This window comes from Bacillus cereus group sp. BfR-BA-01310, from assembly GCF_022664325.1.
Lineage (GTDB): Bacteria > Bacillota > Bacilli > Bacillales > Bacillaceae_G > Bacillus_A > Bacillus_A paramycoides.
Genome location: NZ_JAKUHD010000009.1, coordinates 57,672 through 173,014 on the forward strand (window position 1 = coordinate 57,672; position 115,343 = coordinate 173,014).

The following is a 115,343-nucleotide window of genomic DNA, read 5'->3' on the forward strand; positions in this document are numbered from 1 at the left end:
CTTCCCTACATATTCTCCATCACGCAAAATCGTAATGGCATCACATATTGAAAAAATTTCTTCCATCCGGTGTGAGATATAAACGAATGAAACGCCCTCTTTACGTAATTTATTAATAACAGTAAACAGCGTTTCAATTTCGCGATCTGTTAATGCAGCTGTAGGTTCATCCATAATAATAACGCTTGCATTTGTCATTAATGCTTTAGCAATTTCAATAATTTGCTGTTGTCCAACTGATAATTCACCTGCTAGCATAGCGCCTCTCACATGTAGGCCAAGATTTGCTAATTGCTGCTGGGCAATCGCATTCATTTGACGTGTACGTAATATTCCTGTTCTCCCATACATTAACTCTTTTCCAAGAAACATATTTTCAGCTACCGTCAAGTTCGGTAATATGTTCAACTCTTGATGGATAAATGCAATACCGTACTCTTCTGCTTCTTTTGCATTTTTAAAAGTTCGTTCTTTCCCATCAATCGTGACGGTTCCACTGTCTTTTTTATATACACCTGTTAAAATCTTCATGAGCGTCGATTTCCCCGCTCCGTTTTCCCCCATCAATGCATGGACTTCCCCTGTTTCAATCATAAACTGTGCGTTTTTTAAAACAGGATTACCATTGAACGCTTTTGAAATATTTTTCATTTCAATATGCATTCTCATCACATCCCTTTATTAAAAAATCACGCCTGCATGTAAAATAACATTCGCATAAGGCGTTGCTTCTCCTGTACGAATAACCGCCTTCGCTCTCTTTGTATGCTCTTTAAATTCCTTATGAGACACATATTCAAATGCTGGCTCTGTTAATCGCATTTCAACTTCTTTATTTACCTCTGCATTATTCATAATGACTTCTTCTGCTAACGTCACTTTTTCAATTGCCATATCATCAGCAACAACTTGTAATACGTCTAAAAAGCTAGGCTTTCCAATTTCGACTGCTAAATCAATTCGTTTTACTCCATCAGGAATAGGTAACCCACAATCAGCAATTACAATCGTATCTGTATGCCCAAGTGTAGCAAGGACTGCCGCGATTTCACTATTTAATACACCATGCTTTTTCATCCGACAATCACCTGCACTTCACGTACTCTATCTCTCGTTGGCATACCGCCCTGTGCCCCAAGTTTCGTTACAGAAAGACCACCAGCAATATTTGCAAAACGAATAGCCTGCTGAAGTGTTTCTCCTTCAGAAAGTGCAACTGCTAATGCGCCGTTAAATGTATCACCAGCTCCAGTCGTATCCACTACATCTACAGCAATACTTGGAACTTGAACAACTTCCGTTCCGTTATGGAATCGAACACCGTTAGACCCTTCAGTCATTAATAACTTATTTGGATATTTCGCAAGTAACTCTTCAATTGGTGATGTGAAATCATTTAATACGATGCGACATTCATGTTCATTCGGCGTAATATAAGTTGCTTTTTCTAAAATATCTTCTGATAAAACTTGTGCTGGAGCTGGATTCAACATAACTGGAATTTTATGCTCCTCACAAATAGCCAGAACGTATTTTACTGTTTCAAGTGGAATCTCTAGTTGAAGAACAACCATATCAGCTTTAACAAGAAGGTCTTTTGAACGATCTACAATTGACTCATCTACAAGAGCATTTGCTCCCTGTACGACCACAATACTGTTATCCTCCTCTGCTAAAACGATATGAGCGATTCCTGTCGTTCTATCTGTAACCGGTACCACATAGTCGATAAAAACTCGTTCGTTCTCTAAATTTTTTCTAACTACTGTTCCGTAATCATCATTTCCTACTGCACCAACCATTGCTACATTTGCTCCTAATCTAGCTGCAGCAACTGCTTGGTTAGCCCCTTTTCCTCCTGGGATAGTATGAAACGCTTCACCAATTACTGTTTCTCCTGCTTTCGGACGTATTTTTGAAACAGCCACTAAGTCCATTGAGATACTACCTACTACTGCAATATTTGGCATTTGTTTCATCTCCTTACTTTGTTGTATTTCGTTCTATAATTTCAATCGGTAAACGATAGTGTTTCTCTTCTAACGCATTTCCTTCCATCTGCTCTAACAACAACTCTGTTGCCATTTTCCCCATTTCATAAATTGGTTGAGCAACAGTCGTAATAGATGGATACATCATTTCTGTTAAAGAAATCCCATCGAATCCGATAACTTGTAAATCGTCTGGAATAGAAATCCCCTTTTGAAGTGCAGCCTTTACGATACCAATTGCAATTAAATCATTCCCAGCAACAATTCCATCAATATGCGGATATTCTTCTAATAATTCCATCGCTACCCGTTCACTATTAGCTGGATCGAATGTACTCTCTGCAATCATATAAGAAAGATTATTTTGCGTAATAACGTCTACAAAACCTTCAAAACGTTCATTAGCTGTACTCACATCGCGCGGTCCGCGAATATGTGCAATATGTTTACATCCTTTATCTATTAATAACTTTGTCGCAGCCTGACTCCCTGCGTAGTTGTCTGCATATACAGTAGGAATGCGCTCATTAAACATACGGTCAATTGCAACGACTGGAACAGATAAATTCATGTAATTAACACTATTTTGTGGATTCGTTGCCACAATAAACCCATCCACATTATTTTGTCTAAGTACATCGATATATTGTTTCTCTTTTTCTAAACTTTCATCAGAATTACAAAGGACAACTGTGTAACCTTGCTTATGTGCTACATCTTCTACGGCACGTGCAACTTCTGGAAAGAATGGATTCACGATATTTGGAACAACTAGGCCAATTAAACGAGATTTTTTATTATATAAAGAACGTGCTACTGTACTAGGCTTATAATCTAGCATTTCAATTGCTCGCTCTACTTTCTTTAACGTATCCTCATGAACATATCCATTTTTATTTAACACTCTGGAAACGGTCGCAACAGATACCCCTGCCAATTTTGCAACGTCTTTAATCGTACTCATTCTCTTTTCTCCTCATTTCATGTAACCGTTTACAGAAAATAATATAACGTATTTATATAAATACGTCAATCATTTCTCACTAAAAAGCTTTTAAGGTTATACTCAAAAAAGCACCGCCATAAGGCGATGCTTTTTCATTACGAATTTGATGCAGTTCGTTCTTTCTCTTCCACAGCAGGCTCTTCAGCACCTTTTTTACGATCAGACAGTTTAATCTTCTGTAAGAAAATCGTGAAGATGGCACCTACTACGATAAATACTAATCCTGTTAAGAATACAGTATGAAGTGAGTCTACTAAAGAACTTTTCAAAATTGGTACGATGCTATTAGAGAATGCTTCTGGCATTTGTTTTAATGCTTCTGGATTAAAGAGCATCGAATATAAACCTTGTGGGTCTGTATGAATCATATCTTTAAATTTTGTTACCATTTGTCCCGCTTCTTTAGGGAACGTATCTAATACAGGTACTAATTTATTTGTTAATGTTGTACCTGAAGTGTTATTCATAATTGATCCTAAAATTGTAATACCGAATGTTCCCCCGATTTGACGGAAGAACTGACTTGATGAAGTTACTACACCAAGATCTTTTTTCGGGAAGCTTTCTTGTAACGCCAATGTCAGTGTTGGCATAACAAGACCCATTCCTAAACCGATAACCATCATATAAGAAGTAGCGGTAAGCTTAGTTGTGTGCATATCCATCGTTGTTAATAACCAGAATCCACCAGCCATAACAAGCATTCCTGTAATAATCTGTGGTTTCACACCAACCTTTAATACAAGTTGACCACCGATAATACTCATAACAATCATTGTAATCATCATCGGTGTCATAATAGTTCCTGATTCAGCAGCACTAACGCCTACAATTCCTTGCATGAAGAACGGTACGAACATAATAGCGCCAAACATTCCGATACTCATAAAGAATCCAATCGCATTTAGTAATGTAAATGTACGATTTTTAAAGAAATGCATAGGTAAGATTGGTTCTTCTGCTTTTGTTTCAACGATAACAAAGCCAACGATACCAATTAGAGCTAATGCAAATAACCCGATAATTTGCCAAGAATCCCACGCATAATCTTTCCCGCCAAACGTTAACGCAAGTAATAAACTTACAACACCGAGAATCATCGTAAAGATTCCAGCGATATCAATTTTAATTGGTCCCGTTTGTTTATGTGATTTTAGTCCCATTGCGATAAAGATTGTCGCTAAAATACCAACCGGTAAGTTAATGTAGAACACCCATCTCCAGTTCACTGCGTCTACAATCCAGCCACCAACTTGTGGTCCAATTACAGAAGCAAGACCGTATAGAGCTCCAAAAATACCTTGCCATTTAGCACGTTCTTTTCCCGTGAACATATCTCCGATAATAATCATAGCCATTGGCATCATAATACCGCCACCAAGACCTTGAATACCACGGAAAATAATTAATTCTGTCATACCATTTGCCATACCACATAACGCTGAACCAATCATAAAAATAACTAGCCCTGTTATATATACGTTACGACGCCCAAGTAAGTCCGCTAATTTACCTGCAATTGGTACGACTGTCGTTGATGTTAACATGTAAGCTGTTGTTAGCCATGTCATTAAGCTTAATCCGCCAAGTTCACCGACAATACGTGGCATTGCTGTACCAACGATTGTTCCGTCTAACGCAGCAAATAGCATCGCGATTACTAAACCGATTAACAACAACTTTCTATTTTGATTTTCTTGTTGCTCCATGTAATCTCCTCAATTCCTCTTAGTTTTTCTCTTTTTTCTCTAGTGACCCGCAAATAATTGTTTCTAGCTTTTCAAAGAGGCGTAACAAATCTTCTCGTTCTTGTAATTCTAATTGTGAGAAATATTTTGCGATATGCTCATTACGAGCCGCCATAGCCTCTTCTACTGTAGCTTTCCCCTTTTTCGTTAGCTCAATGACAACAACGCGGCGATCATTATTGTCGTGATAGCGCTCTACTAACCCATGATCAATTAAACGATCAATCATTACTGTAATTGCGCTTGGTTTTACGTACATTTTCTCCGCTAATTGTGTCGCTCTTGAGGCTCCGTAATGATCTAAAATCTTCAAGATATAAAACTGTGGTGGTGTAAGTCCTGATGCTTGCATTTGTTCCAGTAGCTCTGTTTGCATTTTCTTTCCTATAGCAAATGTAAGAGCTTGAATTTTATCAATATGAGTCATATCATTTGGCATGTTATCCACCTCTTATTTAAACAATAAAATATTTAACGTATTTAAATATTAATCCCGCAAACAAAATCCGTCAACACCTTTATTCATAAAAACGTTTACAATTCTGTCACAAAGTTGTATAATTTTCGTCGAAGTTAATATTGACAGTCACGGAGAATCAGAGTATACGGCTATGAATCATAAAAAAGGAAACTTTTTTATATTTCATGGCCTTTTTATATTCTCGCTGTCTTAAAACACTTCCAATTAATCAGAGGAGGATTTTCAGTTTATGTTTTTAACACAATTATTTAAACCTGCCCCCCATGCAGAGCGCCTACCAGCTGATCGCATTGACAGCGAATACCGCAAGCTTCGCTTACAAGTATTTCTAGGCATCTTCATCGGTTATGCAGGTTACTACTTTGTTCGAAAGAATTTTTCACTGGCAATGCCATATCTTATCGAGCAAGGTTTTAGTAAAGGAGAACTCGGTGTTATCCTTTCAGCGGTATCTATCTCTTACGGATTAAGTAAATTTCTTATGGGTATCGTATCCGATCGTTGTAACCCTCGCTATTTCTTAGCAGCTGGGCTATTTTTATCAGGTATCATTAATATTATTTTTGGTTCATTTTCTTTCATTACAACGAGTATTATGCTCATGTTTGTACTTCAGTTTTTAAACGGATGGGTACAAGGTATGGGGTGGCCTCCTTGTGGACGTACAATGGTTCACTGGTTCTCTATTAGTGAACGCGGTACAAAAATGTCTATTTGGAACGTCGCTCATAATGTCGGCGGCGCACTTATGCCTTCTCTCGTTACATTAGGGTTATATTTCTTTGCAGATGACTGGAAAAGTATCTTTTACTTCCCAGGTATTCTTTCAATTTTAGTTGGGATTTATGTATTAATTACGATGAGAGATACACCTCAATCTTGCGGATTACCTTCTATTGAGGAACACACTGGGGAATATCCATCAGATGAAAAAGTAAAAGATCGCGAACGCGAACTTTCGGTAAAGGAAATTTTATTTACATACGTATTAAACAATAAATTTTTATGGTACATCGCTATCGCTAACGTTTTTGTTTATTTCGTTCGTTACGGTGTTGTAGACTGGGCTCCTACTTATTTAGTAGAGGAAAAAAGCTTTACTCATAGTAGCTCACGTACAGCGTATGCTCTATATGAATGGGCTGGTATTCCAGGTACACTTCTTTGCGGATGGATGAGTGATAAACTATTTAAAGGGCGCCGCGCACCTGCTGGTATTTTATTTATGGTTGGTGTATTCATTGCCGTTCTCGTTTACTGGCTAAACCCTGCTGGTCACCCAATCATTGATAGTATCGCACTTGTTTCCATTGGATTTTTAATTTACGGACCTGTTATGCTAATTGGCCTACACGCTCTTGACTTAGCACCAAAGAAAGCTGCTGGAACTGCCGCTGGTTTAACTGGCTTCTTCGGTTACCTAGGCGGAGCTACTTTTGCTAGTGCAGCTATGGGCTTTATTGTAGATGCATTCGGATGGGATGGCGGCTTCATTTTGTTACTTGCTTCTTGTGTACTTGCAATGTTCTTCCTTGCTCTTACTTTAAATACAGGATCTGCAAAGCAAAAACAAGCTTAAGTACTATTATTATACTTACAAAAAAAAGAGAGACCGTTCTTTCCAGGACGCCTCTCTTTTTTCTACATATACTACTTTTTTATTACAAATAATTCATAAATCCACATCGATATTGTTAGCGCTTTCAAAATGTTTTTTTCCTTATATCACTGCACTTCATCTCTATATAAAAAGATTTTCGAATATTTACTCTTGTCAAACAATGTCAATTTATATTAAAATAACAACAACATACAAAATATTTAGTCTTTTCAGAAAGATGGAGGGATAGCCATGAAGAATCCACTTCTTCGTATTGAAAACTTACAGACTTCCTTTCGCATACAAGATCAATATCATGCAGCAGTTGATGATGTGTCCTTAACTGTCCATGAAAATGAAATTGTCGCGATCGTTGGTGAGTCAGGATGCGGAAAAAGTGCACTTGCCCTTTCCATTATGCGCTTGCATAATGAAGCAAATACAAAATTACAAGGGCAAATTTATTATAGAGATAAAGATTTACTTAGCATGTCAACTGCTGAAATAAATAAAGTACGTGGTTCAAATATCGGAATGATTTTCCAAGAACCTCTTACAGCACTCGACCCTCTTATGACAGTTGGAAAACAAATCGAAGAAAACTTAGACTACCACACAAACTTTTCGAAAGCAGAAAAGAAAGAACGCACCTTAGAACTACTCCATCAAGTTGGTATTCCAAAACCAGAACTTACATATAAGCAATACCCACACGAATTATCTGGCGGAATGAGACAAAGAATTGTTATCGCAATTGCAATTGCTTGTAAGCCAGGACTCATCATTGCAGATGAGCCGACAACCGCTCTAGATGTAACAATTCAAGCACAAATTTTAGATTTATTACGATCCATTCAAGAACAAACGAAGATGGGCACCATTTTAATTACACATGATTTAAGTGTTGTTGCTGAAACAGCTGATCGCATTATCGTTATGTATGCAGGACAAATTGTAGAAACAGGAACTGTAGAAGAGATATTTAATAACCCTCTTCATCCATATACACGCTCTTTATTAAATTCTATTCCATCTGCATATGCTGAAAAGGAAAAATTACATGTTATTCAAGGGGTTGTTCCTTCATTAGCGAAGATGCCTCGCACAGGTTGTCGCTTCCAAGCCAGAGTCCCGTGGGTTAGACCAGACCAACATGAAGAAAACCCAGTTTTACATGAAGTAAAACCAGACCATTGGGTACGTTGTACTTGCTATAAGCACTTCAACTTCCAACATAAGAAAGGAGATGACGTAACTCATGGCACTGCTTAAAGTAGAAGATTTAAAAGTACACTTTCCAATTAAAGGTGGTATTTTCGGTCGCACATTAGACTACGTACGGGCTGTTGATGGGGTCAGCTTTGAATTACAACCCGGTGAAACGTATGGAATCGTTGGGGAATCCGGGAGTGGCAAATCAACAACTGGAAAAGCAATTATGCACTTAACGAAAGCGACAGGCGGTAGCATTCATTTTAATAATAGAGATTTAACAAAGTTAAGTCGCTCTGAACTAAGAGAACAACGAAAAGATATTCAGATGATTTTCCAAGATCCATATTCATCCTTAAATCCAAAGAAACGCGTTATGGATATTATTGCAGAACCACTTCGGAATTTCGAGAAGCTCTCACCTGATGAAGAGCGTAGAGCTGTTCAAGATTATCTTGATAAAGTTGGGTTAAATCCAGAGTCTATTTATAAATATCCACATGAATTTTCCGGTGGACAAAGACAGCGGATTGGTATTGCACGCGCACTTACATTAAAACCGAAGCTTATTATTGCAGATGAGCCAGTATCTGCACTTGACGTATCAGTACAAGCGCAAGTTTTAAACTTCTTACAAGATTTACAAGCTGAACTCGGACTAACATACTTATTCATTAGTCATGATTTAGGTGTAATTCGCCATATGTGTGACCGAATCGGTGTAATGTATCGTGGACGAATTGTTGAAGAAGCAACTAGTGCAGAAATTTATAATAATCCACAGCACATCTATACGAAGCGCCTAATATCAGCTATTCCTGATATTCGTCCAGAAAACCGCGAACAACAACGTAAATTACGTCGTGAGGTAAGCGCTGAATACGAGAAATCATATGAAAATTATTTCAATGAAAACGGTCGTGCTTACGATTTAAAACCAATCTCGCCAACTCACCGGGTGGCATTACCATAAGGGAGTGATAAAACATGTGGAAGTTTATACTACGGAGATTTTTAATTATGATTCCGCAAGTATTTTTATTAAGTGTACTAGTCTTTGCTCTTGCTAAAGCAATGCCAGGTGATGCATTAAGTGGCGCTGAACTAGCAAACCCGAAAGCAGATCCAAAAATAATTGAAGAACAACGTGAGAAATTAGGTTTAAATGACCCTCTTCCCACTCAATATGTACACTGGATTTCCAATGCTGTGCAAGGGGATTTCGGTATTTCATATGCTCATAAATTAAAAGTAACAGATATAATCGGAGAACGCCTTGGGAATACGATATTGTTAGCTCTTCTTATTCTTATTCTTACTTACTTAATTGCAATCCCACTTGGTGTTATAAGTGGACGTTGGAATGATACGTGGGCTGATCGACTCATTACACTCTATAACTTTTTAGGATTCGGTACACCACTCTTTATTTTCGGATTAGTAATGTTATTCTTATTCGGATTTTTATATCCAATTTTCCCTACGAGTGGTAGCGTTGATCCGCAAGTTACAGCCGGAACATTTGATTACTATGTAAGTAAATTCAATCATATGATTTTGCCAGCTTTATCTGGGGCATTAATTGGAACAGTAGGCACTGTACAATATTTACGAAGCGAAATTATTGATACGAAACATAAAGATTTTGTACGCACGGTAAAAGCAAAAGGTGTACCAGAATCTAAAGTATATTCAAGACACATTTTACGAAATTCATTTTTACCAATCGCAGCATTCCTAGGCTATGAAATTACAGGGTTAGTTGGGGGCTCTATTATTCTAGAAAATATTTTCGGCTATCCAGGAATTGGCCAACTATTTTTCCAATCTATCACTCAACGTGATTTCAGTGTCGTAACTGCTCTTGTATTATTTACTGGATTCGCAACGCTACTTGGAACTCTTCTTTCCGATATTATTCTAAGCATCGTTGATCCACGTATTCGTATTGATTAATGGAGGTGAAGAAACGTTATGTTAGCAAATCCTGAAAAACAAACTGAAGTCACTCATTACGAAAAAAGCCCTTCTGGTTTCTCCATTATGTGGCGTGAATTTCGTAAAGATAAACTAGCAATGTTTTCCCTATTCTTTTTAGCACTAATACTATTAGCCGTTTATGCAACATCTTTTATTATGAAGCAAGAGGACATTGTCCGAGTTGATTTATTTGCTATTTACGATCCTCCCTCCGCTGAACATTGGTTAGGAACAGATTACGGGGGCCGGGATATTTTCGGACAATTAATTATTGGTACACGTAACTCCTTTACAGTTGGTTTAGCTATTACTCTTTTATCAACTATGATTGGTCTTTCACTGGGACTAATTGCTGGCTATTTTGGAGGAGTTGTAGATAACATCATTATGCGTTTTATTGACTTCATGATGATTTTACCATTCTTAATGATTGTTATCGTATTTATCTCACTCGTTCCAACTTTCAATATTACAACATTTATTCTCATAATGACCGCTTTCTTATGGGTCGGAAAAGCAAGACTTATACGTTCAAAAGTATTAACTGAGAAAGAACTTGATTACGTATCTGCATCAAAAACGTTAGGAACACCAAACTGGAAAATTATTTTCCAACAAATACTACCTAATTTAAGTTCTATTATTATCGTAAATATTACATTAAATCTTGCTGGTAACATCGGGATTGAATCTAGTTTAACTTACTTAGGATTCGGTCTACCAGAAAGCACACCGAGTCTTGGTACACTTGTAAGTTACGCAACAAACCCAGATGTATTGCAAGAAAAATGGTGGATTTGGTTACCTGCATCAATCATGATTTTAGTGTTGATGCTGTGTATAAATTTTATTGGTCAAGCGTTAAAACGTGCGGCTGATGCAAGACAAAGAAAAGGATAAGGGGTGGACGTTATGAACAAGCCAAAATTTTACAAAGTATTAAGCACACTTGCAGCTTCGACATTATTACTATCTGCATGTGGGGGTGCTGATAGCAGTAGTAAACAGACGAGCAATACAAAGAAAGTGGAAACAGATAAATTTAGCTCCGCTGTAAAAAATGATAATAAAGAAATTAAAGACGGATCATTAACATATGGGCTCGTTTCAAATTCACCTTTCGCTGGTGTTTTAAGTAGAGTTTTATATGAAGTTGCTCCAGATGCTGAAGTTCTAGATTTCTTCGATGAAGCATTATTATCTACAGATAAAAACTGGGAAATCAGTAACGATGGTGCTGCAACTTATAAAATTTCAGAAGATAAGAAAACAATTACAATTTCAATTAAAGATAATGTAAAGTGGCATGATGGTAATCCTGTAACAGCTGAAGATTTGGAATATTCTTACCTCATCATTGGTAGCAATAAATATACAGGAATCCGTTACGATACACAAATGCAAATGATTGAAGGAATGGAAGAATATCATGCTGGAAAAGCTGAAAAAATTTCTGGTATTAAAGTAGTTGATCCAAAAACCATTTCCATTACTTATAAAGAAGTAAACCCTTCTCTGAAAACAGGTATTTGGACATACCCTACACCTAAAAAATATTTAGGTGATGTACCAATTGAAAAGCTTGCTGAATCTGATAAAGTCCGTAAAGATCCAATTGGATTTGGACCATTTAAAGTTAAAAAAATGGTTCCTGGTGAATCCGTTGAGTATGAGCGTTTCGACGATTACTGGGGTGGCAAACCTAAGCTAAAAAATGTAACTTTAAAAGTTGTAAATCCATCTATCGTTAACGCATCTCTGAAAAAAGGCGATATTGATATCGCAACAGTTACTGCTGATCAATACCCAAACGTAAGTAAATTAAAAAATGCACAGCTAGTAGGTAAAACTGCTCTTTCTTACACTTACATCGGATTTAAGTTTGGACATATGGACAAAGCAAAGAACGAAGCTGTGATGGATAAAGATAAGTTCAAAGACGTTCGTTTACGTCAAGCGATGGCATATGCTATTGATAGAGAAAAATTAGCAGAAAAAGTATATTACGGACTTCGCGTTCCAGCTAACTCTCCAATTCCACCATCTATGCCTAAGTACCATAATAATAAAGTTGGTGCATATAACTTAGATGTAGATAAAGCGAAGAAACTATTAGATGAAGCTGGATATAAAGATAAAAACGGTGATGGATTACGTGAGGATCCACAAGGTAATGAGTTTAAAATTAACTTCTTAGCTAGTAGCGGTTCTCAAACAAGTGAGCCACTTGCGAAATTCTATATTCAATCTTGGAAAGATATCGGTTTAAAAGTAGAACTTGTTGATGGACGCTTACACGAATTTAATGCATTCCGTGACATGATTAAGAAAGATGATCCGAAGATTGATATTTTCTCTGGTGCTTGGAACACTGGTTCTGACCCTGACCTTTCTGGCCTATGGGGCAAAGATGCTGGATTTAACTATCAACGCTGGGTAAATGATGAAAATACGAAGTTATTAAACGAAGGTTTATCTGCAAAAGCTGCTGATGATAAATATCGTAAAGAAGTATACGATAAATGGCAAAAATTAATTCATGACGAAGCACCAATGATCCCAATTCATTACACATTCGATTTAACAGGTGTAAATAAGCGTGTTAAAAATTATGATGTTGCTCCTGGTGTAAATTCATTATGGAAAGACGTTACCGTAACAAATGAAAAACCAGAAGTAGAAAAATAAGCATAAAATAGCTCTTAGCATTTACTTACATGCTAAGAGCTATTTTTTATTTACCATCCTTCTCTTGCTGTTTATATTAATCAATTCCCTTCTATTCATACGATTAAAACATTTGTTGAAACATCTTTACTAAAACAGCTAACATAACGGATCCCGCAAATCCTCCTAAACAAATAAGACTTACCCCTTGACTATATGATAAATTTTGAAATGATTTCATTTCTTTCATCCTCCCTATTCCCCTTTGATACTCTAATTTTACCAGTGGGAAAAATTTCATAACATCGATTTCGCTGACAACTAACTTACAAATTTGTAAGTTAACAATTTCCCTCTAAACTTATATATCTAGTATGTCCACGCTTCCCCCTTTTATACATCAAAAAAGACCTTGAATTATATCAAGGTCCTACTTACACTACAGAATATCTCACTCAATTTATTTTATAATCATCACCGGGCATTTCACACGCTTTGCTATTTTATGACTTACACTACCAAGCACCATCTCTTGCAGTGTATTTAACCCTCTACTTCCTACAACAACAAGGTCAATATCTCCTGTATTTACATATTGAACGATCGTATCTCCAGGATCACCGTGTAGAATCGTAATTTTGTAGGCAATTTTCTCTTTCTTTAATAACGTCTCAATCTCTTTTAATTTATCTTTTCGACTTGCTGAAATTGTCTCTAAATCTGTTTGCCCCTGTATAATATCTGATTTTGCCGTTCTATTATCTACTACGTACACAACTTCAACATTTGTTTCTTCGTTAAATTTCGCAATATATGTTGCATGCTCGGCTGCCCGAAGTGCATGCTCAGAACCGTCACATGCTAATATAATTTGTTTGTACATATGCTGAATCCCCTTTTCGTTATCCTACTCGTATTATATAATAAAGCCTCCTAAAAAGGAGGCTTCTAACTAGCAATTCTCTTATTATAAGTAGCTAAATTTGAAACAATCTTCGAGCTACGTTCATTTAAACCTGTGATCCTTACTTTCACACCACTTTGTTCATACTTCATTATAACTTTATCAATTGCTGCTACAACTGAATCATCCCATACGTGTGCGTGAGTACAGTTCATCTCAATTTCTTTTGCTTCTTCATTGTATGGAAATGTATTTATAAAATTTGTCGCAGATGCGAAGAATAGTTGGCTGTGAATTTCATATATTTTCTTATTTTCAATATACAAATGTTTCACGTGAATCTTTGCCATGTACTCCTCTACTCTTTAATTCTTTGATTTTCTCCATAAGAAAATCAGAGCCGACTGCACGAAGGCTATTATATAACGAGTAGAAGATTTTTTGCTATGTAAAAGTTTCCTAAAAAAAGACGCTACCTCCGCAGCGTCTTTTCCTATTTAATGTCCACCATGCCCCTTGCCATTTTCTTGAACAATCTCTAACCTCTCATCCAATATACCTTGCGTTTCAAATGAAATATTTTCAGTATTCCCTAATAAGAATCCATGATTGTACGGACCGATTGTTGGATCATCTTTAAACTTCGGTTGAATGCTAGCAAGGAAATCATATACTGGTTGCGAAGCTTTACCTTCTTCTAAAAATAGTACTGGAGCATGTTTACCCATATGTGAAAACGGCGCTCCCGCAATTGCTAAATCTGGCGTTTTGCTTGAAACAAATGACAAACCGTGACCTGGTTTTGTGAACCCCCAGCCAAATTTCGTTTTTTCATCTTTAAATTTCGCAAACGCAACAGAATTTTCTGTTGGAGTCTCCCCACTAATACGTGTTACTTTTCCGTATTTACTTAACTCTTTTTCTACTTCTTTCGAAATGATTTTTTCTGGTCCTAACACATATATATTCGCTTTATCCTTTCTCATTTTTAACGCCTCGATTGTCGCTTCTGGCACCGTTTCTTTTTCTACGTATAGAAGAGGTTCTGGCATATGAGAAATCCAATTTACAGCTGGTGTTGTATATAAGCGCCCTTCATCTTCAGACGAACCGATAATAACACTATTTGGATAATCTCCTGTTATATCGGCATACTCTTTATCAACATCTTTAGCAAATTTAGCTGGATCCGTTTCTTTTATTTGCTTTACTTTATAGTCTTTTAATTGCTCTAGTGCTGAAGCACCTACATCCCCCATCACCATAATTTGCGTTCCATCTTTTGTTCCAAGTGGATTTAATCGTTTTATTTCTTTTAACGTCATTTCCGGCACCGCTTCTTTTTCTATAAATAAAATCGGTCCGTTATTCGGATGATGAATAAGATCCGCACTTGCAATACCTAATTGCCACTCGTTCATTGGTACTAAAATAACAGCACCCGGCTGATTCTCTTTATGAGTTGCTGGCCATATTGTTTGCGAAGTTAGCACTGCCATTTGCAGAGGATCATTTGTATTTAATCTCGTTATATTTTTTAAACTTGTCGTTAATAAATCATTCGCTGCTCTTTTATTCATTTCTTTCGGCGCAGTCACCTCTTGATTCATTTTCATTTCCTTTTGCTCTGTTTTCTTCTCTTTTGTAGATTCATGATTTTTATGATCTGTGTTCGTTTGCCCACATGCCGCAAGACCGGCTGCCGTAATTATTGTTATCCCAAGGATTCGGGTCTTTTTCTTCACTATATCGCCTCCGCTTCATCGTTTTCGAGCCAATATTATTACTTAAAATGGAATTTCAACTTTACGATAACAAGCAATTCTGAAGAAATTATGCAGATGCATTATAATCTGCACCATTTCTTCATGATTTTGACTTACAATTTAAGTAATAACTACAAATGCGGAGGTACTCTATGATCGATATACTACTCGTAGACGATGAACCGAGAATGCTTGAATTATTAACGCTTTATCTTACTCCAATCGGATATAACTGCGTATGTGCGGTATCTGGAGAAGAAGCTATTTCACATATAGAAAATCGAAACTTCAAATTTGTTTTACTCGATATTATGATGCCAAAGACGGATGGATGGGAAACGTGCAAAAGAATTCGTTCATTTAGTAACGTTCCAATCATTATGGTAACCGCTCGTGATCAAACGGTAGATGTCATTCAAGGATTAAAACTTGGAGCAGATGATTATGTGACGAAGCCTTTCCATGAAGAGGAGCTTTTCGCAAGAATTGAAGCTGTTTTACGGCGTACGAATCAACATACGCAAATCCAATATCACGGCATTTTATGGGATGAGACAAAGCATTTTGTTTCTGTCCATAATGAAGAACTTCTTCTCACTCCGATCGAATTCTCTTTACTCGGATTATTTTTACGCCATGTGAACTACGTATTAAGCCGTGATCAGCTCATTGAACGGATTTGGGGTTTAAATACAAATACAGAAGATAGAACAGTCGATTCACATATTCGTAATTTGCGTGATAAATTACGAAAAGTAAACTTCCCTATTGATCACCATTTAAAAACTATATACGGAGTAGGTTATCGATGGATTGATAGCGAAAATTAAGGAGCAAAACAATGAAGCGAATTTCTATTCAACTCGGATTTTATTTTCTAATTGTTACACTTTTAATCGAAAGTGTTCTATTTGTCTTGCTCTATTATAGCCTTGTAAACGCTAGAGTAAATGAAGAAATGACAGCTTTATTAAAGCGCGGAAATAGTCACCGAGATGTCCTTGAAAAGTATTTTGACAGGCAAACAATCTCTCACGTCGCTTTAATGGAATCCGAAGCTGAAACAACCGTTGTTATTACAAATGCAAATAAGGAAGTACTAGCAAAGTCTAACGAACCAGATAAGACTATAAAAAAGCATATTGCCGAGATGAATACGAGTACAGATCATAACGGATCTATTATAGAAAATCATTGGAAAACATCTAATTATATATGTACAGTTAGTCCCATTGTAGTAAATGGAAAATTAGAAGGTTATGTTTATATGTTTCTCAGAACAACATCAATCGAAGAAATGATTAATGGCTTAACAAAACAATTTATTATTGCCGGCATCGTGACTTTCCTATTAACAGTCGTCACAATTTTTCTATTATCCCGCTTATTAACAAAACCATTGTTACACATGAAACATGCCACTGAAAAAATGAGTAAGGGCGATTTATCCGTTTCTTTAACTACTACTCGAAATGATGAAATTGGTGAACTTGCAGAATCCATTCAAACTCTTGCAAATGATTTACATTATATGAAAACCGAAAGAAGTGAATTTCTAGCGAGTGTTGCTCATGAATTACGAACACCTTTAACGTACGTAAGAGGTTATGCTGACATTGCATTAAAAGAAAGTACAGCTCCTGAGCAACGTTTACAATATTTATCCATTATAAAAGACGAATCTGATTACATTACGAACCTAGTCCAAGATTTATTTGTACTTGCTCAAATGGAAAAGCATAGCTTTTCTATTGAAGTAAAAGAAGTGTATTTACATTCTTTTCTTACTCGTATAACAGAAAAAGTAAACGCTATGTATGAGAAAAAACATATTGCAGTTTCTTTCACATGTCCTTCTTCACTCTCAGCAAACCTTGATGAACAACGATTTGAACAAGTGATGCTGAACATCTTAAATAATGCTTATAGGCATTCGAAAGAGCATTCTCAAATAAAAATCTCTATTACCAAGGAACAAACACATATTATAGTTCTCATTCAAGACGAAGGCGAAGGTATTCCGCAAGAAGACCTCCCTCACATCTTCGACCGCTTTTATCGCGTTGACAAAGCAAGATCACGTGCAACAGGAGGAACTGGTTTAGGACTATCCATTGTGAAAGAAATTGTAGAACTACACGGCGGGAATATTACCGTAACAAGTGAAGTTGGTCATGGATCTTGCTTTGTGATTTCATTACCATCCTTATAATAAAACACGACTATACATTCATAGTCGTGTTCTATTATCATTTAGGCTTTTCTTTTATAATATAAGTTTACAAACTGTCCAAAACGCTTTGTATCCGTTAAAGTTAAATCAATTTGCGGACTCTTTTCTTTAAATAACGGAATACCAGAACCTAATATATGAGGTGTAATCGTAACAATATATTCATCAATTAAATTACTCTTAAAAAATTCTCTCAGTAGACTCCCTCCACCGACCATCCATATTTTAGATCCCTCCTCCTCTTTTAAACTTTTTGTAAACTCCACTACATCTTCATTTACAAACTCTACATGTTCGTTTGAACCTTTTTCTGAATTAGAAAAAACATAACATTTTTTATCCAGGTATGGGAATGTTTCCGTATGCTCTATCACATAATCATACGTTCTCTTCCCCATGATTATTGTATCAATCGATTCATACATTTCTGTATAACCGTTATCGCCCTCTCCTTCAGTTTCCATTAACCACTGTAAATCATCATCTTCTTTCGCGATAAATCCATCCAAACTAGCTGCAATAAATAAAACAACTTCACGTGACATATTTTTTCCTCCTCGCATCTCATATTGATAAGATTATGATGTAAGCAATATACTAACAATAAAACATGACAATTAATGTCATGTTTTAAAAAGAAAAAGGTGATATCCTTGTCAAAAGCAAAACGTTTATTAGACATTCTTATATTCGCTTCTGCAAAAAGGAAATTTACAGCTCAAGAAATAGCTGATGAGTTCAATATATCTATTCGTACTGTTCATAGATACATTTTAGATTTGAGTGATATGGGGTTACCCATTTACGCTGAACAAGGTCGCAATGGAGGATATAAAGTATTAACGAATAGAGTAATTCCACCTATTTTATTCACTGAAGAAGAAGCTGTCTCCATCTTTTTTGCTTTTCAATCTTTAAGCTACTATCGTAACTTGCCTTTTAATACGGAAATCAATTCCGTTACACATAAACTATATGGCTCTCTACAAAATGATGCGAAAGCTAAAGTTGATACAATACGTTCTTATATCGCTTTTTGGAATCCGAAGAGGACAATTGATACACCACTTTTAAAAGAAGTGTTAACAGCAGCTATTGAAAATAAAAATTTACACTTTCAATACGAATCTAAATCTGGAATAAAAACAAAACATGTTCATCCTATCGGTGTATATGCTCACGATGGTTTATGGTATTTGCCATCCTATGACTTTAGTAGAAAAAAAGTATTACTGTATCGTGTCGATCGTATTCTTTCCATATTATCAATGGAAGAAAACGAAGATACATTCATGAATTTAGAAGAATGGTTTGCCTCTAACTCTAACGTAATAATCATTCCTACTCAGTTACATGTTTTATTAACGACAGAAGGCGTGCGCCAATGTAAAAGCGTTCCTTACCTTGAAGAGTTCGTTGAAGTAAACGAAGATGGGACAGGGTATATAAATTCAACAATTGATAAAGGAGAAATTAATTTTATTACCCCTTTATTTTATCGGCTTGGAAAAGATGCAAAAGTTTTAGAACCGAAAGAATTAATAGATGGTTTACGCATACGTGCGAAAGAAGTTTTAAATATGTATGGAGACTAAAAAGACGTAAGAGAATTCCTCTTTCAAAAACATAAAAACGTGAGCGCCCTATTCTCACGTTTTTACATCTTACTTTATCCCGCATTAACGGGCAGTAAGACTCCTATCTCAAAATTCTGCTGTAAAGCAAAGGAGTTAGATAGGAGATCAACTGCCCGTAAAAGCCCGATTGGTTCAACTAATAATCAGTGGGGATAAACACCCACTGATTAAAGTTTCACTTTATTAATTCAATTGTTTCTGTAACCTTTATACTATCTTTTACAGATTGAACAATCGTACAATTCTTCACTGCAAGTTGCAGTGCCTTGTCTAATTGTTCTTCAGTAATACCTTGTGCTTTTATTTTGTAGTGCAAATGAATACTTTCAACTGGTTTTGATAAAGCTTCACTTCTCCCAATTTCAGTTTCAATTGTAAACGTATCGTATGTAATACGTTTCTTTTCTAAAATCGTTCGAAAAACAATTGCACTGCATCCCGCAATAGAAGAAACGAGTAATTCTAACGGTGAATACCCATCTTCTTTTCCGATTGCTAATTTGTCATACGATAAATCTGCTCGAATATTATCATGCTTGATTTTTATTTTCATACTTCGCTTCCATCTCCACTTTCATCGGTTTCTGCCGTTTCTTACTCATATAATAATATATGTAGCAGAAAATGATAAATGGAACACCACAATATAACGCCATTCGTTGTTCAGGAATAAACGCTAAACTAATAACAACGATACTATTTGTAATTAAAGCTAAAATTGGGACAATCGGATATAGTGGTGTTCTATACTTTAAGTCCTCTAACTTTCCTCCGCCTTTTATATACTGACTTCTAAAGCGAAGTTGTGATAAAGCAATAATGATCCAACTTGAAACAGCGGATAAACCAGCTATAGATAATAAATACATATATACTGTATCTTCTGCAAGGAAGCTTGTTAATAAAGAAAGAGCAGCAACAGCAATTGTTACGACTAACGCTGTAATCGGAATACCACGCTTATTTACTTTCTTGAAAGAAGTTGGTGCCATTCCTTCATTTGCAAGTGACCATAGTATACGCGTTGCTGCATATAATCCTGAGTTCGCTACAGATAATAAAGCAGTAATAATAACGAAGTTCATAATATCCGCTGCATATGGAATACCAATTTTATCAAATACAACTACGAATGGACTTTCAATTACTCCTGCTTCTTTCCAAGAAATTAATCCTACTAAAATTGTCATTGTTAAAATGAAGAATAACATAATGCGCCATACTGTATTACGAATTGCGCGTGGAATTGTTTTTTCAGGCTCCTGACTCTCTCCTGCTGCAATCCCGATTAACTCTGTTCCTTGGAATGAAAAGTTAACTGTAATCATCGTAAGAAGTACTGCAGCTAGTCCATTTGGGAATAGTCCGCCGTCACTTACAAAGTTAGAGAAAAGAGGTGCTGCTTCTTTTCCGTCGTATGGTAAAAATCCTAGTAATGCACTACCACCAAGAACAACAAATGCAATAATTGTAACTACCTTAATACTAGAGAACCAAAACTCTAATTCAGCATAACTTTTCGCTGAGATAGCGTTTGAAGCATATAAAATAACCCCGAATACGAGACACCATACCCAAACATCAACATTTGGAAACCATCTTTTCATCATTAAACCGATCGACGTTAATTCTAATCCTACTGTTACTGCCCATCCAAGCCAGTATAGCCAGCCGATCATAAATCCAGTTCCAGGTCCGATAAACTTCGTCGCATACTTTTGGAAAGAACCTGAAACTGGCATCGCTACCGTTAGCTCTCCAAGACAAAGCATTGTTAAATACATAATAAATCCGCCCACTAAATAAGAAAGAATTGCTCCCCCTGGTCCAGCTTGATTAATAGTGTATCCTGAACCCAGGAAAAAACCTGTCCCGATTACACCACCTAGTGCTATCATAAATAAATGTCTACTCTTCATCGTACGATGTAATTTATCATTCGTTGTTTGCTGCATTGTAATCCTCCCCTATAAACCCTCTATCTCTTTTTAAAATTTTCTGATAATAAAAATATACACGAAAGCGGTTACAATTTCTATATAAAATTAAAACTTTTCTGATAAAATATTATAAAAATTTAATTATTAAGAGATTCGGATTCTATTTTAAGGTAATTAAGGATTTATAAGGAAAAACTCTTACGTATTATTGTAAGAGTTAACGAAGTTCTAATCTTCTCGATAAAATTGATAAACTGTAATTTACGATGAAATACATACAAGCTGCTAATATAAATGTTGGAATCATATAATTTACGTTCTGTCCGCTAATAATTTGAGCATTATGCATAAGCTCCGGCAATGATATAACAACTGCTAGTGACGTATCCTTTAATAATGAAATAAATTGGCTGACAAGCGGCGGTACCATTCTTCTCAACGCTTGCGGTAAAATAATGTTCCAAACCGTTTGGACATATGTTAATCCTGACGAGCGCGCCGCTTCAATTTGTCCTTTTTCGATAGATAATAGACCACTTCGAACAATTTCAGATATCATCGCCGCTTCAAATATCGTTAAAGCAACAATTGCGGCTGTTATAATTTCTAATTTCAAACCTGCCTCTGGAAGTGCAAAATACGTAAAAAATATAATTAGAAGAAGGGGTAAATTTCGAATGACTTCAACGATAAAGCCTAGTATTTGTGAGACGACGGGTATTTTTGTATAGCGCAAAGTTCCGATTACACTACCGATAATAAAACTAAGTACAATCGCTACAAGAGCGACTTCTAGCGTTATAAGCAATCCTTTTAATAAAAAGAGTATATGATCTCCCGTAATAGCACCTTGAAAATCCATTTACACCGCCTCCTTTGCCAAGCGTCTTTCCAAATAACGCACTAGCATACTTAGCGGAATTGTTAATACTAAATAAAACATCCCGACAAATATATATACATCAAACGTAACGAACGTCTTCGTTGAAATTAAATCTCCTTGATACATTAAATCCGCCCCAGCAATAATTCCAAGTATAGAAGAGTTCTTCACTAAATTGAGAAATTGATTTCCTAAAGGAGGGATTACGATTTTCATCGCTTGAGGTAAAACAATATAATACATCGCTTGTACGTATGTTAGCCCTGAAGAGCGCGCCGCTTCCATTTGTCCTTTCGCGACTGATAAAATACCCGCACGAATTACTTCCGCAATAAAAGCAGCTGTATAAACTGTAAGCGCAACTGTCCCTGCTACAAAGCCATTGAAAGTAATTCCTATTACAGGCAAAGCAAAATAGAAAATGAATGCAATTAATACGAGTGGAATATTTCTAACAAACTCTACATATGCGGACCCAATCCAATTCAAAATACGAATAGGTGCAATACGCATCACCGCCATAATAACCCCTAAAACAAAACTCCCTATTAGCGCAATTACACTAGACATTACCGTATATTTAAATCCTTCTAAATACATATCAATGTTAGTTGTCAAAATAGAAAAATCAGGCAAGTACAACCACCTCTTTCTTTATAAGAAGAGGATGAGCATCCCTCATCCTCTCATTCTTACTATTTATCCCGATTGGTGTAGGCTAATAATTAGTAGGAGTAAACCCCTCCCCCACTGATTAAAGTTTCACTTTATTTTTCTTGTTTTTGACCGATCCATTTTTCATACAATTTATCGTATTCCCCATTAGCCTTCATATCTTTTAGTAAACTATTAATCTCTTTCGTTAAATCGTCCGCACCTTTTTGAACTGCAATTCCGTACGGTTCATCCGTAAAGATTTTCCCAACAACTTCATAATTTGCATCTTGCTTTGCCATTCCGTACAATATCGCATTATCTGTCGTTAAAACATCTCCTTTGCCTGCCTTTAACGCTGTAAATGCCTCACTATAATTTTCAAACTCCAATACAGTCGCTTCCGGTGCCTTTTGACGAATGTTATTTGTAGACGTTGAGCCTTTCACAGCCAATACTTTTACATCTTTTTTCACATCATCAATACTTTTAATATTGCTTCCTTTTTTCACAAGTAACGATTGCCCCGCTTTAAAATATACATCTGAAAAATCAACTTCTTTTTTACGTTCTTCCGTAATCGTCATTGTTGCGATAATCACGTCAATATCACCATTTTTCAGCATAGGAATACGTGTTTTAGAAGTTACTTCTTTCAGCTCTAATTTATTTTCATCTCCAAGAATCTTTTTCGCAAGCGCCTTTGCTACATCAATATCAAATCCTTCTACCTTCCCGGTTGAAGGATTTTTCAATCCAAATAAATTCGTATCATTTTTCACCCCGACTACTAATTTCCCGCGCTTCTTAATTTGCTCAACAACTCCACCTTGCTTCGTATTTGTTTCTTTCGCCTCATCTTTTTTATTTCCACATCCAGCGACAACGAGCACGAATAGGCATGAAAATACAATTAAAGTAAACAACTTTTTCATTTTAAGCATGAAATTCCTCCTTTAATGATTTAACACCCGACTTAAAAACAAACGAGCTCTTTCTTGTTCAGGATTTGCAAAAAATTGTGCTGGTGTTGTATCTTCAATAATTTGGCCGTCATCCATAAATAAAATCCTATCTGCTACCTCACGTGCAAATCCCATCTCATGTGTGACAACAACCATCGTCATCCCTTCTTTAGCCAGCGCTTTCATAACATCAAGCACTTCACCAATCATCTCTGGATCAAGAGCAGACGTTGGCTCATCAAACAACATAGTTTTCGGCTGCATCGCAAGCCCTCTTGCAATTGCTACCCTTTGCTGTTGTCCTCCCGATAGTTGATGTGGATATACACCGGCCTTCTCCGGGATTCCTACCTTTTCTAAATAAAACATCGCTGTTTTCTCAGCTTCCTCTTTTGATGCTTTATTTACTTTAATTGGCGCCAGTGTAATATTTTGAAGTACTGTTTTATGTGGATATAAATAAAAGTGTTGAAAGACCATCCCAATATTTCGGCGCAATTCATTCATATTTGTTTTCGCATTGTGTACTTCCGTATTTTGTACAATCAATTCTCCATCAGTAATTGACTCCAATTGATTTATACACCGAAGTAACGTACTTTTTCCTGATCCTGAAGGCCCAATAACTACTACCACTTCACCCTTTTGCACTTGCACATTAATATTTTTCAAAACTTGAAAGTTACCATAATATTTATTTACATTACGAAACTCAATCAACAAACTCCCCCCTTCCCCTAACAAAGCATGTACATTCTTTTTATATTCAAAAATGGACAAAAAAATAACTTTCAGTCTCATTTTGCACATAAAAAAGAGCAAAGGGCTTTCCCTTTGCTCCTCTATTCCTATTCTATTAAGATACTTCTTCTTTTTTATCTTTCCCGTATTCATGCTCCCAGAAATCTGCATTTTTAATTCCTAACGGCTGTGGATCGAATACTGGATCTTTTCCTTCTTTTTTCTGCTTTTCATAATCCTTTAATGCGATCAATGCTGGTTTTTGTAATAATAGAATCGCAATAATATTAACCCATGCCATAATTCCTACACCAATATCACCTAAAGCCCATGCTGTTGCGGCTGTTTTTACACAACCGTAGAATACAACTCCTAAGAATACAAACTTTAGTACGATAGACATCCAAGGACGGTCTTTATCGCGGTTTAAGTAAGCAATATTCGTTTCTGCAATGTAGTAATAAGCCATAATAGTTGTAAATGCGAAGAATAATAGAGAAATTGCTACGAAAGCGTTTCCGAATCCAGGAAAAACAGATTCTACTGCTGCCTGTGTATAACCAGGACCTGGCTGTGCACCATTTAATTTATTGACGATAAAGTTTTTTCCGCTTGCATCAAATACGTTATACATGCCTGTAATAATCATCATAAATGCTGTTGCTGAACAAACAAATAATGTATCAATGTAAACGGAAAATGCTTGTACTAACCCTTGTTTAGCTGGATGTGATACTTCAGCAGCTGCCGCCGCATGGGCCCCAGTTCCTTGCCCTGCTTCATTTGAATAAATACCACGTTTTACACCCCAAGAAATTGCTAAACCAATGATTCCACCAAAAGCTGCTTCTAATGCAAATGCACTTTTTAAAATTAACATGAAAGCGTCTGGTAATTTTTCAATATTCATAGCTACAATTACACAAGCTACTAAAATGTAACCAAGCGCCATAAATGGCACTACAACTTGCGCTACGTTAGCAATTCGCTTAACTCCACCAAAAATAATAAGTGCTAATGCCGCTACTAATACCGCTCCGGATACCGAAGTATTAATGCCAAAAGCTGTTTCCAAACTTATAGCAATACTATTCGCCTGAACACCCGGTAACAGCATCCCCGTCGCAAGAATTGTTGCTGCGACGAACACTAATGCGTACCATTTAACCCCTAGTCCCTTTTCAATGTAATAAGCCGGACCACCGCGGAATTGTCCTTGATGCTTCGTCTTATATATTTGTGCAAGTGTCGATTCTACATAAGCCGAACCTGCTCCTAGAAAAGCTACCGCCCACATCCAAAAGACAGCTCCTGGACCACCAAATGCAACAGCCGTTGCAACACCCGCAATATTTCCTGTTCCAACGCGCCCTGATAATGAAAGTGCTAACGCTTGGAACGAAGAAACACCCGCATCCGATTTTTCCCCTTGAAATGTAAGCTTCACCATTTCTCCTACATGTCTTACTTGTAAAAACCTCGTTCGAATGGAAAAATATAGACCTACTCCTAAACATAAATAGACAAGTGCGGGACTCCAAACAATATTATTTATCCAACTTACGATAGCTTCCAATATTCCCCCTCCTCTTTATAAAGAATTTTCAGAATATATAAAAATTATAAATGCATACTGAATCTATGACAATATTATTTTAATAAAACAAACATATTTTTGTATAAAAAAACAAAGTATGTATTTATTTTACATACTTTGTTTTGATATGAATGTATTATATATTCAAAATCGCTTCTTTCTTTATAATTCTTTCATAAAGTTGTTCTGATAATTCTCTGAAATTATCAGACATATCTTTCCCTTTAAACTTCTTTTGAATCGTACCGTATAGGCCTATATCACGCAAACGTAAAAATAACGGTAACGATTCATACCAACTATCCGCTAGCCTGTGCTCATATTCATAGCCCTTTCTTAACACTTGTAACTGTTTACGAGCAAATTCCGTCTTCTCTTCTACAGTCCACGGTGTAAAAAGTACAGAGTAATAAAGAACCATCGCTAAATCATGTATAAAGTAATTATAAGCCGCATCATCAAAATCAAAGATTGTTAACTCTTTGCCATCATAATGAAAGTTGCCTGGATGAATATCACCATGTATAAGACCAAACGTCTCCTTTTCAATTGGAAGAGCGTTTATTTCATCCATCAATACAGTTGCAATCTCTTTCACTTTCTTATCTTCTAATTCGTTAACAATTGCACTCTCATCCTCTTCCCACGTATCACGGTCATCTGTTTTAGGATAATTCATTGTCAGACGATGCAGTTGTCCAATTGCTTTTCCCCATGCTTCAAAGAAAGTATCTCCCCAATAAGGCGATTCGTCTCCTTTCACTTGCTCACCTTTCGCATATGTAAATAAGGAAACAAAAAAGAAAGTCCCATCCTCTGCTACGATTTCTTCTACAAGATTTTGAGATGTTGAGTAAAGAGGTCCCGCTACCTTTGCCCCGTTCTCCACAACATATCGTAAAAAATCTAGTTCAGCCTCTACCTCTTTTTTTGAACGATGAGAAGAATGTGTTAAACGTAATACGTGATCTTCACCATCTCTATCCTTCGCTTTAAAAATATAATTCTCGAAATCACCAAGTGGTTTTTTTTCCACTGTCACATGAAATGACTTTGCTGCTCTTGCTAAAATCTCGTTCGTAAAAACACGTTCTACAGCTATTTCCATATGTATCCCTCCTATATATCTTCTTAATTCGACATAAATGTGAGAAGTACTGCTATGAAATTAAATAGTGCGTGGGCAACCATAGCTGATAAAATAGAATTTGTTTTCTCATATAACCATGCGAATGCTACTCCGCTTAAAAAATTTACCGGTAATGTGTTGTATGTTGGGATATGAACAACAGTAAATATTATTGAACTTATAAGCATACCGCCCCATATGCCATATCTATCACGAAAAAACGTATAAAAAACACCTCGATATAAAATCTCTTCATAGATTGGTGATATAACCGCCGCTCCAATTACCGCGATGCAGAACGAATATATTGATTTATCATTTTGGACCGTCTCCGTTTTACTATTTTCAAAAGAAATCCCCAGTTTCTCCATTATCATTAATACACCAATACTAACTACAATCAAAGAAATAACCGCTACAAATGTCCACAATAAATCTTTCCATGAAAGCTTCCGAATTCCAATATCTTTCCACGACAGTTTATATCTTTTTATGCAAAAAAGATAAACTACAAAAGTAAATATCACTGCCATTATAAGTCCCATTAATACTCCAGCATATAATGAGTTCCCTATTATTTTTAAAGCATAATCATAAAAAAGAGATTCAACTGTTACTGGAACAATCAGAAATACGAAAACAAATAAATATAAAATTTCTTTCCATCCCCACATATGCTTCAAAGTCATCTATACCATCCCCTATATTCTATTTTCTTTAGTATAAAAGATGACGTAACGTAACTTTCAAGCTACTTTTTTCAAATACTCCAAGCATAAATTTCTCACAAAAAGCAAAAATTAACAGAAGGAATTTTATTCTAAAAGAGGTGGAAATTATGACACAACAAGAAGAACAGCAAAAGAGCAAGAATCAAAAGCATATGTTTCCATCACTTTCGGAAAACATTAATTACATCGAAAACAAACTCTGCCATTCTGATGATATAAAAAAATTAAATGCTCCTTTTCAAAATGGAAAAGGAACGATCTTATATATCGAATCTTTAGCAGATCCAAATTTAATTCACCAATTAGCTCTTGAGCCACTATTAACTCGATCTGAGCTATCACTAGATAAAGCTTTTTCTACATTGAATATGAAAAAAGAAACGAATCTAAATTATGGTGTGCAACTTTTATTACAAGGTAAATCTTTATATTTCCATGAGCATGTCGAAAACTTTTGTATTTTTGAAACAGCTTTATCTTTAAAGAGAGAGATAACGGAGCCTGATAATGAAGGGATTGTGCGCGGGCCACATACTGGTTTTGTAGAAGATTTAGCAACTAATTTAGCCTCTATTCGTAAACTCATTAAGAGTCCGAATTTAGTTGTTAAGTATTTTACAATCGGTGAAGAGATGCACACGAAAGTGGCAATAACTTATATTCAAAATTTAGCTAATGATGACCTCGTCACAGAAGTGAAAAGAAGATTAGAAATGATTAAGACCGATGCACTAATGCCTCCAGGATACATACAAGAATTTATAGAGGATACGTCTTTCTCACCATTTCCGCAACAATTAAATACAGAGCGTCCAGATAGAACTGCTGCTAATTTAATGGAGGGACGAGTTGCTATTTTATCAGATGGAGATCCAACAGCACTTATCGTTCCGATTACATTATTTGCTTTTTATCAATCACCTGATGACTATAATAATCGCTGGATTGTCGGCTCTTTCGTACGAATGATTCGCTTAGTAAGTTTCTTAATCGCTTTTCTCTTACCAGCTATATATATCGCAACTGTCGCCTTTCATCCTGATGTATTACCACTCGAACTCGTTTATACAATTAAAGCTTCATTAGAAAAAGTACCACTCCCTCCGATTTTTGAGGCACTCTTAATGGAATTGATTTTCGAATTATTACGAGAAGCTGGTATTCGTCTGCCGAGCCGGGTTGGACAAACAATCGGTATTGTAGGAGGTTTAGTAATTGGTGATGCGATCGTAAAAGCTGGACTCGTTTCTTACACAATGATTATCGTTGTAGCTTTAACTGCAATCGCTTCTTTTCTCGTGCCATCAAACGATATGAGTTCAGCGGTTCGGATTCTTCGTTTTCCATTAATGATCCTTGCTGCCTTATTCGGATATGTAGGGATTTCATTTGGCCTAATTATAACTTTCGTTCACTTATGTCAGCTTCATTCTTTTCATACACCATATCTTTCTCCTCTTGCACCAATGCGTATAAAAGATATGAAAGATTCTTTTGTAAGACTTCCAATTTGGTCATTTTGGGAACGACCACATGATCCAAAACCGAAAAAAATGCAACGACAACATGTAACGAGAGAGGATGAGGATGGTGACAAACACGCAAAGTAAAATTGCGCTTGTTCAATTTACCTTTTTCGTTATTCAATGCCAAATCGGGGTAGGTATACTCTCTCTACCAAATCGGCTTCACCCTATCGCTAAAGGTGGCGGATGGATTTCTACACTTATAGCTGGGCTGGCAATTCAACTTATCATTTTACTTATGTGGTTTTTATTAAGAAGATTTCCTAATGCAGATATATATGAAATTGCTTCTATGATGTTCGGTAATAAATTTGGGAAACTATTAGGATTTTCTTATGTTTTTTATTTTACTCTTATCGGTATGACGACCGTTATGTTAAATGCTTGTAACGTCATTAAAGTATGGGTTTTGCAAGCAACTCCTTGGTCTGCAATTCTCATATTATGTACAATAGCTTGTTGTTATGTGGCCTATAACACGTTTAAAGTCATCGTACGATTTTATGTCATGGCCTCTATTCTCATTATTCCAATGGCCCTTTTAATTGCCCTAGGACTCACGCGAGCTGATTTTTCTTATATTTTTCCAATTACAGAGGCTGGATGGTGGAATATTATTCAGGCATCCAAAGAAACAATTACAGCAATGTATGGGTTTGAAATTATTCTTATCGCTTACCCAAAAGTAAATGGAAATCCTACAGCAAGACTAAAAGCCATTTCTATCGCTAATGGATTTGTAACTCTTTTTTATACTTTTACTGTTTGGATTTGCTTTATCGTATTTAGTCCAAAACAAATCGAGCTTATTCCAGAACCCGTTGCTTACTTATTACGCTCTCTTCATATTGGGATTATAGATCGAACCGACCTAATTTTCATACCAATATGGATGATAACTGTTGTAGCTTCTATTGCTAGTTATTATTGCGCTGCTTCAATAGGAATTGGGCATATATTCAATCTTGCTAATCATAAAAAAGCTGTTCCAATCGTTGGTATTATCACTTTTAGTGTCGCCTTATTTATACATACGCCAGAAGAATTAAAAGCCCTTTCACAATTTACTGATAAATCCACCTATATTTTTATTTTAATCTTACCTTTTTTATTTCTTATTTATTCCTTACTCAGAAATAAGAAAGGAGCACAATATGCACAAAAAAATAATTAAATTAAGTGCAATCTTATGTGTTAGTTCACTCCTTTCTGGCTGTTGAGATCAAGAACCATTAAGAGAGGCAAGATTAGCTTATAGTATTGGATATGATATTACAGGAGAAAATAAACTTCAGCAAACGATTGAGCTCGTAAAAAGTTCAAGTGGAGAACAATCTTCATTCGAGAATGAAGTACCTTCAGCAACCGGACATAACATAGTAGAAGTAAATATTTTATATAGTGGTGTCTTAAAATAAAAAGGTTGTGTGCCGCGCGGGCATACAACCTTTTATTTCGTATATCGATATACAATTGACTCATACGGTCTCAGCACGAGATTATTTATCTCCTTGCTTGAGTCTCCATAATTGGATAATAATACTTCTTGTTTCATTCCATCCAATTGAACATTCACTGGTGCAGAATATGTTATTTCTTCTCCATAGAAGTTATTTATAACAAGTAATAATTCATTATTCACAGTGCGTGTATATGCCCAAATCTTAGGATGATTCTTATCTAAAACATCATATTTCCCTTCTGTAATTACATCATATGTTTTTCGAAGTTCAATTAACTTTTTATAATGATAAAATACAGATTCTTTATCATTTAATGCGTTTTCCACATTAATTTCTTTATAATTTTCAGCTACGGGAATCCACGGTGTATTCGTTGTGAAACCGCTATTCACCTCTTCATTCCACTGCATCGGAGTACGTGAGTTATCACGAGATTTTTGTTTTAAAATCTCTATAATCTCTTCTTTTAATAAGCCTTCTTCCTGTTTTATATCATATATATTTAACGATTCTACATCACGATATTGCTCAATAGAACGGAAGTTAGGATTCGTCATACCAATTTCTTCACCCTGATAAATGTAAGGTGTTCCTTGCAACATATGCATAGCTGTCGCTAACATTTTAGCAGATTCATTTCGGTACTTCCCATCATCCCCAAAGCGTGACACAATGCGCGGCTGATCATGATTACACCAGAATAATGCATTCCATCCTCCGCCCTTTTGCATTTCAATTTGCCAATTAGACATAATTTCTTTTAATTTAATAAAATCAAAATCAGCTTTCGTCCACTTATCACCATCCGGATAATCTACTTTTAAATGGTGGAAACTAAACGTCATGCTTAGTTCATTACGACCAGGGTTTGAATATTTAATGCAATTACCAATTGTCGTAGATGACATTTCTCCAACTGTCATAACATCTTTTCCTTCAAACACATTTCGGTTCATCTCTTGTAAATATTCATGAACGCGTGGGCCATCCGTATAATATTTACGCCCATCACTTGTAGCCGTACTTCCTTCGTCACTTAAAAACCTTTGATCCTTTGAAATTAAATTAATAACATCAAGGCGGAATCCTTTTACACCTTTATCTAGCCAAAAGCGCATCATATCGTACACTTCTTCACGAAGCCTTTCATTTTCCCAATTTAAATCCGCTTGCGTTTCATCAAATAGATGTAAAAAGTATTGCTCTGTCTTTTCATCATATTTCCAAGCAGATCCGCCAAATTTAGACTGCCAATTATTCTTTTCATCACGCCAAATATAATAATTACGATACGGACTATTTTTATCTTCCTTCGCTTCTTTAAACCACTTATGCTCTGTCGAACTATGGTTTACAACAATATCGAGCATAATCTCAATATCACGTGCTTTCGCCTCTTCTAAAAGCGCTTCAAACTCTTCCATCGTTCCGTAAGACGGATCTATACGATAATAATCACTGACATCATAACCATTATCGTTTTGTGGCGACTGGTATATCGGTGTTAACCAAATATAATCTACTCCGAGTTCTTTCAAATAATCTAGTTTCTCTGTAACTCCTTTTATATCGCCAGTTCCTTTATTGTAGTAACTATTAAAGCTCTTCGGATAAATTTGATAGACTACACTTTTATGCCAATCCTTCATGCTTAACTTCCTCCTACTTCTGTTTTACTCGTTTCGCAAATAGCCATGTTAGCGTAAATGGAATTACCACTGCGATAATCATTCCTAAAATAAACATTGGGATCGATTTCGGAACGATAGAAATAAATGCTGGCAATCCGCCAATTCCAATAGCCGGTGCTAATACGCCATTTAATGTAATGAATATCGCCGCTATAGCAGAACCAATAATCGCTGCATAGAACGGGAATTTATTTCGTAAATTCACACCGAACATCGCTGGCTCTGTAATACCGAAGTACGCTGAAATTGCTGATGTCGATGCCATGCTTTTATCATTTTGATTTTTAGAAATCCAGAACATTGCCAGTGCCGCACTACCTTGTGCAATGTTAGAAAGAGCAATCATCGGCCAAATAAACGTACCGCCATGCTGCGCAATTAATTGTAAATCAATTGCAATAAACATATGATGCATACCTGTAATTACTAACGGTGCATATAATGCTCCAAATAATACTGCTCCAACTACTGGCACTGTTTCATATACCCCTACTAATCCAGCTGTTAATAAATCTCCAATATGACGTGTAACTGGACCAATAATTCCTAATGCTAATACACCTGTTACAACGATTGTTGTAATTGGTACAACTAATAATTGAATTGCGTTTGGTACATGTTTCTTTAAAAAGATTTCTACTTTACTTAATACGAATGCCGCTACTAAAATCGGTAAAATTTGACCTTGATATCCTACTTTCTCAATTTGGAATAATCCTAAAATATTGAAGTACTCAATTTTTTGACCATCTAATCCTGCTGCTGCTTTTCCATAATTCCAAGCATTTAATAAATCCGGATGCACAAGCATTAATCCCATAACAATTCCTAATATCGGACTACCACCAAAACGCTTCGTCGCTGACCAACCGACAAGTGCTGGTAAGAATACGAATGCAGTATTGGCCATCATATTAATTAAATCCCAAAGTCCACTTAAGTTCGGATAAACATCTAATAAATTTTTCCCATCAAAGAATAAGTCCTTCGCTCCTAACAGGTTATTAATCCCCATTAGTAAACCTGCCGTAATAATCGCTGGTAAAATCGGCATAAATACATCTGAAAATACTTTTACAAACTTTTGAACTGGATTTAATTTTTTATCCCCTGAGTCTTTTACATCAGCTACTGTCGATTCTTTCATACCTGCAAGCGTTATCAATTCAGCGTAAACACGATCTACGTCTCCTGGACCAATTACAATTTGAAACACCCCAGCGTTATGAAACACTCCCTTTACTAATGAAACAGACTGTAATTTATCATTATCTATTTTACTTTCATCCTTTAAAGCTATACGGAGCCTCGTTACACAGTGCGCAGCTTGTTCAATATTGTCTTTCCCTCCAATATACTGCAGCACTTCTTCTGCTGTTTTACGATAGTCTTTCCCCATATTCCCGTCCCTCTTTTCTTTTTTTGATACCGTTTACAATTACATATTAACTCGTATATATAAGTTAGTCAACACTCGTATATACGAGTTGGTTATTTTTTTATAAAAAAAGAGATGAAACGTTATTCGTTCCATCTCTTTATTTTCTTCGCGCCACATCCGAAAAGTGAAAGATATCTAAACGGTGACGTGATTCCGTATATTCGAATTGACTCCCATCGTACAAATGCGTAAAGTTTTTTACAACGACAACATAGTCTGTTCCATTTAAATCTAAATACTTTCGGTCATTATCTGTACATGGCTGTACTTCAATTACCCTCTGTGAATAACTAATATGTAGTCCTAATTCTTTCTCAATGTATTTATAAATCGATTCAGTTGCAATTTCTCTCGTTAATCCTGGAATATATTCAGATACAAAATGGTTTATATCTAAAATTACTTTTTCTCCGTCAATATTTCGCACGCGTTTAATATGATCTATTTCTGTGTTTTCTTTCACGTTTAATAACTTTGCTACATCTTTCGTCGCTTTCATTTTCTCTATTTCCACGACATCTGTAATACAATGACGGCCTAAACGCTCGTTTTCTTCTTGAAAACTTACAATGCCTCCAAAGTTAAATTCAATATTTTTTCGCTTTAAAACAAAAACACCTTTTCCATGTATTTTTTGAACATATCCACGCTCTTGCAATAAATCTACAGCTTTTCTTACAGTACCTCGACTTGCCTCATACTGCTTCATTAATTCTGTTTCTGATGGAATTTTGCATCCTTCTTTTAATTGTTTATTATCAATAGACTTGCTGATTTCTGTATAAATTTGTTCATACTTACTCATCATCTACAATAACCCCTTGTCACCTTCTAATTCTATATGTATTATACCATGCAACACTCTTCTGCCAATCTCTCACTTATTTTCCAGTACAAGAAAAATATAGATAAATATTTAGTCTCTAAAACGTATTTTTATAATTTTTTTTATATTTTTCTTTTCATTCAAAAAAACATGTAGTATACTAACTTCAAAATCAGAGGAGAAAGGGAGCAAAGAACTATGCTTACTTATACAACTGTAGTTACATTTGCACAAAAACATCATCATCATACTTAACCCTTGAAACCTAGCGGAAAAATTACGCGTAGGTACAAGGGTTATTCCCATTGTACCTACGCTTTGGCAAAGAGCCATGTAGGTATTTTTTATCTACATGGCTCTTTTTTTATTGCATAAAAAGCTAGTAAAAAATGATGTTTAAGCAAAACTTACTACAAAGGAGTTAACAAAAATGGAAACGAAAAAATGGGGATTATGGATTTTAACAGCTTTTGTTATCGGAAATATGGTTGGGGGCGGTGTATTTATGCTTCCAGCAAACTTAGCACAAGTATCAGGTCCAATGGGCTCTACACTTGCTTGGAGTATTACAGGACTTGGTGTATTTATGATTGCACTCGTATTCGGAAATTTAGCAATTCGCAAGCCAGAATTAAAAGCCGGGCCACAAAGTTATGCTCAAGCAATGTTTCCTTCTCAAAAGGCAGGTAAAGTTGCAGGATATAGTATGGCTTGGGGATACTGGGCTGCTAACTGGGCTGCTACAGCGTCTGTAATTATTTCCTTCGCAGGATATTTATCAACATTCTTTCCCGTTTTACAAAGTAAGCAAATTCTCTTTTCAATAAATGGATTTTCACTAGAACTAGGAAAAGGGTTAACTTTCCTAGTATGTAGCCTTATGTTATGGGGAATTCAATATATTCTTTCTCAAAATATTGATCGAGCTGGAAATATGAACCTTCTTGCTACCATTGCAAAAATTATTGGATTTACAATGTTTATTGTAATCACATTATTCATTTTTAATGCCTCTAATTTCGGAGACGGTCAAACATTTATGAATGAAGCAGGGCAATCCATTTCGTTAGGTGGACAAATCAATTCAGCTGCTATTGCAACACTTTGGGCCTTTATCGGCATTGAGTCAGCCGTTATGCTTTCTAACCGAGCAAAATCTCAGCGCGATGTTAAGAAAGCTACGATTTTCGGATTAATTATCGCTCTTCTTATTTACATGGCAATTACTTTACTGACAATGGGTGCTCTTCCACAAGATGCTTTAAAAGAGTCTCAAAAGCCATTAGTAGATGCATTAAATTTAGCGATTGGTACTAAAGGTGCTTATATAATGGCACTACTTGCGCTCGTATCTTTATTTGGATCTACTGTAGGCTGGATCGTTGTTAGCTCAGAAGTGCCTTACCAAGCAGCAAAAAATGGACTTTTCCCTAAGGTTTTCGGAAAAACGAATAAAAAAGGAAGTCCTTCAAAATCATTATTTATTACAAATGTGATGACGCAAATTTTCTTATTTTCGACGATTTCTGGTACTGTTTCAGAAGCATATAATTTCGCCATTGTTGTAGCAACATTAGCATATTTAATTCCGTACCTTGTTTCTACCTTGTACCAATTAAAATTAGTTATTACGGGAGAAACGTATGACATAATGCCTGGATCTCGAATAAAAGATGGAATCATTACTGCATTAGCATTTTTATATTCCATTTGGGTGATTAAAACAGGCACTGCTGATTTAAAAACATTCTTCTTAGGAATTGGTTTGTTTGTAGTAGGTCTTATTCTTTATCCAGTTTTAATGAAAGATTCACAAAAAAACTAATAAAAAAAAGAGAAGCTTTCCGCTTCTCTTTCTTTATCAAAAATCGTTTATTAACTTTTCTTTTAGCTCTCCTACCGTTAAAGGTTTTGCATAATAAAACCCCTGTACATAATCACAACCCATTGATTTCAATAAACTTTCTTGTTCTACCGTTTCTACCCCTTCAGCAACTACTGCTAAATTTAAACTATGAGCAATTTCAGTAACGGATTTCACAATCGTTCTCTCTGGTTGTGCGTGATCATAATGAAACTCCCGAATAAAATTACGATCGATTTTTACAATATCAAGTGGGAGTTGTTTTAAATAATATAATGAAGAATAGCCTGTTCCGAAATCGTCTAAGGCGATTAAAACTCCCATACTTCTTAATTCTTGTAATGTAGCGATAATATAATCAAAATGGCGTACAGCTATACTTTCTGTTATTTCTAATATTAAACGATTCGGTGGAAATCCAGTTCGCTTTAATATACTACGAACAGATAAAATAAAACGCTTTTGCATCAATTGCTGTATTGATAAATTAACGGATAATCTCAGCCCTTCTTGATACTCTGGTAATGTTTTAAACAATCGACATGACTTTTCTAATACCCAGTCTCCTAGTTTTATAATAAGCCCACACTCTTCAGCTACAGGGATAAATTCACTTGGTGAAATAGGACCTTCTTCTGTCGTACAACGTACTAAAGCCTCAACACCAGTACATTTCTTTGTTTTCAAATCAATAATTGGCTGTAATACCACTTTTAATTCTTCGTCACGAATTGCTTTTTGCAAAGCAAACTCTATTTTCATTCTACGATTTATTTTCGCACGTAATTCATCTGTAAAGAAGCACGCTGCATTTCTTCCTTGCTCCTTTGCACTATACATGGCTAAATCCGAATTTTTCAATAAAGCTTCAACATCTTTTCCATCTTGTGGATATGAGCATAGTCCTAAGCTAGCAGAAATATATACTTCATGACCTTCAAGCATAAATGGTGCTTGGAAGCACGACAATACGGATGTCGCTAATTGCCTCATCTCATCTTGTGTATGATTTTTTGTTAGTAGAACAAATTCGTCTCCACCAAGCCTAGCTAGAACATCTTTCTCTCCTAGCACATAATGTAACCGTGAGGCCACCTCACTTAAAAGTAGATCTCCTATCATATGACCTAACGTATCATTTACTAATTTAAAACGATCTAAATCAAAGTAAATCATGCCAAACTCTTGCTTCTCTGCAATCATCTCATTTACAGTCGTTATTAACTGCAAACGATTTGGTAAACTCGTTAAAGCATCATGATAAGCAAGTTCCCTATAACGGCTTTCACTTAATCTTAAACGTTGTTCCGTCGCTTTCCTACTACTAATATCATTTCGAATTGCAATAAATTGATAAGGTTCTCCTGTTTCATTTAAAAATGGAACAATTGTTGTTTTAACCCAATAATATGTACCATCTTTTGCTTGATTTCGAATTTCACCTGTCCAGACTTTTCCACTCAAAATACGTTTCCATAAATTTTTAAAAAATGCTTTCGGATGGTATCCCGAATTTAAAATACGATGATCTTTTCCGATTAACTCTTCTCTTTTATATTTTGAGATTTTACAAAATTTATCATTTACATATGTAATAAGACCATTTCGATCTGTAATAGCAACAATTGAAGACTCATCTAATGCTAATTTTAAATCTCGCAATGAAGAGTCATATAATGCATGACCTCTTTGTTCTAGCATGCGCACCTCTCCTTGCTTCCTATCTGGCTAAAACACAACTTGTTTCTCTTCATAGAAATAGAGATATTTCATTTTCTAACTAATGTGCCTTTACATTAATCACAATTTTTTAAAATAGGCCGATTAAAATAACATAATATTATTTATAAGAAAAAGCAATATAGTGCTATTTTAATTATATTAGGGAATTATTTCCTCTCTGATTATCTGACCTTATTATATAATATTCTTCTTACATTCTATTCATTTATAAAGTGAAAATTTAACCCCTATCACCTAACCCTATGCTTTCATGAATCATTGAGGTATAAATCTAACTACCTACAAATAGCAGAATTAATATTAAGACATAAAAATATATTCATTTATAAATATTACGTGTGTGGATTTATATCGGTATTTATTCTTGAATTACAATAATAAAATATTAACATATTTCCACCTTATTTTTGGAAGTTTTTTTAAATAAATACATTATTAGACTAAAAAAGAGGATATCCTCTTTTTTAGTCTAATAATGCGGGTACGATGTTTGCTGATAAACTGGATATGGTGTTGGGTACGGTGCAGGATAAGTTACCGGATATGGCGCTGGATAATATCCACCACTAGCTGTACTTGTTAATGCTCCAGCCGTAAGCCCTCCTAATACTCCACCTGCAAAACTTCCTGGAAAAAATCCTCCTCCTCCCCACGAGCCGCCACCCCAGCCCCATCCACCACCGTGATGATGGTGGTGATCATAATGGTTGTGTCCTCCGTGATAATTATGTCCGCCATGATGATGATGATGCCCTCCACCCCCATGGTGATTACGATAATATCCGCCATCATTTCCTATATAGTTCATTTTGCTTCCTCTCCTTTTCAATTTCCCTACTTTAATATGTGCTGTATGAATAGTAAGGATACTGTTGATAATCCGTATAATATGGAGTATCTGAATAATATGGATGGCCATATCCGCCATGTCCGAAGCCTCCAACTGGACGGCTGTAAACTTTATTCATCTCCTTTTCTATATAAAAACGTAACAATATACTGTATGTAGGACAAATGCGGAAAGCATGGGGAAAATGTCTATATTTTGTAAAAAAAACAAAACACTTTATAATAAGAATGTCGGATTACACCTTTTATATAAGAAGTCTATATTTCAGAAAGATTAGAGGAATTTTATAGAAATGAAGAAACCTATCGTTCAATTATTATTAATATTTACAGTCGTATCTATCGTTCTTTTCTTGATAAATACATCGTATATTTCGGTATATACATTTGTCGGTGCTCTGTGGTCCATCACAATCATAGGAATTTCATTCGTTATTTTTATCGAAAACAGGTCTCCTCAAAGCACCTTAGCATGGTTTTTAGTATTAGTACTTCTCCCTTTTGTAGGTGTGCTTTTATACTCCGTTTTCGGGCGTAGCCGTTGGAGAAGAAAAAAACATCTCCATCGTTCAGAAGAACAAAGAAAATTATTCCGTGAAATTTTAGAAGGAAGACGACTAGAATTATCACTCACAGTTCCATTAAGCGAGCGTTCTACACATTTAACAGAAGTCGTACAAAAATTCGGAGGCGGTCCTGCCGCAGATAGAACGACTACAAAACTTTTAACAAACGGAGATCAAACATTTTCAGAAATTCTACAAGCCATCGAGCATGCAAAACATCATATACATATTCAATACTATATTTATAAATCCGATGAAATCGGCACAAAAGTTCGAGATGCTTTAATAAAAAAAGCAAAATCTGGGGTTATTGTACGCTTCCTTTATGATGGACTCGGAAGTAACACGTTAAGAAGACGATTTTTACAGCCTATGAAAGAAGCTGGAATTGAAATTGTAGAATTTGACCCTATTTTTTCAGCTTGGTTACTTGAAACGGTCAATTATCGTAACCATCGTAAAATTGTTATTGTAGATGGAGAAATTGGATTTACTGGAGGACTCAACGTCGGTGACGAATATCTCGGCCGTTCAAAGAAATTTCCCGTTTGGCGTGATAGTCATTTAAAAATAGAAGGTAAAGCATTATATAAATTACAAGCAATCTTTCTAGAAGATTGGCTTTATGCCTCTAGTGGTTTGAATACGTATTCTTGGGATCAATTTATGAATAGACAATACTTCCCTGGTAAAGAAATTTCGAATGCAGAAGGTGCTGTTCAAATTGTAGCAAGTGGACCAAGCTCCGATGATAAAAGTATTCGTAATACATTACTAGCTGTTATGGGCTCTGCCAAAAAATCTATTTGGATCGCTACACCATACTTTATTCCAGATCAAGAAACTTTAACATTATTACGCTTAAGTGCAATATCCGGCATAGATGTACGCATTTTATATCCAGGTAAAAGTGATAGCATTATTAGTGATCAAGCATCTCAATCCTATTTCACTCCACTTTTAAAAGCTGGTGCTTCCATTTACAGTTATAAAGATGGTTTTATGCATGCGAAAATTGTACTCGTTGATGATAAGATCGCAACAATTGGAACAGCAAATATGGATGTGCGTAGCTTTGAATTAAATTATGAAATTATTAGTGTACTTTATGAATCAGAAACCGTTCATGATATTAAGCACGATTTTGAAGAAGACTTTAAGCATTCCACTGAAATTAAATGGAACTCTTTCCAAAAAAGAAGTATAAAAAAACGAATATTAGAGTCTTTCATGCGACTCATTTCTCCTTTACTATAAGCAATCAATATAATATTGATTGCTTTTTCTTTTACATTTCCCCTCTCTCCTTTTCTTTGCATACCATATTAAAACAAGTTATCATAAGATGTATTACTTTATGAAAATAATGTTAGGTGGGAAATACATGTTAGAACAATTTCATATACATGCTGATTTAAAACAACAGCTTTCAGCAATTCACGAAAAGAATAAACAAGAAGCTGGCGAAAATGCACATTTAATTGGAAGTAAAATATATAAAGCATCTGATAACAGCATTATTGAGGATGCAATTACAGCACTTTTACTTGGTAAAAATATTCTATTAAAAGGACCGACTGGTAGTGGTAAAACAGTACTAGCGGAAACTCTTTCTTCTTTATTCCAAAAACCAATGCATAGCATTAACTGTTCTGTCGACTTAGATGTAGAAGGTATTTTAGGATACAACACATTACAAACAAAAGACGGCGCATCTGAAGTTACATTCGTTAACGGTCCTCTTATGAAGGCAATGAAGAGCGGTCATTTCCTATATATTGATGAAATCAATATGGCAAAACCTGAAACATTACCACTTCTTCACGGTGCGTTAGATTACCGTAAAATGATTACAAACCCATTTACACAAGAAGTTGTATACGGTGATAACGAATATCGCGTAATTGCTGCGATTAACGAAGGTTATGTTGGGACAAGTGAACTAAACGAAGCATTAAAAAACCGTTTCGTTATTATTGAAGTTCCTTACATTCAAGGTGATACATTAAAAGAACTATTATTAGCAGAATCAAAATTAAAAGATACTGCAACAATTGAAAAATTCGTTGCATTTGCAAGCGACCTTATGCCTTTAGCGCGTGATGGACGCGTAAGTGAAGAAGCAGCGAGTATTCGTGGTATTATCGACGCATGTGATTTAGGTGTATATATTCCTGTTATGCGTGCAATTGAACGTAGTATTATCGCAAAATTAAATGATGAAACAGAACAAATGACTGTCCGTGAATTAGCAGAAAGTTATTTCTTTGAGGGATAATTCATGAGACAAATTTTTAGTGACAAAAAAATTGATGCGTCGCTGTTTTTGCAAATGGAAAACTTAATGTATGCCCTTCTAAAAGAAGACGATGCCTATCTTGAGTATGGTTACAAAGCATACTACGACGAAATTGAAAAAAAGGTTGTCATTAGTCACTTTTGGGATGATCGAAAAGAAGAGGATACAGTAATCGGATTAAAAAGCGAAGTGTTTTTAAAAGCACTTGGCAATAAACATTACTCGGACATGACTTTAATTCGCTCTTACGCAATCGAATTACAAGAATCTCCTCTAAAAAAGTTTTTAACACAATTATTTGTTCTATTAGAAGATTTACGTGTCGAGGAAATCGTCAAAAGTTTACGTCCTGGCACAAAGCATATTTTTAAGCGCCGAAAAGAAATGTACCGCAATTACTTTGGCTCACAAAATGAAATAAATCGTGTTCGTAACTATCACGGTGATCGTCTATTTTGTCTATGCTATCTTTCATTAACGAGCGATAAATATGAAATGTTTAATAATGAATATTTTGAGCAAATTGAAACGATTTTACATGAAACATTCCAAACTCGTAATACGGAAGATATTATGTATATTGTTGAAAAAATTCGTTATCGCCTAGAAAGTCTTCTTGAAACTGATATGATTAACAACTATTTCGGACATGCTCCGCTTTATTTATCTGTTATTGCAGATGAAAAAAACTGCCGCGTCGAAGAATTAGCAAATGATGATACGCAGCTCATAGATGATGACGATAATAAAAACAAAATGGATGAAAGCTTCTCCACATGGCATCGTGAAAATAAAAATAACGAAAACGAGAACTTTTTACGCTTCGAATTAGAAAGCGGCACAAAAACAAACATGATGGGTGATACGGCTCGCGAATCAGAAGATGGTGATCAAGCACTTGGTTCTGTACAAGGTACTTCTCAAAAAAGTACGCAATCTAACTTCGATGGTGCTGATACAGAAGAAGCAAGAGCATCTCACGCTTCTAGTCAGAACGAAGGCATATACGGCAAATATAATGTGGGAGCTTCTCATACATTTAAAGAAGCACGTAAACCAAACCCTGACGAGAAAAAAGATTATCAAGCCATCAAATCAGTTGTTAATAAAGATGTAAAAGAATTAAAGAAAATTATCGAAAAAACAATTGAAAATAAAACGAATGCAAATAGTGATAAATATTACGGAAGACTTCGTAAAAAATTCCTTCGTATTTATACAGAAAAACAGCCGCGCATGTTTTATAAAAAGGGACAAGAATCTCAAGAACTTGACGTTGCATTCCAACTATTAGTTGACTGCTCTGGCTCTATGTATAACAAAATGGAAGAAACGAAAAAGAGTGTTGTACTATTCCATGAAGCTTTAAAATCTTTAAAAATCCCGCACGCTATTAGCGGATTCTGGGAAGATGCTTCTAGTGCTAAACCTGAAGATAAACCGAACGTTATCCATGAGGTTGTGACGTATAAAAACTCAACGTTACCAAACGTCGGTCCAGAAATTATGCAGCTTCGTGAAGAAGAAGATAACCGTGACGGGTATATTATTCGTATCGTTTCTGAAAAGCTTGCGAAGAGACCAGAAAAGCATAAATTCTTACTTGTCTTTACAGATGGTGAACCTTCTGCACTAGACTATCAACAAGACGGAATTTTAGATACACATGAAGCTGTCAAACTTGCTCGTAAAAGTGGAATGGAAGTAATCGGCATATTCATCGAAGAAGGCGAAGCGAAAGAAGCAACGTATCAATTGATGAAAAACATTTATAACCATCACTTCTTAGTTGCAAATCATGCTGAAGATTTACGCCTGAAGATTAAACCACTATTGAAGAAGCTATTACTGAAAACGATTGAATAGAAAAAAGGAGCTCATTTGGCTCCTTTTTCTTTATTCACTTACTTTGTTTCTGGTTGAAACTTGTATGGAATGGCTACTTCTAATAATAATTCGAACCCTCCATCGTAGTATGGGAATCGCTCGTTCGCGATTTTTCTATCCACCCACTCGATTGCGGAGATTTCTCCTTCATCTTCTGCACAAAGTTCACCTGTTACTACATTTACTTGGAATGTAAAAAATAGCGCATGATTCCCTGATTCTTCAAAGAATTTTTCATTGATCGCAACAAGTCCTCCTGGCTGAGCTGTTAACCCTGTCTCTTCTTTCACTTCTCTTACTAGTGCTTGCTTTAATGTTTCGCCTTTTTCAACAGCCCCGCCTGGTAGTGACCAAACATTTTGTTCTACATTATGTACCATTAATATTTTATCTCTTTTTTCGTCATGTATTAGTGCATATACGACATCAACTCTTTGCATGTTGCTCTTTTCTCCCCTCTCAAAAAGAACGAAGAGCCAATTCCTAAGAATCGGCTCTTCCTATTAATTCATCACTAACTCAGCTGTGAGCTTTTTTTTTAACTTCGCCAACATATCAGTTGTCATTTTGTCTAAATCGTATTCTGCTTTAAAGCCCCACTCTTTCATTGCTGCTGTTGCATCAATAGAGTTTGGCCAGCTATCAGCGATTGTTTGACGAGCTGGATCTACAGCGTAGTCCATTGTAAAGCTCGGAATGTGTTTACGAATTGATGCCGCGATTTGCTCTGGCTCAAAGCTCATTGCTGTAATGTTGAACGCATTTCTATGCACTAGTTTACTTGGATCAGCTTCCATTAATGAAATGATCGCTTGCAAAGCATCCGGCATATACATCATATCCATGTACGTTCCTTCAGCAATGTATGAGGTGTATGCACCTTTTTTAATCGCCTCATAATAAATTTCAACTGCATAATCAGTCGTTCCGCCACCTGGAGGAGCTACATAAGAAATTAAACCTGGGAAACGTACGCCGCGCGTATCAACGCCAAACTTTTGATGATAATAATCACATAGTAATTCTCCTGCTACTTTGTTTACCCCATACATCGTAGTAGGACGCTGAATTGTATCTTGTGGTGTATTATCTTTTGGCGTTGATGGACCGAATGCACCGATAGAACTTGGCGTGAAAAACTTACAGTTTAATTCACGTGCTGCTTCTAATGCATTTACAAGTCCGCCCATATTTAAATTCCAAGCAAATAACGGATTTTTTTCTGCTGTTGCTGAAAGTAAAGCCGCTAAATGAATAATTGTATCCACTTCATTACGCTTTGCAATATCATGTAATTTTTGTCCATCTGTTACATCTAACGTTTCAAATGGACCTGACTTTACTACATCGCTATCCGTTTCACGAATATCTGTTGCAATAACATTTGATGCACCGTATACATCACGAAGTTTCATTACAAGTTCAGAACCAATTTGCCCTAAAGAACCGGTTACTAGAATTTTTTTCATTTTCCCCACTCCTCATTTGCAAGCTATTCAAAAGATGCCGTTACTTAAATGATTCCCATTTCTTTCCCTACTTTTTCATACTTACGAATTGCTTCATCTAACATTTCTTTCGTATGAGCTGCTGTAGGCATATTACGAACGCGTCCTGTTCCTTTTGCTACAGTTGGGAACACGATGGATTTTGCGTATACGCCTTCTTCATTTAGACGTTTACTAAATTCTTGTGTTAATACTTCGTCACCAATAATACAAGGTGTAATTGGTGTTTCGCTTTCTCCAATGTTAAAGCCCAGTTCTTTTAACCCTTGTTTTAAATAGCGACCATTTTCCCATAAACGATCGTGCAACTCTGTGCTTTCCATTAAGATTTCAATTGATCTCATACAAGCAGCTGCATCAGCTGGTGTTAAAGCTGTCGAGAATAAGAATGGACGTGAACGTACTTTTAACCAGTCAATTAAGTTTTGTTTCCCTGCTACATATCCACCAATTACCCCAATTGCTTTTGATAATGTACCAATTTGGAAATCAACTTTATCAGAAAGGCCGAAATGTTTTACAGTGCCTGCACCTTTACCAAGTACACCTGAACCGTGTGCATCATCTACATATGTCATTAAATCCAGCTCTTCTGCAATTTCAACAATTTCTGGTAATTTCGCAATATCTCCATCCATTGAGAAAACACCATCTGTAATAACCATTAATTTATTGTAAAGACCTGATTCTTTTGCCTCGATTGCTTTTTTACGTAAATCTTCCATATCAGAATGCTTATAAACGATGATTTTCGCTCTTGATAGACGACTACCATCAATAATAGATGCGTGGTTTAATTCATCTGAAAGAATCGCATCATTTTTATCCATAACAGCTGAAATCGCTGCCATATTACAATTAAATCCTGATTGATAAGCAATCGCTGCTTCTGTATGTTTAAACTTTGCAATTGTTTCTTCCAATTTAATATGCAAATCTAAAGTACCGTTAATTGTACGAACAGCTCCTGCTCCAACGCCATACTTATGAATTGCACCAATTGCTGCTTCTTGTAAGCGATTATCAGTCGCTAATCCAAGATAGTTGTTTGAAGATAAGTTAATATATTCTTTTCCGCCAATTGTAATGATTGGTCCATTTGGACTTTCAAGCGGATCAATTACGTTATAAAGCCCCTTTGATTTTAAATCCTCTAAATTTTCTTCTAAAAATTTCGCAAGTGTTTTACTAGACATCGTGAAGCCTCCCATCGTTCATGTAAACGGATTATTATCTTAATAGTTCTAATAATCCCTCTACTAGCTTAACACGTTTTCAGAATTTATTATAGAAAAATAGCTTAAAGAAACCGCTTACAATTTTAGATTATATATGATTCGTTACAAGAAATCTATCATTTACTTTTCATATTTGATAGAATAAAAAAAATATTTAGGAGGGTTTCAAACATGGCATTTACAGAATCTGATGTATATAATAATGAAGCATTTTTTGAGCAATATATGAAACGAAGATACCGAGAAAATAGCCCCAATGAATCTATTGAAAAACCAGTATTCTTTCAGCTCATTGGTAATGTGCAAGGAAAACAAATTCTTGATTTAGGCTGTGGTGACGCTCAGTTTGGTATCGAGTTATTAGAAAATGGTTGCCACTCTTACACCGGCATTGAAGGCTCTCAACTTATGTATGAAAAAGCTACAAAGCAACTAGAAAATATAAATGGCACTGTTCATTTTATAAACCTCAAAGACTATACATACCCTCCTTCTACTTTCGATTTAGTGACATCTAGACTCGCCTTACATTACATTGCACATCTTGATATTATTTTTCAAAATGTATACCAAACTTTAAAACCAAATGGAACTTTTACCTTTAGCGTTCAACACCCTGTTATTACATCTTCATTTGAAAGTCTGCGAACGAGTGGTAAAAGAACTAGCTGGCTCGTCGATGACTATTTTAAAACAGGGAAACGAGTTGAGCCGTGGATTGATCAAGAAGTTATTAAATATCATCGTACAACTGAACAATATTTCACGTTATTACAAAAAGCAGGATTTACAATTACAAACTTAAAAGAAGCTTCACCAAATCGAAATTGTTTTCAGAGTGAAGAAGAATACGAACCCCGCTTACGTATTCCCCTCTTTCTATTATTTTCTTGTAAAAAATAAAAAAACGATGAATCACTCATCGTTTTTTTATTATCTCATCGCCTGAATAGCCTCTTTAACTATACGTCTTCCTCTTCCATGCGGGATACAGAGTGGTGTCCCAAATAACGGATCAGTACTTATTTGACACTCCATACGGAATACATCACGAACTAATTTCTGGTCAACAACTTCTTCTGGCTTACCTTGCGCATATATTTGTTTATCTTGAATGGCTACAATGTTGTCTGCATAACGGCATGCCAAATTCAAATCGTGCAATACCATAACAATCGTTCTTTGCTCTGTTTCGTTTAATTCAAATAATAAATCTAACACTTCAATTTGGTGAGTCATATCTAAATATGTAGTTGGCTCATCCAGTAAAATAATATCGGTATCTTGTGCGAGAGTCATTGCAATCCAAGCGCGTTGACGTTGCCCACCTGAAAGAGCATGAACATCACGCTCAGCAAATTCTGTCATACCCGTTGCAGCAAGCGCTTTTTGTACCATTTCCTCATCTTTTTCTGACCACTGCTTCAACCATGTTTGATATGGATATCGCCCTTGCTTTACAAGTTGCAATACTGTAAGTCCTTCCGGGGCTTGTGGTCCTTGCGGTAAGATTGCCATTTGACGAGCAATTTGCTTCGTTTGCATACTTTGAATCGCTTGATTATCTAATAAAATGTCACCGGATGTTGGCTTTAATAATCTAGCTAGTGAACGTAATAAAGTTGATTTTCCACAACCGTTAGAACCGATAAAGATTGTAATTTCCCCTTTTGGAATTTCTAAATTCAACTCATCAATAATAATTGTTTCACCATAAGACAGCGTCAAGCGTTTCGTCTCCAATGCTTTTTGCATATTCATCTCCCTTTATGAATTCCCATTTTTATAAAGTAAATAAAATACTGCGCACCAATCGCTGATGTAAACACACCTGCTGGAATTTGTAGTAACGTAAAGAATGTATGTCCAATTAAATCCACGACAAGTACTCAATCTATAGCCACAAGTAAACGCCTTGGCAGACGCACATTTTGAATAATAATCTGTTCATTAGCACCATTAAAATGATACGTTTTTAGTGTATTTCAACTTAATTCTCGTTGTCAATGATAATGAGAATTACTTTCATTTCCTTCTATTAATAATTAATCGCTTCGAACTTACTACTCGGTTACATTAAAAAACGCTTTATTAAATAACATTCTCTAACTAGCCCCCTCTTCTTGGGGCTAGTTGTTTTTCTTTCACTGAAATGTCACATTATTTCATTTTGTATTTTTATTCCCAATATGTTATATTATAAAAGTAAATAAAATGTATTTTCTTTATACCGGAATAGATATTTTAATCTAAATTTTCTGATTAATCACTATTTTATTTTCTTTTAGAATTCAAATACTACATTTGAAAACGCTTATTATATAGTTTTCAGGGAAAAATACAATAACGGTTGAAGAAAAAATGAATTATTTTAGAAATTTTCTTTCTATTTCCATATAATTCTATTGACTTCTAAATATTTTGTAAATTAAAATGATTACATAAATATCCGTTATACAGGATTAGGGGGAAACAAAAATGGATGCAGCTTTAAAATTAGAAAAAGCTGGAGAGCAACAATCACCAAAGAAACATCCACCAGGGTTGTATTTGTTGTTCTTAACAGAAATGTGGGAAAGATTTAGTTATTATGGAATGCGCGGCCTTTTAGTTCTTTATTTAACAACTGCTGCTGTTAGTGGCGGGTTAGGATTTGATAAGGCAGTCGCAGTGCAATTATATGGTACTTTTACAGCGGCAGTATATTTCATGCCAATTATAGGCGGATGGCTAACTGATCATTATATTACAAGACGTCATGCCATTACTCTCGGCGGAATTATTATGGCCATCGGTAACTTTGTACTATTCTCAATGAATACAAAGACAGGACTATTCCTTGGATTAATACTATTAGTTATTGGTAATGGATTCTTCAAACCAAATATTTCTACACTGTTAGGTGAATTGTATGGTGAAAATGATTCACGTCGTGACAGTGCATTTACTATCTTCTATATGGGTATTAACGTAGGTGCTTTCTTCGCTCCACTTATTTGTGGATTTTTAGCAGAAGATTTCTTTAAAACAAGCGTTGATGGCGTTATTGTTATGGGATATAAATACGGATTCTTAGCAGCTTGTATCGGTATGATTATTGGACAAATTGTTTTCAACTTATTAGCTCCTCGTTACCTTGGTAAAGCAGGAACAACAGTTGTTGGTAAAAAATCAAAAAATCAACCTACAATCGAAAAGAAACCTTTAACAAAACAAGAGAAAAATCGCACTTGGGCAATTGTAATTTTAACTTGTTTCGTAGTATTCTTCTGGGCAGGATTTGAACAAGCTGGTAGTTCTCTAACACTTTATACAAATAAATTTGTTGATCGCACAATTTTCGGTTGGGAAGTTCCAACATCTTGGTTCCAATCAGTTAACCCAGCATTCATCGTACTACTGGCACCATTCGTATCTATGCTATGGTTAAAACTTTCTAAAACAAAACGCGGTGATTTAAAAGTGCCAACAAAAATGGCATTAGGTATGATTTTACTAGGTATAGGTTACCTTGTTTTAACATTAGCAGTTCTAAAAACTGGAAGTAATGAAGCAGATATAACTGTAAAAGCAAACTTATTATTCATCGTTATCACTTATCTCTTCCATACAATTGGTGAGTTATTCTTATCACCAATCGGTCTATCAATGGTAAGTGCCATCGCTCCTGTAAAATTAGCATCATTACTAATGGGGGTATGGTTAGCTGGTACGGGTATGGCTAACTGGTTAGCAGGTAAACTTGCTTCCTTTACACAATCATTAGGATACCTTGAAGTATTTGCAAGTATCGGTATTATCGTTATCGTCTTAGGACTTGTACTCCTTCTCTTCTCTAAAAAAGTTGCGAGTATGATGGAATAACGCACAAAAAGACGCTTCTACTAGTAGAAGCGTCTTTTCTATTACTTCTCCTCTAAAGCCGTCACATCCACGTGAACACTTTCTTCAGGATTAGATACATCATACACTTGAGCAATTCCATTCTGCTCGTCACAGCTCTCAATCCATACTGGTACTCCCTCATATGTAACATCAATTCTACTTGAAGAAGATAATATCTGTTTCACACGTTTTACATCCATACTGTTATTCCTCCTTTTACTTATTGCACTCCTTTCTATCTTTTCATTTCCCTTTGGAATATATTCCGTAAAGTAACACTTTGATCGGTAGCCTTTTCCCCCACGTACTAATATTTACTCTCTCAAGCGTTACCATTATTATTTACTTCAAATAAAAAAAGACGTATATTTCACACGTCTTTTTTCCATAATATTCAAAAATTAAGAAAATAATGTTTTTACTACTTCACTTACTTTATCGTTATGAATTTGATAATACACTTCTAACCCGCGTCTCTCAAAGCGCACTACTTTATTTTGCTTTAGTTTCGTTAAATGCTGTGAAACAGTTGATTGTGGGATTTCTAATACCTCTTGTAATTGTGTTACATTACATGTTCCACGTTGCATTAGTTCCATTACTAGACGTAGACGAAGTGGATGAGCTAATGCTCTTAACATCTGTACGTCTTCTTCTGAAATACGACAGTCAAATTGATTTTGGTTCATAAAGTTCCCCTCATTTTCGTTTTTATTTTCTTATTATTTATTTATATATCTGTTCTTATATTTCCTGTTACGACATAACTTTATCAACCTATAATGCTGAAAAATTTTTCCTCCTTTTATCAGCACACAGTTCTGGAAAAAATCCCTGCTGATTTTGAATATTATACTATATGATATAAAGAAAAAGCAAAACAAAGGGATAGTAGTACTTTGCTTGCAAATGTTGATTTATCAGCCTTTTTGTTATATTTTCACCTTACTGAAATGTACAGTAATGATATTGTAAAATACCGTCCATAATTGATAACCTATCGTAAAGTAATTTGACCATATTTAACCTCTTTGTTACGATAAAAAGGAAATTTAAGTAAGGAGGAGGATGTAATATTAAAAAGTGGTTTATTGTTATTTTCATTAGTATTGCAATTGGCTGGACTATTATCCATAACTTCCTATTAGACAAAAAAGAAGATATAAATTCAGAATCAAACATTCCCATTGGAACTGAAATTGGTAATATCGCCCCTAATTTCCTCCTAGAAACAACAAATGGTCAAGAAGTTCATCTTACAGACTATAGAGGAAAAAAAGTAATATTAAACTTTTGGGCAAGTTGGTGTGGTCCATGCAAAATAGAAATGCCTGATATGGAAAAGTTTTATCATGATACAAAGGATAAAGGGATTGAAATTGTCGCTGTAAATGCCACAGCTACTGAAAAAGATCCGAGTAATGTAAAACAATTTCTTAAAGAAAACAAATACACTTTCCCCGTCCTATTAGATCAGAAAGGACAAGCAGGTGCCGCATATCAAATCATCAGCATTCCAACATCTTTTATTATTGATACAAAAGGTGTCATTCAATATAAGCATGTAGGACCAATGACATATGAAAAAATGAAAGAATATGCAAATAATTTATAAAAGCGTACTCAAATCGATTTGAGTACGCTTTTTGTCTACTTTATGAACAAAATTTTACTTTTAACACTATTATGGAATAATTATACTTTTTTACGTTGACAATAGTGTTGAAGGAGAATATACTAAGCATGTAAGTTGATTGTGAATAGTTTCACAAATAATGTGAATTTCTTCACATATAATAGATAGGAGTTGTCATTATTATGAGTACTTGGACACAAATTTATGACCCATTAAACAATATTTGGTTATCTGCACTAATCGCAGCACTTCCAATTTTCTGCTTCATCATTTGTTTAGTGGGATTCAAAATGAAAGGTTACATCGCTGGTCTTTACAGTGTAATTATTGCTATTATCCTTGCAATATTTGTTTATAAAATGCCTGCAACTGCAGCAGTAGCATCTGCCGGATTCGGGGTTTTATCTGGATTTTATCCAATTTGTACTATCGTTATCGCAGCTATCTTCCTTTACAAATTAACTGTTAAAACAGAACAATTCAATGTCATTCGTGATAGCATTTCAAGTATTACAAATGATCAACGTTTACAAGTATTATTAATCGCTTATTCTTTCGGTGCTTTCTTAGAAGGCGCAGCTGGTTTCGGTGTTCCAGTTGCTATTACAGCTGCATTACTTGTAGGTATGGGCTTTAATCCATTAAAAGCAGCAGGTATTTGCTTAGTAGCTAATATCGCTGGTGGTGCTATGGGTGCTATGGGTATTCCAGTTACAGTACCTGCACAATTAACTGGGCTAGATGCATTAACTGTCGGTCGTCAAGCAGTTTACATTTTGCCATTCATTAGCGTTATTTTACCGTTCTTACTTGTTTCAATGGTCGATGGAATTAAAGGTATTAAAGAAACTTGGCAAGGTATTCTTGTAAGTGGTGTTTCTTTCGCAATTACTCAGTTCCTTGTAACTTACTTCTTAGGCGCTGAACTTACTAATATTTTCGCAGCAGTCGTAAGTATGGTCGCTCTTGCATTATTCTTACGTGTTTGGCAACCAAAATCTTCTGCTAAAGAAGAAAAACAAGAAGAAAAAGAATCTCATACATTCAATCAAATTTTATATGCTTGGTCTCCATTCGTATTCTTAACTGCATTTGTAACAATCTTTAATTTAAAACCAATTAAAGCTTTATTTGCTCCGAATGGTCCATTGGCAAACTTAGTATTTAACATTCAATTCCCTGGTCTTCATAATCAAGTTATAAAAACTGCACCAATCACAAAAGCTGATACACCTTTCGCAGCTATTTTCAAACTAGATGTATTCTCTTCTACAACTACTGCGATTGTATTAGCAATTATCGTTTCACTTATCGTCTACCGTGTAAACGGCAAAATGATCAAAGAATTAATGATTGAAACAATAAAAGAATTAAAAGTTCCAGTATATACAATTTGTAGCGTTATCGCTTTAGCTTATGTAGAGAACTACTCTGGTATGTCATCTACACTTGGACTTGCATTCTCTTCTACTGGAAATGCATTCCCTATTCTTTCTCCCATCTTAGGATGGATTGGCGTATTCATTACAGGTTCAGTAGTATCTAGTGGTTCACTATTCGCACCACTTCAAGCAGTAACTGCAGACCAATTAAACATCGTTCCATCTACTCTCGTTTCATTAAACGTAGTTGGTGGTACAATAGCAAAAATGGTTTCACCACAATCTGTAGCAGTTGCTTGTGCGGCAGTTGGACTAGTTGGTAAAGAATCTGCTCTATTTAAAATAGTGATGAAATATAGTTTAATCTTCTTAGCTATTATTAGCTTACTTCAATTAAATTCTGTATTTAATATCTTTTAAAAATAAAACACCGATCCAAACGGATCGGTGTTTTTTACATTACATTTTTTTATCCCGCATTAACGGGCAGTAAGACTCCCACCCAAAGGTCGGATGGAGCAAAGAAGTTAGGCGGGAGATCAACTGCCCGTAAACGCCCGATTGGTTCAACTAATAATCAGTGGAGGGATGAACAACCCCCCCCACTGATTAAAGTTTCACTTTATTCTTTAATAAAGAAGCTCCAGCAATTTCAGGATGCGTCATTTCATATGGATCCAAAATAATATCCAATTCTTCAGCTGTCAGTACACCATGTTCTAAACATAACTCCCTAACAGATTTTCCTGTTTCAATTGCTTCACGTGCAATACGAGATGCTGCTTCATAGCCAATATGAGGATTAACCGCTGTAATAATCCCAACACTTTTCTCAACATATTGCTTCAGCAACTCTTCATTCGCTGTAATTCCTTTAATACAATATTCACGGAATACACGGAATCCGTTATTCATAATACTGATAGATTGAATTAAATTAAATACAAGTACAGGCTCCATTACGTTTAACTCTAATTGTCCTGCTTCTGACGCTAAGCAAATTGTATGATCGTTTCCGATTACTTGGAAAGCGACTTGGTTAATTACTTCTGCCATAACTGGATTTACTTTACCTGGCATAATAGATGAACCCGGCTGACGAGCTGGTAATTGAATCTCAGCCAATCCAACACGTGGACCAGATGCCATAATGCGAAGATCGTTTGCAATTTTAGACATATTCATCATACATACTTTTAGCGCTGCAGATACTTCTGTGTATGCATCTGTATTTTGCGTTGCATCAACCAAGTGCTCTGCACCAACAAGTGGGAATCCACTAAATGTTCGTAAATGTTTTACCACTTGTTCAATGTAAGTAGGATTTGCATTTAATCCTGTGCCAACAGCTGTCGCTCCCATATTCACTTCATATAAATGTTGACGAGACTGTTTAATTCTTTTTATATCACGCTCAAGCACTCGGCTATACGCTTCAAATTCTTGTCCCAGACGAATTGGAACTGCATCTTGCAAATGTGTACGCCCCATTTTAATTACGTGATCAAACTCTTTTGCCTTATCACGAAAAGCAGAATGAAGTTCTTCCATTGTAACAAGTAGTTCTTTTAGCATCATAAGAGTTGCAATATGAATCCCCGTTGGGAACGCATCATTTGTCGATTGTGCCATATTCACATGGGTATTTGGGCTAATTTTCTTATACTCACCTTTTTCATATCCCATGCGCTCTAGCGCTCTGTTAGCAATGACTTCATTTGTATTCATATTAATTGAAGTCCCTGCCCCGCCCTGAATCGGATCTACGATAAACTGATCATGGAACTTTCCATCAACAATCTCTTGTGCAGCTTCTGCAATTTCTTGTCCGATATCTTTAGCTAAATATCCTGTGTCCATATTTGCGAGTGCCGCCGCTTTTTTCACAATTGCCATCGCTGTAATGAGTGACGGATGAATGCGATACCCTGTAATCGGAAAGTTCTCTACAGCACGTAACGTTTGTACGCCGTAATAAGCTACATTCGGTACTTCCTTTTCACCTAAAAAATCTTTTTCGATACGTATATCCTTCGTTGCTATCATTTTTCATCACCTATACTTTTCATTCTAAATCCTTATTTGAAAATTCCCCCTATAAAAATACGAGTATTATAAGAAGAATTCTTCATCATCCACCTTCACTATATAGCACCTTTTTTGAAAGCGCAAACATTTAATTTTCTATATATCCCTTTTATTAAAGGCTACATGATAGAAAGCCCATTCATTCCTCTATTTTCTTTATTTCCACTCGCTTAATTTGATGCATATCCTTTTCAAGAACTTTGAACTGAATGCCATGTTTCTCAATAATGTCCCCCTCAGCAACGATTTGCTTTTGCATCATAATCCAACCACCAATTGTATCAACATCATCCGCGACTAGATGTATACCAAATAAATCATTTACTTCGCTAATAAGTACTTTCCCCTCTACGATTTTACATACTTCACTTATATGTTCTATAGGTGGAGCCTCATCTTCATCGTATTCATCTCGGATTTCTCCAACAATTTCCTCTAAGATATCTTCTAGTGTGACAATCCCTGCTGTACCACCATATTCATCATATAATACAGCTAATGGTATTCGCCTTCTTTGCATTTGTAATAATAAATCATGAATCGGGATATTTTCTAACACTTCAATAACCGGCCGTGTATACGGTGTAATTGAGCACTCTTCATCTCGATTCCCATCCATATAACGAATAAATAAGTCCTTTACATTAACCATCCCAATAATTTCATCTTTATCTTCACCAAGTACAGGATATCTCGTGTACTTTTCTTGTGCGATTACTTTAATATGTGTCTCAAATGGCTCATCCTCATATAGACCAACAACTTCAGTACGAGGTACCATAATTTCCTTTGCTACTCTATTATCGAATTCAAAGATGTTATTTACATATTTAAATTCTGTTTGATTAATCTCACCACTCTCATAACTTTCAGATAAGATTAATCTTAGTTCCTCTTCTGAATGCGCTACTTCATGTTCAGAAGCAGGATGTAAGCCAAATAAGCCTGTCACAAGTCGGGCCGAGCCATTTAAAGTCCATATAAATGGATACATAACCCGGTAAAAATAAATAAGCGGTTGTGCTAATAATAAACTAACTTGCTCTGCTTTTTGGATAGCGAACGTCTTTGGAGCAAGTTCACCAATGACAACATGTAAAAATGTAATAACTGCAAATGCAATAATAAATGAAATCGTACTTGCAATTGCGGAAGATAGATGCATTTTAAAAAACAGTGGTTCAAGTAAATGTTTAATCGTCGGCTCTCCTAACCACCCAAGCCCTAAAGCAGTAATCGTAATACCTAGCTGACATGCCGATAAATATTCATCTAAATTTGAAGTTACTTTTTTAGCTGCTAATGCTCCTCGTCTTTTTTCAATAACAAGTTGATCGATACGACTGCTACGTACCTTTATAATTGCAAATTCTATAGCAACAAAGAAACCTGTTAATGCTATAAGAATAGCTACCATCAATAATTTTAAAATATCCACGTATGTCCTTTAGCTTTCTTAGCTAAAGTTACACCTCCTTTAAAAAAGAAGTTTCACTTTAGTTTCTTCATTTACTTGAAAGCAACCCCATATAAAATTCACCAATTTTCAGCTTTCATACAGTTCTAATGGTAAACTGTCGGGGTCTTGGAAAAAGACGAATTTTTTTCCCGTTATTTCATCAACACGTATCAATTCTGTCTCAACCCCGCATTGATTTAAATGTTTAACAGCTTCTTCTATATCAGTAACAGCAAAGGCTAAATGTCTAAGTCCAGCGGCCTCTGGAAAGCTTTGACGCTTCGGTGGACTTTGGAATGAAAATAATTCAATTTGATACTCTTCTCCTACACATAAATCTAACTTATAAGAATTTCGTTCCTTTCTGTATACTTCATTTATCGCTTTAAAACCTAATATTCTCGTATAAAAATCCTTTGACACTTCATAATTTGAACAAATAATTGCAACGTGATGTACTCTACATATGTTCATGATTCTTTTATTCCTCTCTTTACTAAACATGCATATTCTCCCTTTAATTGAAAAACATATATATCAGAATATCTCTTTTAGGGGGCTTATTATGAAATTTATCACTTTTTTCGTCGGACTTATCGTTATTTTTTTCCTTGCCTATATTGCTAGTAACAATAAAAAACATATTAAATTCAAACCAATTTTCATCATGCTTATTATACAGTTAATTTTAACCTATTTATTATTAAATACAGAAATCGGCCTCGTACTTATTACGATAATTTCTAATTTATTTACAAAGTTACTCGACTACGCTGCATCCGGTATAAACTTTGTATTTGGCGGTCTTGCAAACAAAGGAGAAATGCCATTTTTCCTTAACGTGTTATTACCGATTGTCTTTATTTCCGTCTTAATTGGTATATTACAACATTTCAAAATACTGCCATTCTTTATTCATTGGATTGGTTTCTTTCTCAGTAAAATAAATGGTCTTGGGAAATTAGAATCTTACAATGCCATCGCTTCTGCTATTGTCGGTCAATCAGAAGTTTTTATTACGGTAAAAAAACAATTAGCTCAAATCCCAAAACATCGACTTTATACACTTTGCGCCTCTGCTATGTCCACAGTATCTATGTCCATTGTCGGTGCCTATATGACGATGATTGAACCAAAATATGTAGTAACCGCACTCGTTCTCAATTTATTTAGCGGTTTTATTATCGTACTCATTATTAACCCCTATGACGTTAACGATGATGAAGATATTTTGGAAATAAAAGGTGAAAAGCAAAGCTTTTTTGAAATGCTTGGAGAATACATCCTCGATGGTTTTCGCGTAGCAATTGTCGTCGGCGCTATGCTTATTGGATTCGTCGCATTAATGAGTTGCATTAATGACCTATTCCTCGTTATATTCGGCATTACTTTCCAACAACTAATAGGTTATGTATTCGCTCCAATCGCATTCCTTATCGGCGTACCAAGTTCTGAAATTGTCATAGCTGGTAGCATTATGGCAACTAAACTTGTAACAAATGAATTCGTAGCAATGATGGATCTTAGCAAAATTTCCAGTACTCTCTCTATCCGTACAGTTGGTATTATTTCTGTCTTCCTCGTTTCTTTTGCCAACTTCTCTTCCATTGGAATTATCTCAGGTGCGGTAAAAGGATTAAACGAAGAACAAGGAAATGTCGTTGCCCGATTTGGTCTAAAATTATTATACGGAGCTACTCTTGTTAGTATTTTATCTGCGATTATTGTAAGTATTATGCTGTAATTAGGTAAAATTTTATCATTTTCTTATTCTTATCTTTTGTATACAATAACGAATAGGTGTCTTATAAATAATCAAGACATCTATTTTTTATACATGTACAATCCCTTTTATTTAGCGTACAATATTTTTTTATGTGTTTTAATACGCTTCTAGATGTATACACTTTGATTGTTTTAAAGGAGAAAAAATGATGAAATCCGACATGAACAAAGAAACTCGAGCCACAAAAGGACGTTCAAAGAAAAAACGCCTACTTTGGTTCATTCTTATTCCATTACTTATTGTAGCAATGGGAGCAGGAGGTTACTCCTTCCACATATATAGTAAAGCAAAATCTGTCTTAAGCAACGCCTATTCTGAATTGGGCCGAGGAGATAAATCCAGCAAACGTGAAAAAGCTGTTAAACCTATGACTGACAATATTTCTGTTCTTATCATGGGTGTAGATGAAAGTGATATCAGGGAAAAAGATTACGGAAAAGCAACTCGTACGGACGCTTTATTACTTGCAACAATTAATAAAAATGATAAATCCGTTAAACTTGTCAGCATTCCACGTGACTCACGTGTTTACATTAAATCACGTGATAAATATGATAAAATTACACATGCACACGTATTTGGTGGTGTAGACAGTACAATTGATACAGTGGAAAATTTTTTAGATGTCCCAGTGGATTACTATGTAAAATTTAATTTCAAATCCTTTATCAATATTGTTGATTCCCTTGGAGGTATTACTGTCGACGTTCCAGTTGAGTTCACAGAACAAAATAGTAGCGACGAAGCAAATGCTATTCACCTCAAAAAAGGACGCCAACATTTAAATGGAGAAGAAGCACTTGCACTAGCTAGAACTCGTCATATTGATAGTGATTATATGCGTGGTCAACGACAACAACTTGTTTTGGAAGCTATTGCCGAAAAAGCACTATCGCTCAATTCCATTAATAAAATCGGAAGCTTATTAGATGCTGTCGATAACGACTTAAAAACAAATTTAGCTTTTGATGATATGATGGCTATTGCCAAAAATTCAATGGATTCAAAATTAAAAATAGATAAGCTACAAGTAGAAGGTACTGATAAATATATAGGTGGTATTTATTATTACGTTCCGAACGAAAAAAGCGTTCAGGATATATCGACAACACTACAAGAACATCTTGGTGTTACGAATAAAAATGAGCATAAAAAATTATAATAAAAAGGCTGCTAGATTTTTCTAAGCAGCCTTTTTATTATAACTTTCAACATATTTCGCATGCATATTGTGACAAAAAGAGACAATTATTACAACAGTGTAACGTTTTTTATGAAAACATTACACACACAGTAAAAATAATAGTATACTAGTACATACATAATGTTATTTTCATCATTTTTATACAAAAAATGTAATACATATATTTATACATAAATTTCTGGGGGGAAATAAATGAAGCTAAGCAAAATACTAATCGGCTCCGCTATTGCTGGTGGCATATTACTTTGTGTAGGTGGCGTTGGTGGATATCAATATGTATCCAAACTAAATAATCAATTAGATACAACTGCACTACCAAACACTACATTTGAAGGTATTTCTCTTGATGGAAAAAATAAAGCAGATATACAAGAAATTGTTAATCAAAAGGTGAATGAATTAAATCAAAAATCTCTTAACTACTCATTCCAAAACGATAAACAAACTTACACATGGAAAGATTTAGGGATCGATTATAAAGAGAAAGATATTGTCGACAAAATCTTTAAAGAACAAGAAGGAACCGTAATGAATCGTTACAAAATGCGCAAGCAAGCTGAAAATGGGGAAATAAAACGCGACTATAAATTAACACCACAATTAAATACAACAGCTTATGAAGCCTTTATAAAAGATAAATATAATGAAACATTAAAAAATCCTGTTAATGCAGAATTAAGTGTGGAAGGTTCAACAGTAAATATTAGTCAAAGTCAAAATGGGGAAAAAATTGATAAAGGAAAATTAACTGATTTAACGAAGCAAGCTATTACTACTGGTAAATCAGATGTTTTATTACCGGTTACACTAATAAAACCAGAACGGTCTACAGAAGATATACAGAAAATGGGGATTAAAGAAGTCATTGCTGAATATTCTACTCCAATGGCTGGCCGTAATGGAAGTCAATCTTTTAACGTAAATAAGTCAGCTAATACTTTAAGTGGAGCTATTGTAGCACCTGATGAAACATTTAGTTTTAACGGACGCGTTGGCGTAACTGATGCTGCACATGGGTATAAATCCGCAGCTGTATACTTGCAAGGTAAAGTTATACAAAGTGCTGGCGGGGGAGTTTGCCAAGTAAGTAGCACATTATATAGCGCAGCTTTAAGAGCTGACTTAGGAATTGTAGCTCGAAGCAACCATTCTATGCCTGTACATTACTTACCACTTGGCCAAGATGCAGCAGTGGCAGATTATGGACCTGATTTAAAATTTAAAAACAATACTGGGAATTATATTTACATTCAAGCCTTTTCAAATGGAGGTAGTATTACTGCACGCATTTTCGGTACAGCTACTGGGAAAGATGTGGACGTTTCTTCTAAAGTGATTAGTGAGACTGGCGATAAAATTACGGCTGTGACATATAAAAAAGTAACACAAAACGGTGAAGTAATCTCAAATGGACAAATTTCAAAAAGCGTATATAAAAAGACGTGATTACTCACGCCTTTTTCTTTTGCAATAATAGTAAAAAAGTTTCAAGATGGTCTTTCGTTTCTTCTAAAGACCACATACGATTTCCTTGCTTCGCAGCTAATACGCATGCTGCTTCCCACTCGTTCTTTTTCTTCATATTTACTAATTCATCGCGTAATTTCAAAACAATTTCTTCTTCTTCTTGATCTAGAAACTCTTCCATCACACTTACTATTTCATTCTCATGGATGCTTAACGTACAATACGATTTGAGAAAATATTGTAATGTCGTATACATGTTTACTCCCCCTTCTTATTTGTCAGATGGATAAGAAGTAACAATCTTAAATCCTAATTCTCCTGACTTATCTCTCGCTAAAACAGTAACAGTTTTTACTAACTTGTCTTTTACATTCATATTTTTCTTTATTACCGTTTTTCCAACCGGGAATGAATGAGTTGTATTTAATACAAGACGAGCCTCTTTAGAATTTTTCAACCAGTCCTGAATTTCCTTATCGTGTTGCTTCAAACTATCTTTTACAGCTTTCGTCGCTGTTTCTTTATCGTAGTATGTACTTGCTGCTGATACTTTATCTGTCTTCAAACGATTCTTCAAATCCTCTTCTGATTTGCCTACATGCCTTTCAATCGTATGACCATTTTTAGGTGGCCCTTCCATTTCATCTAAAATATTATCACTAATTTTCTCTACTGACGTAGCTTGATTCCCTGTTTGTTTCTCTGTTTTTTGTTCTTTTCCTGCACATCCACTTAAGATCAGCATGAATGCCAATAAACTACTCAAGAAAAGACTGCTTATTCGTTTCATCATATCACCTCTTCCATGATTATTATCGTAACTTCATTAAAAGTCAATTTCGCATAGAAAAAACATGCAAATTTTAAATATCTACACTTATTTCTATACATACTAAACCACATCTTTACTACACAATTGTACTTTTTTACAATTTCTCATTCATTTTCTAAACTCACTGGCCTAATTTCATCAAATCCAACGTTTTTGCACTTTTTTAAAATATACCCCACTAAATTTCAAATTATTTCCCGAAAAAAATCTACCCTACACACACTCGATAATCCCTTTATTCAAAGGATTTATTCAAACTTTATAAAACCAATAAATATACCCCTCGTTTTATATACCCAATACCCTTATAAGGTATACTAGTGGTGTTTTATCAACAAATATCTATATTATGTAAATTTCCACTTGCCTATACTATAGAAATATGGTGTAATGCAAAAAAAAGATAAAGGATCTTATAACTATGGCAGAAACGATTCAAAACTTCTTAATGGAATATTACTCAATTGCAATACCACTTAGTCTCTTAATCAATGTTGTTATTAGCTTATTAGGGGTTATTCCAAGCATCTTTTTGACCGCTATTAACATACAGCTTTTCGGTTTAACTAACGGAACTATTATTTCAATCGTTGGCGAAGCGTTAGGAGCTATTATCTCGTTTTATATTTATCGCTTAGGCCTTCAAAAATTCACTCACAATAAAGTAAATAAGTACCCACAAGTAGAACGCCTCCTTTATGTAGAAGGTAAAGAAGCCTTCCTACTCGTTCTATCGTTTCGGTTGATACCTTTCATCCCATCAAGCATCGTCACTTTATTTGCAGCTCTAGGGAATATGTCATTACTCTCCTTCAGTATTGCCAGTACAATAGGTAAAATACCGGCCTTATTGATCGAAGTATATTCGGCATACCAAGTTATGAACGGAACAAATGAAGCGAAGTGGATTATAACAATTGCAGGTTGTATCGGATTGTTTTATTTGTGGAAAAAATGGAGAAAAAAATAAAGAAGGAGCATAGGCTCCTTCTTTATTTTTTGAAGTATATTCTATTAATACATATCTCTTACGAATAGAAGTATCTTAGTTTACACCAACAGCACTAAATGATTGCTTAACTGCTGTTACTTCAGCAGAATTCGCACCATATAAATCAGCTGCAGCTTGTACTAAGCCAGCACGAGCTTGACTAAATGTAGTAGATTGCGTGAAATACTGTGTATTTGCACGGTAATAAATTGCACCTAATTTATCTTTTCCAATACCATTTACAGTTACACCGTAATGTGTACCACCATTTGCTAATAAATAAGCTTCTTTATTAATAATACCACTGTTCGTATGAACTCCACCGTTATCACTTGAACCAGTGTAACGCTTAGAATAATGATCTGGATCACCATATTTCGTTGGATCGCTCATAGAGCGAAGTGCATCTCCTGCTTTACCAGGCGTGTAAATATCTTCACCAATCTCCCAATCTGGGTTACGGTTATCATAAAACTCTACTAATGTACCAAAAATATCAGAAACTGCTTCATTTAACGCTCCTGATTCATTTTGATAAATTAAATTTGAGCTATTTTCCGTAACAGCATGTGTTAATTCATGACCAATAACATCAATTCCACCAGATAATGAAGTAAATGTTACACCATCTCCATCACCATACACCATTTGCGAACCGTTCCAGAAGGCGTTATTATAGTTACTTCCATAATGAACCGTTGATTTCAATGGTGCACCGGCATCATTAATAGAGTTACGATTAAACGTATTTTTATAATAATCATACGTGATACCCGCATAGTAATGTGCATCTACTGCCGCTGCATCATATTTTGCATTGAAAACATTATCTGCATCTGCCCATAACGTTCCTGGTAATGTTGAACGGTTTTTCGCATCATATGTGAAAATCGTTGCTCCACGTGTATTATCTTGTAAGTAGTAAGATGACCCAGATAACGTTGTATTAAGCGACTTCGTATCACCTAACACTCCAATACCTGTTCCCACTTTATTCGTTCCTGTAACAGGCTTTACAACCGCTTTCGCATCCTGTTTAGGAGCATCTTGTTTAACTGGTGACTTATCATCATTGGTCACATGATCAATTGTATTGTATTTATTTAACACTTTTCCGCTTTCTGCTTCAATGAAATAGTAGTAGTTTCCTGGACTTGGATCTAAGAAGTTCAAGTTTACAACGTATGCATACGTTGTTTCTTCACCATTTTGATATACATATAAGTCCGCTTTTGGCTCCACTTCATACTTCGGTGTTACTCCTAAATCTTGTTGCGCGATTTCAATTGCTTTTGCGCCTTCAATCTTATTCTTATTTTTTAACTTGTCCTTCTTGTCCAAATCAGGCGCAACTGTTCCAGACAATACTTTTAAAGAACCATCCTTACTTACGTGAGCTACTTGAGTAGACCCCCATACAGGTACTCCCTCATAAACTTGTTGCATACGTACTACTGTTGAATCAGTTACAGAGTCTTTTTTCACTTGTTTCACTTTGAAAGAATCTTGAGCACTCTTTTCCCCTAGCTTATAATCACCTTTTGCCGCATTTAAGTAATCAAACACGACAGATTCCGCTTTATTTCCAGTTGCTCCAGTTAGATCACCAGAAATAAACTCAGGTGACTGCACTGTCTCGTTGTACTTCTTCGTAGAGAGCACATTTTTAGAATCTGCAAACGCAGAGCCTGTCCCTCCAAACGTTGTAACTGCCATTCCTGCCGCTAAAACTAATGCTAAACTCTTCTTTTTCATATAACCTTCCCCCTAATAAAAAATTTTTGAAAAAGAGTAATTTTATATTAGCATTATGTTTTCACTATTAATATACTAAAAATTCAATTAATTATTTTCTCAAGTTTTGTAGAATTTTAGGGAGCAAATATTGAGAAACCCCTTTCCGTTTGGAAAGGGGTTTCTTTATTATGAATTAATTTGTTGAACTGTTTTAGCCTGCTGACCAACGATATCCGGTTTACTACTATACTGATGTATTCCTCCCGCAACTGTAAGAGTCACTATAAACGCTAACACTCCAAATACCATCTTTTTCATTTTTAATCCCCCTTATTATCATTCATTAAATCAATAACTAACTTATAATATCGATTACTTTCTTCAAATCTCGATAAACTAGCAAAATGTTCTGCAAGTTCAACGTATACTTTCTTTAATTCTATTTTATTTCCTGCAGATTTATACAAAGGAATAGCCTCATTTTCCAAAAATACTTTATAATCTTTTGCTTCTTCAAAATATTTATATCTAAGAATTAAAAGCAAATATAACTTTGCATTAAATCTCTCTTCTTGTTTTGCTGCAACAATTCCCTTATCAATCCATTCCTTTGCCTCTTCTAATTCTTCTAATTTAATGCATACTAATGCCATTTCATATATTGTATCTAGATAGTTTAAATCTATTTGTCTTTGAAGTTGTAGACTATCCAAATAATATTTCTTCGCCTGCTGATATTTGCTTTTTTTATAATATATACTTCCCATATTACTTAAAGTAATAGCTAAAAGTACATCCTTATCCGCAAAAGATGTGGCCTCCCTCAATATACTCTCATACATTTTTAAAGCCTCTTCATACTGACCTTTTTCTGTATAACTTACCGCAATAAGTATCTGGCAATTAATTATATTTCTAAACTTATATTCACTGCGAAATCCTTCTAATGCTATATTCACAAAATGAATTGCAAGATGATGAATATCTAAATGAGTATATGCGAGCGCTATATTATAGTACATACCCGTTTCATGATACCCTTGTTCCTTGGCCATTACTTCTGTTTTTAATAAGTAGTCTAGTCCATCCTTCCATCTATACTGCAAACAACACAATAACCCTCTGCTATACATATATAACAACTTCTGAAATGGAGAGTACTTTTTGTATACTTTCTTCAATTTCTCTAATTCTTCTTCAAGTGCAGAAATATCCCTTTTCATAATTAAATAACGTGTATAAAGCAGTTTATAATAATTTATAATTTCAAAATCTAAAACATGCTGCATTTCACCTTGTAATTCTTCATATATGCGTTCTACCTGCTGCTTGTCCAAATGAATTAGTGCATTCAACCACTCATCCAACTTCACTTTCACATCTTCTTCTACATCTCTCAAATCCGTCACGGCAATTTCTAGTCTCGTGCAGAGCAATTGTAGAATCTCTTCTGATGCTTCTATCTTTCCATTTTCGATCTTACTTAAGTATGAGACAGAACAAATGCCCTGACATAATTCTTCTTGTGTCATTTTTTGCTGTAGCCGTTTATAAAAAACTTGCTTGCCTATTTTTTCTAATGTTTGTTGCATTGTCCTCCTCCATTCTCATTACCCCCATTACTCTAATAATACATAAAATCTAGAGAAATATAAATTGATAAATGTAAATTTTCTAAAAAATATGCATTATTTCATTTTTTTCTCTCTTGACTTCAAACCCATACTACTTCTTTGCTACGAAAGGGGGAAAATTGGTATACTATAACCAAATTACGGAGGTGTTTTCGCAATGAATCATTATAAAGACGATAGTTACGCCTTACATACAGATTTATATCAAATCAACATGGCTTATACATATTGGAAAGATGGTATTCATAATCGCCGTTCTGTTTTTGATTTATACTTTCGAAAGCTTCCATTTGAAAACGGCTATGCTGTTTTTGCTGGTCTTGAGAAAATTGTAGAGTACATAGAAAACTTCAGCTTTACCGAAAGCGATCTCGCTTATTTAGCAGAGCTACAATTTGAAGAAGACTTCCTTCATTATTTACAAAATATGAAATTCACTGGAACGGTTCGTAGTATGCAAGAAGGTGAAGTTGTTTTTAATAACGAACCTTTATTACGTGTTGATGCACCGCTCGGCGAGGCACAAATCATTGAAACCGCCCTCTTAAACATTGTAAATTACCAAACATTGATTGCTACAAAAGCCGCACGTATGAAGCACGCTGCAAATAATGATGAACTTTTAGAGTTTGGTACAAGGCGCGCTCATGAGTTCGATGCTGCTCTTTGGGGGACACGCGCTGCCTTTATTGGCGGGTTTTCTTCTACAAGTAACGTTCGGGCTGGAAAACGCTTCGGCATTCCTGTAGCTGGCACACATGCCCACTCTTTCGTTCAAGCATATCGCGATGAATATGTTGCGTTTAAAAAATATGCTGAAACACATAAAAAATGTGTATTTCTTGTCGATACATACGACACATTGAAATCCGGTGTCCCAAATGCGATTCGTGTTGCAAAAGAGTTCGGGGATCGTATCGATTTTTATGGTATTCGCCTTGATAGTGGTGATATGGCTTATTTATCAAAAGAAGCAAGAAAACTACTTGATGCAGCTGGATTTACAAACACAAAAATTATCGCTTCTAGTGATTTAGATGAATATACGATTATGCACTTGAAATCTCAAGGGGCAAAAATTGATGTATGGGGTGTTGGTACAAAACTAATCACCTCCTTTGAACAGCCAGCATTAGGCGCTGTCTACAAACTAGTTGCCATTGAAGATGCTGACGGAAAATTAAATGATACGATTAAGATTTCATCTAATCCTGAAAAAATTACAACTCCAGGACTTAAACGAATTTATCGTATTATCAATCGAGTTAACGATCATGCAGAGGGCGATTATATTGCTTTAGATTCTGAAGAACCCGGAAAAGAAGAACGTTTAAAAATGTTTCATCCTGTTCATACATATATAAGTAAATTCGTAACCAACTTTGAAGCACGCGAATTGCATAAAGACATTTTCGTTAACGGTAAAAGAGCGTATGAACTACCAAACATATTAGATATTCAAAGATATAATGAAAACAGTCTCGCACTATTTTGGGAAGAATATATGCGAACTTTAAATCCCGAAGAGTACCCTGTAGATTTAAGCCAAGAATGTTGGGATCATAAAATGGATTACATTCAAACTGTTCGAGAAAAGGTTGCGAAAAATATACAAAAATAAACAGAGAAGTTTCCCCCTTCTCTGTTTTCTTAACACCATATAAAATATATTAAAATAATACTTGTTATTGTTTTATCAAGATTCATTTTCAACAAAATAGCTAAGACTAAAAATAAGAGAGGGCGTAATCGCGCCCTCTCTTATTTTTATAAATCTTTCACTCTCAGTACACGCATTGCATTTAAAACTGCAAGTAATGTAACCCCAACATCTGAGAAGACCGCTTCCCACATTGTTGCAATACCAAATGCGCCAAGTAATAACACTACCCCTTTTATCCCTAATGCAAATATAATATTTTGCCATACAATACTACGTGTACGTTTTGCAATTTTTACAGCTGTTGCGATTTTTGAAGGTTCATCAGTCATAATAACGATATCAGCAGCTTCAATCGCCGCATCTGATCCTAAACCACCCATCGCAATACCAACGTCCGCTCGTGCTAATACTGGTGTATCGTTAATACCATCACCAACGAAAGCAACCTTTTCTTTCCCGTGTTTTGCTGCATCAATTTTTTCGATTTCTTCTACTTTTTGTTGTGGTAATAATTCTGCATGAACTTCGTCTAATCCTAATTCTTTCCCAACAGCTTCACCAACTGATTTTGCATCACCAGTTAACATAACCGTCTTCTTAATACCTAATTCTTTTAACTTTTGAATGGCTTGTTTTGAATCCTCTTTTACCTCATCAGAGATAACAATATAACCTGCATATTTACCATCTACAGCAACATGAACTAGTGTACCTACTGTATCTGGTTGCTTAAATGTAATGTTTTCTTTTCTCATTAATTTGGCATTACCTGCGAAAATTTCTTTTCCTTTTACTTTTACAACCGTACCATGACCAGAAATTTCACTATAGTCTTCAATGCTATTTTCATCGATTGATTTTCCATATGCAGTTCGAATAGATTGTGCAATCGGATGGTTTGAATACACTTCAGCAAACGCTGCATACTCTAAAAGTTCTTCACTTGTAGTACCTTCACTCGGCTCCATTTTTGTAACTTTAAAGACACCTTTTGTTAATGTTCCTGTTTTATCAAAAACGATATATTTCACATCATTCAATGCCTCTAAATAGTTACTTCCTTTTACTAAAATACCACTTTTAGATGCCCCACCAATACCTCCAAAGAAGCCAAGAGGAATGGATACAACTAGCGCACATGGACACGAGATAACTAAGAATACTAGTGCTCTATAAATCCAATCTGAGAACGTAGCACCTTCTAAAATAAGCGGTGGAATAAATGCCATGATCGCCGCTGTTATAACTACAACCGGAGTGTAATAACGTGCAAACTTCGTAATAAAGTTTTCTGTTGGTGCCTTTTTGCTACTTGCATTTTGTACTAAGTCTAAAATTTTCGATACGGTAGATTCACCGAACTCTTTTGTAACTTCAATTGTTAATACACCATTTTGGTTTACAAAACCACTTAATACATCATTACCAACTTCTACTTCACGCGGTACAGATTCACCTGTTAACGCTGAAGTATCCATCATTGATGTTCCCTCGATTACTTTTCCATCTAACGGTACTTTTTCACCTGGTTTCACGATAATATAATCGCCGATTTGTACATCTTCTGGTGATACTTGTTTCGTTTCATTTCCAACTTTCACATTTGCATAATCAGGACGAATATCCATTAATGAAGTAATTGATTTTCGAGAGCGATTTACTGCAATACTTTGGAACAATTCCCCTACTTGATAGAATAACATTACCGCAACTGCTTCTGGATATTGCTGAATTGCAAAGGCTCCTAAAGTTGCAATTGCCATTAAAAAGTTTTCATCAAACAATTGGCCGCGCGTTATGTTTCTTACCGCTCTCCAAACAATATCTCCACCAATTAATAAATACGCAAGGACGAATAATGGAATTGTTATCATTTGCGGTAATCCGGCTAACGCAGCAATCCCTGTCAAAATTCCACCGACTACTAATCGTCCTATCATCTTTTTCACATTTCCATCACCATGATCATGACCGTGATTGTGTCCCTTTTCCTCTTCACGAACAACTTTTACATCTGGTTCTAACTTTTGAACGACATTTTTTATATCCTGTACAGTCGATTCAAGTTCTCGTTTATTTGCAACTTCTACTCTTAATTTCTTTGACACGAAATCAACAGTTGCTTCTGAAACTGTTGGCATTTCTTTTACCTTCGTTTCAATCTTCATTGCACAATTCGCACAGTCTAAACCTTCTAATATAAATACTTCTTTTGCCGCTTTTGTTTTTTGCTCTTCTTGCACTTTAATGTGCGGCTCTAATTTTGTAACAAGTTGCTTCGCTTCCGTAACAACTTGATTTTCTTTATTTTGCGGTGTTTCTAAAAGCATCGTCTTTGTTGCGAAGTTTACAGAACAAGACGTTACTCCTTCTATATTCCCAACACCCTTTTCAATTTTCATTGCACAATTTGCACAATCTAAACCTTCTAGCATAAGTTTCTTTTTCACTAATGCTTCTGCCATCGTTCTCCCCCCTCACGTTTTTATTCTTCCTCGTTTACGTGTTCAAACGCTTGCTCGAAGATATGAATTACGTGCTGGTCAGCTAATGAATAATAAACAACCTTTCCCTCTTTACGGTTCTTCACAAGCTTCGCTTGTTTTAATACGCGAAGTTGATGCGAAATTGAGGATTGTGTCATTCCTAATAAATAAGCTAAATCACAAACGCACATTTCAGCTTCAAATAGCGCATGTAATATTCTCGTACGTGTACGGTCACCTAATACTTTAAACAATTCTGCTACTTTACTTAAACTTTCATCCGTCGGAATTGTTTCTTTTACTTGATCAATAACCTCTTCATGAATTACCGTTTGAGAACAAATTTCTTGTTGTGCTTCCACTTTATTTCCAGCCATCATAGCTCACCTCTTCAATTGAACATATGAACAATCATTCATATATCTTATACTTTCATTATATGAGCGCCTATTCATATGTGTCAATAAAATCTGCTATATTTTTTTGAACATTTCGTTCACATTTCAAAATAGGCATATAAATATTCTCCGCATTTGCTGTATTCTTCATACAAAAAGAGATATCCCATAAGCCGAGCTTTCAGCCAGCGTACATCCCTCTCTATTTACAGCAATACCATAACAAAAGATATGATATCAACGATTTTTCAGATATATCTATCGTAAATCAAAATATATCCACGATTCGACAAGGAATATCGATTTACCGACAAAGATTGATAATAGTAGCAACCTATATAAAAAAGAAGACTGTCCAAAATATCTTTTTGGACAGTCTTCTTTTATTCACTTCTTAACTTTCACTGCATCTACAATTAACGAAGCAAATCCTAGCTTGCCATCCTGATTCCTATGGTCAAAGCGTTTCGAGCGATAAATAAATCCTTTCTTTTCATCCCAATCACTGTAATGCAATTCCCCATTCTCATCACAGTACTCTAAAAGCTTCACTTGAAAACCTGCCGATTCAAACATGGATGTGATTGTTTTATAATTATGTACAATTTTATGACTTGCAGCCGGATGATCTACTGGGCCCGGTCCCCCTACTTGTACACCTCGCTGATATTCTTCATCAGGAAAAAACGCATCTGGAACCGCACAACGAATATAACCATCATCTTGTAAAAACTCATAGCATATTTTAGCTGCTTCTATGCCTTCCTCATACGATAAATGTTCCCATACATGTTCAGCTAAAATTGCTAATAAAGAATTCGGCTGAAATTTATTAATCCACATCTCTCTTTTTAATAAATTTAATTCTTCTTCATTCGTATGTAACCACCCTGGGTTATTATTATATCCCTCTGCTCCAACGACAACTTTCGTCTCCATCTTTACACCCCTTTTTCATATTCCGACATAAAAATTCGACAAAGTAACATTGGTATCCTTTATTTCCCCAAAAAGAAAAAGCCTTGCGCGCTCCCTAGACGCACAAGGCTTACTATCTTATATCCCTTTAATTAGCTTTTTCTAAACTATCTTGCGAACTTCCATCTTCTTTTAGATGACTGTGTTTTTTCGAATATACAAAGTATACAACTACTCCAAGTGCTAACCAAACACCAAAGTATATCCATGTCGTTAACGGTAAATTTACCATTAAGAATAGACAACATGCAACTGAAATAATCGGTAAGATCGGTACAAACGGTACCATAAATCCACGTTGTAATTTCGGATGCGTTTTGCGAAGAATGATAACAGTTACACCAACCATCGCGAATGTTAATAATGCTCCAATATTCGCTAAATTCGACAATTCTTTTAAATCGATAAATCCAGCAATTAAAGCACTACCAATTCCCGTTAACCAAACTGAAAATGTTGGCGCTTCTGTCTTCTTGTTAATTTTCGCGAAAGATTTTGGTAATAAACCGTCACGACTCATAGCGAAGAATACGCGTGTCGTAGCGTAGATGTATGCGAAAATTACAGCCATAATACCAATTACAGCTCCAATAGCAATTACACCAGCCACTTTATCTTGTCCTACAACTTCTAGTACATAAGCCATAGCTTCAGGTACATCTAATTCCTTGTAAGAAACCATACCTGTCATAACGAGACAAACTACAACATAAATGATTGTACAAATGACTAATGAAGCAATAATCCCAATCGGTAAATCTCGTTGCGGATTTTTTACTTCTTCAGCAGAAGTTGCTAATGCATCAAATCCTAAGAAAGCGAAGAATACTGCTGCTCCTCCGGCAAAGACTCCACTTAAGCCGTACGGTGCAAATGGTATCCAGTTTTCTGGTTTCACGTAGAATACACCAACTGCAATGAATAAAACAACAATACCAATTTTAATTAATACCATTATATTATTCACACGCTTACTTTCTTTTGTACCTCGTGATAATAACCAAGTTATAACCAATGTAACGATAACTGCGGGTAAGTTCACTATACCACCTTGCGCCGGAATCGTTAACAATGCTTTTGGAATTTCAAGTCCCAATCCACTTATTAAGTTATGGAAGTAACCTGTCCATCCACCAGCTACTGCGGCAGTCGTTACAACGTATACTGACAATAATGTCCATCCCATTAAATGAGCTACAAACTCGCCAATTGTCGCATAGGAATATGTGTACACACTACCTGAAACAGGAAGTGTAGATGCAACCTCTGCATAACATAAAGCTGCAAATCCACAAACAATTGCTGCAATCATGAATGAAAAAATAACCGCCGGACCAGCATCTCTTGCTGCTACTAATCCCGTTAATACTAGAACTCCTGTACCAATTATCGCACCAATCCCTAGCATTGTTAGGTCAAATGCCCCTAGCGTTTTCGTTAAAGTTTTACTTTTACTTTCCCCTAACAATTGCGTAACGGATTTCTTTTTAAATAGGTTGGCCACGATGTATGCCCCCTTTTACTAAGAAGAGCTAAGAGGTATTATCTCTTAGCTCTTATCATGTTGTATTATATATTGTTCGATTTTGTTTTGTATAATGCTTCTATTAGCAAGATACTGTTTCTGCTTCTAATAATTCTTTAGCACCTTTGTACTCTACACCATGAGCTTCTGCAACTGCTTCGAATGTTACAAAGCCATCTAATGTATTAATACCTTTTAGTAATGCAGAGTTGCCTAGGCAAGCTTCTTTGTAGCCTTTGTTAGCAATTTGTACTGCATATGGTACTGTTACGTTTGTTAATGCAAGAGTTGATGTACGTGGAACCGCACCTGGCATGTTTGCAACTGCATAATGAACAACGCCGTGTTTTTCGTAAGTTGGGTTATCATGAGTTGTAATACGGTCAGTTGTTTCGAAAATACCACCTTGGTCAATCGCGATATCTACAACAACAGAACCTGGTTCCATTGATTTAATCATTTCTTCTGTTACAAGTTTTGGCGCTTTTGCACCTGGGATTAATACTGCACCGATTACAAGATCAGACTCTTTTACAGCTTCTGCAATATTGTAAGGATTAGACATTAAAGTTTTTACTTGGTTTCCGAAAATGTCATCTAATTGACGAAGACGTTCTGCACTTAAATCGATGATTGTTACATCCGCACCTAGTCCAACTGCAATTTTAGCAGCATTTGTACCAGCTTGTCCACCACCGATAATTGTTACTTTACCACGTTTAACCCCTGGAACACCTGCAAGTAAGATACCTTTACCGCCTTTGTTCTTCTCAAGGAATTGTGCACCGATTTGTGCAGCCATACGACCAGCTACTTCACTCATTGGTGCAAGTAATGGTAGAGAACGGTTTTCTAATTGTACTGTTTCGTATGCGATAGCAACGACTTTCTTTTCGATTAACGCTTTTGTTAATTCTGGTTCTGGAGCTAAGTGTAAGTATGTGAATAAGATTAAACCTTCGCTGAAGTGTTTGTATTCGCTTTCAATTGGTTCCTTAACTTTCATAACCATATCCATGTTCCAAGCTTCTTCAGCTGTATCAACAATTTTTGCTCCCGCTTCAACATACTCTGCATCTGTGAAACCAGATCCTAAACCTGCACCCTTTTGAATGAATACTTCGTGATTGTTACGAATTAAATGTACAACACCTGCTGGTGTCATTGCCACACGGTTTTCGTTGTTTTTAATTTCTGCTGGTACCCCAATACGCATAATGAAATGCCCCCTTATAATTAACAGAAAAAAGGAATTCTTTTTTCTTTTTTTAATAATTAATAACTTATGTCCTTATTCTAGCATAACTTAAAAGTTATGAAAACGCTAACATATCATTTTTTAAAAGTTTATATATTTAGAATAGTGTAAATATATAAAACATTGATTCTATTGGGTCTTTCGTACCATTTCATTATCTATCACTCTATTTTTATTATACCTACTTAAAATGCATAGTGATTATTTATTATTTGACAATAATTTAACGATGTAAAAAACTAAGCAATGACGTATACATATACACTTATTACTTTGTACAATACTTTAGAAATATATTCTTTTCACAAAAAAACAGCTACTAGCATTTAGCCAGCAGCTGGATAACTTATAAATAACTTTGAAAATAAATCTTCTGTCGTTTCTGTAATTTTATCAAACAAATCACTTTCTTCCGCTTCTTGTTCTTTTAACATCTTAATTGTTTCACGTGCGTCTTCAGGATAATCGGTAATGATGCCATCTACGTTTAACTTATAATATGCCTTTAAACTTTCCATATCGTTCACTGTCCATACGTAAATTGGCTTATTTAACTTCCTTGCTTCTTTTACTAATTTCTTATTTAACATATATTCTTCTGCTACATAAAAATCAGCCTTCACATTCTTTAAGTTAGCTCTACTTGCATAAAGTATATATCCTACTTTTATATCTGGATTTGCACGCTTAAACTCTTTAATAAGCGGGTAATGTAACGTTTGAATTACACATTGCTTCTCAAAGTCATTATCTTTAATCGTTTTTAATACTTTGTTTACAAAATCTTTCTCGCCCCCATGAAGCTTCACTTCAATATTGAGTTTAATTTTTCCCTTTGCCAGCTTAATAATCTCATCAAGTGTACTTATTTGCCCTGAAAATCCGTCTTGACTAAGAGTAAGCCGCCTTAACTCATCCATCGTTAAATCTGACACATGCACATTCGCATTGGCAAGACGTTTTAACTTCAAATCATGTATAACCGCTAGTTCACCGTCTTTTGTTTGTAATACATCTATTTCAGCGTAGTCTGCTTTTGCATCAATTGCACCCTGCACAGCTTCTTTCGTATTTTCTACACCTTTTGATATATATCCACGGTGCGCCATAATAATCGGTTCTTTATACGAATTTGAAATAAACGTTACAATGAAGGCAACGACCATTCCAGCAGTAATAATCCCCACAATATATACGCCAATAAATTTCCAACGATGTTTTTGGAAGAAACATTTATCTGCTTTCGTTTTTGAATAATCTAATCCTTCTTCTAGTAAAACATCTTCAACCGGAACCTTTTGCAAATACAATCGCGTAATCGCCATAATATAAAATGGCGTCACGATAAAACTAAATAAATACAATGTACTCGTTAAAAATACAGACATTGTTGATTCAGCTAATAATGCAAATGTTCCTTTCGGATTTGTAAATTCATAAACACCCCATAGACACAATAAATATATTCCTAAAAATACAACATACACAATTCCTATTGAAATGAAAAAACCTACTAAAAAGAATAGTACTTTAAAAAAGCTTTCTTTTACTAACGTTGCACTTTTACGTGCTGCCATGCGAAATGGCTTTTGCTCTAAAACGACAATAGGTAAAACAAAAATCCAGCGAAGGTTCAAATACGCAACTACAGCAAAGAACGTGTAATAACCAACTTGTCCCATCGTTGTCTTAAACAGTTCTCCTGTAATGAAGTTAGGAATTTGAATTTGAGGGATTAATGCCGTTTCATATCCCATATTTAAAAGAGGTAACAATACGACAGCATATAAAATAAATCCCGGTAAGCAATATGTGAAAAGAGTTGGCAAATACGTTACCGTTTTATACAAAATCGGCCGTAATTTCACCTTTTGTCTTTTATGAGCGAAGTACGAAATAATAATAAGCACTGCAAACTCTGTAAAAATAAGAAACAATGCTAGTATGGATAAAATTACAATCGCCAAAATTCCGTATGGTGTTTTCAAAAATGCTAATAACTCATCATTTGTCGCATTTGCATAACCACCAAAGTACAATAACTTATTAAAAATAATACCGAAGAGTGGGATAAACACAATCGCTGCTAACAATTTATAAACGAGTTGGAATGTTAACACATTCCAAAAAGCGAATTTTACTGTTTGAAAGGAATGTCTCATTACCCCTGGTATAGATAGTCTTTTACGGTGTTGCATATATTCCTCCACATTCTAAAACGATATTTGAGATGGATTCCACATTTCCAGTTCCAATCCATCTTTTTAATAATAATATATTCCGCTTAACATGAACACTCTTATACATACAATGAAAAAAAGTGATGGCCACTTCCCATCACTTTTTTCATTCCCTCTATTTTTTCTCTAGCCCCTGCCCGAATGCTTTTAAAAAGCTAAAACCAAATGTAATTGCTCTATTGATATCTGGATCTTTTAATACCTTAAAGAAATCCATTACCTTTGTTTTTTTTCCACTATTTAATTCATCCGTTGCAAATTGTAATCCAGTGACTAAACTAGATGCTATTTGTTTCGTTATTTCTGGGTCCACTGAAGACAACGCTTCTCCGGCTCCCATCATATTATTTAATGCGTTTTTTACTGGTTCACGATTTAATTGTTCAACAGCTATTTTTGAAACATCTTCTTTTGCAGCAAGTAAACTAATCGCCGCATCTAAAATCCCCGCTTTTTGTAGCTGCACTAACAACTGCATCGTCTCTTCTACTGCCTCACGATTATGAGCTAACTCTGTTAACAATTCATCTGCTAACTGTTGTTTCTGCTCTTCTTCTGTTACAACTTTCTTTTGAATTAACGTAATTTCTTTCGCCACTATCTCCGCCCCCTAATTTTGATCCACAAGTGATACGTATTGTTTTCTTTGCCACTTTTGCTGAATTTCAACACCATTTTGCGGATGACGTTTTTTGTCTCTTGGGTTTGAAGATGGTAATGGACGATTTCCTTTTTCACGTAATACGCGCAGTTTCACCATCGTTTGTTTATAAGCTGGTGTACATGTATAAATGTCTGTCGCTGTTCCTGTTAAAATATTAATAGCCTCTTCATTTACTGTCGCATGCATTGGTAAATATAACTCATTTCCAGTTACACGGTCTGTAACAAGCGCTTGTACTTTAATCTTTCCGAACGGCGATGCTAATTCTACAAGACCACCATCTTTCACATTGCGCTCTTTAGCAAGTTCAGGCGAAATCTCAACAAATACTTCAGACACTTTAGATAAAATTCCAGCCGACTTATTCGTCATATTCCCTTCATGGAAATGCTCTAACATACGGCCATTATTTAATAGTAAATCATACTCATCTGGCGCTACTACTGGCGGTACCCATTCATCTAGTGATAAACGTGCTAGTTTGTCTGGGAAGTTAAATCCGTCTACATATAATAGTGGTGTATCACTACCATCGTGGCTACCCCAGCATAAACTATTCCATCCTTCTAAACGATCATACGTTGCTTGTGAATATAACGGGGCAAGCGATGCAATTTCATCCATAATTTCACTTGGACTTTCATAGTTCCAGTCCCCGCCAAGTGCACGAGCTACTTTTTGTAAAATCCACCAATCCGGCTTAGAATCACCAAGTGGCTTCAATACTTCATACAACCTTTGAATACGGCGCTCTGTATTCGTAAACGTTCCTTCTTTTTCTAAGCTTGGTGCTGCTGGTAAAATAACATCAGCAAAACGAGCTGTTTTCGATAAGAACATATCTTGAACAACGAGGAAGTCTAAGTTCGCTAAAATATGTTGCACATGGTTAGCGTTCGAATCTACTAAAGCCATTTCTTCACCCATGACATACATACCACGCAATTTTCCTTCTTCTGCTGCAAGTAACATTGCAATATTATTTAACCCTGGTTCTTTCGGAATAGTAGTACCGTATGCTTTTTCAAATTTTGCACGATGCACATCATCTGAAACTGCTTGATAACCTGGAAGCCAGTTCGGTAATGTTGCCATATCACAAGCACCTTGTACGTTATTATGCCCGCGTAATGGATACGCACCTGCACCAGGACGACGATAGTTACCCGTAACGAGAAGTAAATTTGAAATTGCAGCTGAAGTTGTACTTCCTCCTGTATTTTGAGTTACACCCATTCCCCAAAGTACACAAGTACCATCTGCTTCATATACCATACGGGCCATCTCTTTCAGATTCTCTTTAGAAATCCCCGTAATTTCTTCTGTATAATCAATCGTATACTTTTCTAGCATTTTGCTATATTCATCAAAGTTTTTCACATTTTCAGCTAAGAATTTTTTATCATGCCAATCTTGATCAATAATATATTTCGTTATCCCAGCAAGCCATACATAATCCGTTCCTTGGCGCGGATGAATAAATAAATCCGCACGTTCTGCCATCTCATGTTTACGAAGGTCTGCTACAATTAGTTTTTGTTCATGTAATTTATGAGCACGTTTCACTCTCGTTGCAAGTACAGGATGTCCTTCTGTTGGATTTGCGCCAACAATAATAACAAGACCTGCCTCAGCAATATCTTTCACCGTCCCAGCATCTCCGCCCATACCGACAGTTTTAAATAAACCATCTGTCGCTGGGGACTGACAATAGCGTGAACAGTTATCTACATTATTTGTTCCATATATTTGACGAGCTAGTTTTTGCATAAGATAGTTTTCTTCATTTGTTACTTTAGAAGAAGAAATAAATCCAAATGCATCGCTACCATATTCTGATTTAATGTGCTGCATGTTAGATGCAACAACTTCAATAGCCTCTTCCCATGAAGCCTCAACAAACATATCCCCTTGGCGAATTAAAGGCTTTGTAATACGATCTTCACTGTTTACAAAGTCCCATCCAAATTTACCTTTTACGCATGTAGAAATACCATTTACTGGTGCATCTGATACAGGCTGTACTTTTAAAATTTGGCGGTCTTTCGTCCATACTTCAAACGAACAACCTACGCCACAAAATGTACAAACTGTTTTTGTTTTATTAATTTTCGTCTTACGCATTGCAGACTCTACTTCTGAAACAGCTAAAATACTACTATATCCTGGCTCTACATCTTTAACAAAATCAATCATTGGATCTAGTACATCTGGTTTTAAGCCAGTCATGAATCCAGCTTCTCCTAGCATTGTTTTCTCCATTAATGCATTACATGGACAAACTGTTACACATTGTCCACAGCTCACGCAAGATGAGTCATTTATACTCACGCCATTGTCCCAAATAACACGCGGACGATCTAAACTCCAATCAATTGATAAAGTTTCATTCACTTGTAAGTTTTGGCATACTTCTACGCACTGTCCACAAGCAATACATTGATTGGGATCGTACCGATAAAATGGATGGGACATATCCACTTCGCACGCGCTCACTTTCGGCTCATATGGATACTTTTGTTCTTCAATTCCCATCATATGTACCGTATTATGCACTTTACAGTTACCATTATTGTTATCGCATACTGTGCAGTACAATAAATGATTTTCTAATATACGATCCATTGCTTCAGTTTGTGCTTCTTTCGCACGTGTTGATTGTCTCTCAATATGCATACCATCTTCCAACTTCGTTGAACAAGCACGCATTAAACTTCCATTCACTTCTACAATACATGTATCACAAGTTTGAATAGGATCTACTTCTGGTACATGACAAATTTGAGGATGTTCTAAATTACTTTCGTTAAATAATTGGAGTATCGTCTTTTCACCTGATGCGAAAAATTCTTTACCATCAACGGTTACACGGACTTTCTGTTCTGTCATAGTTTCCCCTCTCCTTACAACTAACTGTACAACACAGTTATGAATCCGTTTTCAAAACTGCGTTGCTGTACATATTTTTGAAACGCCCTGTTGAAATACTTTCCTCTTGAAGTCGATTCTAGATGTTATAAGGTATAACTACGTAAGCTTATAAATGTCACTACTCTACAAATCTATTATATCGTAAATATACAATTATAACCAAAATAATCTGCTACCTTCTAGTGGATGCTTTTATTTTTTCGATGTTTTATGATAAATATGGAGAAAAATACATATAAAGGGGAATTTAATATGGAGCCTACTCAAGAAACGTACACAATTGTACGCTATCAATCTGGTACATTTTCAAAACAAACCGATGAGATTGTTACGGAATCTCCTATTACAATTAAATTAAATAGCGAAGAATACGTAACAGTCGTATGCACTCCTAATTATATTGAAGATATGGTAATCGGTTTTTTAATTTCAGAAGGAATTATTTCTTCTTATAAAGATATTGAAGAGTTATGGATTCAAAAAGAAAGCGGAATTGTCCATGTAAAATCATCAAAAATTAATCCGCTCTATCAAACTTTATATAATAAACGGTACGTAACTTCTTGTTGCGGAAAAAGTAGACAAGGTTTTGTTTTCGTCAATGATGCCGCAAAAGCCAAAAAGTTACATGATATACATATAACTATTACTCCGGAAGAATGTTTTCACCTAATGACTTCCTTACAGCAATCTTCAACTACATTTCGCCAAACGGGTGGTGTGCACAATACCGCTCTATGTGATCGAAAAAACATTCTTTTATCAAGAATGGATATCGGAAGACATAATGCGCTAGATAAAATATACGGTCATTGTTTACGAAACAATATATCTGTTCAAGGGAAAATCATTGCGTTTAGCGGACGCATCTCGTCTGAAATTTTGCTAAAGGTTTCAAAAATAGGATGCGAAATTGTTCTATCTAAATCGGCCCCAACTAAACTGGCCCTGCAACTTGCCCATGATTTAGGTATTACCGTAGTAGGATTTATTCGAAATGAATCTTGCAATATTTATACACATCCAGAACGAATTGATGGGTATAAAGCAAAAAATTAAATACGAAATGCAAAATGACTCCTTTACATAGGAGTCATTTTAGTTATAAAAATACAATATATTAAACACTTGAATAGTTAATGAAGTTAATATATAATTTCATTACATAAACAAAAATGAAAACATAGTAGCATAATCTTTTCATTCTTTTACAAATTAAGAAAGAATAGTCACAGCGTGCATTTACAAAGTAAAACTATACTCACTCTTATGAAGATAATGAATTAAATTTGGATCAACCAAGGAGGTTACAATTATGGAAATTCGCTTATTAACAACAGAGGACGCAGAAATATATTTAAAAGTTTGTATGGAAGGTTTAACAAAAAACCCTGAAGCTTTTAGCTCTTCTTACGAAGATGTTCTGAAACATGAGGACCCTGTCGCTGCTATGGCAAAACGATTAAGCAATCCGGACAAGTATACTCTAGGTGTCTTCAAAGATAATGATTTAATCGGTATTGCTACTTTAGAAACAAAACCATTTATTAAACAAGAACATAAAGCGAAAATCGGCTCCGTTTTTGTTTCCCCAAAAGCACGTGGACTCGGAGCAGGACGAGCTTTAATTAAAGCAATTATTGAAAATGCCGATAAATTACACGTAGAACAACTCATGCTCGATGTCGTTGCCAATAACACAGCTGCAAAAAAATTATATGAGTCCCTCGGCTTCCAAACTTACGGTGTGCAGGAACGTTCCTTAAAGCATAACGGACAATATTGGGATGAAGAGCATATGGTTTTATTCTTAAATGATTAATATGTCAACTTTTCAAAAGCATCTTTTTAATAAAGATGCTTTTTTTATTACAATAATGTAATTTTCATGTCACCTTTATCGATCGTTCCAATCCTTTCCATTCGTTATACTAAAAATATAAAGTGAAACTTTAATTAGTGAGGGTTTTGTCCATCATCCACTAATTATTAGCCCACACCAATCGGGTCCGCAAATAGCGGGATAAAGTGAACGAACAGCATTCAATTGATGTGTAGAGGAGAATGTGATATGAAACAAAACAAACAAGCTATCGTTTTAATATTTGCTACAGCAATCGTAACTTCTGGGTTAGCAATTCTACCTTGGTTTATTATATAGAACGCATAAAAAAAGCTTATTGCTTCTTAAGAGGCAATAAGCTTTTTTTCTATTATAAAATCCCGAAAAATTTATTTACACAACTTATCATAATAAGCATAGATACCGCAACACACATTACAATCGCATTACGATCTTGCTTTTCTTTTTGTAAACGTTCTACTTTTTTACTCATGTGTACAATCCCCTTTATAATAAAAAAAGTGTGAGATAGGAATTTTTTCTTATCCGATGCGAGGTGAATACGAAAACCTTCTCTATCCCACATACACAATAGAATGGAATTGTCATTTTATAAATAAAATGACATGACGTTATGTCGCAACATAGGGTATTTTGTGTCGCTACGTTTTCTATTATAAAAAAGAGTTGTGCAAAACTAGTGCATTTTTTATGTCAATTGCCCTGAAAGAAAAAATCAGACTTCCATTCAATCACATAAAAAGAGTTTTTTATTATTTTCATGTAAACTATACAAGTAGAATGAATAGTTTGGGGTGCACAAGATTATGGTGAAAATTTTATTAGTAGACGATGAAGAACGTATGTTACGATTACTAGATCTTCTCTTAAGCCCTCGTGGCTATTTTTGTATGAAGGCTACATCTGGCCTTGAAGCGCTAGAATTAATTGAACAAAAGGACTTCGATATTATTTTATTAGATGTTATGATGCCAAATATGGATGGCTGGGATACTTGCTATCAAATTCGTCAACTTTCCAACGTTCCAATTATTATGCTAACGGCTCGCAACCAAAATTATGATATGATTAAAGGCCTGACGATGGGAGCAGATGATTATATTACAAAACCATTTGATGAGCATGTACTGGTTGCACGAATTGAGGCCATATTACGCCGCACAAAGAAAGATGGCTTTGTTAGTTTCAATGGAATTGAGTGGGATAAAACGAAACATACTGTTACAGTTTATGATGAAAAAATCTCCCTAACTCCTATTGAATTTTCATTACTCGGACTGTTTTTACAAAATACAAACCGCGCTTACAGCCGAGACGATTTAATCGAAAAAATCTGGGGCTATCAAACAGACATCGAATACAGAACCATCGATTCACATATTCGTAATATCCGTGATAAATTACGCAAAAAAGGATTTCCAGTTGAAGATTACTTAGAAACCGTCTATAAGGTCGGTTACAAATGGAAATGTGAATAATTAATTTGGTCAGTGGACAATAATAGTAAACCACTGGCCCTTTATATGAAATAAGGCATGGTGAGAAAATGAGCAAACTTTCCCTTAAAATTGGGACATACTTTTTAATATTAGCTTTATGTATTGAAACAATTGCTTTCGTATCTTTTTATAAAAGCCTTTCAAAAATGCGGGTTGAGGAAGAGACCCTTTCTCTTTTAGAGAAAGGAAATCGCTATCGCGATACGATTGAACGGCGTGCAAAATGGAGCAAATACGACAAATACACTGAGAGAAAAAAATATGCTGAACGTCTCAATCGCCCTGCCCCCCCTGCTTTCGCTATTGAACATGCCGCTGAAGATTTAATGGAAACAGAGGCACTTACTAATTCTGAAATAGTTATTGTTATAACTGATAGTAATGGAAAAATCATGTCTTCCTCAGCGACTGTAACACAAGATATACAAAAACAACTTCATTGCAATACACAACCTGTTGAAAGAGATGGCTTAATAGTAGAGAAGAACTGGAAAAAATCAAAATTCATCTCAACAGTAAGCCCGATTAAAACAGAAGACTTTAATGGTAACTTACACATGTTCTTAAAAACATCCTTCTTAGAAAAGATGTTACTTAGACTTATGAATCAATTCATCATCGTTAGTATTTTAACGCTTATTTTAACAACTATTTCTGTCTTTGTTTTTTCTCGAGTTGTTACAGATCCTCTTATAAAAATGAAAAGAGCAACAGAAAAAATGCCGAAATTGAATAAACCAATTCAATTAGGAATTAAACGTAATGATGAACTCGGAAGTTTAGCTAAGACCATTGAAGATTTATCTAGTGAACTTACGTATATGAAAAAAGAACGAAATGAATTTCTCGCTAGCGTTGCCCATGAACTATTAACTCCATTGACCTACATGAAAGGCTATGCGAAAGTGGCACAGAGAGACTCTTTAACGAAGGAAGAACGTGAAGAATATTTACAGATTATCGAAGATGAAACGGATAGTATAACGGATCTCATACAAGATTTATTCATACTTGTACAATTAGAGCAGCACCAATTCGTTATAAAAAAACAAACTATGCTCCTTAGTCCATTTTTAGAGCGAATGGTTGAAAAAACAAAAACAACATTAACAAACAAACAGATGAAAATCCATGTATACTGTAACGATGGCCTAGAAGTTTGCATAGATGAAAGACGTATGGAACAAGTTATGTTAAATTTACTGCATAACGCCTATCAACATTCACCAGAAAACACTTCCATAACAATACGTGTACGAACAAATATGGATACTTTTACAATAAGTGTACAAGATGAAGGAGAAGGTATTCCTGAAGAAGATATCCTACATATTTTCGATCGCTTTTACCGTGTCGATAAATCTAGGACACGAGCTACAGGCGGAAAAGGTATCGGACTAGCTGTTGCAAAAGAAATTGTAGAACTTCATAACGGTTCTATTCTAGTTACAAGTGAATTAAACGTTGGAACAGAATTTATAATTGAGCTACCATTTGAATAATATATGCGTGAAATCACCAGTAGTAGTAAACACTACTGGTGTTATTTTGTTCATAAAACTAGCCATTATAAGCTAAGCTTTTGAAATTATTCTTATTTCAATATAAAATAAAGGTACATTTGTCAAAGATTTGGAGGGTGATATAATTGGATATCCATGTATTAACAAAAGACGAAGCGGAAATTTACTTAGAACTTCGCGTAGAAGGATTAAAGCAAAACCCTGAAGCTTTCAGCTCTTCTTATGAAGATATTATTAATAAAGAGTGTGCTATTGAATATAAAGCGCAAAAATTAGCACAAGATGAAAACTATACACTAGGTGCATTTAAAGATGGAAAATTAATCGGAGTTGCAACATTGGAAACGAAACCATATGTAAAACAAGAACATAAAGCAAAGATTGGTTCAGTATACGTGTCTCCAAAAGCACGCGGACTTGGAGCAGGAAAAGCACTTATTAAAGAATGTCTTGAACTTGCTAAATCTTTAGAAGTAGAACAAGTTATGCTTGATGTTGTTGTTGGCAACGATGGTGCAAAAAAACTTTATGAGTCATTAGGCTTTAAAACTTTTGGTGTGCAAGAACGCTCATTAAAATATAACGGCCAATATTGGGATGAAGAGCATATGGTCTTATTCCTAGATGAAAATAAATAATAAAAAACATCCTCTCATGTATGAGGATGTTTTTTTACTTTCTTGTAAACCATGCCGTATTTAATAATTGAATCGCTTTCGCAATTTCTTCTTCTGATAAAATCGCAAACCCAAGTAAAACTATATTTTCAGGTGCAGTACCGTCTTTATAGTACGTAGAAACAGGATATAATTTAATACTATATTTTGCTGCTTCTTTAATTAATTCTTCTTCTCGCATTCCATTATGCACTTTTAATAAAATGTGTAATCCCGAATCTTCCCCTATCACTTCAACACGATTAGAAAAATACTTTTCTATTTCAAAAACAAGCCGATCTCTCTTCTTTCGATAGACGACACGCATTTTATGAATATGTTTTTCCCAATGTCCTTCATTTAAAAACCTTCTAATCACTTCTTGGTCCATTCTTGAAACACTTTGTGTATAAAACAAATATTCCTTTTGATACTTTTTAATTAAATTCTTTGGTAATACCATATAGCTCATCCGTAACGATGGCAACAATGCTTTAGATAGTGTACCCATATAAATAACTTTCCCATCCGCATCTAGCCCTTGCAGTGCCGGTATTGGCTTTCCTGAATAGCGAAATTCACTATCGTAATCATCTTCAATAATATACCTACCTTCTTCTTTCTTCGCCCATTGTAAAAGCTGCATCCGTCTCGTGATAGGCATAATCATTCCATACGGGAACTGATGAGAAGGAGTTACAAATACAACATTTGCATCACTATTTTCTAAATCTGCAATACAAATTCCATCCCTATCTAAAGATAACATTTGAACTCTTTTTTCTCCCTGTTCAAAAACAACCATTTTCCTGTGATACCCTGGGTTTTCAACGGCATAATTGCTTCCCTTTAACAATTGAAATAGTAACTTCACTAATATTTGTGTTCCCGCTCCTAATACGATTTGACTAGCTGAACAACGCACACCTCTAGATTCATACAAATAGTTCGCAATTTCTTCTCTTAAGCTCACTTCCCCTTGAGGGTGCCCAAGAAAGAGCAAATCATTATTATGTGGCTGACATACATCATTTATAAGTTTGCGGTACATAGTGAACGGAAAAGTATTCGTATCGACTCCTGTTTGTGTAAAATCAAATTTATAATTCTTTTCCTGAAATGGTACCTCCCCTATTCTCTCTTCGCTTCCTTCTACAGAAACCATTTGCTCAATTTCACACACAAAGTAACCTTTTCTCGAAATTGACTCAATATAACCTTCTGCAAGTAATTGCTCGTAAGCCGCCTCTACTGTATTTTTACTTACTTGTAAATGTGTTGCTAACTTTCGCTTAGCTGGTAACTTCGTAAAAGCCGGAATCGTTCCATCTTTAATTTCTTTTTTTATATACTCATACAATTGCACGTACAATGCCTTTTTACTATTCATATTTAAATTAGGCGTTAATTCTAACATAACATCTGACCCCTTAATAAAACTAAAATCTGATACTTTTTACAGTACCAGAAGTTATATATAATTCCTTTTATCATGTCACACATAAAAAATCAAATACTAGAGAGGAGATGCATGATAATGAACAATAGTAGACGCATTGGACTTATGATGATTATTACAGGAGCTACTTTATGGGGATTATCTGGTCCCATGATTCAGTGGCTATTTCAACATACTAACGTATCATCAATTGATTTTTTAACAATTCGCCTGTTACTCGCAGGAATATTCATTTTATCCTTCTTGCTTATTAAAAAACAAAACATATTTTACATTTGGAAACAGCCTAAACACTTTATACAGCTTTTCATTTTCTCTATTCTTGGCATGCTTGGTGCCCAGTACGCTTTTATCGAAACAGTTCATATTAGTAATGCCGTCACGGCAACACTATTTCAGTTTCTAGGTCCCGTTCTTATTACAATTTACGTTGCGTTTGAGCAAAAGAAATTACCTGCTTCTATGCAAATACTCGCAATTATAACTGCTCTAACAGGGACATACTTTATTATTACAAACGGCTCAATTGAAAATATTGTTTTATCTAAAGCAGCCATTATTTTTGGCCTATTAACAGCAGTTGGATTTGCATTTTATACCCTTCATCCGGCTTCTCTTATTAAGGAATGTGGAACAACAATAGTAATTGGATGGGGAATGTTAATTGGAGGGATTGCATTGCTTATTTGCAATCATTCGTTTGGATGGAATCAGCTTTCACAAACCTTCACACTCCAAACTTTTTCTATGCTTATTCTTATCATTATAAGTGGCACTCTTTCTTTCCTTCTTTATATCGGTAGTCTTAAATACTTAGCAGCAACCGAAACAAGTATTTTATCTAGCATTGAACCACTTGTAGCTGCCATCGTTTCAATTACTTGGCTTAATGAATCTTTTGGAGCATATCAATTATTAGGCGGTGTATGTATCGTTCTTTCTGTTATTTTTTTAACGATGCCTCAAAAAGAGAGGGAGCAAACCTTTACAACTGAACAAGTATAGATAATGTCAAAAGAGGTCGCACAAAACTTACGACCTCTTTTTATGATTTAAAGGAATTGTCCCGCCTTCTAGCAAATACAATTACACTAACAATAAAAAATAGGAGTGTGGCACCATGAAAAAAATCGGAACTATGCTACTTTTCTCCTTCCTCATTACTGGCTGTGCGCAACCGCAACCCGATTCAAAAGCGCCTAAAAAAGAAGTAATAGCAACGGCATCCTCTCAAACTAACGCACCTTCCTTTTTTCATCTTAGCGTTTTAAAAGATGTAAATTGGGAAGAAGCGCCATCCTTCGTAGATGGAAAAATGCCTTTAAAGGGCATTGAAGGAAAAATCGCAATGGCTGATAGCCCCATCATCGCAAATGAACAAAATGAAATAATGTGGTTCTTTCTAGATCCTGAAATGCCAACCGGAAAACTATCTATTATCGCGTTAAAACAAGGTACTACAATTCCAACACCAATCCTCTTTCAAAAAGAAACTTCCAAACAAACTTGGACTACTTCCAATATAGTCGATACTACAATAAAAGAACTCCCTCTCGTAATATCATTACCTTCATCTGGATTATGGGTATTAAATATATATGTGAACGAAAAATATTATAATCAGTTTGTAATCAATGCCGAGTAAAGTGACAAAACTGCAACACTTCACTTCCTTACAACAATGTAATTTAGACGTCACGTACTTCGATAGTTGAACTCTCTCTCTTCTCTTATACTTAAAGTAAGAAATGAAACGAGGAGAGATGAGAGATGAGAAAAATGATAGAAGTGATCGTAGCAGTAACTGAGGTTTTAGTAAATGGTAAACAAGTTGCAATGGAATTAAATAAATAATGAGGGGACATGAATAACTCTACACTTCTTCTTCATTATTTTGATTTCTTATCTCAAAAAAGCAGTGCCTTAAAGGCACTGCTTTTTACTATTAATAACTTGGCATTTTCGTAATTTGTGCCACTCCTGAATCAATGGCTGCTTTTGCTACTGCTTCTGCAACACTTGGAACAACTCTTTTATCTAATGGATTTGGAATGACATAATTCGCATTACGCTCTTCATCCGTAATAATGTTAGCGATTCCATATGCTGCCGCTAATTTCATCTCTTCTGTAATATCCGTCGCGCGCACATCTAACGCACCACGGAATATACCAGGAAACGCCAATACATTATTTACTTGATTCGAGTAGTCAGAACGCCCAGTTCCTACTACAGCTGCCCCAGCCTCTAGTGCATCCTCAGGGAAGATTTCTGGAATTGGATTCGCCATTGCAAATACAATTGCTTTCTCATTCATCGACTGTACAAGCTCTTTCGTTAATACGTTAGGAGCTGATACACCAATGAAAATATCAGCCTGATGAATCGCTTCCTTTAATGTTCCACGTACATATTCTCGATTTGTCTTTTTCGAAACTTCGATTTGTGCTTCGTTCATCCATGTTTCACCTTCACAAACAATACCTTCTAAACTAACTAACGTAATGTACTTTGCACCAGCTTTTAACAATAATTTTCCAATTGCAATCCCTGCCGAACCCGCACCGTTAATAACAATTTTCACATTATCCATTTGTTTACTTACGACTTTTAATGCATTAATAACAGCTGCTAAAACGACAATAGCCGTCCCATGTTGATCATCATGAAATACAGGAATATTGGTTTCTTCTTTTAATCGTTTTTCAATTTCAAAGCAACGTGGTGCTGCAATATCTTCTAAATTAATACCTGCAAATGTAGGCTCCAAATTTTTCACAAGGGTAACGATTTCATCCACATCAGTCGTCCCTAAACATAGCGGGAAAGCATCTACATTCGCAAACTTCTTAAATAAAATACTTTTCCCTTCCATAACAGGCATAGCCGCTTTCGGTCCAATATTCCCTAGGCCAAGTACTGCTGTTCCATCTGAAACGACTGCAACCATATTCCCTCTTGCTGTATAGTCATACACTGTTTCTTCATCTGCTGCAATTGCTTTACAAGACTCCGCTACGCCTGGTGTATAAGTCAGGCTTAAATCATCCGCTGAATTCACTTCTACTTTACTTGTAATCTCAATTTTCCCTACTAACTCTTTATGCAATAACAATGATCTTTCATTAATTTGATTTTCTAACATACTTATAATCTCCCCTTAATTTGACAAGCTAGCTATATGAATATAGCTAGCTTGTTTGATCATGAAAACATTTTTAATAAAATTGTCGCTGTTACAACCATTGCTGCCCCGCCTAAACGCGTTGAAATTTGCGCAAACGGCATTAATTCCATACGGTTTGAGGCTGATAAAATAGCAACATCTCCAGTTCCACCTAAACCACTATGACATCCAGTTACAATCGCTGATTCAACTGGATACATTTTCATCACTTTCCCTACAAGAAAACCTGTTGTTACCATTGTAAGAACAACCGATGCACACACAACAACATATCCTACAGAAAGAACTGCTGCTACGTCTTTTAAAGGAATATATAGCAATCCTAAACCGACCATTAACGGCCAAGTTAAATTCTTTGAAATAAATTTATATAAATGGAATGCACCTTGCTCCATTTTTGCTGGCATTAAATTAAAATACTTCACAATTGCCGCTGAAAAAATCATAATGATTGCCCCAGGAATACCGATAAATTTAGAAGCGAATCCTCCGAAAATAAAGAATGTACATGCAATCAATAACCCTGCTCCCATTAATGAGAAATCAATTGGTTTTTCTGCATTTTGCTCTTTTAATAACTCTGCTTGATTATCTGTTTTTACTAATACACCGTTACCACTAAGCTCAGGTTTCTTCTCACCTAAACGTTTCATATAGCCTGCGCTCACGATCGCAAACATATTTCCGATAATAGCCGCAGGAATAAGCTGTGATACAAATGTTGCTGATGATTCATTTAAAATATCACTGTAAGCTAACGACAATGGTAAAATCCCTTCGCCAATACCGCCACTCACAATAGGGACGATAATAAAGAAGAAAGTCTTCTTCATTTCAAACCCAAATAGTGAACCAACTAATAAGCCTACTGCTATAGAAGCTAACGTTCCTACTACTAAAGGAATAAACATACGAACGAAACCTTGTACTAACACTTTGCGATTCATTCCTAAAATACTTCCTACTACTAAGCAAGAAATATATAAATATAAAAAGTTCGATTTTTTCATTAACATAGTCGCAGCTTCCATTGAAGCTGGATTCATCCAGTTAAAAAATACAAGTAATGATGGAATAAATAATGAAAGAATTGCTGGACCACCGATATTTTTTAAAATTGGAATTCTCATCCCAATGTCTCCTAAGAAAATACCCATAATCATAATAACTGCAAATCCACCAATCATATCCGCTGGCAATTTATTATATACAGATGCTCCATAAATAATAGCAGCCAATACTACATATAACGGTAAAGGTATAACACCGATTTTAACATTCATAATTTTAGAAGCGAAAGATTCACTTTTCAATTCATTTCCCTCAGAAAATGATACCGCTTCCACATTCTTTTGTATTCCCATATGGCACCCCCTTGTTTTCTTAATAACAATATTAAAACGCTTTCAATAGTAAAAATAGTTTTTGTAAGTTTTGTAACTACTTTTGTAATTAAAAAAAGTATAAGCGACTTATAATAAGTCGCTTATACGTAAAAATTTATTTTATTTTGATCAATACATCTTAATTTACTCACCGGTCTTCCCACATTTTGATACACCATTTCATTCTCTAATACTCCAATTTCAGTCAAAAACATTACATATTTTCGAATAGAAACCCTTGAAACTCCTACTAATTGCGCCATTTCATCTGTTGTAAATGCTTGTCCCTTAAGCGATTCGATTTTCTTCCAAATTAGTTGTAGCGTTTGCTTTGTTAATCCTTTTGGAAGCTCTTTATAGTCAAAGGACTCTCTTTTTTCTTTTTGTAAAATTAGCGAATCCAATTCCGATTGACTAATTTTTTGTTGTTCTTTCATAAAAGTAAATTTTTCTCGATACACAGTTAATGCTTCCTTAAAGCGTTCAAATGTAAATGGTTTAATTAAATAATCTACCACTCCATATTGTAATGCTTTTTTTATACTCCCCATATCATGCACAGCTGAAATCATCATAATATCAATTTCTTTTTCTTGATTCCGAATATACATTAAAAGCTCAAATCCAGTCTCCTCAGGCATAAAGATATCAAGTAATACTAATTCTACTCGTGATTTCTCTAATACTTCTATCGACTCTTTTACTGATTTAACTGCATGAACAAGTTCAAACCCTCCCACTTGCTCTAAATAATGCGTATTTAACATTGCAACCATCGGATCATCTTCTACAATCAAAACTTTGATCATCTTATCTCTCATCCCTACTTTTAGGTATTTCAATTGTTATCGTTGTTCCCTCTCCTACCATTGAATGAATATGAATTTCCCCATTTATTCGCTGTATGCTTTCCTTTACAAGGTACAAACCATACCCCCGATTATCACCCTTTGTGGAATAACCTTTTATAAATAATGCATCCATTTCATCTTCTTGTATGCCTTTCCCTGTATCTTGTACTGTAATGATTAATGTATCCCCATATTGTATTCCAACTTCAACTTGCTTCTTCTCACAATTCGTCACCGCGTCTAATGCATTATCAATTAAATTTCCGACAACGGTGATTAGTTCATGAATGATACGTTCATCATATATTTCTGGTAAGTAAGAATCTTCTTTTATAATTAACTTTATATTTTTCTCTCTAGCATAGCTAAGCTTACCTAATAAAAAACCAGCAAATACTGGACTTTTAATTCTTTTCATAACCCCACCAATTTCATATTGATGCTCTGATACCATACTACTTACATATTTCTGCAATTCTTCATACTGTTTCATATGTGTAAGCCCTAATACGACATGCATTTTATTCATAAATTCATGAGATTGCGCCCGTAATGCTTCCGCATATAACCTAATACCAGTTAATTCTTCTGCTAATTTTCTAATTTCTGTTTTATCACGAAATGTTGCAATCGCGCCAACTATTTCTCCTTTTACATATAAAGGAACACGATTAGTAACAATCGTAATTCCATAAATATTTTGTTCTTCGTTTAATTGTACCTCTCCAGTTTGCAATACTTCTTTTATACGTGAATTTGGCATGTACAATTCAACATCTTTACCAATAAAGTCTTCTTCAAGTCCACTTTTCTTAAATAACCGTTTTGCCTCATTATTGATTAAAGTTACGTTCGCCTCTTTATCTACAGCAATAATACCTTCTTTCACCGAAAGCAACATCGTATTTCTTTCTTCAAGAATTTTCGCTATCCTATGCGGCTCAAGACCAAATAAACTTTTCTTTATATGTCTAGCTAGCAATATCGCCCCTATAACACCAACTAATACTCCAACTCCAACACCGATATAAATAATATGTCTACTTTCCTTAACTCGCTCTTTTACATTATCTGCTGAAATTCCAACCGCAACCGCTCCAAGTTGTTCCCCTGTTTCAGAAAAAACTGGCACAAATACTCTCATAGAAATCCCTAAAGTTCCTTCTGCCAATGATACATGTTCATTCCCCTTCAATACGGGCCCTTCATCTCCCCCAATAAAATGATGACCTATTTTTTGAGGATTGGGGTGAGATTTTCGGATTCCATTCATATCCATAACCACAATAAATTGAACATCCGTACTCTTTAATATCTTATTTGTATACACTTGAATCAAGGCGGTATCTACTTTCCCCGCCAACCCATCAATTACAATAGAATCATTCGCCACAATACGTGCAATCGTTTTTGCCTTCTCTGCTTGGCTATCTTCTGTCGTTCGTTCAACATTATGGCTAATCAAAATATCTGTTACGAGCAAAGAAAAAATTACAACTGTACACACTAATAATGTAATCGTTTTCCATAAATTCCATAGTCTTTTTCTTTTTTTCATCCCGTTAATGACTCCCCTAATTGCTGTATAGAAAAATAAGTAAGGTGATCTCATTTCCACCTTACTTATTTCCTGTTATTATACTTTAAATTTACTAATCATTTCTTATAATTCTTCTGTCATCTCTGCTAAGTTTTGAGTGACTAAACTAACTTATTCCCTTTAATTGACTTGTTCTTCTGTAGCTTTTGCAATCTCATCAATGGCATTTGTTACTTCATTTTCATCGCCAGCTAAACCTTTCATTGTTTCTGCTACTCGATTAATTTTGGAAACAAAATATAATAATAACATGTATTTTTTTGTTGATTATGCATTTTTTACATATGTAGTTATTCTTAAAAGTTTAAATTACAAAATAAGAGAACCTCCATACATAGAAGTTCTCTTTCTTCTTATTATTTTTGCTTCTTTAAAACACTGCTCACAAAACCTTCTTTATAATCTGTATAACCTTTTATTTATATAATTCCCTTAATTCATTTTGAACTTTTCACATAACTAATTGCTTGACTTCCCATCTGTACCCACGCCTTTTCAAAGTTTTCTCTCGGCACACTTACATCTGGACTATCATTAAGAGGATCTTGAATATATACGGACTCCTTATCGTATCCAACAAGTACAATACAATGTTCACTATAAGTAATCGAAACATCGCCACTATCTGTTTCCCATGTAGCAAATTCATCCTCACCTAATGGTGCATATGTTGCATTCGTAATCATTACTACCGGTTGCCCTGCTTTTACACTCTTATAAATTTCTTCTATACTTTTCCCTGTTAAATCCACAGCTTTATTAGGTAAATATTTTTTCGCTAATTGAAAGAGCGGTTCGTGATATACACCGTATCCTGATTCAGAAAATGTATAAATATCCCCTACAAATCCGTCATTCGGATTTCCACGTGTACCATTATCCTCAAAATCAACTTTCTTTATTTCATCTGCCAATTTCATCTTATCTACAGAAACACCTGCGTATTGTAACATCATCGCTAAGCTCGTCACTTCGCACCCTCTCTCTAGCTCTGGTAATTGCTGAATTAAAGGCACATTTGATAAGACGATTTTTTCATCACCTTGATTATTAGTGGATACTGTTTGTTTCTGACTCTTTGTAGTGGATACTGTTACTCTCTTTACTTTCTCGGCATACTTTGTAAACCCATTCGTATATATGCCCCATATTACCGCCCCGAATATAATCACATACATACACATTTTCCACTTTCGTATCATGCTCCTATTCTCACGCCCTCTTTAATTCGTTAAATAAGAATAAAACGCATCAGCATCTGTTTGAATCATCGGTACAAAATTTAGTTCTTTTCCCTTTTCAGGTTGTTCTCGTTTTATTTTTTCTGCTAAATCTTGAATATTCATATTCGTTCTATCCATATTAAGCTCATCCGCCATTTGCACCACTTTTTGTTCATTAATTTCTCTTAATACTTGATATATATCTTTGCCGTATAGATCAATATGATATTTTTTTGCTTCTTCCTGTACTTTTTGTTCATATACTTCTTGTGCTAGATCTCCTATCTCTTTTCCTTTTTTAGAAATACCTAGCTTTTCCGCTTCTTCTCTTACTTTTGTCCCATAAATTTCTTCCGCAATATCTTGCATTTCTTTTCCTTCTATTGAAACGCCTAGTTTATCTGCTTCATTATTAATTTTGATTGTATTAATTTGATTTATTAAATCCACAATCGATGTATTCTCTATTGATATTCCTAGTTTTAATGCTTCCTGCTTCACTTTTGTTTCATAAATTTCTTCTGAAAGAATTCCAACATCTTTTCCTTCTGTTGAGATACCTAATTGTTCCGCTTCTCTTCCTACTTCCGTTTCATGAATTTCTTTTTCTAACCTAATTTGTTCTTTTCCATTCGTTTCAATGCCTAGCTTTTCCGCCTTTTCTTCTGTATGCATCGCATGTATTTTCCCATCGTTTAACTGTTCTTTACTGCGCTGCGTGTAATCTGTCTTTCCTTTTGTCGTTCCAGAAGAAGAGGCGCCTCCTAATATACTTAAACTCATTACTCCAATAGCGCATACCATCATCATCTTCTTTTTCAAGAATTCTTCCTCCTTCTCACGCTTTCTGTTTCCATCTTTCCCATAATTTTTTTAATACTATACATCAACTTCATCACTGTTAGAAATAACAGTATGATTCATCTAATTCATTCAAAAATATCTACTTCAGCGTCTCTTTCTATTACAAGTTTCCATGATGTAATACATGATACAAGTTGTTCCTTAACTTTCCCTTAAAAAAAGACGACCTTGTAAAAAACAAGATCGCCTTCTCACTTATAACCTTTGATTTTTCGGGAAAATCACTTCAAAACAAGTACCTTCTCCCCATTTGCTCTCTACCGATATTTTTCCGTAATGTTTTTCTACAATCCAATTAGCGATTGAAAGACCTAATCCAGCGCCTTCTGATGCACTTCTCGCTTTATCACCTTGATAAAAACGATCAAATAATTTTGGACTATCCTCTTCCTTAACTCCTATCCCGTTATCCTTCACCCGTATACGAATTGAACTACTCGTTTGCGTACAATTAATTTGAATATGTCCACCTTCATTCGTATACTTCATCGCATTATCTAACAGTATGACCATCATTTGATGGATTCTCTCTCTATCGCCAATAAACGATATGTTACGTTCTACTTTTAATATCATCTCTTTTTCTTGATAAGAAGCAATTTCTTTATATGGATCTACTATTTCTTCTAACAATTTATCTAGTTCAAATGTTTTCTTATCCATCTCGATTTGATTAGAATCCGAACGTGCTAACAATAATAAATTAGCAACTAGCTTCGATAACCGTCTACATTCCTTTGAAATTGTAGAAATATCCATCGCCTTTTCTTCTATCGTTGCAGATGGTGACTGGAATAATACATCTGTTTTTGATTGGATAACCGCAAGTGGCGTCCTTAATTCATGTGATGCATCAGAAACGAATTCCTGCTGTTTCTCCCATGACTTTTGAATCGGTATGAGTGCTCTACCCGCTAGGAAAAAGCCGATTCCTATTGCACATAGGCTTCCTATCCCACAACCGATTATAAGAATTAACAATAATGTGCGAAGTACTTCTTTTTCAGTTGTTGTTTCACGCAATATTTGAAGTGTAAAATTCTCTCCAAACTGTGTAGTTACATGAGCTGCTCCAGTTCTATAACTTCTCCCCTTAATTTCTATATCATAGAAATCTCCAACTTTTTTTGGAAATAAACTTGTTTGATTCTCTTCAAAAAAGCTGCGATCTCGAGATTTTTTGTCTATATCTTGCAACTGATTATTTTCATTCCATACCAATAAAGAGACCCTTGAATCTCCTATACGTAAATCTTTATTTAATTCAAATTGAGCGGGACCTTGGCGCTTCTCTCTCGTTATCTTCATAATAAATTCTCTTATCGATCCATCTACTCCCTTGTAGATTTGATCATATGTATATGAATAAACTAAACTTCCCAATATCCCAATTAATATAATAAACACTAACGAATTTAATATAGTCAGACGAATGCGTGTTTTTTGAAACATACTTCCCTTTTTCATTGTTCTTTCAATATATATCCAATACCACGAACAGTTTGAATATCTTTCTGATAACCGAATTGCTCTAATTTTTTACGTAAGTGATGAACATACACTTCTACAATCGCTACTGTCGTATCTGAATCAAATCCCCAAACACGATCAAAAATTTGTTCACGCATTAAAATCTTACCGCTATTTTGAATGAGGTACTCTAGAAGTTCATACTGTTTTAAAGTCAACTTAATTGCTTGTCCATCTACTTGTGCATCTTTATCTTTTCCAAACAGTTCGATTCCTTTATAACGAATTGTCTGCTTTGTTGTTAAACTACCACTTCGTCGTAATAAAGCACGAATTCTCGCTTTTAATTCCGGTGCTTGAAATGGCTTAACGAGATAATCATCTCCGCCAAAATCTAAACCTTTTACTCGATCCTCCAAAGAATCTTTTGCTGTTAAAAATAAAACTGGCGTTTCAATCTTCTCATCTCGTATTTTTTGAATAACTTCAAATCCATCCATTTCTGGCATCATGACATCAAGTAAAATTGCATCATATATATTTTGTAATGCCAAAAACAAACCATCTTCCCCATTCATTGCCGTGTCCACTTCAAATTCATCACGTAAAATTTGTACTATAGACTCCAATAAAGAAGCATTATCTTCTACTACAAGTAAGCGCATCGGCCTTTCTCACCTTCCACAATATATTTCAATTCGCTTTTCCTTTATTATTACATCACTTCTCTTAATAACGAAAGAAAGTAGCCACATTATACAATCGCTTTTTTAACTATTTCCATCTAAGAATTTGGATTCGATAGAATTTTGAAGTTTTATTATAAAGTCCATTTCTTAACTTTGCCTTAATAAAAGATTGAAAGAAATAAGGAAATCCTTATTTCTTTCAATCTTTTACTACATATACCTTTTTACTCGGCAACTCCAAACAATTCAACTGCCCACCATACACAGCCCCGCCATCAATACCTATAATACGATTACTACCAAAATACACTCCACAATCATCATTACCATGAAGCGTCTTTGTTTCTGTATGTCCAAATATAACAACCTTTTCGCCACTATACCCACTATGAAACTCATTACGTATCCACATTAAAGTGTATGGTTCAGATTCAGAAACTCGTTTCAGCGGCTCAACACCAGCATGTACAAATATATACTCTTCTGTTTCAATGTAATGATCTAATTCTTGAATAAACTTTACATGTTCCTCTAATATATGAGATTGTAAAATTGGCTTTTGGAAGTCTTCCTCATTAACCTCAATATCTTCTTCTACAAACCCATAGCTATATAATGTTTTATCTCCACCATTTCTTTTTACCCAATGATTCCACGAGCGCTCCTCATCTGTCGTTAACGCTTTAATCATCATATCTTCATGATTTCCCTTTAAAACGAAAGCTCCCTCTTCTTTTAACCCTTTTACCTTTTCAATGACAGCACGCGCATTTGGACCACGATCTACATAATCACCTAATAAAATTAGTTGATCCTGCTTTGCATTATATTGAGTTTCTTCCAATAACTGCTCGAACTTTTCTATTTCTCCATGAATATCACTAATAACAAGTATTCTCCTCATTTCTTCCCCCTCTTTCTAAACCACTCTCTTTCTAATTATAGATTAAAACAACAGAAATTTCTGAATCCTAATCCAAAATAGCATTTATTACAAATAAAACTATTATCCTTACAACAATGTAAGTCTCTTGTCATCCAATTCGATAGTTGTAATTACTGCATTTCCTTATACTAAAAGTAAGAAATGAAACAAAAAACAAGGAGAGATGAGATATGAAAAAAGTGATGGAAGTTGTAGTAGCGGTGGCAGAGGTTTTCGTAAATGGCAAACAAGTTGCAATGGAGTTAAATAAATAATGAAAAGGACAAGATTCGTTCTAGACCCTTTGCTCATATAAAAGAGATAAGACTTCATCATTTCTTTGATCCCTTATCTCCCTATAAAGAAAGCCGTATCCTTAAGAAGGACACGGCTTTCTTTTATTTTTGACTCGTACGAGCTGAAATACTAATGGCTCTATCTGTTGCTTTTGCAGCCTCATCTAACGCTTCTTTACTATTTTTCCCGTCATACATTGCTTCTAGTGCTTTCACAACTGCATCTCGTGATTCTGGGAATACACTAATTAATGCCCCTTGCGTTGCTGAAGATTGCTTCGTTGCTTGCAGTTGATCTACCGTTACTTTTAACTGTGGATACTTTTCATATTGTTCTTTTACTAACGGTTCATTATATGCATCTGGATTAATTGAGAAATACCCTGTTGCTGTATGCCATTTTGCTTGTACGTCTGGTTTCGTTAAATATTTCATAAAGTCCCAAGCACCTTGCTGCGCTTCTTCTGAAACCATATTCGTCATCCATAATGACGCTCCGCCAATAACAACACCATTTTGTTTCGTATCTTCTGGATATGGAATATATGCAACACCAACGTTAAACTTAGATGCATCAATTAAATCACGAACACCAGCTGAAGAATCTAAATACATAGCAACTTGTCCAGATTGGAATGCGGCACGAATATCATCCCAACTTGCTCCATACTTTCCTAATGCACCAGCCTTATTCAATTCATCTAACATCCCAAATACTTTTTGCCCTTCTTTTCCGTTAAATGCCGCTTTCGTTGCTGCATCTTTTCGCCCATTCTCATTATCCACATATAGACCGCCTTGTGTCGCTAATAATTCTTCAAAGAACCATCCATAGTTCAGCATGGAGAATCCATATTGTTTTACATTTCCGCCTTCTTTAATCGTTAACTTTTTAGCTACTTCTTTTAATTCCGCATATGTTTTCGGAGCTTTCTCTGGATCTAACCCAGCCTTTGCGAAAGCATCTTTATTATAAATTAATACTGGTGTAGATGAATTAAATGGCATAGAATACATTTTCCCATCAACTGAGTAATAATTCGTAATTGCTTTTTCTAATTTTGATGTATCGTACTTATCTTTTTTAATCCAGGTATCAATAGGCGTAATCTTTTTGCTATCAATCATATATTTCGTTGTAATTTCACTTGATTGAACAAGAGCTGGCGCTTCTTTCGTTGCAGATATCGTTTTAAACTTCGTTAAAGACTCTTCGTATGTTCCTTGGAACTCTGCCTTTATCTCGTATTTATTCTGTGACTTATTATAGTCTGCAACAAGCCCATCTAGCACACCTTGTGTTTTTCCACCCATCGCATGCCAAAAGCGAATTACAGTTTTATCACCATTTTTTTCAACAGGAGCTACTTTTGCCTGTGCTTCAGATTTCCCCTCTGTTTTACTACTTGAACAAGCTGCCCCGGTTAACGCCATTGTGGCTGCCATCAAAAGAGCGGCACTTTTTTTCAATAAACTCATCTCAATCCCACCTTTTCTTATGTATGCTTATTTAATTGCACCTTTTGTTAATCCTTGTTGCAATTGCTTTTGCCCTAAAAATAGTAAAATCAACGTTGGAATGACGATAACAGTAACACCAGCCATTACACTTCCCCAATCAGTTGCAACTTCTTGAGACTGGAGCTGCTTCACACCAATTTGAACTGTTCTTACTTTTTCATCAGTGGTCACTAAGAGCGGCCATAAATACATATTCCATGTTGTTAAAAAGCTATATACTCCAAGCGTAATAAAACTCGTTTTACAATATGGAATTACAACGCTGAATAAAAACCTTAAATTTCCAATCCCTTCAATAAAAGCAGCTTCTTTCAGTTCATTCGGAAGTGTCATAAAATGCTGACGTAGTAAGAAAATACCGAAGGCTGTTGCAAAAAACGGTACTGTCATCCCAGCAAAGCTATTGATCCATCCGAAATTTTGAATCGTTAAAAAGTTTGGTACCATCGTTGCTTCCCACGGAATAAGCATCGTTGAAATAAACAGGAAAAAAATAAAGTTTCTTCCTTTAAACTGAAGAAAGACAAAAGCATAAGCAGCTAAGCTTGATACGATAAGTTGTCCAATCATAACAACTGTCGATACAATTAAACTGTTATATAAGTACGTAAAAAGCGGTACTTTTTGAAAGATATTAATGAAATTATCAAAAGTAAATTGAGTCGGAAATAACCTTCTCATTTGAATATCATCTGGTGTCATAAAGCTTATTAAAAACGCATAGAGTACAGGAAAAAACACCATCACTGCACTAATAATGAGCAGTATGTATAATAGGAAGTTTTGTTTCCACTGTTTAACAATCATTTATAATGCACCTTTCTCTCTGCAAACTTGAATTGAAGTAATGTAGCAATGAAAATGAAAACAAATAATACCATCGCTTGTGCACTTGCTGTTCCAAATTGATGATTCACAAATGCTTCTTTATAAATCGAGTACACAATTAAATTCGTTGCATCGTTCGGTCCACCGTGCGTCAAAATATCGATTTGTCCAAAGCTTTGAAATGCACTAATTAAAGTTACTGTTACAATAAAAAATAACGTTGGTGATAACATCGGTAATGTAACGCGGCGAAGCTTATATAAATAGCTCGCACCATCTATAGATGCACTCTCATATAAAGACGTATCAACATTTTGTAAACCACCTAATATAACTAAAAATGCAAATCCTGTATTCACCCAAACCGTTGTAACCGATACAGAAAACAATGCCCAGTCCGGACTCGTTAACCATGCAATCGCAGGGAGATTCATAGAGGCTAATATGTTATTAAATAACCCCACACTTGGATGAAATAAAAATAGCCAAATCACTGCACTCGCAGCTACTGATATGCCCATCGTTGAGGAAAAGAGCACCCGAAATAATCCAATACCTCTTACTTTCTCATTTGCAATTAATGCAAGAAATAAAGCGAATATAATACTAGTAGGTACTGTATATAAAACAAATAATAAAGTTGACTTTATACTTTTGTAGAAAGCAGGATCAGAAAATAAATATTGATAATTTTCCAAGCCAACAAAAAGATTAGCTTCTCCGTGTATATCTGTTAAATAAAAACTATAGTAAATCGTCCTAAACAATGGATAGAAAAGAAAAATCGAAAACAATAAAATAGATGGTGCTAAAAATAATAATCCTATTCTTAAATCTTTCGTTCTCCCCCATAATGCCTTCTTTTTTGACACTTTTGTTTGAGCTGGTAATTTCCCTACCTCAATCATTATTTCGCCACCACTTTCAGCTCTTCTTCAGCTACCACTTTTAATCGTTCATTCGTTTTCTGTTGAAAGAAGCATAGTTTTTCTTGCGAGAATAATAATTTTACTTTGTCACCTTTGTTCAAGAGTAACTGTCCGATGACTTTTGCACTCCAAGTTGCCCCATTTACCGAAAAGTTTAAAATAGATTCATTCCCTAATACTTCTACAGATTGCAGCGTAACTTCTTGTCCTTCCTCAGACAATGCAATATGCTCAGGACGCATGCCTATTCGAATAATTCCTTCTGGTAATTGCTTTAACTGTCCAATAGATAACGGAATTTGCAATTGGCCTATATGCAATACACCTTTTTCTTTATCCACTTCCCCATCATTCATATTCATAGAAGGAGAACCTATAAAACTTGCAACAAATTCATTTGCTGGTTCGTTATATATATCAAGCGGTGTTCCAACTTGCTGTATACTTCCTTTATTTAAAACCATAATGCGGTCTCCCATAGTCATCGCTTCAATTTGATCGTGAGTAACGTAAATCATCGTAATTCCTAATCGTTGCTGAATTTCTCTAATTTCAATCCTCATTTGCGCACGCAATTTCGCATCTAAATTCGAAAGCGGCTCATCCATTAAGCAAATCGGTGCTTGACTCACAATCGCCCTAGCAAGCGCAACACGCTGTCTTTGTCCACCTGATAATTGGCCTGGTTTCATTTTCACATACTCTTTTAGTCCTACCATTTCAACAGCTTCCATTAATCGTTTTTGCCGCTCTTCTTTCTGTACTTTTCTTACCTTAAGGCCAAATAAAATATTTTCTTCTACAGATAAGTGTGGATATAACGCATAGTTTTGAAATACCATTGATAGATTACGATCTTTCGGCTCTAAATCATTTGCAACACGCTCATTAATAATTAAATCTCCCGAAGAAATTCCTTCTAAGCCAGCAATCATTCGTAATAATGTACTTTTCCCACATCCCGAAGGTCCAACTAAAACAAAAAATTCTCCCTTCTTAATGTGAACCGATACATCCTTAACCGCTGTCTCTTCCGCGTTTTTATATACCTTTAATACATTTTTCAATTCAATCACAAGATTGCACTCCTTTTTTCGTCTTGTATCCATACTTCATAATGACTTGTTGAAATCGCACTTGCTCCTGCACGAATTGCAATTTCTGCATCCTCTCGAGTTTGAATCAGTCCGCCTGCAATAATAGGAAATTCTATTTCCTCTGCTAGCTGTTTAATAATAGAAGGCATAATACCAGGCATAATCTCTACTGCATTCGGTTTAGTCGTTTTACAATTTTCAATTGATTTTGTAAGAGATAAAGTATCAACGATAAAAATACGTTGAATCGTTTTCAATCCAATCTTATTGGCATTTCGAATTGTCGACCCCTTTGTCGAAATAATACCTTGTGCACCAATAACATCTTGTATATACAAAAGTGCTTCCTCTGTATTCGTATTTAGCCCTTGTATAAAATCACAATGAAGAAATACATCATGTCCATTTTTCTGTAATTCATATACACGCTCTGGTAACTCCAACATTGAACCAGTCATAAGGAAAACTGTTTTCGGTAATTTTTTGTATGTTTTATACCCTTTCCAATCCTTTATCATCGCTATATAAGGTTCTTTAAACATTGACTTCACCTAGCTTTTCTATTTTTATCCAAACTAAAAACACCTACTTACATAGAACACCTTTCTCCTTATTTGAACTCTAGGGAATAGAGCACACTTAAGAAAGTGGCACGTTATATGTAAGCGGGTGTTCTCAAATGTTCTCTACCCTAGTTATTTTGTTACCTTTACTATATTACGTATTTATTAAGTCAGTTTTGATAGATTGTTAATTAGGTGTTAATCGAATGTTAATATTCACCATATTACTTTTACAATAATCAAGATATACGAATAAACTCCAACAGAAAACAACTTTGTTTAGAATTTAAGTGATATGTAAATTCATACCATAGTTACTCAGTTTTAGTTTTCTTGCCACTGCTTGCGAAGCAAAATTATCCCAAGCCGTGCTGTAAAGTGGAATGCGTTTTTCTTCTTGTATTGATATCGCCCAGGCCGTAACAACATCTGAACCATATCCTTTTCCTTGAAACTCAGATAACGTTTCTACACTCGCTTCAGAAGCTATTAGTGTACTTCTTGCACTACAGCATATAGAAACCACCTTTTCATTTTCAACAATTGCAAAATAAGGTTTCCTCCATTCCATCTGTTCTATTAGATTAGGAAAGCTTTCTCGCAAGAGTTCTTTATTCTTCCCTGTTATTTGTAGCGTCCTAATTGGTTTTATTAAATCATTAGGAAATCTATAAGCAGGCCCCATCCAAATATTCTCCACCGCTCTTTCCTCATTTAATATTTTAATGATTTTTGCTATCTCTATGTGATTTGAACGTTCTGAAATTAATTTCCCAATCTCATTCACCGTTTCACTATGAAGGTTATAATGATATCTCGTTATATTCCCCTCCCGAGTTCGGCCAAGAAAAAAACGTGGCGCTTTCAGATTTCCATGCTCATTTACACTCTTTATTCTTCCTACTTGATTATGAACAAATAGAACCTCTGCCTGAATTGCTATTAATTCAAGTTCTGAAAGTTTCATCTATATCCTCCTTTGTTACTGCATATACAAAATTCCTATAACAAGCCTTCATAGAGTAAATACAAAAGAACTCCTTCTCAAAACAAAAATCCCATTTAAATAAACATCAATGAGTCCATCTTGCCGGATGATCTCCTTGTTCTGTCTATTTAAATGGGATAATTTCATGACTGTTATTTTCTTAGCCTCTTATCTCACTCTTATATTACTCTGTAGGTTGCTGCTGTATAACTTCATTTGCCCCAGCTACTCTCAACATATTTGCAATGTCTTTAAACCCTCTTTTTTCAGCATATTGCAGCGGCGTAGTTCCTTCACTGTTAGCCATATTTACATCCGCTCCATGCTCAATAAGCATTTGAATTACCTTTTTATGATTTTCGCTACCATTTCCCAATACAATCGCTTCTAATAATGCCGTTCCACCACGATTATTTTTGTAATTCACATCAATATCTGTGTGCTCTAATAATTCTTTTACGACCTCTACATGACCACGCTCAGATGCAGAAGTTAATGCTGTTCCACCTGACCGAGTAGTTTCTTTCGTATTAGCTCCTGCATTAATTAATAATTTTACGATATCCTTATAACCTTCTCTACTAGCATAAAGAAATGGACTGCTTTGTTTCTCATCTTGAATTTCAATATCAGCTCCCGCATCAATTAACGCTTTAACTGTCTCTACATGATTCTGATACGTTGCTGCAAGGACAGGCGTTTCTCCGTTATCACCTTCTACGTTAATATTCGCTCCATCTTTAATCAACTTCATAGCCGTTTCGGTATCACCTAGAGTCGCAGAAAGTAATAATTGCTTATCCATTAAATTTATACCTGTTTCTTTTTTTGCTTCTTCCTTTTCTTTATGGTTTTCCTTCTTTTTTTCATTTTTCACCTGAACCGGTTTTGATTCAGGATCTTCTTGCTTATCACAAGCCACTGTCATCATTAAAAGTCCTAATAACATGCATAATAATATTTTTTGTTTTCTCACAACTACAGCTCCTATGAAAGATAATGTTTTCTTAACCATTCCTCCATCACATGCAATAACTCTTCTTCAATAGATTTATCCATAAGCACCTTATATTCCTTCTTAAATTGAATCATCGAACGCTTATGCCCATGTTTTCTCAACAAATAATTCATGTTTGGAATGATATGCCGCCCGGCTTCATCATTAACATATGAAGCAATTAGTTTAGCATGTTTCGGTGACACTTGTACATCTTTCTTATCCTTAATTCCCCTAAAGATGTCACTATTTTATATTGTAACTGTTCTTCTAACTATTTTACACCTTTTATCTTTCTATTTTCATCTCACTGGCAATAGAAAAAGACAACCTTGGGGTGGTTGTCCTTGCTCTAGCTACTTCTTCGTATTAATGAGAATGTCCTCCGCTATTCCCTTTTTTCGGTTTCCCCATCATCTCTTTGTTCATTTCCCACTTATGCTCTGATAATTCTTTGTCGGAAAGGACCTTCCCCTTATATTTAGATACAAAACTTTCCGCATCCTTTTTATCTTTAAACGAGATGACGTTATAAGCCATAGGTGTTGTTATTGTTTTATCATATACGTAAGTTGCATCCTGCATTGGAACCCAATCTTTCGTATTATAGTCTCGTACAAACTTTTCTTTCGTCTTCTCATTTTTATTATTATCCATCCATTTATGCATACAGCCAATATCATCAAACTTTAAGACTTTTCCATTCTCTAAAATAATTTCTGTTGCGAATTGATTATCCATTACCCCTATTTGACAAATATCACACTTATCATTTTTCTCATCAACTGCAATAGCTTCTATGTCCTTTTTCCCACATCCTACTATTGTAAATAAGAAGCATAAACATATAACAAGCACAGCATACTTTACTCTCATCCAGATTTCCTCCCTAAAAAGAACAATATACTCCCCATTAGTAATAATAAATTATTCTTAAAAATCTATTCGTTATACTCAACTAAGAGCATATCAAAAAGTTGTGTGAGGTTTGTGAAAAAACAATGTATCTTTTGTAATATATGGAACAAAAAAGATGTGTAGCTATTTCTACACATCTCTCATCATTCACAACCAGTAATTAACAAATCATCTTCTAGCTTAACTAATAATGTGTCCGTATCAATTTCCTGTCCAACCTCTACATTCACTAACCTTATATTTCCACTGATCCCTACCCCGATTTTTTCAAGCTCACCATCGTGTTTTCGGATCATCATTAATTTTTCCCATTCATATACGTAAGAGGATTCATTAATAAAAATCTCCTCTACTCTTCCTTCACATGAACTATAAATTTCTTCTATTCTTCTTTTCATTCAAAATCTACTCCCTACTTCACACTTCACTATTTTCACCTTATTCTACCATTCTTGTACGAAGTAAATTATCTTTTTAAAAATTCAAAATTACCCTCGTGAACAAAATGATCAAAATAAAGATTATGCTTCTAATGATGTTATTTTTTTAATTATTTACCATTTGAATTGAAACTTTTATTATAAATAAAAAACCTTTTATCTGAATTTTTACTTTATTTTGAAAGCGCAATCATTTTTGAGGGGGAGATTACATGTTAGCATTACTCGGATTTGTAATGGTATTTGTCTTTATGTTTTTGATTATGACTAAACGTATGTCAGCATTAGTAGCATTAATATTAATTCCAATTATTTTTGCATTAATTGGTGGCTTTTATGCAAATATGGGCCCTATGATGCTAGAGGGGATTAAAAAGCTAGCACCTACTGGTATTATGCTTATGTTCGCCATTTTATATTTCGGAATTATGATTGATAGTGGTTTATTCGATCCTGTCATTAGTAGAATCTTAAAATTTGTAAAAGGTGATCCGTTAAAAATTGTTGTTGGTACGGCTATCCTTACTATTATCGTTTCATTAGATGGGGACGGAACAACAACATATATGATTACTGTTTCCGCAATGTATCCACTGTATAAACGTCTTGGAATGAATCCGCTTATATTAGCTGGCGTTGTTATGTTAGGAGCAGGTGTGACAAATCTTACACCTTGGGGTGGACCAACTGCTCGGGTTATGAGTGCACTTGGTCTTGATGCATCAGAGCTCTTCACACCACTTATACCAGGAATGATCGCTGGTGCAATTTGGGTAGTTTTCGTTGCCTACTATCTTGGAAAAAAAGAAAGAAAACGTTTAGGAATTATGGATGTACAGTATTTAAAACAAATACAAACAATGGATGAGCAAGCTGCAACAGTCGAAGCTGAAGTACATAAACGCCCTAAGCTGCTATGGATTAACTTTTTATTAACTGTTGCCTTACTCGTCTGTCTCATACTAGAAGTTATGCCGTTACCTGTTTTATTTACAGTCGCTTTTGCAATTGCTGTTATGATTAACTATCCAAACTTAGAACAACAGAAAGAACGTATTGCGTCTCATGCTGGAAACGTATTAGCAGTTGTTTCTCTCGTATTTGCTGCTGGAATCTTCACAGGTATTCTATCTGGAACAAAAATGGTAGATGCAATGGCTCAAAGTGTAGTTACTCTCATACCAGATGCACTTGGACCCCAGCTGCCAATTATTACAGCTCTTCTAAGTATGCCGTTTACATTTTTCATGTCCAACGATGCATTTTACTTCGGGGTATTACCTATTTTAACAAAAGCCGCAGCTGCTTATGGAGTTAGCGCAGCTGAAATGGGACGCGCTTCGTTACTCGGGCAACCTGTTCACTTACTAAGCCCTCTCGTCGCTTCCACTTATTTATTAGTCGGAATGGCCAAAGTTGATTTTGGTGAACACCAACGCTTTACTTTACTTTGGGCTGTTGGAACGACAATGGTTATGTTGATTACTGGAATTGTAATTGGGATTATTCCAATATAAGATGATACTAGAAAAAACAGTAGAGGAAATGTAATCCTCTACTGTTTTTATTGTTATGAAAGTCTCCTATGAAGAAATACGGAAATACCTTCTTTCTGGCCTCCCCACACTCCCATATATAAGCTCTGCATGCACTTTCTTTCCAGAAATCAAATACTCTAAATAGCGCCTCGCTGTGGATCGACTTACACCTACCATTGAGCTTAGCATCTCTGCAGTAATTCCCTCTTCATTAACAGTTAGCATATGCTTTTTTATTTTTGCTAACGTTAATGGATCTATCCCTTTTGGGGCATATTCTATTTGATTTGCCTGCACTCCTCTTTGAGACCATAGATGTTCAATTTGTTCTGGAGATAATTGAGCACTTTCCTTTAACTTCATGATCTTCTTTTGGTAATTTTCTAAACTTGTTTTAAATCGATCAAACGTAAGTGGCTTTACGATATAATCTGTTACCCCGCCTCGTAAAGCATGCCGCACTACATCTGTTTCTGATGCGGCTGTAATCATAATAATGTCTGTATCATGCAAATTATGCCTAATATATGTGATGAGTTCAGTTCCTTGCATATCGGGTAAATATACATCTAATAAAACAAGCTGTGGCTTCACAAGCTCTAGCCATTCCTTTGCTTCTTCCCCAGTCGTTGCCGTTCCAATCACTTTAAATCCATCAATTTTTTCAGCAAAACGACGATGAATCTCCGCAATCCGAATATCATCTTCTACAATCAATACTTCAATCCCCTCAACCATTACAATTCGCCTCTCTCTTTCGGTAATGCAATGATAAATAACGCACCACCTAAATCCCCTTTTTCGATTGCGATGCTCCCATTTAAATCTTCCACTAGCTCTTTCACTTTTGCTAATCCATATCCACGTTTTTCGCCCTCTTTCGTCGAAAAACCTTTATAGAATATGCTTGTTATTATTTCATCATGAATCCCGTGTCCTGAATCTTCCACTTCAATTAATATTTCTTCTCCAATATCCGTTACAAACATTCTAACTTTCTTGTCATACTCTTGATTTTTTTCAATTGCTTCAAATGCATTCGTAATTAAATTCCCCAAAATAGAGACAACATAATTACTATCAATATGCGGACTTAACTTTTCTAAACTACTTTCTCGATCTAACACAAAATCAATTTTCAACTCTCTTGCTCTATTGTAAAATCCAATTAAAATTCCACCTAGCCATGGATTTTGAATTCGTTTCATAATAAATTGAACGAAATCTTGATATACTGCCGTTTCCTTATGAATAAGCTCTAAAGCATCTTCATATGACTCTAATTGGATAAGACCCGAAAGCGTATACAACAAATTATTATATTCATGTGTTTGTGCTCGTAATGCTTCTGTATATTGCCGCGTTTGAGACAACTCTGCTGTTAATTGGTCCATTTCAGATTTCAAACGTAAACTGGATACAACACCAGTTACTTTATTATTAACTTTAATAGGTAAACGGTTAGCAATAACAGCCTTTCCCTTTATATTTAATTGACGATCAAACTGTCCCTCACCAGTTTGAAGTACATCTAGTATCGATGAGTTAGGAATAACATTTAAAATAAATTCTCCAATTATATTTTGCTGTTTTTCTAAAGAAAGAATGTCATATGCCGCTTGATTTACTAAACTAACAATTCCATTTTTATCGATTACTATAATTCCTTCACGTACAGATTGAATAACTGTACTATGTTCTTCATATAAGGATGAAATTTCTTCTGGCTCCATCCCAAACATCATCCTTTTTATGCTTCTTGCTAAATATATAGAGCCGATTATGCCTAACAATAAACCAGCTATAGCAATCCAAAACACACGCGTACCATATACTTCTACAGCTTGATAAACATCGTCCATCGAAAAACCAACAGATACTACTCCAATAATTTCATTATCTTGATTACGTATTGGAACTTTTCCGCGTAATGAAGGTCCTAATGATCCAGTAGCCTTTGAAATATAAGACTTCCCTTCCAATAATACGCCTTTATTATCACCACCAACCATTGCTTCTCCTATTCTATCTCGCTTAGGATGTGCATAACGAATGCCATCCTTATTTCCAACTACAATGAAATCAGCATCTGTTTCGATTCGAATTTTTTCTACAATTGGCTGAATAATAGAACTTGGATTTTCCTTTTGGAAAGCTTCTTGAATTTCTGGTATAGTGGCAACTGTTTTTGCAACATACAATGCTCTTTTGCCAATTTGCTCTTCTACCGTTTCAGATAATATATAGTAAAATAAATAACTCGTTAACAGAAGCACAGCAAGAATAAGCGTGCTAATAGTTAATGTAATTCTCGGTTGTAGTTTTAATTTTTCAAATTTCAAAACCATTCCCCTAACATAGATAAAGTGAAACTTTAATCAGTGGGGGTTTTGTTCATCTCCCACTGATTATTAGTTGAACCAATCGGGCTTTTACGGGCAGTTGATCTCCCACCTAACTCCTTTGCTTTACAGCCGAATTTTGAGGTGGGAGTCTTACTGCCCACAAATAGCGGGATAAAGATAGAATTTAAAGAAAATACTGTCTTTTATTTCCGTATTTAATCATAACACGATTACTATATATTTCTTCAATTTATCTCATGATCGTCGTCACAAAAAAAGAAACGAAGTAAAACTACTACCTCGTTTCTTAATATTTGTTATTATACTTTGAACTTACCAATCATCTCTTGTAATTCTTCAGCCATTTGCGATAGGTGAACTGCTGCTGAATTTATTTCTCCTACTGAAGCTACTTGTTCTTCAGAGGAGCCAGCAATATTTTGAACACTTGCTGCATTTTCTTCAATCGTTGCTGCAATTTCATTAATAGATGCACTTACTTGTTTTGCATCTATCGTCATTCGTTTCGCTACTTCTACCATACTATCAATTTGTACAACTGTATCATTTGTAGATTTCAATATTTCTACAAAGCTTTGTTTCGTTTCATTTGCAACTACAAGCCCTGATTGTACCTCTGTCCCAACTTGATTCATAGAGCTTACAGTTTCTTTTATATCAAATTGTATCTCTTTCACTAGCTTGCCAATTTCCGTAGAAGACTGTCCCGATTGTTCTGCTAATTTCCGCACTTCATCCGCTACAATTGCAAAACCTCTTCCTTGCTCTCCAGCTCTTGCAGCCTCAATTGCAGCATTTAATGCTAATAAGTTTGTCTGCTCTGCAATATGTTGAATCACTTCTAGAATAGCTCCAATTTGCTTCGACTTATCATCTAATAAAGAAATGACTTTGTCTGACTGTGAAACAGATTCATGAATTAATTGCATTTGATTCACAGTTTGCTCAACTAACTTTCCACCATCTTCAGCTTTTTGGTTCGTATACATAGATGCTGTAGATACTAATGAAGAACTATCCGCAACACGCTGAATTCCTTCTGTAACTTCTTCTAACAAAGTCGCTCCTTCTTCAACTTCCCGCGTTTGTATTTCTGCCCCACTCGATACTTGTTCCATTGCTTGTGTAATTTGTTCCGTCGCTTCACTTGCTTGCTTCATGCTAGCCGTTAATTCTTCCGAAGAAGCTGCTACATGACCAGCTGAAGTATTAATATTTGAAATTACATCATGTAATGATGCCGCCATCTCATTAAAACTTTCTCCTAACTGTCCAATTTCATCCTTCGAACGAACAGTAATTGATTCTGTTAAGTCACCTTCGCTAATTTTCCTTGCTGATATAACAAGTTGTTTTAACGGTTTAATAATAGAAGCAATTATGAAGTAAATTACAATTCCACCAATTATTAATGAAATTCCAAGAACAGTTATTGTTTTATAGAAAATAGGTTCAGCCGCTTGAATAATTTCTTTCGAAGGCATAATCCCTGCTATTTTCCATCCAGTTATCTTATTCGTTTTAAAAGTGATATTGCGATCCTCGCCATCTAATGAAAATTGAAAATCACCTGTTTCTTGTTTATACAGTTCCTTTTCAAGTTTCTCTTCTACCTTATCCCCCGGCTTCAACGTTGGATGTGCTACCACATTTTTATCTTGATCAAAAATTGCAACATACCCTTGTTTACCGATATTAACCATTTTTGAAGTGTTTACAATATCATTAATAATTAAATCAATACCGAGGACGCCACTTTTATCCTCATTTTGTTTTGCTATTGTAATAACAATATTTCCTGTCGTTTTTGATTTATATGGAGCGGTGATAATCACTTCTCCGCTTTTTTTCACTGCCTCTTTGTACCACTCTCTTTCTGTAGGATTATATCCTTCTGGCATTTGAATAGCTGGTGATTGAACAAATTGTCCATTACTAGATCCCGTATAGATTGCTTCCATTTCTGGATGTAATTTATTATATTCTTCTAATTTATTCTGCACGTTTTGAAGCTGATCAGCTTGATAACTCGCCCCAGTAAATAGCTTTGTAAAGTATGCTACGTCTACTTTCTTACTATCTAACTCTTTATTAATTACATTATTTAAAATCTTTATGTTATCTTTTGCTGATTGTAAAATTGTTTCATTAAAATTTGTCTTTGCCTGTTGATAAGACGTCCAACCAATTACAATACTTGGAAGAATTAAAATAATAATAAATGATACAAATAACTTTGTTTTTAAACCACTACTCCTTAATTTTCCTTGAAACATATTTCTGTCCCTCCATACCGTTTTAAATGCAATTACTTTACAATTAATCTCTTTATATAAATTATACGATATAATTGCGTTGATGAGACTCTCTATCTCTTTTCCTCATCTTTCTCTACATTTGAAGAATTTTTGCATACATTTTTCATTCTATAGAAATTAAATAATTAAAATATAATATGAAAATGTTGTATTATTCGAAATATTACATTTCATGGAAGAACCTCTAGTATCATATTTACTAGAGGTTCTTCCTATTTTACTATTCTCTATCTTTTTCTACTTCTTTTTTCTCATTTTCTACTACTGATACGACAGGTTTATCGTTTGATAATTGCTGCACGGCACCTTTTCCAGCGAATCCTTCTAGTAATTCTTTTA

Annotated in this window: 105 protein-coding genes and 4 pseudogenes (2 of these 109 cut by a window edge); 33 read left to right on the forward strand and 76 right to left on the reverse strand. The window is 35.2% G+C overall.

Translation table 11 applies throughout. The annotated features are described in order from the left end of the window. From rbsA to MR109_RS18220, 6 genes are all read right to left on the reverse strand, one after another. Positions 1 to 663, reverse strand: the beginning of a protein-coding gene (rbsA, locus tag MR109_RS18195) for a ribose ABC transporter ATP-binding protein RbsA (RefSeq protein WP_071717580.1). The gene continues 822 nt to the left of window position 1, outside the view; only the first 663 of its 1,485 coding nucleotides appear in the window; it begins with the start codon at positions 661 to 663; its stop codon lies beyond the left edge, outside the window. 18 nt (positions 664 to 681) lie between these two features. Continuing rightward, complete coding sequence (rbsD, locus tag MR109_RS18200) at positions 682 to 1,077, reverse strand: D-ribose pyranase (protein ID WP_242273412.1); 396 nt, start codon at positions 1,075 to 1,077, stop codon at positions 682 to 684. Next, positions 1,074 to 1,970 carry a ribokinase gene (gene rbsK, locus MR109_RS18205; protein ID WP_071717578.1) on the reverse strand — a complete coding sequence of 299 codons (897 nt, stop codon included), beginning with the start codon at positions 1,968 to 1,970 and terminating at the stop codon, positions 1,074 to 1,076. Before rbsK ends, rbsD begins: the two co-directional genes overlap by 4 nt. 13 nt (positions 1,971 to 1,983) lie before the next feature. After that, entirely contained in the window at positions 1,984 to 2,955 is a 972-nt protein-coding gene (gene rbsR, locus MR109_RS18210) for a ribose operon transcriptional repressor RbsR (protein ID WP_048370766.1), read from the reverse strand. A gap of 137 nt (positions 2,956 to 3,092) precedes the next feature. Next, positions 3,093 to 4,706 (reverse strand): MDR family MFS transporter, encoded by a 1,614-nt coding sequence (locus MR109_RS18215; RefSeq protein WP_071717576.1) that lies wholly within the window; start codon positions 4,704 to 4,706, stop codon positions 3,093 to 3,095. 19 nt (positions 4,707 to 4,725) lie between these two features. Then, complete coding sequence (locus MR109_RS18220) at positions 4,726 to 5,184, reverse strand: MarR family winged helix-turn-helix transcriptional regulator (RefSeq protein ID WP_048370760.1); 459 nt, start codon at positions 5,182 to 5,184, stop codon at positions 4,726 to 4,728. A gap of 271 nt (positions 5,185 to 5,455) precedes the next feature. On the opposite strand from MR109_RS18220, the gene glpT reads away from it, so the two are divergent. From glpT to opp4A, 6 genes are all read left to right on the forward strand, one after another. Next, positions 5,456 to 6,805 carry a glycerol-3-phosphate transporter gene (glpT, locus tag MR109_RS18225; RefSeq protein ID WP_071717575.1) on the forward strand — a complete coding sequence of 450 codons (1,350 nt, stop codon included), beginning with the start codon at positions 5,456 to 5,458 and terminating at the stop codon, positions 6,803 to 6,805. Positions 6,806 to 7,078: 273 nt separating this feature from the next. After that, positions 7,079 to 8,098, forward strand: a complete 1,020-nt coding sequence (locus tag MR109_RS18230; RefSeq protein ID WP_242273414.1) for an ABC transporter ATP-binding protein — start codon at positions 7,079 to 7,081, stop codon at positions 8,096 to 8,098. Further along, entirely contained in the window at positions 8,085 to 9,011 is a 927-nt protein-coding gene (locus MR109_RS18235; protein ID WP_071717573.1) for an ABC transporter ATP-binding protein, read from the forward strand. Before MR109_RS18230 ends, MR109_RS18235 begins: the two co-directional genes overlap by 14 nt. A 14-nt stretch (positions 9,012 to 9,025) precedes the next feature. Next, positions 9,026 to 9,994, forward strand: coding sequence for an oligopeptide ABC transporter permease (opp4B, locus tag MR109_RS18240; protein WP_042981932.1), 969 nt, complete (start codon positions 9,026 to 9,028; stop codon positions 9,992 to 9,994). Positions 9,995 to 10,012: 18 nt separating this feature from the next. Then, positions 10,013 to 10,918, forward strand: coding sequence for an ABC transporter permease (locus tag MR109_RS18245; protein WP_178941104.1), 906 nt, complete (start codon positions 10,013 to 10,015; stop codon positions 10,916 to 10,918). Between the two features lie 12 nt (positions 10,919 to 10,930). Next, positions 10,931 to 12,706, forward strand: a complete 1,776-nt coding sequence (gene opp4A / locus MR109_RS18250; protein WP_242273417.1) for an oligopeptide ABC transporter substrate-binding protein — start codon at positions 10,931 to 10,933, stop codon at positions 12,704 to 12,706. A gap of 103 nt (positions 12,707 to 12,809) precedes the next feature. On the opposite strand, the gene MR109_RS18255 is transcribed toward opp4A, so the two are convergent. The 4 genes and pseudogenes from MR109_RS18255 to MR109_RS18270 all read right to left on the reverse strand — a co-directional run bounded on the left by MR109_RS18255 (position 12,810) and on the right by MR109_RS18270 (position 15,334). Beyond that, the gene (locus MR109_RS18255; RefSeq protein WP_033795461.1) at positions 12,810 to 12,926 is read right to left on the reverse strand and encodes a DUF4027 family protein; all 117 of its coding nucleotides are present in this window, start codon (positions 12,924 to 12,926) and stop codon (positions 12,810 to 12,812) included. 219 nt (positions 12,927 to 13,145) lie between these two features. Further along, positions 13,146 to 13,568 (reverse strand): universal stress protein, encoded by a 423-nt coding sequence (locus MR109_RS18260; RefSeq protein ID WP_025149813.1) that lies wholly within the window; start codon positions 13,566 to 13,568, stop codon positions 13,146 to 13,148. Positions 13,569 to 13,633: 65 nt separating this feature from the next. Then, positions 13,634 to 13,939, reverse strand: a pseudogene (locus MR109_RS18265) (STAS domain-containing protein); the annotation flags it as partial. 147 nt (positions 13,940 to 14,086) lie between these two features. Further along, positions 14,087 to 15,334 carry a cell wall-binding repeat-containing protein gene (locus MR109_RS18270; protein WP_242273419.1) on the reverse strand — a complete coding sequence of 416 codons (1,248 nt, stop codon included), beginning with the start codon at positions 15,332 to 15,334 and terminating at the stop codon, positions 14,087 to 14,089. Between the two features lie 173 nt (positions 15,335 to 15,507). Between MR109_RS18270 and MR109_RS18275 the strand changes: the two genes are divergently transcribed. Together MR109_RS18275 and MR109_RS18280 are read left to right on the forward strand one after the other, a co-directional pair. Further along, the gene (locus MR109_RS18275) at positions 15,508 to 16,185 is read left to right on the forward strand and encodes a response regulator transcription factor (RefSeq protein WP_242273421.1); all 678 of its coding nucleotides are present in this window, start codon (positions 15,508 to 15,510) and stop codon (positions 16,183 to 16,185) included. A gap of 11 nt (positions 16,186 to 16,196) precedes the next feature. Further along, a complete protein-coding gene (locus MR109_RS18280) occupies positions 16,197 to 17,567 on the forward strand; it encodes a sensor histidine kinase (protein ID WP_242273424.1) in 1,371 nt (456 codons plus the stop codon). Between the two features lie 41 nt (positions 17,568 to 17,608). Here the strand turns inward: MR109_RS18280 and MR109_RS18285 are convergent, their stop codons facing one another. Continuing rightward, the gene (locus MR109_RS18285) at positions 17,609 to 18,133 is read right to left on the reverse strand and encodes a dihydrofolate reductase family protein (RefSeq protein WP_048370744.1); all 525 of its coding nucleotides are present in this window, start codon (positions 18,131 to 18,133) and stop codon (positions 17,609 to 17,611) included. 108 nt (positions 18,134 to 18,241) lie between these two features. On the opposite strand from MR109_RS18285, the gene MR109_RS18290 reads away from it, so the two are divergent. Then, positions 18,242 to 19,183, forward strand: coding sequence for a helix-turn-helix transcriptional regulator (locus MR109_RS18290; RefSeq protein ID WP_048370743.1), 942 nt, complete (start codon positions 18,242 to 18,244; stop codon positions 19,181 to 19,183). A gap of 217 nt (positions 19,184 to 19,400) precedes the next feature. Here MR109_RS18290 and MR109_RS18295 read toward each other — a convergent pair whose 3' ends face one another. The 9 genes from MR109_RS18295 to MR109_RS18335 all read right to left on the reverse strand — a co-directional run bounded on the left by MR109_RS18295 (position 19,401) and on the right by MR109_RS18335 (position 27,823). Next, a complete protein-coding gene (locus MR109_RS18295; protein ID WP_071717566.1) occupies positions 19,401 to 19,778 on the reverse strand; it encodes an OsmC family protein in 378 nt (125 codons plus the stop codon). After that, positions 19,756 to 21,180 (reverse strand): amino acid permease, encoded by a 1,425-nt coding sequence (locus tag MR109_RS18300; RefSeq protein ID WP_071717565.1) that lies wholly within the window; start codon positions 21,178 to 21,180, stop codon positions 19,756 to 19,758. The genes MR109_RS18295 and MR109_RS18300 overlap by 23 nt, the downstream gene beginning before the upstream one ends. Before the next feature lie 202 nt (positions 21,181 to 21,382). After that, positions 21,383 to 22,027: an amino acid ABC transporter permease gene (locus tag MR109_RS18305; RefSeq protein ID WP_025149806.1), complete on the reverse strand. Its 645-nt coding sequence runs from the start codon at positions 22,025 to 22,027 to the stop codon at positions 21,383 to 21,385. Continuing rightward, positions 22,028 to 22,684, reverse strand: coding sequence for an amino acid ABC transporter permease (locus MR109_RS18310; protein WP_048370738.1), 657 nt, complete (start codon positions 22,682 to 22,684; stop codon positions 22,028 to 22,030). It lies immediately after the preceding gene. 131 nt (positions 22,685 to 22,815) lie between these two features. Beyond that, positions 22,816 to 23,646 (reverse strand): glutamine ABC transporter substrate-binding protein GlnH, encoded by an 831-nt coding sequence (gene glnH, locus MR109_RS18315; protein WP_048370736.1) that lies wholly within the window; start codon positions 23,644 to 23,646, stop codon positions 22,816 to 22,818. Between the two features lie 12 nt (positions 23,647 to 23,658). Continuing rightward, positions 23,659 to 24,579 (reverse strand): amino acid ABC transporter ATP-binding protein, encoded by a 921-nt coding sequence (locus MR109_RS18320; RefSeq protein WP_116500268.1) that lies wholly within the window; start codon positions 24,577 to 24,579, stop codon positions 23,659 to 23,661. Then, positions 24,524 to 25,984, reverse strand: a complete 1,461-nt coding sequence (locus tag MR109_RS18325; RefSeq protein WP_071717562.1) for an alanine/glycine:cation symporter family protein — start codon at positions 25,982 to 25,984, stop codon at positions 24,524 to 24,526. The genes MR109_RS18320 and MR109_RS18325 overlap by 56 nt, the downstream gene beginning before the upstream one ends. A gap of 157 nt (positions 25,985 to 26,141) precedes the next feature. Next, positions 26,142 to 27,113: a phosphotransferase enzyme family protein gene (locus MR109_RS18330; protein ID WP_242273426.1), complete on the reverse strand. Its 972-nt coding sequence runs from the start codon at positions 27,111 to 27,113 to the stop codon at positions 26,142 to 26,144. Positions 27,114 to 27,136: 23 nt separating this feature from the next. Further along, a complete protein-coding gene (locus MR109_RS18335; RefSeq protein ID WP_071717560.1) occupies positions 27,137 to 27,823 on the reverse strand; it encodes a CPBP family intramembrane glutamic endopeptidase in 687 nt (228 codons plus the stop codon). Between the two features lie 149 nt (positions 27,824 to 27,972). Between MR109_RS18335 and gerKA the strand changes: the two genes are divergently transcribed. From gerKA to MR109_RS18350, 3 genes and pseudogenes are all read left to right on the forward strand, one after another. Continuing rightward, on the forward strand, positions 27,973 to 29,475 hold the full coding sequence (gene gerKA / locus MR109_RS18340) for a spore germination protein GerKA (RefSeq protein WP_242273429.1): 1,503 nt from the start codon (positions 27,973 to 27,975) through the stop codon (positions 29,473 to 29,475). Beyond that, the gene (locus MR109_RS18345; RefSeq protein ID WP_242273432.1) at positions 29,456 to 30,565 is read left to right on the forward strand and encodes a GerAB/ArcD/ProY family transporter; all 1,110 of its coding nucleotides are present in this window, start codon (positions 29,456 to 29,458) and stop codon (positions 30,563 to 30,565) included. The genes gerKA and MR109_RS18345 overlap by 20 nt, the downstream gene beginning before the upstream one ends. Next, positions 30,546 to 30,770: pseudogene (locus tag MR109_RS18350) on the forward strand (Ger(x)C family spore germination protein); the annotation flags it as partial. The gene MR109_RS18345 and the pseudogene MR109_RS18350, both read left to right, overlap by 20 nt. 71 nt (positions 30,771 to 30,841) lie before the next feature. On the opposite strand, the gene treC reads toward MR109_RS18350, so the two are convergent. The 3 genes from treC to treR all read right to left on the reverse strand — a co-directional run bounded on the left by treC (position 30,842) and on the right by treR (position 34,794). Next, positions 30,842 to 32,503, reverse strand: coding sequence for an alpha,alpha-phosphotrehalase (gene treC, locus MR109_RS18355; RefSeq protein ID WP_242273437.1), 1,662 nt, complete (start codon positions 32,501 to 32,503; stop codon positions 30,842 to 30,844). A gap of 13 nt (positions 32,504 to 32,516) precedes the next feature. Next, on the reverse strand, positions 32,517 to 33,944 hold the full coding sequence (gene treP / locus MR109_RS18360) for a PTS system trehalose-specific EIIBC component (protein ID WP_242273439.1): 1,428 nt from the start codon (positions 33,942 to 33,944) through the stop codon (positions 32,517 to 32,519). A gap of 139 nt (positions 33,945 to 34,083) precedes the next feature. Beyond that, positions 34,084 to 34,794 carry a trehalose operon repressor gene (treR, locus tag MR109_RS18365; protein WP_098306254.1) on the reverse strand — a complete coding sequence of 237 codons (711 nt, stop codon included), beginning with the start codon at positions 34,792 to 34,794 and terminating at the stop codon, positions 34,084 to 34,086. A 448-nt stretch (positions 34,795 to 35,242) separates the two neighbouring features. Between treR and MR109_RS18370 the strand changes: the two genes are divergently transcribed. Then, the gene (locus MR109_RS18370) at positions 35,243 to 36,637 is read left to right on the forward strand and encodes an amino acid permease (protein ID WP_098473953.1); all 1,395 of its coding nucleotides are present in this window, start codon (positions 35,243 to 35,245) and stop codon (positions 36,635 to 36,637) included. 36 nt (positions 36,638 to 36,673) lie between these two features. On the opposite strand, the gene MR109_RS18375 is transcribed toward MR109_RS18370, so the two are convergent. The 3 genes and pseudogenes from MR109_RS18375 to MR109_RS30425 form a co-directional block, all read right to left on the reverse strand. Continuing rightward, complete coding sequence (locus MR109_RS18375) at positions 36,674 to 38,377, reverse strand: putative bifunctional diguanylate cyclase/phosphodiesterase (protein WP_048370718.1); 1,704 nt, start codon at positions 38,375 to 38,377, stop codon at positions 36,674 to 36,676. A gap of 511 nt (positions 38,378 to 38,888) precedes the next feature. Beyond that, positions 38,889 to 39,227 (reverse strand): hypothetical protein, encoded by a 339-nt coding sequence (locus MR109_RS18380; RefSeq protein ID WP_098306248.1) that lies wholly within the window; start codon positions 39,225 to 39,227, stop codon positions 38,889 to 38,891. Between the two features lie 31 nt (positions 39,228 to 39,258). Further along, positions 39,259 to 39,498 (reverse strand): annotated as a pseudogene (locus MR109_RS30425) (hypothetical protein). 63 nt (positions 39,499 to 39,561) lie between these two features. Between MR109_RS30425 and MR109_RS18385 the strand changes: the two are divergent. From MR109_RS18385 to MR109_RS18395, 3 genes are all read left to right on the forward strand, one after another. Next, positions 39,562 to 41,091: a cardiolipin synthase gene (locus MR109_RS18385; protein WP_048370716.1), complete on the forward strand. Its 1,530-nt coding sequence runs from the start codon at positions 39,562 to 39,564 to the stop codon at positions 41,089 to 41,091. 127 nt (positions 41,092 to 41,218) lie between these two features. Further along, positions 41,219 to 42,112: an ATP-binding protein gene (locus MR109_RS18390; RefSeq protein WP_098473952.1), complete on the forward strand. Its 894-nt coding sequence runs from the start codon at positions 41,219 to 41,221 to the stop codon at positions 42,110 to 42,112. A gap of 3 nt (positions 42,113 to 42,115) precedes the next feature. Continuing rightward, entirely contained in the window at positions 42,116 to 43,999 is a 1,884-nt protein-coding gene (locus MR109_RS18395) for a vWA domain-containing protein (RefSeq protein WP_071717553.1), read from the forward strand. A 38-nt stretch (positions 44,000 to 44,037) separates the two neighbouring features. Here the strand turns inward: MR109_RS18395 and MR109_RS18400 are convergent, their stop codons facing one another. From MR109_RS18400 to MR109_RS18410, 3 genes are all read right to left on the reverse strand, one after another. After that, a complete protein-coding gene (locus tag MR109_RS18400; protein WP_242273442.1) occupies positions 44,038 to 44,460 on the reverse strand; it encodes an NUDIX hydrolase in 423 nt (140 codons plus the stop codon). A 63-nt stretch (positions 44,461 to 44,523) separates the two neighbouring features. Continuing rightward, positions 44,524 to 45,489: an L-threonine 3-dehydrogenase gene (locus tag MR109_RS18405; protein ID WP_242273445.1), complete on the reverse strand. Its 966-nt coding sequence runs from the start codon at positions 45,487 to 45,489 to the stop codon at positions 44,524 to 44,526. A gap of 44 nt (positions 45,490 to 45,533) precedes the next feature. Continuing rightward, entirely contained in the window at positions 45,534 to 46,724 is a 1,191-nt protein-coding gene (locus MR109_RS18410; protein WP_002174837.1) for a glycine C-acetyltransferase, read from the reverse strand. Between the two features lie 213 nt (positions 46,725 to 46,937). On the opposite strand from MR109_RS18410, the gene MR109_RS18415 reads away from it, so the two are divergent. Further along, a complete protein-coding gene (locus MR109_RS18415; RefSeq protein ID WP_242273447.1) occupies positions 46,938 to 47,669 on the forward strand; it encodes a class I SAM-dependent methyltransferase in 732 nt (243 codons plus the stop codon). Between the two features lie 30 nt (positions 47,670 to 47,699). Here MR109_RS18415 and MR109_RS18420 read toward each other — a convergent pair whose 3' ends face one another. Further along, positions 47,700 to 48,521 (reverse strand): ABC transporter ATP-binding protein, encoded by an 822-nt coding sequence (locus tag MR109_RS18420; protein ID WP_242273450.1) that lies wholly within the window; start codon positions 48,519 to 48,521, stop codon positions 47,700 to 47,702. Between the two features lie 2 nt (positions 48,522 to 48,523). Further along, the gene (locus MR109_RS18425; RefSeq protein ID WP_269431809.1) at positions 48,524 to 48,646 is read right to left on the reverse strand and encodes a hypothetical protein; all 123 of its coding nucleotides are present in this window, start codon (positions 48,644 to 48,646) and stop codon (positions 48,524 to 48,526) included. Positions 48,647 to 49,244: 598 nt separating this feature from the next. Between MR109_RS18425 and MR109_RS18430 the strand changes: the two genes are divergently transcribed. Next, entirely contained in the window at positions 49,245 to 50,630 is a 1,386-nt protein-coding gene (locus MR109_RS18430) for a peptide MFS transporter (protein ID WP_242273452.1), read from the forward strand. Positions 50,631 to 50,671: 41 nt separating this feature from the next. Here MR109_RS18430 and MR109_RS18435 read toward each other — a convergent pair whose 3' ends face one another. After that, a complete protein-coding gene (locus tag MR109_RS18435; RefSeq protein ID WP_071717547.1) occupies positions 50,672 to 50,851 on the reverse strand; it encodes an acid-soluble spore protein H in 180 nt (59 codons plus the stop codon). Positions 50,852 to 51,052: 201 nt separating this feature from the next. Continuing rightward, a complete protein-coding gene (locus MR109_RS18440; protein WP_001075217.1) occupies positions 51,053 to 51,340 on the reverse strand; it encodes an ArsR/SmtB family transcription factor in 288 nt (95 codons plus the stop codon). Between the two features lie 518 nt (positions 51,341 to 51,858). Between MR109_RS18440 and MR109_RS18445 the strand changes: the two genes are divergently transcribed. Both MR109_RS18445 and MR109_RS18450 read left to right on the forward strand, forming a co-directional pair. Then, on the forward strand, positions 51,859 to 52,266 hold the full coding sequence (locus MR109_RS18445) for a TlpA disulfide reductase family protein (RefSeq protein WP_071717546.1): 408 nt from the start codon (positions 51,859 to 51,861) through the stop codon (positions 52,264 to 52,266). Between the two features lie 203 nt (positions 52,267 to 52,469). Next, complete coding sequence (locus MR109_RS18450) at positions 52,470 to 54,089, forward strand: lactate permease LctP family transporter (protein WP_048370699.1); 1,620 nt, start codon at positions 52,470 to 52,472, stop codon at positions 54,087 to 54,089. Positions 54,090 to 54,278: 189 nt separating this feature from the next. On the opposite strand, the gene aspA is transcribed toward MR109_RS18450, so the two are convergent. The 3 genes from aspA to gloA2 form a co-directional block, all read right to left on the reverse strand. Then, positions 54,279 to 55,715, reverse strand: a complete 1,437-nt coding sequence (gene aspA, locus MR109_RS18455) for an aspartate ammonia-lyase (protein WP_098306217.1) — start codon at positions 55,713 to 55,715, stop codon at positions 54,279 to 54,281. Positions 55,716 to 55,896: 181 nt separating this feature from the next. Then, entirely contained in the window at positions 55,897 to 57,195 is a 1,299-nt protein-coding gene (locus MR109_RS18460) for a hemolysin family protein (RefSeq protein WP_048370695.1), read from the reverse strand. Positions 57,196 to 57,303: 108 nt separating this feature from the next. Beyond that, positions 57,304 to 57,690 carry an SMU1112c/YaeR family gloxylase I-like metalloprotein gene (gloA2, locus tag MR109_RS18465; RefSeq protein ID WP_025149778.1) on the reverse strand — a complete coding sequence of 129 codons (387 nt, stop codon included), beginning with the start codon at positions 57,688 to 57,690 and terminating at the stop codon, positions 57,304 to 57,306. Positions 57,691 to 57,781: 91 nt separating this feature from the next. Between gloA2 and MR109_RS18470 the strand changes: the two genes are divergently transcribed. From MR109_RS18470 to MR109_RS18480, 3 genes are all read left to right on the forward strand, one after another. Continuing rightward, on the forward strand, positions 57,782 to 58,960 hold the full coding sequence (locus MR109_RS18470; protein WP_098473945.1) for a NupC/NupG family nucleoside CNT transporter: 1,179 nt from the start codon (positions 57,782 to 57,784) through the stop codon (positions 58,958 to 58,960). A 187-nt stretch (positions 58,961 to 59,147) separates the two neighbouring features. Continuing rightward, positions 59,148 to 60,164 (forward strand): LCP family glycopolymer transferase, encoded by a 1,017-nt coding sequence (locus MR109_RS18475; RefSeq protein WP_141548694.1) that lies wholly within the window; start codon positions 59,148 to 59,150, stop codon positions 60,162 to 60,164. Between the two features lie 234 nt (positions 60,165 to 60,398). Further along, positions 60,399 to 61,652 carry a VanW family protein gene (locus MR109_RS18480; RefSeq protein ID WP_071717542.1) on the forward strand — a complete coding sequence of 418 codons (1,254 nt, stop codon included), beginning with the start codon at positions 60,399 to 60,401 and terminating at the stop codon, positions 61,650 to 61,652. 4 nt (positions 61,653 to 61,656) lie between these two features. Here the strand turns inward: MR109_RS18480 and MR109_RS18485 are convergent, their stop codons facing one another. Continuing rightward, positions 61,657 to 61,929 (reverse strand): hypothetical protein, encoded by a 273-nt coding sequence (locus MR109_RS18485; protein WP_002174824.1) that lies wholly within the window; start codon positions 61,927 to 61,929, stop codon positions 61,657 to 61,659. A 15-nt stretch (positions 61,930 to 61,944) separates the two neighbouring features. Continuing rightward, positions 61,945 to 62,463: an RNase A-like domain-containing lipoprotein gene (locus MR109_RS18490; RefSeq protein WP_141548693.1), complete on the reverse strand. Its 519-nt coding sequence runs from the start codon at positions 62,461 to 62,463 to the stop codon at positions 61,945 to 61,947. A gap of 463 nt (positions 62,464 to 62,926) precedes the next feature. Here MR109_RS18490 and MR109_RS18495 point away from each other — a divergent pair, with 463 nt between their 5' ends. After that, the gene (locus MR109_RS18495; protein ID WP_242273454.1) at positions 62,927 to 63,475 is read left to right on the forward strand and encodes a TVP38/TMEM64 family protein; all 549 of its coding nucleotides are present in this window, start codon (positions 62,927 to 62,929) and stop codon (positions 63,473 to 63,475) included. 75 nt (positions 63,476 to 63,550) lie between these two features. Here MR109_RS18495 and MR109_RS18500 read toward each other — a convergent pair whose 3' ends face one another. From MR109_RS18500 to MR109_RS18510, 3 genes are all read right to left on the reverse strand, one after another. Beyond that, the gene (locus MR109_RS18500; RefSeq protein WP_242273457.1) at positions 63,551 to 65,251 is read right to left on the reverse strand and encodes a M4 family metallopeptidase; all 1,701 of its coding nucleotides are present in this window, start codon (positions 65,249 to 65,251) and stop codon (positions 63,551 to 63,553) included. Positions 65,252 to 65,419: 168 nt separating this feature from the next. Next, the gene (gene nprX / locus MR109_RS18505; RefSeq protein WP_002174820.1) at positions 65,420 to 65,551 is read right to left on the reverse strand and encodes a quorum-signaling peptide NprX; all 132 of its coding nucleotides are present in this window, start codon (positions 65,549 to 65,551) and stop codon (positions 65,420 to 65,422) included. A 2-nt stretch (positions 65,552 to 65,553) separates the two neighbouring features. Then, positions 65,554 to 66,825, reverse strand: a complete 1,272-nt coding sequence (locus MR109_RS18510; protein WP_242273459.1) for a tetratricopeptide repeat protein — start codon at positions 66,823 to 66,825, stop codon at positions 65,554 to 65,556. Between the two features lie 199 nt (positions 66,826 to 67,024). Between MR109_RS18510 and MR109_RS18515 the strand changes: the two genes are divergently transcribed. Further along, complete coding sequence (locus tag MR109_RS18515) at positions 67,025 to 68,488, forward strand: nicotinate phosphoribosyltransferase (protein ID WP_025149769.1); 1,464 nt, start codon at positions 67,025 to 67,027, stop codon at positions 68,486 to 68,488. 146 nt (positions 68,489 to 68,634) lie between these two features. Here the strand turns inward: MR109_RS18515 and MR109_RS18520 are convergent, their stop codons facing one another. From MR109_RS18520 to fdhF, 8 genes are all read right to left on the reverse strand, one after another. Beyond that, positions 68,635 to 70,995, reverse strand: coding sequence for a heavy metal translocating P-type ATPase (locus MR109_RS18520; protein WP_242273461.1), 2,361 nt, complete (start codon positions 70,993 to 70,995; stop codon positions 68,635 to 68,637). Between the two features lie 20 nt (positions 70,996 to 71,015). Continuing rightward, positions 71,016 to 71,393 (reverse strand): ArsR/SmtB family transcription factor, encoded by a 378-nt coding sequence (locus MR109_RS18525; protein ID WP_002174816.1) that lies wholly within the window; start codon positions 71,391 to 71,393, stop codon positions 71,016 to 71,018. 408 nt (positions 71,394 to 71,801) lie between these two features. After that, on the reverse strand, positions 71,802 to 72,353 hold the full coding sequence (locus MR109_RS18530) for a class I SAM-dependent methyltransferase (protein ID WP_242273463.1): 552 nt from the start codon (positions 72,351 to 72,353) through the stop codon (positions 71,802 to 71,804). Between the two features lie 127 nt (positions 72,354 to 72,480). Continuing rightward, positions 72,481 to 73,896, reverse strand: a complete 1,416-nt coding sequence (locus MR109_RS18535; protein WP_048370675.1) for an amino acid permease — start codon at positions 73,894 to 73,896, stop codon at positions 72,481 to 72,483. Between the two features lie 103 nt (positions 73,897 to 73,999). Next, the gene (gene ald, locus MR109_RS18540) at positions 74,000 to 75,133 is read right to left on the reverse strand and encodes an alanine dehydrogenase (protein ID WP_048370673.1); all 1,134 of its coding nucleotides are present in this window, start codon (positions 75,131 to 75,133) and stop codon (positions 74,000 to 74,002) included. Between the two features lie 368 nt (positions 75,134 to 75,501). Next, positions 75,502 to 77,373 carry a glycerophosphoryl diester phosphodiesterase membrane domain-containing protein gene (locus MR109_RS18545; protein ID WP_242273465.1) on the reverse strand — a complete coding sequence of 624 codons (1,872 nt, stop codon included), beginning with the start codon at positions 77,371 to 77,373 and terminating at the stop codon, positions 75,502 to 75,504. Positions 77,374 to 77,530: 157 nt separating this feature from the next. Continuing rightward, positions 77,531 to 78,013: a helical membrane plugin domain-containing protein gene (locus tag MR109_RS18550; protein WP_025149763.1), complete on the reverse strand. Its 483-nt coding sequence runs from the start codon at positions 78,011 to 78,013 to the stop codon at positions 77,531 to 77,533. 12 nt (positions 78,014 to 78,025) lie between these two features. Continuing rightward, positions 78,026 to 80,968 carry a formate dehydrogenase subunit alpha gene (gene fdhF / locus MR109_RS18555; RefSeq protein ID WP_048370669.1) on the reverse strand — a complete coding sequence of 981 codons (2,943 nt, stop codon included), beginning with the start codon at positions 80,966 to 80,968 and terminating at the stop codon, positions 78,026 to 78,028. A 294-nt stretch (positions 80,969 to 81,262) separates the two neighbouring features. Between fdhF and fdhD the strand changes: the two genes are divergently transcribed. Both fdhD and MR109_RS18565 read left to right on the forward strand, forming a co-directional pair. After that, positions 81,263 to 82,069, forward strand: coding sequence for a formate dehydrogenase accessory sulfurtransferase FdhD (fdhD, locus tag MR109_RS18560; protein ID WP_002174809.1), 807 nt, complete (start codon positions 81,263 to 81,265; stop codon positions 82,067 to 82,069). 256 nt (positions 82,070 to 82,325) lie between these two features. Next, positions 82,326 to 82,832 (forward strand): GNAT family N-acetyltransferase, encoded by a 507-nt coding sequence (locus tag MR109_RS18565; protein WP_002174808.1) that lies wholly within the window; start codon positions 82,326 to 82,328, stop codon positions 82,830 to 82,832. Between the two features lie 391 nt (positions 82,833 to 83,223). Here the strand turns inward: MR109_RS18565 and MR109_RS30080 are convergent, their stop codons facing one another. Beyond that, positions 83,224 to 83,346: a hypothetical protein gene (locus MR109_RS30080; RefSeq protein ID WP_002029704.1), complete on the reverse strand. Its 123-nt coding sequence runs from the start codon at positions 83,344 to 83,346 to the stop codon at positions 83,224 to 83,226. A 334-nt stretch (positions 83,347 to 83,680) separates the two neighbouring features. On the opposite strand from MR109_RS30080, the gene MR109_RS18570 reads away from it, so the two are divergent. The 3 genes from MR109_RS18570 (at position 83,681) to MR109_RS18580 (ending at position 86,534) form a co-directional block, all read left to right on the forward strand. Continuing rightward, a complete protein-coding gene (locus tag MR109_RS18570; protein WP_071717536.1) occupies positions 83,681 to 84,352 on the forward strand; it encodes a response regulator transcription factor in 672 nt (223 codons plus the stop codon). A gap of 68 nt (positions 84,353 to 84,420) precedes the next feature. Then, complete coding sequence (locus MR109_RS18575) at positions 84,421 to 85,875, forward strand: HAMP domain-containing sensor histidine kinase (protein WP_242273467.1); 1,455 nt, start codon at positions 84,421 to 84,423, stop codon at positions 85,873 to 85,875. Between the two features lie 146 nt (positions 85,876 to 86,021). Then, positions 86,022 to 86,534, forward strand: coding sequence for a GNAT family N-acetyltransferase (locus MR109_RS18580; RefSeq protein WP_000351212.1), 513 nt, complete (start codon positions 86,022 to 86,024; stop codon positions 86,532 to 86,534). A 34-nt stretch (positions 86,535 to 86,568) separates the two neighbouring features. Here the strand turns inward: MR109_RS18580 and pdxR are convergent, their stop codons facing one another. Next, positions 86,569 to 87,969, reverse strand: a complete 1,401-nt coding sequence (gene pdxR, locus MR109_RS18585; protein WP_242273469.1) for a MocR-like pyridoxine biosynthesis transcription factor PdxR — start codon at positions 87,967 to 87,969, stop codon at positions 86,569 to 86,571. Positions 87,970 to 88,089: 120 nt separating this feature from the next. Here pdxR and MR109_RS18590 point away from each other — a divergent pair, with 120 nt between their 5' ends. Together MR109_RS18590 and MR109_RS18595 are read left to right on the forward strand one after the other, a co-directional pair. Continuing rightward, on the forward strand, positions 88,090 to 89,016 hold the full coding sequence (locus MR109_RS18590) for a DMT family transporter (RefSeq protein ID WP_071717533.1): 927 nt from the start codon (positions 88,090 to 88,092) through the stop codon (positions 89,014 to 89,016). 115 nt (positions 89,017 to 89,131) lie between these two features. Continuing rightward, positions 89,132 to 89,656 (forward strand): DUF4871 domain-containing protein, encoded by a 525-nt coding sequence (locus MR109_RS18595; RefSeq protein ID WP_242273471.1) that lies wholly within the window; start codon positions 89,132 to 89,134, stop codon positions 89,654 to 89,656. 300 nt (positions 89,657 to 89,956) lie between these two features. On the opposite strand, the gene MR109_RS18600 is transcribed toward MR109_RS18595, so the two are convergent. The 20 genes from MR109_RS18600 to MR109_RS18690 form a co-directional block, all read right to left on the reverse strand. Continuing rightward, complete coding sequence (locus MR109_RS18600) at positions 89,957 to 91,156, reverse strand: NAD(P)-dependent malic enzyme (RefSeq protein ID WP_242273473.1); 1,200 nt, start codon at positions 91,154 to 91,156, stop codon at positions 89,957 to 89,959. Between the two features lie 59 nt (positions 91,157 to 91,215). Beyond that, positions 91,216 to 92,562: a 2-hydroxycarboxylate transporter family protein gene (locus MR109_RS18605; protein ID WP_048370656.1), complete on the reverse strand. Its 1,347-nt coding sequence runs from the start codon at positions 92,560 to 92,562 to the stop codon at positions 91,216 to 91,218. A 122-nt stretch (positions 92,563 to 92,684) separates the two neighbouring features. Continuing rightward, entirely contained in the window at positions 92,685 to 93,392 is a 708-nt protein-coding gene (locus MR109_RS18610; RefSeq protein WP_242273474.1) for a response regulator, read from the reverse strand. A 1-nt stretch (position 93,393) separates the two neighbouring features. Then, on the reverse strand, positions 93,394 to 94,992 hold the full coding sequence (locus MR109_RS18615; RefSeq protein ID WP_308197280.1) for a sensor histidine kinase: 1,599 nt from the start codon (positions 94,990 to 94,992) through the stop codon (positions 93,394 to 93,396). A 162-nt stretch (positions 94,993 to 95,154) separates the two neighbouring features. Beyond that, complete coding sequence (locus MR109_RS30085) at positions 95,155 to 95,286, reverse strand: hypothetical protein (RefSeq protein ID WP_269431810.1); 132 nt, start codon at positions 95,284 to 95,286, stop codon at positions 95,155 to 95,157. Between the two features lie 185 nt (positions 95,287 to 95,471). Then, a complete protein-coding gene (locus MR109_RS18620) occupies positions 95,472 to 96,236 on the reverse strand; it encodes a C39 family peptidase (protein WP_374202578.1) in 765 nt (254 codons plus the stop codon). 21 nt (positions 96,237 to 96,257) lie between these two features. Then, positions 96,258 to 97,079 (reverse strand): transporter, encoded by an 822-nt coding sequence (locus tag MR109_RS18625; protein WP_242273479.1) that lies wholly within the window; start codon positions 97,077 to 97,079, stop codon positions 96,258 to 96,260. A 237-nt stretch (positions 97,080 to 97,316) separates the two neighbouring features. Further along, the gene (locus MR109_RS18630) at positions 97,317 to 98,588 is read right to left on the reverse strand and encodes a sensor histidine kinase (RefSeq protein WP_098473919.1); all 1,272 of its coding nucleotides are present in this window, start codon (positions 98,586 to 98,588) and stop codon (positions 97,317 to 97,319) included. Then, positions 98,585 to 99,256: a response regulator transcription factor gene (locus tag MR109_RS18635; protein ID WP_242273481.1), complete on the reverse strand. Its 672-nt coding sequence runs from the start codon at positions 99,254 to 99,256 to the stop codon at positions 98,585 to 98,587. Before MR109_RS18635 ends, MR109_RS18630 begins: the two co-directional genes overlap by 4 nt. A gap of 223 nt (positions 99,257 to 99,479) precedes the next feature. After that, positions 99,480 to 100,184: a metallophosphoesterase family protein gene (locus MR109_RS18640; RefSeq protein WP_071717525.1), complete on the reverse strand. Its 705-nt coding sequence runs from the start codon at positions 100,182 to 100,184 to the stop codon at positions 99,480 to 99,482. 419 nt (positions 100,185 to 100,603) lie between these two features. Then, positions 100,604 to 101,980: an ABC transporter substrate-binding protein gene (locus MR109_RS18645; RefSeq protein ID WP_242273484.1), complete on the reverse strand. Its 1,377-nt coding sequence runs from the start codon at positions 101,978 to 101,980 to the stop codon at positions 100,604 to 100,606. Positions 101,981 to 102,007: 27 nt separating this feature from the next. After that, on the reverse strand, positions 102,008 to 102,829 hold the full coding sequence (locus MR109_RS18650) for a carbohydrate ABC transporter permease (protein WP_002174787.1): 822 nt from the start codon (positions 102,827 to 102,829) through the stop codon (positions 102,008 to 102,010). Then, the gene (locus tag MR109_RS18655; RefSeq protein WP_025149746.1) at positions 102,826 to 103,758 is read right to left on the reverse strand and encodes a carbohydrate ABC transporter permease; all 933 of its coding nucleotides are present in this window, start codon (positions 103,756 to 103,758) and stop codon (positions 102,826 to 102,828) included. The genes MR109_RS18650 and MR109_RS18655 overlap by 4 nt, the downstream gene beginning before the upstream one ends. Next, entirely contained in the window at positions 103,758 to 104,855 is a 1,098-nt protein-coding gene (locus tag MR109_RS18660) for an ABC transporter ATP-binding protein (protein WP_071717523.1), read from the reverse strand. Before MR109_RS18660 ends, MR109_RS18655 begins: the two co-directional genes overlap by 1 nt. Further along, positions 104,852 to 105,418, reverse strand: a complete 567-nt coding sequence (locus MR109_RS18665) for a glycerol-3-phosphate responsive antiterminator (RefSeq protein ID WP_048370635.1) — start codon at positions 105,416 to 105,418, stop codon at positions 104,852 to 104,854. Before MR109_RS18665 ends, MR109_RS18660 begins: the two co-directional genes overlap by 4 nt. A gap of 307 nt (positions 105,419 to 105,725) precedes the next feature. Continuing rightward, on the reverse strand, positions 105,726 to 106,406 hold the full coding sequence (locus tag MR109_RS18670) for a GNAT family N-acetyltransferase (RefSeq protein WP_242273486.1): 681 nt from the start codon (positions 106,404 to 106,406) through the stop codon (positions 105,726 to 105,728). A gap of 205 nt (positions 106,407 to 106,611) precedes the next feature. Beyond that, complete coding sequence (locus MR109_RS18675) at positions 106,612 to 107,442, reverse strand: ankyrin repeat domain-containing protein (protein WP_116500264.1); 831 nt, start codon at positions 107,440 to 107,442, stop codon at positions 106,612 to 106,614. Beyond that, positions 107,415 to 107,630 carry a hypothetical protein gene (locus MR109_RS18680; RefSeq protein WP_025149741.1) on the reverse strand — a complete coding sequence of 72 codons (216 nt, stop codon included), beginning with the start codon at positions 107,628 to 107,630 and terminating at the stop codon, positions 107,415 to 107,417. Before MR109_RS18680 ends, MR109_RS18675 begins: the two co-directional genes overlap by 28 nt. A 163-nt stretch (positions 107,631 to 107,793) precedes the next feature. Then, the gene (locus tag MR109_RS18685) at positions 107,794 to 108,300 is read right to left on the reverse strand and encodes a nitrous oxide reductase accessory protein NosL (RefSeq protein ID WP_071717520.1); all 507 of its coding nucleotides are present in this window, start codon (positions 108,298 to 108,300) and stop codon (positions 107,794 to 107,796) included. A 185-nt stretch (positions 108,301 to 108,485) separates the two neighbouring features. Further along, on the reverse strand, positions 108,486 to 108,740 hold the full coding sequence (locus MR109_RS18690) for a hypothetical protein (protein ID WP_025149739.1): 255 nt from the start codon (positions 108,738 to 108,740) through the stop codon (positions 108,486 to 108,488). Between the two features lie 254 nt (positions 108,741 to 108,994). On the opposite strand from MR109_RS18690, the gene MR109_RS18695 reads away from it, so the two are divergent. Next, on the forward strand, positions 108,995 to 110,299 hold the full coding sequence (locus tag MR109_RS18695) for a CitMHS family transporter (RefSeq protein WP_242273488.1): 1,305 nt from the start codon (positions 108,995 to 108,997) through the stop codon (positions 110,297 to 110,299). 66 nt (positions 110,300 to 110,365) lie between these two features. On the opposite strand, the gene MR109_RS18700 is transcribed toward MR109_RS18695, so the two are convergent. From MR109_RS18700 to MR109_RS18715, 5 genes and pseudogenes are all read right to left on the reverse strand, one after another. Next, positions 110,366 to 111,058 carry a response regulator gene (locus MR109_RS18700; protein WP_071717518.1) on the reverse strand — a complete coding sequence of 231 codons (693 nt, stop codon included), beginning with the start codon at positions 111,056 to 111,058 and terminating at the stop codon, positions 110,366 to 110,368. Next, complete coding sequence (locus tag MR109_RS18705; RefSeq protein ID WP_025149736.1) at positions 111,058 to 112,662, reverse strand: ATP-binding protein; 1,605 nt, start codon at positions 112,660 to 112,662, stop codon at positions 111,058 to 111,060. The genes MR109_RS18700 and MR109_RS18705 overlap by 1 nt, the downstream gene beginning before the upstream one ends. Before the next feature lie 323 nt (positions 112,663 to 112,985). After that, the gene (locus MR109_RS30430; protein WP_374202579.1) at positions 112,986 to 113,933 is read right to left on the reverse strand and encodes a methyl-accepting chemotaxis protein; all 948 of its coding nucleotides are present in this window, start codon (positions 113,931 to 113,933) and stop codon (positions 112,986 to 112,988) included. Then, positions 113,925 to 114,962, reverse strand: a pseudogene (locus MR109_RS30435) (HAMP domain-containing protein); the annotation flags it as partial. The gene MR109_RS30430 and the pseudogene MR109_RS30435, both read right to left, overlap by 9 nt. A gap of 262 nt (positions 114,963 to 115,224) precedes the next feature. Then, positions 115,225 to 115,343, reverse strand: the 3' portion of a protein-coding gene (locus tag MR109_RS18715) for a flotillin family protein (RefSeq protein ID WP_002174775.1). 1,456 nt of this gene lie beyond the right edge of the window; 119 of the gene's 1,575 nt are visible here — the last part of the coding sequence; the start codon falls outside the window, past its right edge; the stop codon is at positions 115,225 to 115,227.

Bases quoted from the DNA above. Each gene is read 5' to 3' on its own strand.
- rbsD (WP_242273412.1), bottom strand. From the start codon at position 1,077: ATGAAAAAGCATGGTGTATTAAATAGTGAAATCGCGGCAGTCCTTGCT.
- rbsK (WP_071717578.1), bottom strand. From the start codon at position 1,970: ATGCCAAATATTGCAGTAGTAGGTAGTATCTCAATGGACTTAGTGGCT.
- rbsR (WP_048370766.1), bottom strand. From the start codon at position 2,955: ATGAGTACGATTAAAGACGTTGCAAAATTGGCAGGGGTATCTGTTGCG.
- MR109_RS18215 (WP_071717576.1), bottom strand. From the start codon at position 4,706: ATGGAGCAACAAGAAAATCAAAATAGAAAGTTGTTGTTAATCGGTTTA.
- MR109_RS18220 (WP_048370760.1), bottom strand. From the start codon at position 5,184: ATGCCAAATGATATGACTCATATTGATAAAATTCAAGCTCTTACATTT.
- glpT (WP_071717575.1), top strand. From the start codon at position 5,456: ATGTTTTTAACACAATTATTTAAACCTGCCCCCCATGCAGAGCGCCTA.
- MR109_RS18230 (WP_242273414.1), top strand. From the start codon at position 7,079: ATGAAGAATCCACTTCTTCGTATTGAAAACTTACAGACTTCCTTTCGC.
- MR109_RS18235 (WP_071717573.1), top strand. From the start codon at position 8,085: ATGGCACTGCTTAAAGTAGAAGATTTAAAAGTACACTTTCCAATTAAA.
- opp4B (WP_042981932.1), top strand. From the start codon at position 9,026: ATGTGGAAGTTTATACTACGGAGATTTTTAATTATGATTCCGCAAGTA.
- MR109_RS18245 (WP_178941104.1), top strand. From the start codon at position 10,013: ATGTTAGCAAATCCTGAAAAACAAACTGAAGTCACTCATTACGAAAAA.
- opp4A (WP_242273417.1), top strand. From the start codon at position 10,931: ATGAACAAGCCAAAATTTTACAAAGTATTAAGCACACTTGCAGCTTCG.
- MR109_RS18255 (WP_033795461.1), bottom strand. From the start codon at position 12,926: ATGAAATCATTTCAAAATTTATCATATAGTCAAGGGGTAAGTCTTATT.
- MR109_RS18260 (WP_025149813.1), bottom strand. From the start codon at position 13,568: ATGTACAAACAAATTATATTAGCATGTGACGGTTCTGAGCATGCACTT.
- MR109_RS18275 (WP_242273421.1), top strand. From the start codon at position 15,508: ATGATCGATATACTACTCGTAGACGATGAACCGAGAATGCTTGAATTA.
- MR109_RS18280 (WP_242273424.1), top strand. From the start codon at position 16,197: ATGAAGCGAATTTCTATTCAACTCGGATTTTATTTTCTAATTGTTACA.
- MR109_RS18285 (WP_048370744.1), bottom strand. From the start codon at position 18,133: ATGTCACGTGAAGTTGTTTTATTTATTGCAGCTAGTTTGGATGGATTT.
- MR109_RS18295 (WP_071717566.1), bottom strand. From the start codon at position 19,778: ATGAAAATAAAAATCAAGCATGATAATATTCGAGCAGATTTATCGTAT.
- MR109_RS18300 (WP_071717565.1), bottom strand. From the start codon at position 21,180: ATGCAGCAAACAACGAATGATAAATTACATCGTACGATGAAGAGTAGA.
- MR109_RS18305 (WP_025149806.1), bottom strand. From the start codon at position 22,027: ATGGATTTTCAAGGTGCTATTACGGGAGATCATATACTCTTTTTATTA.
- glnH (WP_048370736.1), bottom strand. From the start codon at position 23,646: ATGCTTAAAATGAAAAAGTTGTTTACTTTAATTGTATTTTCATGCCTA.
- MR109_RS18320 (WP_116500268.1), bottom strand. From the start codon at position 24,579: ATGCAGATTTCTGGGAGCATGAATACGGGAAAGATAAAAAAGAAGAAG.
- MR109_RS18330 (WP_242273426.1), bottom strand. From the start codon at position 27,113: ATGGAAATAGCTGTAGAACGTGTTTTTACGAACGAGATTTTAGCAAGA.
- MR109_RS18335 (WP_071717560.1), bottom strand. From the start codon at position 27,823: ATGACTTTGAAGCATATGTGGGGATGGAAAGAAATTTTATATTTATTT.
- gerKA (WP_242273429.1), top strand. From the start codon at position 27,973: ATGACACAACAAGAAGAACAGCAAAAGAGCAAGAATCAAAAGCATATG.
- treC (WP_242273437.1), bottom strand. From the start codon at position 32,503: ATGAAGGATTGGCATAAAAGTGTAGTCTATCAAATTTATCCGAAGAGC.
- treP (WP_242273439.1), bottom strand. From the start codon at position 33,944: ATGGGGAAAGACTATCGTAAAACAGCAGAAGAAGTGCTGCAGTATATT.
- treR (WP_098306254.1), bottom strand. From the start codon at position 34,794: ATGATGAGTAAGTATGAACAAATTTATACAGAAATCAGCAAGTCTATT.
- MR109_RS18370 (WP_098473953.1), top strand. From the start codon at position 35,243: ATGGAAACGAAAAAATGGGGATTATGGATTTTAACAGCTTTTGTTATC.
- MR109_RS18375 (WP_048370718.1), bottom strand. From the start codon at position 38,377: ATGCTAGAACAAAGAGGTCATGCATTATATGACTCTTCATTGCGAGAT.
- MR109_RS18380 (WP_098306248.1), bottom strand. From the start codon at position 39,227: ATGAACTATATAGGAAATGATGGCGGATATTATCGTAATCACCATGGG.
- MR109_RS18385 (WP_048370716.1), top strand. From the start codon at position 39,562: ATGAAGAAACCTATCGTTCAATTATTATTAATATTTACAGTCGTATCT.
- MR109_RS18390 (WP_098473952.1), top strand. From the start codon at position 41,219: ATGTTAGAACAATTTCATATACATGCTGATTTAAAACAACAGCTTTCA.
- MR109_RS18395 (WP_071717553.1), top strand. From the start codon at position 42,116: ATGAGACAAATTTTTAGTGACAAAAAAATTGATGCGTCGCTGTTTTTG.
- MR109_RS18400 (WP_242273442.1), bottom strand. From the start codon at position 44,460: ATGCAAAGAGTTGATGTCGTATATGCACTAATACATGACGAAAAAAGA.
- MR109_RS18405 (WP_242273445.1), bottom strand. From the start codon at position 45,489: ATGAAAAAAATTCTAGTAACCGGTTCTTTAGGGCAAATTGGTTCTGAA.
- MR109_RS18410 (WP_002174837.1), bottom strand. From the start codon at position 46,724: ATGTCTAGTAAAACACTTGCGAAATTTTTAGAAGAAAATTTAGAGGAT.
- MR109_RS18415 (WP_242273447.1), top strand. From the start codon at position 46,938: ATGGCATTTACAGAATCTGATGTATATAATAATGAAGCATTTTTTGAG.
- MR109_RS18420 (WP_242273450.1), bottom strand. From the start codon at position 48,521: ATGCAAAAAGCATTGGAGACGAAACGCTTGACGCTGTCTTATGGTGAA.
- MR109_RS18430 (WP_242273452.1), top strand. From the start codon at position 49,245: ATGGATGCAGCTTTAAAATTAGAAAAAGCTGGAGAGCAACAATCACCA.
- MR109_RS18435 (WP_071717547.1), bottom strand. From the start codon at position 50,851: ATGGATGTAAAACGTGTGAAACAGATATTATCTTCTTCAAGTAGAATT.
- MR109_RS18440 (WP_001075217.1), bottom strand. From the start codon at position 51,340: ATGAACCAAAATCAATTTGACTGTCGTATTTCAGAAGAAGACGTACAG.
- MR109_RS18450 (WP_048370699.1), top strand. From the start codon at position 52,470: ATGAGTACTTGGACACAAATTTATGACCCATTAAACAATATTTGGTTA.
- aspA (WP_098306217.1), bottom strand. From the start codon at position 55,715: ATGATAGCAACGAAGGATATACGTATCGAAAAAGATTTTTTAGGTGAA.
- gloA2 (WP_025149778.1), bottom strand. From the start codon at position 57,690: ATGAACATATGTAGAGTACATCACGTTGCAATTATTTGTTCAAATTAT.
- MR109_RS18470 (WP_098473945.1), top strand. From the start codon at position 57,782: ATGAAATTTATCACTTTTTTCGTCGGACTTATCGTTATTTTTTTCCTT.
- MR109_RS18475 (WP_141548694.1), top strand. From the start codon at position 59,148: ATGATGAAATCCGACATGAACAAAGAAACTCGAGCCACAAAAGGACGT.
- MR109_RS18480 (WP_071717542.1), top strand. From the start codon at position 60,399: ATGAAGCTAAGCAAAATACTAATCGGCTCCGCTATTGCTGGTGGCATA.
- MR109_RS18485 (WP_002174824.1), bottom strand. From the start codon at position 61,929: ATGTATACGACATTACAATATTTTCTCAAATCGTATTGTACGTTAAGC.
- MR109_RS18490 (WP_141548693.1), bottom strand. From the start codon at position 62,463: ATGAAACGAATAAGCAGTCTTTTCTTGAGTAGTTTATTGGCATTCATG.
- MR109_RS18495 (WP_242273454.1), top strand. From the start codon at position 62,927: ATGGCAGAAACGATTCAAAACTTCTTAATGGAATATTACTCAATTGCA.
- MR109_RS18500 (WP_242273457.1), bottom strand. From the start codon at position 65,251: ATGAAAAAGAAGAGTTTAGCATTAGTTTTAGCGGCAGGAATGGCAGTT.
- nprX (WP_002174820.1), bottom strand. From the start codon at position 65,551: ATGAAAAAGATGGTATTTGGAGTGTTAGCGTTTATAGTGACTCTTACA.
- MR109_RS18510 (WP_242273459.1), bottom strand. From the start codon at position 66,825: ATGCAACAAACATTAGAAAAAATAGGCAAGCAAGTTTTTTATAAACGG.
- MR109_RS18515 (WP_025149769.1), top strand. From the start codon at position 67,025: ATGAATCATTATAAAGACGATAGTTACGCCTTACATACAGATTTATAT.
- MR109_RS18520 (WP_242273461.1), bottom strand. From the start codon at position 70,995: ATGGCAGAAGCATTAGTGAAAAAGAAACTTATGCTAGAAGGTTTAGAT.
- MR109_RS18525 (WP_002174816.1), bottom strand. From the start codon at position 71,393: ATGGCTGGAAATAAAGTGGAAGCACAACAAGAAATTTGTTCTCAAACG.
- MR109_RS18530 (WP_242273463.1), bottom strand. From the start codon at position 72,353: ATGGAGACGAAAGTTGTCGTTGGAGCAGAGGGATATAATAATAACCCA.
- ald (WP_048370673.1), bottom strand. From the start codon at position 75,133: ATGCGTATTGGGGTACCAGCAGAAATTAAAAACAACGAAAACCGTGTG.
- MR109_RS18545 (WP_242273465.1), bottom strand. From the start codon at position 77,373: ATGCAACACCGTAAAAGACTATCTATACCAGGGGTAATGAGACATTCC.
- fdhF (WP_048370669.1), bottom strand. From the start codon at position 80,968: ATGACAGAACAGAAAGTCCGTGTAACCGTTGATGGTAAAGAATTTTTC.
- fdhD (WP_002174809.1), top strand. From the start codon at position 81,263: ATGGAGCCTACTCAAGAAACGTACACAATTGTACGCTATCAATCTGGT.
- MR109_RS18565 (WP_002174808.1), top strand. From the start codon at position 82,326: ATGGAAATTCGCTTATTAACAACAGAGGACGCAGAAATATATTTAAAA.
- MR109_RS30080 (WP_002029704.1), bottom strand. From the start codon at position 83,346: ATGAGTAAAAAAGTAGAACGTTTACAAAAAGAAAAGCAAGATCGTAAT.
- MR109_RS18570 (WP_071717536.1), top strand. From the start codon at position 83,681: ATGGTGAAAATTTTATTAGTAGACGATGAAGAACGTATGTTACGATTA.
- MR109_RS18575 (WP_242273467.1), top strand. From the start codon at position 84,421: ATGAGCAAACTTTCCCTTAAAATTGGGACATACTTTTTAATATTAGCT.
- pdxR (WP_242273469.1), bottom strand. From the start codon at position 87,969: ATGTTAGAATTAACGCCTAATTTAAATATGAATAGTAAAAAGGCATTG.
- MR109_RS18590 (WP_071717533.1), top strand. From the start codon at position 88,090: ATGAACAATAGTAGACGCATTGGACTTATGATGATTATTACAGGAGCT.
- MR109_RS18595 (WP_242273471.1), top strand. From the start codon at position 89,132: ATGAAAAAAATCGGAACTATGCTACTTTTCTCCTTCCTCATTACTGGC.
- MR109_RS18600 (WP_242273473.1), bottom strand. From the start codon at position 91,156: ATGTTAGAAAATCAAATTAATGAAAGATCATTGTTATTGCATAAAGAG.
- MR109_RS18605 (WP_048370656.1), bottom strand. From the start codon at position 92,562: ATGGGAATACAAAAGAATGTGGAAGCGGTATCATTTTCTGAGGGAAAT.
- MR109_RS18610 (WP_242273474.1), bottom strand. From the start codon at position 93,392: ATGATCAAAGTTTTGATTGTAGAAGATGATCCGATGGTTGCAATGTTA.
- MR109_RS18615 (WP_308197280.1), bottom strand. From the start codon at position 94,992: ATGAAAAAAAGAAAAAGACTATGGAATTTATGGAAAACGATTACATTA.
- MR109_RS30085 (WP_269431810.1), bottom strand. From the start codon at position 95,286: ATGTTATTATTATATTTTGTTTCCAAAATTAATCGAGTAGCAGAAACA.
- MR109_RS18620 (WP_374202578.1), bottom strand. From the start codon at position 96,236: ATGATACGAAAGTGGAAAATGTGTATGTATGTGATTATATTCGGGGCG.
- MR109_RS18630 (WP_098473919.1), bottom strand. From the start codon at position 98,588: ATGAAAAAGGGAAGTATGTTTCAAAAAACACGCATTCGTCTGACTATA.
- MR109_RS18635 (WP_242273481.1), bottom strand. From the start codon at position 99,256: ATGCGCTTACTTGTAGTAGAAGATAATGCTTCTTTATTGGAGTCTATA.
- MR109_RS18640 (WP_071717525.1), bottom strand. From the start codon at position 100,184: ATGAGGAGAATACTTGTTATTAGTGATATTCATGGAGAAATAGAAAAG.
- MR109_RS18645 (WP_242273484.1), bottom strand. From the start codon at position 101,980: ATGAGTTTATTGAAAAAAAGTGCCGCTCTTTTGATGGCAGCCACAATG.
- MR109_RS18650 (WP_002174787.1), bottom strand. From the start codon at position 102,829: ATGATTGTTAAACAGTGGAAACAAAACTTCCTATTATACATACTGCTC.
- MR109_RS18655 (WP_025149746.1), bottom strand. From the start codon at position 103,758: ATGATTGAGGTAGGGAAATTACCAGCTCAAACAAAAGTGTCAAAAAAG.
- MR109_RS18665 (WP_048370635.1), bottom strand. From the start codon at position 105,418: ATGTTTAAAGAACCTTATATAGCGATGATAAAGGATTGGAAAGGGTAT.
- MR109_RS18670 (WP_242273486.1), bottom strand. From the start codon at position 106,406: ATGAAACTTTCAGAACTTGAATTAATAGCAATTCAGGCAGAGGTTCTA.
- MR109_RS18675 (WP_116500264.1), bottom strand. From the start codon at position 107,442: ATGGTTAAGAAAACATTATCTTTCATAGGAGCTGTAGTTGTGAGAAAA.
- MR109_RS18685 (WP_071717520.1), bottom strand. From the start codon at position 108,300: ATGAGAGTAAAGTATGCTGTGCTTGTTATATGTTTATGCTTCTTATTT.
- MR109_RS18690 (WP_025149739.1), bottom strand. From the start codon at position 108,740: ATGAAAAGAAGAATAGAAGAAATTTATAGTTCATGTGAAGGAAGAGTA.
- MR109_RS18695 (WP_242273488.1), top strand. From the start codon at position 108,995: ATGTTAGCATTACTCGGATTTGTAATGGTATTTGTCTTTATGTTTTTG.
- MR109_RS18700 (WP_071717518.1), bottom strand. From the start codon at position 111,058: ATGGTTGAGGGGATTGAAGTATTGATTGTAGAAGATGATATTCGGATT.
- MR109_RS30430 (WP_374202579.1), bottom strand. From the start codon at position 113,933: ATGGCGGCATCATTACATGATGTAATTTCAAATATTAATACTTCAGCT.